This is a genomic window from Aeromonas sp. s6 (assembly GCF_040907815.1).
Taxonomy (GTDB): Bacteria; Pseudomonadota; Gammaproteobacteria; order Enterobacterales; family Aeromonadaceae; genus Aeromonas; species Aeromonas caviae.
In genome coordinates this window covers 1-114,407 of sequence record NZ_JBFOCN010000056.1, presented here as the reverse complement: position 1 = coordinate 114,407, position 114,407 = coordinate 1, and the positions used below count along the sequence as shown (strand labels likewise).

Sequence of the window (114,407 nt, the reverse complement as noted above, 5' to 3'; positions counted from 1 at the left end):
GCCTCTTTTGCTATGGGCGTGACGGCTGTTGCGCCGCCCCCCTCCCGGCTACTTGCGCTCGCCTGCGCCAGGGGCGCAGCAGCTTTTCCCGACGGGGCCACAGCAGGGCGCAGGCCAGCACCAGATAGATGAGGGGCTCCTGCCACCCGCTCTTGACCGACCACCAGTAGTGTATCGGCACCAGCAGAGCCACCCCGTAGATCCAGTTGTGCAGCTTCTGCCAGGCAGGCCCCATGCGACGCAACAGGGCCGGGATCGAGGTGATGCCGAGCGCCAGCAACAACAGCAGCGCCACCATGCCCACCACTATGTAGCTGCGCTTCACCAGCTCGCCGCCAATCAGTCCCCAGTCGAACTGCAGATCCAGCCCCAGCCAGACCATGAAGTGCAGGGACGCCCAGGCGGCGCACCAGAGCCCGAGGGGGCGGCGCAACTTGATGAGCTGCCCCTGGCGCCAGCGCTTGGCGAGCGGCGACACCAGCAGGGTCAGCAACAGCAGGTGAAGGGCCCCCTTGCCAAGGTAATGGGTCAGCCCCTGGACCGGATCCCCCCCCAGCAGCCCGGCTGGCACGGCATAGCCCAGCCAGAGCAGAAAACCGAGCGAACCAAGGTGCACCAGCGCCCGCAAGCCGTTGATATGGGCTGTTTTCAGTCTCGGCGTCATATTGCAGTTCCCGTCATGTTTTTCCCGCTTCTCATCCCCTCTCCCACCTGGGGAAAAGGCGGCAAGAGATCAGTCGGACAGCGCGTCAGTCTCAATACCATCTACGCAGATCCATCCCCTGATAGAGGGACGCTACCTCGTCGCCGTAGCCATTGAACATCAGGGTCGGCTGGCGCTTGGCCCCGAAGATGCCCCCCTCGCCGATGAAACGCTCGCTCGCCTGGCTCCAGCGCGGGTGATCCACGCTCGGGTTGACGTTGGCGTAGAAGCCATATTCGTTGGGGGCCAGCAGGTTCCAGGTGGTGGGGGGCATCTCCTCCACCAGGCGGATGGAGACGATGCTCTTGATGCTCTTGAAGCCGTATTTCCAGGGCACCACCAGCCGGATGGGTGCCCCGTTCTGGGCGGGCAGGGTCTTGCCATAGAGCCCCATGGCGAGGAAGGAGAGGGGGTGCATGGCCTCGTCGAGGCGCAAGCCCTCCACATAGGGATAATCGATGCCGCCCCCCAGGGCACGGGAGGCCTGCCCCGGCAACTGTTCCGGATCATAGAGCGTCTCGAAGGCCACGAACTTGGCGCGACTGGTGGGCTCGGCACGGCGGATCAGATCCGCCAGCGCAATGCCGCTCCAGGGCAGCACCATGGACCAGGCCTCCACGCAGCGCAGCCGATAGATGCGCTCCTCCAGCGTGCTCTTGTTGATGAGATCCCACACATCCAGGGTGAAGGGTTTGGCCACCTCCCCTTCCACCTTCAGGGTCCAGGGCTCGGGCTTGAGGTAATGGCCGTTGCGGGCCGGATCCCCCTTGTCGGTCCCCAGCTCGTAGAAATTGTTGTGGGTGGTGGCCTTCTCCTCCGGGGTGAGGATCAATCCCTCTGGCCGGGTCGCGGCACGGATGTCGAGGGGTCTGGTGGGGGCCACGGGGGCCGGCTTGTCCGATGCGAAGAGATCCAGCAGGCTGGCCTTCACCGGAAACGCCAGGGTGGCGGCACCGACGCCCAGGCCCAGCCCTTTCAGGATGCGGCGACGATCCTGATAGACGGTTTCCGGCGTGACATCCTGTTCGGTGGGGTGATGAGAAGTACGGCGCTTGATCAACATGAAAAAACTCCCGGGACGATGAGGTTGACAACCATAAGACCCGCCCCGGCCGAGTTTTATTTCACACAGAATTACATGAGTTGGTAAAGGGGCAGTGCCTTGGCCATGGTACCGGCCAGGAAGAGCACTACGAACACCAGCAGAGGAACGATCACGTTTGGCACCATCAGACTCACTCCATGAGCAGGACAGGGCCTCTAACTATGGAACAAGGTCTGCGGCGCCTCCAATGAATTTTTTTCGCGAGCGCAAGCGTATTCCAGAGTTGCAAAGAGTGACCGGGATCACACACAATCCGGCCCCAGCTTGCTGCCGCTCTACCGCGGAGTAGGCTGCCTCCTTTTCCGGATTCAACCACTGAGAGTCACGCCATGAGCCCACTGTTCGCCATCGCCATCACGACCGGGATCCTCTCCGCCGTCTGGGGTGGACTGGCCGCCGCACTCGGTCTCATCTCCTGGGTCGGCTTCCTCGGCTGCACCAGCTACTTCGCCTCGAGTGGCGGTTACAAGGCGCTGTTGCAGACCCTGCTGTGCAACACCACCGGCATGCTGTGGGCACTCCTGCTGATCCACGGGGAGACCTGGTGGGGGGCCGGCATGGCGGGATATCTGATGACAGGGGTGGTGGCCACCCTGATGTGCGTGCAGGCCAGGCAGCAGTGGCTCGCCTACATTCCCGGCACCTTCGCCGGTTGCTGTGCCACCTTCGGCGCCGCAGGCGAGTGGCGGCTCATTCTGCCCTCCCTCATCATCGGCGCCCTGTTTGGCTATCTGATGAAGGCGAGCGGCCTCTGGCTCTCCCAGAAGACTCTCTCTACCAGCGGTGTCAGCGACCCGGCCTGAGGCCGATTCTGTCGGAAACCAGAGGGGCGGCCCGTCATCGACGGGCCGCCCCTCTGTCATTCATCCCTTCGACTTGAAATTTGCCGCCTCGATGCCGTGCCGATTCAATAGCTTGTAGAAGTCGGTGCGGTTTCTCCCCGCCATGTTGGCCGCCAGGGTCACGTTCCCCTCCGTGGTGCGCAGCAGCCGGATCAGGTACTCCTTCTCGAACTCGGCCCGCGCCTCGTTGAACGAGGGAATACCGCCACCGCCGCCACTCAGGGCCGACTCCACCATGGCCGCGCCGATCACCGGGCTGCAGCAGAGGCTGGCGAGCTGCTCCACCACCCCGCAGAGCTGGCGCACGTTGCCCGGCCAGGCCGCGGCGGCCAGCAGGGCCAGCGCCTCCGGCGAGAAGCCGAGGGCGGCGCAATCGGGGTGACGGTTGCGGTAATCGTCCAGCGCCTGACGGGCCAGCAGGGGGATGTCCTCGCTGCGGGCGCTCAGCGACGGCAGGGTGATGTTGGCCACGTTGAGGCGGTAGAAGAGATCCTCGCGAAAACGCCCCTCTTCCATGGCGGTCACCAGATCCTGATGGCTGGAGCTGATGACCCGCACCTCGGGGGTACCCTGACCATACTCCGCCAGCACCTGGAGCAACTTGGCCTGGAGTGACTCCGACAGATCCCCTATCTCGTCGAGGAAGAGGGTGCCGCCTTTGGCCTCGGCAAACAGGCCGGACTGGCCATCCTCGCCAAACAGCTGCAAGTCCAGCACGGGCCAGGGCAGAGCCGCACAGTTGATGGTATGCAGCGGCTTGTCGCGGCGGTGGCTGGCCTGGTGCAGCGCCTGGGTCATCACCCCCTTGCCGGCGCCGGAGGGGCCCAGGATCAGCACGGGCACGTCCATGGTGGCGATGCTGCTCGCCTGGATCAGCAACTGCTCCATCTGCGGGTTGCGGGTCTGGATGAGGGACTGCCACTCCTGCTGCTGCTTCGGACGGGTCAGGCTGAGAGCATGTTCTATGGTGACCAGCAGCTCGTCCTTGTCGATGGGCTTGGTGAGGAAGCTGAACACCCCGGAGCGGGTCGCCTGGATGGCGTCGGGAATGGTGCCGTGGGCGGTCATGATGATCACCGGCATGCCGAGCCACTGGGACTGGATCCGCTCGAACAGCGCCAGCCCGTCCATGCCCCCCATGCGCAGATCGCTCAGCACCAGGTCGGCCCGTTGCTGGCGCAGCCTGTCCAGCGCTCCTTCGGCGCTGTCGGCGGTATCCACCTCGTAACCCTGGCTGCGCAGGCGCATGCTCATCAGCTTGAGCAGGCTGGCATCATCGTCCACCAGCAGAATACGGCTCATGCTCTCACCCCCTCTTGGCGAAAAACGCGGTCATTGCGGCGCTGTCCGAAGCTGTCATGGCTGACCTCCCCCATTGAGCTTACGCTGGTTGAGCTGCTCGTCGATGGCGGAGAGCTGCTCTATCTGCTGGCGTAGACGCTTCACCTCCTGACTCTGATCGTCGCGGCGGCTGTCTCGCACCAGCAGCTCCTCCCCGAGGGCGATCCAGCTGCGCAGGAAGGCCTGGGCATCGAGACCGAGCACCGGCAACAGAGCTTTCAGCTGATCCAGCCCGGCCCGGCGGCTGGCCACCGATTCGGACGGGTGGGTGTTGACCATGGCCAGGCTGACCCGGCTCTCGAGGTCGGTGGCGCCGGCCAGTCGCTGGCGCTCCTGCATCCGCTGCTGGGGATGGCTGGCCAGCAGCCAGTCCGAGTATTGCAGGCGCACCTGCATCTCCTTGTTGGCAAACTCCATCCGCCTGGCGATCGCCTCCTGGGAAGGCTCGGTGAGGCTGGTAGAAGGCAGCAGGGAACAGCCAGCGAGCAGGCCTATCATCAATACGGGAATCACAAATCGTTTCATCTTGAATGTCACTTCAGATCCTGGTGGGGAGCAGGCACCTGCCCGCTCCTCTCAATATTCGGTGTCAAGGCGCCACCCGCACCTGCGGAGTCGCCGCCACGCCCGTCAGCTCGGGCGCACGTTCAAATCCAGCCGGAAACAGACATCCGCCTGGGCATCCTCGATCAGCCTGAGCTCGCCGCCCAGACTCATGGCAGACTCACGGGCAATGGAGAGGCCCATGCCGGAGCCTTTCAGCAATCCCTGACGCACTATGCTGCCCTGTTCAAAGGGCTCGAAGATGCGCTCCCGCTCGTCTGGCGGGATGACAGGCCCTTCGTTGGCCACCTCCAGCCAGCCGCCGCCCGCCCCCGCCCCGGCGCGGATCCAGATCTGTCCGCCCCTGGCGCCATAGCTGACCGCGTTGGAAAAGAGATTGTCGAGGATGAGTCGCAGGCGGTAGGGCTCTGCCCGCAGGCTGATGGGCTCGGGCGGCAAGTGTACACTGATTTGCTTGGATTCCAGCGCGAGCCGGTACTCTTCGGACAAGTCTGACAACAAGGGCGCCAGGGGCACCTCGGACAGGGTGAACACCTCCTGCTGGCTGAGGCGATTGAAGTCGAGCAGCCGCTCGATTAGGGTCTGCAGACGGCGGCTGTTCTCCTCCAGCATCTGGCAGATCTCCTGCTGATCCCCGTTGAGGGGCCCCACCAGCTGCTCCGAGAGCAGATCAGCCCCTTCTCGCAGCACGGCAAGGGGGGTTTTCAGCTCGTGGGATACGTGGCGCAGGAACTGGTATTTCTGCTGTTCCAGCTCCTTGAGCTTGTCGTGCAGCCAGCTGATCCGCTCCCCCAGCAGCACCAGTTCGGCCGGGCCGTCCACCGGGCGCTGATCCGGCTCGACGCCGGCGCCCAGACTCAGGATCCGCGACTCAATCTGACGTACCGGGTGGATGATGAGGTAGGTAAAGAGCAGTACCAGCAGCAGGCTGAGCCCGGCCACGAAGCCGCTGACCCACCAGATCTGCTGTTTCAGCTCCACGATGGCGCCCCGCATGCGGGTCACGTGATCATCCACCTGGCTACGGGTGACCACCTCCAGTTGCTGGTTCAGTTCGTTGAAGTCGGTGAAACGGGGGCTGGTCGCCTCCTGCCTGGCCTTGCGCAGATCCTGCAGGCCGTCGAGCCAGACCAGCGTCGCCTCGAGATCTCCGTAGACCTCGGCATCCGGAATGGAGTCCTGATGAGTCGCGAGCAGTTCCCGGTAGCGCACCAGCTGCTGCCGATAGCTGGCCAGGATGCGATCATCACCCAGGACCGCATAGCGGCGCAGGGTGCGCTCCAGATCGATGGCCTGAGTGGAGAGCAGCGTCGCCCGGCGAGTGTCCCGCACCGCACGTTCCATCTCGTCGCTGGTGAGCTGGCCCAGGTGGGAGAGAGCCTGACTGTCGTGCCAGATCATGCCCCCCAGGGGCATCAGCACCAGCACGAAGCCCATCAGTACTACCTGGAGCAGGGAGCGGGGCCGAACCTTGGTCATCTTCTGCGGTCTCGATTCGTCATGGGGGAGCCAGCATATCCGCACTGCCCCAAAAAGCAAAACCGGCCATAAAGCCGGTTTGATTGCTCACCGAGGCCGGATTCACGCCAGGCCGACGGACGCCACACAGATGACAATGATCATGGCAAGGGCCCCTGACGCGGCCAACAGTGCCCATTTCATTTCTACGCTCATGCAAACCTCCTTTCTGCCAATCAGCGTTGGATCACAACAGATAACGACATGTTAATTCATAGTGAATCCCATAACCGTGAGCTGCGTATATATTTCAGACGAGCCCAACCCAAGGAATGGAAAGCATGTTTTACCTCTGTAGCATTGGATCCAATCTCGACCCCGCCCTGCACGTCAGTCAGGCCGTCGCCGAATTGCTGGCCCGCTTTGGTCGCCTTCACCTGAGTTCCGTCATCCAGACCAAGCCCGTGGGCATGCATTCGCGCCACGACTTCCTCAACTGCCTGTTCGTCGTCCAGAGCGACTTCTCTCCCGCCCAGCTCAAGGCCGAGTTTGTCACCATGGAGCTGGCCCATGGCCGGGATCGCAGCAACCCCCTGTGCAAGGTGGCGGACAGGCCACTGGACATCGACATACTGGCCTGCGGCGAACGGGATGACTTCGCCGAGGCCGGGGTGGATGCCTACCTGGGGGATCTGCTGGCGGAGATGTATCAGGGCGGCAGTGTGGACTCCGGCAAGGTGACCCTCGGCCTGCCGGGCAGCAAGGTGTTTGCGAAGCAGCGCATCGGCCAGGCCCCCATCCATCTCTGCCAGCAAGACGAGGCCCTGCTTCCCGGCAACGGCCACCCCGGCCCCCCTTCCCGGCACGCCGCCATCCGGCACCCTTGAGCCGTTCACACACATGAGGCGCCCAAAGGCGCCTCATGTCATGGCGGCCCGCCTTGCCCTAGATGACGGCGAGGGCGCGCCCCCCGTCCACCCGGATGCTGGCCCCGGTCATGTAGTCGTTCTTCATCAGCATCTGTACCGCCTGCCAGATGGGCTCCAGACCCCCTTCCCGCGCCAGCGGCGTCTTCGCCAGCACCTGCTGGCGCCAGTCATCCCCGTGCTCGTCGAGAAACAGGATGGGGCCAGGCTCTATGGTGTTGACCCGCACGGCGGGTGCCAGTTCGCGGGCAAAGCTCATGGCCAGGGAATGGGCTCCCGCCTTGGTGGCCACGTAGGCGGCAAACTGGGGCGCCGGGGCATGGATGTAGATATCGGTGATGTGGATGATGCCCCCGTTGGGCTGGCGGGCAAGGGCCGGGGCCAGCGCCCGGTTGAGCTGGAAGGGAGCCGCCATGTGTACCCGGTAGAACTGATCAAACTGGGCCAGCTGCACCGCAGGATCCGCCGCCTGGGGCTCGAAGGCGGAGGCATTGTGGATGATCAGGGCAAGATCCTCATGGGCCGCCAGCGCCGTCACCACGGCGCCCACCTCCTCTTCCCGGGTGAAGTCCGCCTGTACCAGCTCGACGCCCACGTCTCGCAGACGATCCAGCTCGGGCCGTTCGCTGCGATAGCTGCCCGTCACCTGCCAGCCAGCGGCCACCAGCCGCTCACACAGATAGAATCCCAGGCGACGGCCACAGCCCGTTACCAATGCACGCATACCCTCTCCTTGTGGTTGTCGCCCTCCCCGATCCATGCAGGATCGCACGGAGGACCCATTCATCGGCCATGACCTATCGATGTCCGAGGCAAAACCCATTGGCCCCGTGTCACAGCCACCGGGCATAGTGGCCCCATCGACCCCCATGGAGCCACCATCATGCTACAAATTCGCGATCATATGCAGCCATTGACCCACTCACTGCACCCCGGCCTCGGTCTGGCCGAGGCGCTGGACAGACTCCATCGGGCAAACCTGGGGGGCCTGCCGGTACTGGATGACCATCAGCACCTCGTCGGATTTCTCTCCGAGCAGGATTGCATTCCCGCCCTGCTCACGGGCAGCTATCACTGCGACACCCGTACTCTGGTCGAAGATCTGATGAGCCGGACCCCGCTGTTCGTCTCTCCTGATGACAACATCGTGGATCTCGCCCGCCAGATGGCCGGGGCCAGACCCAAGGTCTATCCGGTAATGGAGGGAGGCAAGGTGACGGGCATCATCAGCCGTCGTCAGGTGATGCAGGCCCTCAACACCCAGATGAAACAGTGTCAGGCAACCTGAGGCAGGCAACCTCGCACACGTTTCATGCCGACCACCCTCCCGCCCACAGCCGGCGAGTGGCTGGTCCATCCCGCCCGACTCTGCCACGGGGCGGCCTGTCGATGCAGCCCGCCCCCCTCCCACCGGCACCGTTCGTTTGTCCCCTCCCCATTTCAGGGTTTGCCATCCGTGGTCGTCTCTAGTTAGATAGGTGCCGGTCACAGTCCCTGCCGGATGCGACCCCGTCCCGAGTGCTCAGGAGATGTAACGTGCGACGCTTGCTCGTATTCTGCTTGCTGCTGCCCTGCTGGCTGTCAGCCAGGGAGCTGGTCATTGGTGGCATCCTGGAGCCCCCTCTCAAGTGGCTGGATGCACAGGGACACCCTCGCGGGCTGGATGTGGATCTCGTCACCGCCATCTTCGGCACGCTCCATACCCCCATCAGGATTGAGCTCATCGATTCGGGGGCCAGGCTCACCCGCAATGCCGAAAGCGGCTTCTATGACCTGCTGCTGACCCACTCCTACAAACCGGAGCGGGAGGCCTATCTGCTCTACCCCAAACAGGCCCATATGCTCCATAGCTGGCACTTCTTCATACGCAAGGAGTCCGCAGGCCGGATCCATTATGACCATCTGACGGATCTCAAACCCTGGCGCATCGGTGTCACCCGGGATTTCTCCTATACCCCCGAGCTCGCGGCAGCCATGACAGACCCGAGCTATCACTTCCAGGAGATCCCCATCAACCAGCTGCAACTGCGCAAACTCATCGCCGGTCGCATCGACGTGGTGCCCATGTCCCTGGTCACCGCCTTCACCCAGATAAGAGAGGAGGGACTGGAAGGCAAGCTCGACTACCTGCCAAAACCCCTCAAGACCAGCCCCTACTTCAATGTCTGGACCCGTTCCCGGGCCGATGCCGACACCCCGGCCCTGATGGCCGCCTATGATGCCGAACTGCTGCACATGAAGCGGGACGGCCGGCTCAAAGCCCTCTACGACAAATACGGCATCCCCTATATCGAACCCTGATCCCGACTGTCAGGGCTGCACGCCTCGCAAGATCGGCTATGCAGTGAGATCAGGGTTTCGCCTGTGAAATGGGTCTCCCGCGTCCCTCAGTCCTCAAGGCTTCACATCCCGTAGGATCGGGTTTTGCAGCGAAATCAGCGTCTCGGTGGACTGGATCTCGTCGATGGTCTGGATCTTGTGGATCAGTACCGTCTGCAACTCGTCGATGGAGCGGGTCATCACCTTCATGAAGATGCTGTAGTGGCCGGTGGTGTAGTAGGCCTCCACCACCTCGTCCAGCGCCTGCAGTTTGGCCAGGGCCGACGGGTAATCCTTGGCGCTCTTGAGGTTGATCCCGATGAAGCAGCAGACGTCGTAGCCCAGCTTCTTGGGGTTCACCTGCACCCGCGTTCCCTCGATGATGCCCGCCTGCTTCATCTTCTCTACCCGCACATGGATAGTGCCCGGGCTCACCAGCAGTTGTTTGGCCAGCTCTGCGTAAGGCAGGCGCGCATTCTCCATCAGGGCGGTGAGGATGGCCTGATCGAGATTATCGATCCGATAATTTTCTGACACTTTTTTGCACTCCTTTTAATGATTCATCATTAATTGATGGCTTATTTTGAAGAAAAAAACACACAAAGCCTATTTCAATTATCGAATATTGAATTTAGTTGGCATTCTGTTGAAGAATCACCGCATTCAACGGATTCACGACAGGTAATTCAGCATGAAACAGCACTACATCCGCAGCCAACAGCAGATCAGCTTCGTCAAAGAGATGTTCTCCCGCCAACTCGCACTGCAACTCGGCCTGATGGAGGTACAAGCCCCCATTCTGAGCCGGGTCGGTGACGGCACCCAGGACAACCTCTCCGGCTGCGAGCATGCAGTGCAGGTCAAGGTGAAAACACTGCCGGAGCACAGCTATGAAGTGGTCCACTCCCTGGCCAAGTGGAAGCGCCAGACTCTGGGTCGCTTCGGTTTCGGCCCGGGTGAAGGCATCTACACCCACATGAAGGCACTGCGTCCGGACGAGGATCGCCTCACCCCCATTCACTCCGTCTACGTCGACCAGTGGGACTGGGAGAAGGTGATGCCGGGCGAGCGCCGGGATCTGGCCTATCTGCAGGAGACGGTGCGCGGCATCTGGGCCGCCATCAAGGCCACCGAGCGCGCGGTCTGTGCCGAGCATGAGCTGACCCCCTTCCTGCCGGCGGATATCCAGTTCCTGCACAGTGAAGAGCTGCTGACCCGCTACCCGGACCTCGATGCCAAGGGACGCGAGCGCGCCATCGCCAAAGAGCTGGGAGCGGTCTTCCTCATCGGTATCGGTGGCGCCCTCTCCCACGGCGAACGCCACGACGTCCGAGCCCCGGACTACGACGACTGGAGCAGCGAGAGCGAGCTGGGGCTGGCGGGTCTGAACGGTGACATCCTGGTGTGGAACCCGGTGCTGGAAGACAGCTTCGAGATCTCCTCCATGGGGATCCGGGTGGACGCAGAGGCCCTGCGCCGCCAGCTCGCCATCACCGGGGACGAGGATCGCCTGCAGTACGACTGGCATCAGGATCTGCTGGCAGCACGGATGCCGCAAACCATCGGCGGCGGCATCGGCCAATCCCGTCTGGCCATGCTGCTGCTGCAAAAAGAGCACATCGGTCAGGTCCAGGTCGGCGTCTGGCCATCTGAAATGAAGGCTGCCATCCCAGGCATTCTGTAACGAATTGATTTGATTGCCTCTGTCCTCCTATCGCGGCAACACGGCGCGGGACAGACGCGATAGCGAAGCTGGTCAGCCGGGGTGGAGAGCGTATCCCGGCTGACTGTAAGGCGGGTATGGTCGCTGACTGTGCCTGCCGACCCTGGGGCTTGCCCCTGCGATCCGCTCAACCCACGTCAGATCGCATCGAATACATTCCTCTCGGCAATCCTCGGATTGCCGCTTTTTTATGCAGGAAATCGGTACTCGAAACCGGCCCCGATCTGGCGCTGCCGCGGCAGATCCGCTTTCCTGCTGCCGGTGCAGTGGCAGGCAAACAGTTTCTCCACCGCCTCCTCCTGCAGATAGGCGCCAAGCGCCGCCGCCCGCTCTGGGCCGGAAAACTTCAGATGCAGGCCGCCGATGACGGCGTGGATCCGCTCATCGCCACACACCTCCTTGGCTCGCGCGATGATGTTCTCGGCCCCGGCGTGACCACAGCCGATGAAGACTATCAGACCCTGCTCGCTCTTGTAGACCAGCGCCGAATCATCGCTGATGAGGTCTTTCTCCACTCGCCCGCCCCGCACCATGTAACCAAGCAAGGAGGGTTTGGCCTGCTCCCGTCGCAGTATGGATCCCAGGAACACCAGCCGCTCGGACAGCCATACCGGCTCGGCCGAACAGTGAGGGAGCAGCCCTCTCGTCGTCAGTTGTCGCGGATCCAGGTCGCCCGAGAGGCGGTAGAGGTTGTAGCGTCGGGGCAGCAACGGCAGGAAGTAGCCCCGCTCGCAGAACACGTCCGGACAGGCGATGAGCGGGATGGGTCTTGGATAGGCGGGCAGCGAGCCGACCCCGCCCACATGGTCGTAATGACCGTGAGAGAGCACCACATGGGTGAGAGAGGCGAGATCGATCCCCATCACGGCGGCATTGTGCCGCAGCGCCCGGCCACGGCCGCTGTCGAACAGCACCCTGAGGCCGTCACACTCCAGCAGCAGCGCCAACCCTCGCTCGGGCAGACAGCCAGGCAGATGAACGTCGTCATCCACCAGCACGGAAAACGTCAGCATCTCAATCCCTCAGAAAACAAAACGCAGGCACGAGGCCTGCGTTTTTCATCGACAATCCCATTACTGGGTCATGGTGAGGCCGTTGCTGTCGGCCCCCAGCCGCAGTGTCTTGCCCGGGATGACCCGACCGCTGAGCAGGGCCTGGGCCAGCGGGTTCTCCACCTTCTGCTGGATCGCCCGCTTGAGGGGGCGCGCCCCGTAGACGGGATCGAACCCGGCGTGAACCAGCTTGGTCAGCAGCTCCTCGCTCACCTCCACCTCGAAGCCCTGGGACTCCAGACGGCTCATCAGGCTCTTGAGCTGGATACGGGCGATGGACTTGATGTGCTCCTCACCGAGCGGGTGGAACACCACGGTCTCGTCGATCCGGTTGATGAACTCCGGCCGGAAGCTGCGGGTCAGCACCTCCATCAGCATGGCCTTCATCTCGTCGTAATCCTTCTCGGAGTGGTGCTCCTGGATGAGATCAGACCCGAGGTTGGAGGTCATGATCACCACGGTGTTGCGGAAGTCCACGGTACGCCCCTGACCGTCGGTCAGGCGGCCATCGTCCAGCACCTGCAACAGGATGTTGAACACGTCCGGGTGGGCCTTCTCCACCTCGTCCAGCAGGATCACCGAGTAGGGGCGACGGCGCACCGCCTCGGTGAGATACCCCCCTTCCTCGTAACCCACGTATCCCGGAGGCGCCCCCACCAGACGGGCCACGCTGTGTTTCTCCATGAACTCGGACATGTCGATCCGCACCATGGCGTCCTGGGTATCGAACAGGAACTCCGCCAGCGCCTTGCACAGCTCAGTCTTGCCCACCCCGGTGGGGCCGAGGAAGAGGAAGGAGCCGATGGGGCGGTTCGGGTCGGACAGCCCGGCACGAGAGCGGCGAATGGCGTTGGAGACGGCGTCCACCGCCTCTTCCTGGCCGATCACCCGGCTGTGCAGCTGATCCTCCATCCGCAGCAACTTCTCCCGTTCCCCTTCCAGCATGCGGGCCACCGGAATGCCGGTCCAGCGGGCCAGGACGTCGGCGATCTCCACGTCGGTGACCCGGTTGCGCAGCAGGCTGGTCTCCTGCATCTCGGCCTGGGTGGCGAGATCCAGCTGTTTCTCCAGCTCCGGGATGCGGCCGTACTGCAACTCGGACATGCGGCCCAAGTCCCCTGCGCGGCGCGCCACCTCGAGATCCTGACGGGCCTGCTCCAGCGCAGCCTTGATGTGCTGGGTCCCGGCGAGGGCAGCCTTCTCGGCCTTCCACACCTCTTCCAGCTCGTTGTATTCCCGCTCTTTTTCCGTCAGCTCCTGATTGAGCAGATCGAGGCGCTTGCGGCTGGCGTCATCGTCCTCCTTCATCAGCGCCTGCTGCTCCAGCTTGAGCTGGATGATGCGCCGCTCGAGCCGGTCCAGGGATTCCGGCTTGGAGTCGATCTGGAGCCGGATGCTGGCCGCTGCCTCGTCGATAAGGTCGATGGCCTTGTCAGGCAGCTGGCGATCCGCGATGTAGCGGTGGGAGAGCTGGGCCGCCGCGACGATGGCGGGGTCGGTGATCTGCACATGGTGGTGCAGCTCGTAGCGCTCCTTCAGACCACGCAGGATGGCGATGGTGTCCTCCACCGAGGGCTCCTCCACCAGCACCTTCTGGAAACGGCGCTCCAGCGCGGCATCCTTCTCCACGTACTGCCTGTACTCATCGAGGGTGGTGGCCCCGACGCAGTGCAGCTCGCCGCGGGCCAGGGCGGGCTTGAGCATGTTGCCCGCATCCATGGCACCCTCGCCCTTGCCGGCGCCGACCATGGTGTGCAGCTCGTCCACGAAGAGGATGACGTTACCCTCCTCCTTGGCCAGATCGTTCAGGACCGCCTTGAGCCGCTCCTCGAACTCGCCACGATACTTGGCTCCGGCCACCAGGGCCCCCATGTCGAGCGACAGCACCCGCTTGTTCTTGAGCCCTTCCGGCACTTCGCCATTGATGATGCGCTGGGCCAGCCCCTCGACGATGGCGGTCTTGCCGACGCCGGGGGCACCGATCAGGACCGGGTTGTTCTTGGTGCGGCGTTGCAGCACCTGGATGGTGCGGCGAATTTCGTCATCCCGGCCGATCACCGGGTCGAGCTTGCCGAGTTCTGCCCGCTCGGTCAGATCGATGGTGTACTTCTCCAGCGCCTGGCGATTCTCCTCGGCGTTGGCATCCTCCACCTTCTTGCCGCCACGGACCTTGTCGATGGCTGCCTCGAGTTTTTCCTTGGTCAGCCCCTGGGCACGCAGCAGTTCGCCCAGCGTCCCCTTCTCGTCCAGGGCCGCCAGCACGAACAGCTCGGACGAGATGAACTGATCCTTGCGCTGCTGGGCCAGCTTGTCGCAGACGTTGAGCAGGCGGCCTAGGCCGTTGGAGAGCTGTACGTCCCCTTCCACGCCGCTGACGCGAGGCAGGCGATCCAGCTCCTCGCCGAGGCGCGAGCGCAGGGTATTGATGTCGAGCCCGGTCAGGGTGAGCAGCGGACGAATGGATCCGCCGTCCTGATTGAGCAAGGCGCTCATCAGATGGACGGGTTCAATGAATTGGTGGTCACGACCCAGTGCAAGAGACTGGGCATCGGAAATGGCAATCTGGAATTTGCTGGTCAGGCGATCGAGGCGCATTGCACTCCCCCTTCAAGACAGACGCCGCATGCGCGGCAACAACATCGCTTTCTGACAAGGAAGATGTGGTCTTGAAGGGCAATTTCAAGGGGTGGCTGTTTATTTTTTCCTCAATAGCGGTGACCGAGGGAAAACGACCTCGCAATGGCAGCCTGTACCCTGAGCCTGCTCGGCAGCAAGACATAGCCACCGGAGGGCCATCACCAGGGAGTGAAGAGGCGCTTGCGGCCACTCGCGAGCGCCCCTTCGGCTATTTTTCCAGCCATACAAGGGAGGCCATGCGACCCGTCTGCCCGTCGCGGCGATAGGAGTAGAAGCGCTCGCTGTCGCTGAAGGTGCAGTATTCGCCGCCATAAATGGCGGTGACGCCGGCGCGGGCGAGGCGCAGTCGGGCCAGCTGATAGATATCCGCCAGCCATTTCCCTTCGTTGAGGGATGGCACGAATGCAGTCGCCGCTTCCGCCTGCTCCGCCATGAAGGCATCGCGCACCTCGCCACCCACTTCGAACGCGGCGGGACCGATGGCCGGGCCCAGCCAGGCCAGGATCTCGCCAGGCTCGCAGCCCATGGCGGCGATGCTTGCCTCCAATACGCCCCCCTGCAGTCCGCGCCAGCCGGCATGGGCCGCCGCCACTACGGTGCCTGCCCGATCGCAGAACAGCACCGGCAGGCAGTCGGCAGTCATCACGATGCAGGCATGCCCCGCCTCATGCGCACAGGCGGCATCGGCATCCGGTACGCGCTCATAACGGTCGCTCACCGGATGGACGGCGATGCCATGTACCTGGTTGAGCCAGTTGAGAGTGCCGGGGATCCCCGCCACCTGCTGCAGTCGGGCGCGGTTGGCCTCGACCCTGGCCAGTGCATCGCCCACATGGGCCCCGAGGTTCAGACCAGCAAAGACCCCTTCGCTGATGCCGCCGTCCCGGGTGGTCGAGAGAGCCCTGACATTGCCCGGTGCGGGCCAGTCGGGTGCGATCCAGTTCATCTGTGGCTCCTTTCGTTCATATGAAAACGGGGCCCCTTGGCTGCAACCAGTCAAGGGGCCCCGCATCAGATCATGGAGGGCAGGTTACGGCAGGAATCGTCGCAAGGCCGCCTCCGGGATCAGTTCCAGACAAGATCGTCCGGATTGGCCAGGGTATCCGCCCGCAGCACTTCCATCAGCGCCACCATATCCTGCGGCGTGGGGGAGTGCCACTCCATCACTTCACCCGTGATGGGGTGCGCCAGCTTCAGCATGGTGGCGTGCAGCGCCTGACGGTGAAAACCGCGCAGGGCCTCGGTCAGTTCGGGAGTGGCGTTGCGCAGCAGACGCAGACGACCGCCGTAGGCGGGATCCCCCACCAGCGGATGCTTGATGTGGGCCATGTGGACACGGATCTGGTGGGTACGACCGGTCTCCAGCCGCAACCGCAGACGGGTGTGACCACGGAACTTCTCGTGCACCCGGTAGTGGGTGACGGACTCGCGCCCGTTGGGCACCACGGCCATGTGGGTACGCTGGGTCGGGTGACGACCGATGGGGGCATCGACGGTGCCGCCGGCGGTCATGTGACCGATGGCAATCGCCTCGTACTCACGGGTGATCTGGCGTGCCTGAAGGGCTTCCACCAGGTGGGTCTGGGCGGGAATGGTCTTGGCCACCACCATCAACCCCGTGGTGTCTTTGTCCAGACGGTGCACGATACCGGCGCGGGGGACCTCGGCGATGCCGGGGTAGCGGTGCAGCAGGGCATTGAGCACGGTGCCGTCCGGCGTACCGGCGCCCGGGTGAACCACCAGGCCGGCCGGCTTGTCGATCACCAGGATGTGTTCATCTTCATAGACGATGTTCAGCTCGATGTTCTGGGCATCCCAGCGGGTGTCGTCTGCCAGTTCCACATTCACATGTACCTGCTGCCCGGCCACCACTTTCTCGCGCGGGGTATTGGCAACCTGACCGTCCAGGGTCACTCTGTCCTGTAAAATCCACTCCTTGATGCGGGTCCGGGAGTAGTCGGGAAACAATTCGGCCAGGGCCTGGTCGAGTCGTTGCCCGAATTGGTGATCCTGAAATTCGCCTGTCAGTTCAATATGCTGGCTCATGTATGGTCTCTTGAGCGGGGGTATCAATTCGAAATAATCCGGGTATTCTAGCTTTTCTTTTAGCCAAGCATAACGGATACTTTGCCAATTTCGTGGAAATGGACCGGATGTTGTTGATGGGAAAGAAGTCTCACCTGCTGATGTCGCTCGCCTTGGTCGCTACTCTGATCACTGGCTGTTCCAGCACCAAACCCAAGGTTCCCGACGAACCGCCGGAAGTTCTGTACCAGAAAGCCCGCATCAAACTGGATACCGGCAACTACCTCAATGCCATCGAACTGCTGGAAGCGCTGGACTCTCGTTACCCGTTCGGTGCCTACTCCAACCAGGTTCAGCTCGATCTCATCTATGCCTACTACAAGCAGGATGATACCGCCCAGGCGATCGCCAACATCGACCGTTTTATCCGCCTGAACCCGGCGCACAAGAACATCGATTACGTCTTCTATATGCGCGGCCTGACCAACATGGCGGCGGATTACAACTTCTTCCAGGATTTCCTCGGCATCAATCGGGATGACAAGGACCCCTCCTACGCCCGTCAGGCCTTCCAGGACTTCAAGACCCTGCTGCAGAACTACCCCAACAGCAGCTATGCAGCCGATGCCCGTGCCCGCATGATCGGCCTGAAGAACCGTCTTGCCCGCTATGACCTGGGGGTAGCCGAGTACTACGTCAAGCGTGACGCCCTGATCGCCGCCGCCAACCGCGCCAAGCTGATCGTCGAGACCTATCCCGACACGGTGGAAACCGAGAAGGCGCTGGAGATCATGGTCAACGCCTATGACACCCTGAAGATGCCGACCCTGGCCCAGCATGCCCGCGAAGTGTTGGCCAAGAACTACCCGGACAACCGTCTCGGTCGCGGCTGAGTAGCGAACGGACAATGAAAAACCGGAGCCACTGGCTCCGGTTTTTTTATGGCCGACGGCGGCACTCCGGGGTCACTGGTGCTTACCCTGCTGCTTGGCCCGCATGATGTTGATGATCTCGATGTCGGTATCCAGCATCCCCTCCCTGGAGAGGCGACCCAGGTTGGCGATGGTCTGGTCCACATCGTCCGAGACGATCCCCTCGCTCTGGGGCACGCGCAGATTGTTGATGGCCATCAGCGAGGATTTCACCGCCGCCGAGGTGGAGGTGGAGACCTTCATGGAGCAGGCGCTGCCGGCGCCGTCGCAGATGATGCCGGAAACATCCCCAATCATGTTGTTGATGCAGTGGCTGATCTGCTCGAACTGGCCCCCCAGCAGCCAGGTGATGGCGGCCCCCGATCCCATGGCGGCGGTACTGGCGGCACACAGGGCAGAGAGCTTGTTCTGGTAGGCCTTGATGTAGATGGCCACCAGGTGGCTCATCACCAGGGCACGGGCCAGCTGCTCGTCATCGGCCTTGAGGAAGCGGGCGGCGGCGACCACCGGCATGGTGGCGGCAATGCCCTGGTTGCCGGAACCGGAGTTGGACATGGCGGGCAGCATGGCGCCATCCATCCGCGCATCGGAGGCGGCAGACGACAGGCGCATGGCCAGGGTCATCAGATCGTCGGAAAGCAGCTTGCGTTCCACCTGGTCGGTGAGGATCTTGCCGATGCGCAGGCCATAGCCCTGCAGCCCTTCGTCCGCCAGCGCCTGGTTCATGGTGGCCGCCTCGCGGATGAAGTCGATCTCGGCCAGCGGCACCTCCAGGGCGAAGGCCACGATCTCCTTCAGGGTCATGGCGGGCTTGCCGGCCTTGGCTGGCTGGATCTGCACCCCGGGGGCGCTGTCCTGCACCATCAGCACCTCGCCATCCTTCTCCATCAGCACGATGCGGGTGTGGTCGGTACAGATCACCACCCGGGTGCTGTGCCCCTCCACTTCGGCCAGCACCTCGGCGTAGAGCACGTCGGGCACATCCTTCACATCCACCTCTATGGTGGGCAGCAGCCCCTTGGCCGCCTCAACTTGATCCGGCGTGAGGCTCTTGAGCACCTCCAGCCCGGCATCCGGGTTGCCACCGGTGATGCCGACGGCGGCGGCCACCGGCAGGCCGATCATGCCGGTGCCGGGCACGCCGACCCCCATGCCGTTCTTGAACAGATTGCCGCTGACCCAGACGCGGGTGCGAGTCGGTACCTGTCCCAGCAGCTTGCGGCAGTTGGCCGCCGCCAGGGCGACCGACATGGGCTCGGTGCAGCCGAGGGCCGGCACCACTTCACGCTTGAGCAGGGTAATAAAGTCGGTCCATTGTGCGTTCATTGCGATGTGTCTCATGTTCATGACGCCCGCTTGCGGGCTCGTCATTGTTGTTCGGCCAGTTCCGCCTTGTGATTGCGGATATGCAGGTAAACGGTATGGCGGGAGATGCCGAGCAGCTCGGCCACCAGTTGGGCGGCATCCTTGATCTCGAAGATGCCCATGTCGTAAAGCCGGTGCACGATCGCCTTGTTGCGCACGCTGCTGCCCAGCCCGGGATCCCTGTCCACCTTGGCGATCACCTGCGCCACCAGATCATCCACCGAGCTGGCGAAGGTCTCGGTGCCGTGGGCAGGGGGCACTGCGGGCGGGGCAAAGGTGTCGAGCAGGCTGCCAAGGGGCGTGTCCAGGCTGAAATTCACGCACAGCATGCCGATGGGTTTGCCCTCGCGGTTGCTGATGGTGATGGACGAAGACTTCAGCAGGGTGCCCTCCCGGGAGCGGGAGAAATAGCTGCTCCACTGGCTGCCGGCGGCACTGTGCAACTTGTCGAGCGCAAAATCGGTGACCGGCGCGCCCTCCTGGCGGCCGGTGATGTGGCCGTTGGCAATCTTGATGACGGAGGCGTGCAGACTGTCAAAGGCGTGCAGCACCACCTCGCAGCCCGGGCCAAACAGGGCGGACAGCGCCGCCACCGCAGGCTCGAAGCTGGCGATCAGATGGCGCTCTTCATCGGTCAGTGTGCTGGCGTCGCGCAAGGGAGCTACCTCGGTCATGGGGTCATCCGGTCAACGTTGGGTAAGGATATTCAAAGCGGACTCAAATAAAATTGAGCAAATCCGCTTTTTGCGCGGGCATTATGCCCGACTGGTGAGACAACACCACAAAATGTGAGCAAAATCACGACTGAAATGAAAAAAAGGCCCCATGAGAGGCCTTCAAGGTAGTTTTTTGGTGCTTTTGCTCAACTTTAATTGAGCCAGGGCTCGTCAGTCAGTCCGGACAGGCAGGCACCGCCGCCTGTCTGTTCCCTGCCACGGTCACCCACTCTGGTCATAAAAAAAGGGGGCCGAAGCCCCCTTTTTGTCTCATCCGGTCAACGCTTACAGCGCCTTCAGGATGGCCTCGACGCTGGCCTTGGCATCGCCAAACAGCATCTGGGTGTTCTCCTTGAAGAACAGCGGGTTCTGGACACCGGCGTAGCCAGTGTTCATGGAGCGCTTGAAGCCGATGACGTTCTGCGCCTTCCACACTTCCAGCACCGGCATGCCGGCGATGGGGCTGCCCGGATCTTCCATGGCGGCCGGGTTGACGGTGTCGTTGGCACCGATCACCAGCACCACGTCGGTGTCGGCGAAGTCATCATTGATCTCGTCCATTTCCAGCACGATGTCATAGGGGACTTTCGCTTCCGCCAGCAGCACGTTCATGTGACCAGGCAGACGACCGGCCACCGGGTGGATGCCGAAGCGCACCTTGACGCCGCGATCACGCAGCTTCTGGGTGATCTCGGCCACCGGGTACTGGGCCTGCGCCACCGCCATGCCGTAGCCCGGGGTGATGATGACGGAGCTGGCGTTCTTCAGCATGTCGGCCACGTCTTCGGCGTTGGTCTCGCGGTATTCGCCCAGCTCCTGCTCGGCGGTGGAGGCCACGCCGTCGGAGCCAAAGCCTCCTGCGATCACGGAGATGAAGGAGCGGTTCATCGCCTTGCACATGATGTAGGAGAGGATGGCACCGGAGGAACCCACCAGGGCACCGGTGACGATCAGCAGGTCATTGGAAAGCATGAAGCCCGCCGCCGCCGCCGCCCAACCGGAGTAGGAGTTCAGCATGGAGACCACCACCGGCATGTCCGCGCCACCGATGGAGGCGACCAGGTGCCAGCCGAAGGCGAAGGCGATCAGGGTCATCACCAGCAGGGCGAAGGTGGAGCCACCGGCGTTGACGAAGTGGATCATCAGCGCGATGGAGACCACCACGGCCAGCAGGTTCAGCTTGTGGCGGTGTGGCAGCATCAGCGGCTTGGAAGAGATGAGGCCACGCAGCTTGCCGAACGCCACCACGGAACCGGTGAAGGTCACTGCACCGATGAAGACGCCCAGGAACACTTCCACCAGGTGGATGTTCAGCATGGCGCCGGAGAGGTGCTCGACCTGGGCGACGCTTGCCGCCTGCTCGAACGCCGCCCGGGCGGCTGCCAGGGTCGCATCCAGGTTGGAACCGACGGAGACCACCACTTCAGCGGGGGCGGAGGGGTGCAGATCGATGAAGCTGTTGAAGCCCACCAGCACCGCTGCCATGCCCACGAAGCTGTGCAGCACGGCCACCAGCTCGGGCATCTCGGTCATCTCGACCTTGAGGGCCAGACGCACGCCGATGGCGCCACCGATGGCCATGGCCAGGATGATCCAGTGGACGCCACTGGTTTCCGGGTTGAAGACGGTGGCGAGCAGGGCGATGGCCATCCCCGCGATACCGAACAGGTTGCCATGCTTGGCCGTTTCTTGCTTCGACAGTCCCGCGAGACTGAGGATGAAGAGCACGGCGGCAACGATATAGGATGCTGTTACCAGTCCTTGAGACACGTTAAACCCCCTTAATCCTTACGGAACATCTTCAGCATGCGCTGAGTGACGGTGAAGCCACCGAAGATGTTGATACTGGCAATCAGCACGGCGACAAAGGCCAGCACGGTGACCAGGGTCGACCCTTGTCCAATCTGCAACAGCGCACCGACCACGATGATGCCGGAGATGGCATTGGTGACCGACATCAGCGGCGTGTGCAGGGCGTGAGAGACGTTCCACACCACGTAGTAACCGACCACGCAGGCCAGGATGAAGACGGTGAAGTGGGAGAGGAAGGCGGCAGGCGCCACAGCGGCCACCCAACCGAAGGCGGCGATGCCGAGGGCACCGAACACGAACTTCTTGTTGGAGGGCTTGGCCTCTTCCTTCTTGGCGGCCGGTTTGGCGGCAGCCGGTTTCTGCGGGGCGGCAGAGACGGAGATAGCGGGGGGCGGGAAGGTCACTTCACCGGCCTGGACCACCGTCATGTTGCGCTGCACCACGTCTTCGAAGTCGATGGCGACGTTGCCGTCCTTCTCCTTGCACATCAGCTTCATCAGGTTCACCAGGTTGGTGCCGTAGAGCTGGGAGGATTGGGCAGGCAGGCGGCCCGGCAGATCGGTGTAACCGATCACCTTGACGCCGTTGTCGGTGACATGCAGTTCACCCGGTACCGTGTATTCGCAGTTGCCGCCGGCCTGGGCCGCCATGTCCACGATGACGGAGCCCGGCTTCATGCTGTCCACCATTTCCTTGGTGATGAGCTTGGGTGCCGGCTTGCCCGGGATCAGGGCGGTAGTGATGATGATGTCCACTTCCTTGGCCTGCTGGGCGAACAGCTCCATCTCGGCCTTGATGAACTCTTCGCTCATCACCTTGGCGTAACCGTCGCTGGAAGCGCCATCTTCGCCGCCGAAGTCCAGCTTGAGGAATTCCCCACCCATGGACTCGATCTGCTCGGCCACTTCCAGACGGGTATCGAAGGCACGCACGATGGCACCGAGGGAACCGGCGGTCCCGATGGCGGCCAGACCGGCCACACCGGCACCGATGACCAGCACCTTGGCGGGCGGTACTTTACCGGCGGCGGTGATCTGGCCGGTGAAGAAGCGACCGAACTGGTGCGCGGCTTCCACGACGGCGCGATAGCCACCGATGTTGGCCATGGAAGAGAGGGCGTCGAGGGACTGGGCACGGGAGATCCGCGGCACCATGTCCATCGCCATCACATTGATGTTGCGCTCGGAAAGCTTCTTGACCAGCTCGGGGTTCTGGGCGGGCCAGATGAAGCTCACCAGGGTGGCACCATCCTTAATTTGTGCGATTTCGGCCTCGGTCGGCGCGTTGACCTTGAAGACAAGGTCGGCTTGCCAGACGTTCGGTACCACGCTGGCACCGGCAGCCTCGAAGGCGGCATCATCGAAGCTGGCTCGCAGGCCGGCACCGGCCTCGATGGCAACCTCGAAGCCGAGCTTTTTCAGCTGCTCGACAGTGGCCGGGGTCGCTGCGACCCGGGTCTCACCGGCGAGACTCTCTCTCGGTATTCCAATCTGCATGACTATTCCCTGATGGTTAATAAACAATCATCGCCAAGTCTCTCATGTCTGAGGGGACAAGGCATGATCAAAGTGCAGGTCACGGGCCCTTTGTTATGAAAATCAGCAGGCTTCACCTCGACCTCCTGTCACGGTCAGGCCCCCGCTTTTCAGGCGCGAGGGTGATTAGTATCAAATTTTGGAGTTTTATTACAACCACGGCCCCGGGCGGGCGGGTACAGAATTCAGCCCATCCCGGACCGTGATTAAAAAAAACAAACCAAATTAGGGGCTTATACCAGCAAAAAGCGCTAAAAAAAGTGATCCAACCAGTCAAAAAAAATGTTTAACCCGGCCTCTACCTTAGCGTTTTTTGTTCTTACGAAATCTGCCGTTGGCTCATCTGATGAGATGAAAAGGGAAAAAGTAACCATTTTGCAACGATCAGGGGGCCGCGTCCCCGCCTGCTGGCGGGTTCGGGCCCCCTGGTGCAACCGGGCCTGCGGCCCGCTTCAGGCGCGCTCTGCTTACCAGGCCGCCTCATAAATATGCCGGCTCTGGGCCAGGTCGATGTCGCCGTGCTCACCCAGGGCGGTCATGCCGTGCTCTTCGAGCTTGGCCAGCAGGGCGTCGATCCGGGCGTCGGCCACGTAATCCCGCAGCCGGGTCTTGATCCCCATCCGCTCGAAGAAGTCGCGGGTGGCGGCGATGGCCCCGTCGATACGCGCCTCGTCACTGCCGCTGCGCAGATCCCAGACCCGCTCGGCGTATTGCAGCAGTTTGGCGCGCTTCTGCTCGCGCTTGGCCTGCAGCAGGGCGGGCAGCACCACCGCCAGGGTCTGGGCGTGGTCCAGACCGTGCAGGGCGGTGATCTCGTGGCCCAGCATGTGGGTGGCCCAGTCCTGGGGCACGCCGGCTCCGATCAGGCCGTTCAGTGCCAGGGTGGCGCTCCACATGATGTTGGCACGCACGTCGTAGTTTTCCGGCTCCACCAGCGCCTTGGGCCCCTCTTCCGCCAGGGTCAGCAGCAGCCCTTCTGCGAAGCGATCCTGCACCTTGGCATCCACCGGGTAGGTGAGGTACTGCTCCAGGGTGTGGATGAAGGCATCCACCACCCCATTGGCCACCTGACGGGCGGGCAGGGTGTAGGTGAGCACGGGGTCGAGCACGGCGAAGCGCGGCATCACGAAGGGCGAGAAGAAGTGCTGCTTGTCCCCAGTGCTCTTGCGGGTGATGACGGCGCCCATGTTCATCTCGGAACCGGTGGCTGGCAGGGTCAGCACGCTGCCCAGGGGAATGGCGGAGGCCACCTCGCCCCCGACGGTCTCGAGGATGTGCCAGGGATCCCTGGCCGGATCGTATTGAGCGGCCGCGGCGATGAACTTGGAGCCGTCCAGCACGGAGCCGCCACCCACCGCGAGCAGGAAGTCGACCTTCTCGGCGCGGGCCAACTCGACCGCTCCCATCAGGGTCTCGTAGGTGGGGTTGGGCTCGATGCCACCAAATTCAAACAGGGTCAGGCCGGCCAGCTCGCTGCGGATCTGGTCCAGCAGGCCGCTGCGCACCACGCTGCCACCGCCGTAGGTGACGAGGATGCGGGCATCGCTGGGGATCTGGCCGCGCAGCTGGGCCACCTGGCCCTTGCCGAACAGCACCTTGGTGGGGGTGTGCAGGATAAAGTTGTTCATGGGATCTCCCGGGGTGGTCGTAGTCGGTAAGGTATGGGTTGCATTTTTCTCTTATAACCCCCTACCATCAAGGGAGCTTTCTGCCGATTTCTTGCCTATTTCTACTGAGCCTGGATAAATGAGTACAAATCAGCCCATCGCGGCGACCCATCAGTCCGCCCTCGCCAGCCGACTCGCCGCCCTGGCTCCCCACCCGGGGATCACCGCCGCCCCCGTGCCCGGCGTGCACCTCATCTACACCACGGAGCATCATGACCGCATCCCGGTGCTCTACCGCCCGCGCATGATCATCATCCTGCAGGGGCACAAGGTCGGCTATCTCTCGGACTTCACCTTCCGCTACGACCCCGAGCACTACCTGATGATGACCCTGCCGCTGCCCTGCGAGTGCGAGTGCTTCGCCTCCCCCGAATCCCCTCTGGTGGGGCTCTCGGTGGAGATCGACGTGGCGGCGCTGCAGGCCCTGCTGCTGGAGATGGGGGACGCGGCCCCCGCCCCGGCGGAACCGGGTCGCGGCGTCGTCTCCGTGCCCCTCTCCGAGACCATGCTCTGCGCGGTGGAGCGCCTCATCGACGTGATGGACAAGCCGCTCCACGCCCGGGTGCTGGGGCCCCAGATCGTGCGCGAGATCCTGTTCCACGCCCTGCACGAAGGGGGGGCCCCCGCCCTGCTGGCCATGGCCAGCCGTCACAGCCAGGTGAGCCAGATAGCCCGGGTGCTGCGTATCATGGAGCAGCGCTTTACCGAGAACCTGACGGTGGAGGAGCTGGCCCGGGAGGCAAACATGAGCGTCTCGGCCTTCCACCACCACTTCAAGGCGGCCACCGCCACCTCGCCCCTGCAGTACATCAAGACCCTGCGCCTGCACCGGGCGCGGCTGATGATGCTGCACGACGGCCTCAAGGCCGGGGTGGCGGCGGACAAGGTAGGCTACGAGAGCGGCTCCCAGTTCAGCCGCGAATACAAACGCTTCTTTGGCAACACCCCGAGCGAACACGCGGCACGCTTCCGCTCGGGACAACTGCGTATCGTGGAGGGATGACATGCGCACACTGATCCTGCTCGTTCTGACCCTGCTGGCCACCGCCTGCACCGGCATTCCACCGGGACACCAGGTGGTCAAGCCCTTCCAGCTCGACCGCTACCTGGGCACCTGGTACGAGGTGGCCCGCCTCGATCACGGTTTCGAGCGCGGCCTGAACCGGGTCACCGCCACCTACAGCCTGCGGGATGACGGCGGTGTCAGGGTGATCAACCGGGGGCAGGACGAACAGGGGGAGTGGCGCGAGGCCGAGGGGCGCGCCTACTTCGTGGGCGACAGCGACGAGGGGCGCCTCAAGGTGAGCTTCTTCGGCCCCTTCTACGGCAGCTACAACGTGCTGGCGACGGACTATGACCTCTCCCTGGTGAGCAGCTACAACCTCCAGTACCTCTGGATCCTCTCCCGCACGCCCCATCCCCCCAAAGAGAAGGTAGAGGCCCTGGTCGAGCGGGCCCGGGGGCTCGGCTTTGCCACCGACCGGCTGATCTGGGTCAACCAGGATCCGGCGGGGAACGCCCCATGAGGATCTTCCAGGCCACCCCCGGGGACATTCCCCGGGTCACCCCCCTGTTCGTGGAATACCGGGCGTTCTACCGGCTGCCTGCCCGGCCCGAGGCCGCCGAAGCCTTCCTGCTGGAGCGCTGCACCGCCGGGGAGTCGGTGCTCTTCGTGGCCCAGAGCGAGGAGGGAGAGGTGCTGGGATTTGCCCACCTCTATCCCCTGTTCTGCTCCCTCGCCCTGAAGCCCGTCTGGCTGCTGTACGATCTGTTCGTGGCGCCGGCGGCCCGCCAGCAGGGGGTGGCCCAGGCGCTGCTGGCGCGGGCCGATCGCCACGGCCAGGAGACGGGCGCCGCCTTCCTGATGCTGAGCACCGCCACCGACAACCGGCAGGCTCAGGCCCTCTACGAAGGGCACGGCTACCAGCGGGACAACGAGTTCTACAGTTACATCAAGCCCCTCTGAGCCTCTGCCTGCGCCCGTTGCAGGGCCAGGACCCGGCATTATTCAGCGGGTGCATGACGAATTAATATCCATACACAGGATGAATAAAGGCGACCCCGGGTCGCCTTTGTCACATCCGGGTCGCAGCCTAGAGCCGGAAGCGCCCGATCTCCTGCTCCAGCCGCTCGGTGAGAGACTTGAGCTGGGCCGCCTGGGCGGCCTCTTCGCCGGCCTGGGCCGCCAGCGCCTGGGAGACATGGCGGATATTCTCGGTGTTGCGGCTGATCTCGCCGGTCACCGAGGTCTGCTCCTCGGCCGCCGCCGCGATCTGGGTCGCCATGTCGCTGATGGCGCCGATGGCCTCGTTGATCCTGCCCAGGCTGAGATTCGCCGCTTCGGCGTCCTCCACGCTGGTGCCCGCCAGCTGGCGGCTGGTCTCCATGCCGCCCACCGCCTTGCGGGTGGTCTGCTGCAGCGCCTCGATCATCTGCTGGATCTCGGCGGTGGAGTCGTGGGTGCGGCGCGACAGCACCCGCACCTCGTCCGCCACCACGGCAAAGCCGCGTCCCTGCTCCCCGGCCCGGGCCGCCTCGATGGCGGCGTTCAGGGCCAGCAGGTTGGTCTGCTCGGCGATGCCGCTGATGGTGGCCAGAATGCCGCTGATCTGCTGGGCGTGGCCATCCAGCTCGTGGATGGTCTGGCTGGCGTCGGAGACCTCCCCCGCCAGCCCCGTGATGCTGCGCTGGCTCTGGCCGACCTGGGACTGGCCGGCCACCGCGAGGCGCACCGCATCGCCGGCGGTGTTGGCGGCAAACTCGGCGTTGCCGGCGATCTCCTGGGTGGCGGAAGCCATCTCGGTCACCGCGGTCGCCACCATGACGATCTCGTCCTGCTGCTGGCGCACCCGCTGGCTGCGGGCCTCGGCCCCCGCCGCCTGGGTGCGGGACTGGGCCGCCAGCTCGACGGTGACGTCCCGCAACCGGCTGACGATGCCGTGCAGTCGCGCCACGAACTGGTTGAAGTTCTGGGCCAGCTGCCCCACCTCATCCTGGCTGCGGGTGGCGATCTGCACCGTGAGATCCCCCTCCCCGTGGGCGATGTCGGCAAGCGCCCTGGAGACCCGTCCCAGATCCGCGAACAGGTAGTTGAACATGGCGATGAGCAGGGCACCGAACACCAGCAGCAGTACCAGGGTCAGCCCCACCAGTTGCCACAGCAGGGAGGCGAGCGGCGCCTCCAGCACCTCCTTGTACATCACCATGGCGAGCAGCCAGTCGGTGCCGGGCACTCCCTGCACCGAGAGCAGCACCTCGCGCCCGTTCAGGTTGGCGCCGTGCAGCTCGCCGTCGCGGCTCCACGCATCCAGCGCCGCCCCGGTGAGGCCGGGATCCAGCTCCGCCACCTGCTTGAGCGCCAGCTCCTTGTTCGGGTGGCCGACGATGAGGCCGGTGCGGTCGAGCAGCATGGCGTAGCCCTCTCCCTGCACCTTCATGGCCAGCACCTCGTCGATGAGGGCGTCGAGGGAGAGATCCGCCCCGGCCACCCCGATCACCCGGCCCTGGTGGCTCACCGGCTCGGCCAGGGTCACCACCATCTGCTGCATGGTCACGCTGACATAGGGCGGCGTGACGATGAGCTTGCCCGCCTTGTCGGCGTTCTGGTACCAGGGGCGGGCCCTGGGGTCATAGTTGGCGGTGTTGAGGGCGGGATCGTGGCGGGTCATCTCCCCCTGCGCCGAACCAAAATAGGTGAGGCCGAAACCGCCGGAGGTGCGGGTCTGCAACAGGTGGGGCACCAGGGCCGTGTCGGGGTCGCGCGCAATGACAGCGGCCAGGGCGTCGACCGCGTGCTTGCGATCCTCAAGCCAGTTGCCGATGGCCACCGAGTGGGCGTGGCCGTAGTTGACCGCCTCGCTCTGGATGGCGTCAAGGGTGCGGGATTTGAGGGTGTGGAAGGCGACAATACCGAGCAGGGCTGCCATCAGCAGCACTACCCCCAGGCTGGCCGCGAGCAGCTTGCCGCGCAACGAGAGAGTCATGACAACGAATCCTTGTGGTAGCCGGGGGCCGGGAATACCCCCATCTTGGTAGTTCTATCGGCACAATGATGAACGGTATTTAGTGAATCCTGATATTTTTTCATCTATCAACAACAGAACGCACTACCAGCAACAGACTGTTCACTATTCCATGCTGACACCCGCAGGCACCACAAGGCCGCCCGAAGGCGGCCTGTCACTTACCCCTGATAGGCACCGGCGGAGTAGGTCAGCTCATAGCTGTGGCTGTAGATCTCGATGATGTTGCCGAAGGGATCTTCCATGTAGACCATGCGGTAGGGCTTCTCGCCCGGATAGTACTCGCGCACCGGCATCCGCTGCTTGCCACCCGCTGCGACGATGCGCGCCGCCAGCCCCTCGACATCCGGATCCTGCACGCTGAAGTGGAACACCCCGGTCTTCCAGAATTCGAAGTTGTTTTCGCGCTGCTCGCTGTTGGGGAACTCGAACAGCTCGATGCCGATCTTGTCGCCGGTGGAGAGATGAGCGATGCGGAAAGAGCCCCAGCCCGGGCCAAATACGTCGTTGCACATCACGCCGATGGCGGAGTCATCCTCGGTGATGGTGGTCGCCGGCATGATGAGATACCAGCCCATCACCTTGGTATAGAACTCGACTGCCTTGTCGAGGTCAGTCACCGTGATGCCGATGTGGGAGAAGTTGCGCGGGTAAGTCATAAGTCACCTTGAAATTGTGTGTGGGAAACAGGTGACATGATAGGAAGAGACGCCATAATGAAAAATAAGGTCAAACTAATGGAATACATAAATTAAATTTATGGTTAATCCACTCTGGCTCCACACCCTGGTGGTGGTGCATGAAACCGGCAGTTTTACCCGTGCCGCCGATCGGCTGGATCTCACTCAGGCCGCCGTCAGTCAGCATATCTTGCGCCTCGAGGCCGAATTCGGCCCCCTGCTGCTACGCAAGCCCCGTCAGCTGGAGCTCACCCCGCGCGGGCTGGTGCTGCTCGACTTCGCCCGCCAGCAGGCGCAGGCCGCCGAACAGCTGCGAGCCCGTCTCTCTGATGACGACCCTCACCGCGGCGCCATCACCCTCACCACCCCCGGCAGCATTGGCCTGCTGCTCTATCCCCTGCTGCTCGACCAGCAACAGGAGCACCCCGGACTCACCATCCAGCACCGCTTTGCCCCCACCCCCGACATAGTGCAGGCGATACTGGCGGGGCGCAGCGATCTGGGACTGGTGGATCAACCGCCAGAGCACCCCAGCATCGCCGCCGAGCCCTTCGCCCGCGAACCCCTCTGTCTGGTAGTACCCAACGACGGCGAGGAGCCGAGCTGGCAGCACCTCTGTCAGCTCGGCTTTATTGACCACCCGGATGGCCGCAGCATGGCTCAGCGCCTGCTGGGACGACGCTATCCCGGCCAGCGCTTCGGCGAGATCCCGCTGCGCGGCTTTACCAACCAGATCGGCCTGATCCTGGAGCCAGTCGCCCGCGGCCTCGGCTTTACCGTGCTGCCCCGCTTCGCCGTCACCGCCTTTGCCCAACAGGAGCAGATCCGGGTGATCCAGAGCAGCATTGAGGTGATCGACACCCTCTGGCTGATCTACCGCGCCGAATGGCCGCTCCCCGCCCGCCACCAGCGGCTGGTGGAAACCCTCAAGACGCAGGTCGGCGCCATCTGATGGACAAACAACAAGGCCGCCTCAAGGGCGGCCTTTTACTGTCCGGCGGCTGGGTTATTTGACCCGCGCCAGCGCCGTGTTGATCCTCAGGTTGGTCGCCTCCAGCCCCGGCTGCTGGCCGTAGAAGTCGAACGCCAGCTCGACCCCGGGGCGAAACAGCAGGCAGTGAGTGGAGCCGCCGAAGTGGAACATGCCGAGCTGCTCCCCCTTCGCGATCCGCTGCCCCGGCTGCACCGTCACCTCGCAGCTCGACACCTCCGCCATGCCCACCGGCACCACGCACATCAGGCCGATCCTGGGGTTGTCCGCCTCGATGAAGATGAGTGCCCGGGTCGCCACCGCGGTGAGGAAGGGCTGGGACTGGTTCGGGGCGCTGGGGTCGGGCCCCGCCGGGCTGTCGAAACCCTGGTGGCGGTTGGCCAGGTAGTAGCTGCCGTTGACCACCTTGACCGAGCGCACCGTGCCGCTCACCGGGCTGTGCCAGCGGTGATAGCTGAGGGCGCTGAGGAAGGCCTGATAGAGGGTGCCCCCCTCGAACGCGGCGGCGCGCGGGTCGAAGTCCAGCAGGTTGTCCAGAGAATAGGGCTGCCCCTTGAGCCAGAAGGCGTCCTGCCGCCTTACCCCGGTCACCACCTGCAGCGGGGCCGACTCGCAGGCGTTGGCGATCACGCTGTCATCGTCCGGGGCCGTCACCGGCCGCACGCCGGGGCAGAAGCGGCGGGTGAAGAAGTCGTCCCAGCTGGCGAAGCCCTCGTATTCCTCTCCCGGCGCGGTGTGGAAGATCCCCTCGAAGCGCTCTGGGGTGGGGTTGTCGCCGGCCCCGAGCGCCCCCTGCGCCACCTTGACCATCTCCCGTTTCGCCACCTCCCCGAGCCAGGGGACGATCAGGGTCTGGCGATCCAGGGGGCTCACCGACTCCGTCAGCACATAACGGGACGCGGGACTTTGCAGGAAGTCGGCCCAGTAACCGAGGATCTTGCGCAGTTGCTGGTTCACCAGCTCGTTGGCGAAGAAGTCGTACCCGGCTGCCGTCGCCATGGGCCAGTTGAGCAGGGCATTGATGGGGAATCCGATCAGCCCGGCGGGCTCCTGGGTCTGCACATCCTGATAGGCTTCCGGGGCCGTGGTCATGATGCCGTTGAGCAGCTGCAGGAACTCATCGAAGCTGCGCACCTGGACCTGACCGAGCGGCGTGCTGTGCTCGTGCTGCCACGCCTCGTCAAACATCCCCTGTGCCTGCTGATGCAGGAGAGGATCCTGCTCCACCAGCGCCTTCAATCCGGCGATCGGGGCCACCAGCGGGCGAGGCTGGCGGGTGACCGCCTGACGCAGCCGCTGTACCCAGCGCGCCACATGGGCCTGATCCCGGGGGACCCAGCCACCGGCATGGGCATGGGGGGGACGCGTATCCACTGCCTTGTTCATCGCTCTCTCCTTGTTGAAGCGCCTTGGGCCCGCCGGATGCGATGCGCCTGAGGGCGCCATCTGGCAGGAAGCAAGGTGTAGCACAGGGGAAAAGCGGCCTCCATTGGCAGAAATGGCAGCGGCGAAGCGGGGAAAAAGAGGCTAACGGAGGCGGTGGCAAACGCCGGAAATGCGAAAGGCCAGCTCAATGAGCTGGCCTTTCTGAAAAATGGCAGGGGCGGCAGGACTCGAACCCGCAACCATCGGTTTTGGAGACCGCTGTTCTACCAATTGGAACTACGCCCCTGCAACAAACGAGGCGTAGTATACAAAGCGGAGGTCAAAGGTAAAGGCTTTTTTTCTCACTTTCGATGCGATCGAACAAATGACGAGCAGATCCCCGTAATTCCAACAAGGAGCGGGGGTAAGCTGCTGTATTTGCAGCCCCGACGGGGTAGGAATGGGACACAAATGGGGGTAGGGTGAAACCAGGCTCAGGGAGGCTGCCCATGCTCAATTACCGACTGCTGCAACAGCTTGCGCCCCTCAACTTCCGGGATGAGCGCAAGACGGAGACCCTGGCCGACTATCTGGACAGAGTCTCTCCCCTGGTGCCCTCCATTCCCTCCAATGTGCTCGCCCAGTGGATTTACCGTCATTGGCGCGGTTTTGAATCCAACTGGAGCTTTATCGATCTCGCCAGCCACCAGTTCGAGTGCGAGCACTGGCCCACCGCGCAGATTATCGAGCAGATAGACTCCCGCCACATGGAGGTGATCGATCGCTGGGGCGAGATGCTGCGCAGCAACCGCTACGTGCGCCGCTCCTGGCTCGGCGATGACATGCTGCACCGGGGCACCTGGTCCGAGCCTGTCATCGTCCTCGCCACCGCCCCGGGAACCTGCTACCCGGACGGTCACCCCCTGCCCCATCCCTACTGCCTGCTGGAGGGGCACCACAGGCTCGGCTACCTGCGCAGCATGGCCGCCGATGGCGCCCCCTTGCAGGCGCAGCACGCACTCTGGATTTGTCGACCCGTTCGCGACACTTAAACGTTTTTCTGGCCAAATCCTGCCTCTGAAATAAATTTTTGACAATTCAAAAACCAGCCCTATAATCGGTGCGGTTTTGAAAAAGGTCGGGACAGGACAATGCCGTTTTTGATGAAAAAAGCAGCCTTGCAGACGGGTGGAGCGCACCAGAGCGGCCCCGTTGTTTCCGGTTCCCGTCCCACAGATCCCCCGTTTTTTTTGAAAAGAGCCCCTGTTTCAGGGGCTTTTTTTTGTGCCGGAAAAACCTTCATTGATGCCAAAGGGAATGCAGACGATGACCAATCCACTCTATAACAAACACGTCATCTCCATCTCGGATCTGACCCGGTCCGACATGGAACTGGTGGTCGCCACCGCACAGCGGTTGAAGGCCGAACCCGACAGCCGCCTGCTGAAAGACAAGCTGGTCGCCAGTTGCTTCTTCGAAGCCTCCACCCGCACCCGTCTCTCCTTCGAGACCGCGGTCCAGCGCCTGGGCGGCAACATCATCGGCTTCGCCGACGGCGGCAACACCAGCGCCAAGAAGGGCGAGACTCTGGCCGACTCCATCAAGATCATCAGCTCCTACACCGATGCGGTGGTGATGCGCCACCCGAAGGAAGGGGCAGCCCGTCTGGCCTCCGAGTTCTCCCGGGTGCCGGTCATCAACGGCGGTGACGGCTCCAACCAGCATCCCACCCAGACCCTGCTCGACCTCTTCTCCATCCACGAGACCCAAGGCAAGCTGGACGGCCTCAACGTCGCCTTCGTCGGTGACCTGAAGTACGGCCGCACCGTCCACTCCCTGGCCCAGGCCCTGAGCCTGTTCAACTGCCGCTTCTTCTTCATCTCCCCGGAGGCGCTGGCCATGCCGGACTACCTCTGCGAGGAGCTGGAAGAGAAGGGCATCCGCTTCAGCGTGCACGAGACCATGGAAGAGGTGATGCCGGAGCTCGACATCCTCTACATGACCCGCGTCCAGAAGGAGCGCTTCGACGAGACCGAGTACAAGCACATGGCCGCCAAGTTCGTGCTGGAGCTGGCGACCCTGGAAGGGGCCAAGCCCACCATGAAGATCCTCCATCCCCTGCCCCGGGTTGACGAGATCGAGGTCGCCGTCGACAAGACCCCCCACGCCTACTACTTCCAGCAGGCGGAGAACGGGGTCTATGCCCGCCAGGCACTGCTGGCACTGGTACTGAACGAAACCGTCTAAGGGAAAGGGGAACATCATGTCCGAGAAGAACCAACTGCAAGTCGAAGCCATCCGTCACGGCTCCGTCATCGACCACGTCCCCGCCGGCCAGGGCATCAAGATCCTCAAGCTGTTCCAGCTGATCGAGACCCAGGAGCGGATCACCGTCGGCTTCAACCTCAAATCCGGCGCCCTCGGCAAAAAGGATCTCATCAAGATCGAGAACACCCGTCTGACCGAGCAGCAGGCCAACCAGCTGGCGCTGTTCGCCCCGAAAGCGACCGTCAACATCATCGAAGACTTCGTGGTGGTGAAGAAGCACCAGCTGGCGCTGCCGGAGTTCATCGAAGGGGTCTTCCACTGCCCCAACTCCAACTGCATCTCCCACAACGAACCGGTGGAGAGCTACTTCCGGGTGCGCGAGGTGAAAGGGGCGGTGCGGATGAAGTGCAAATACTGCGAGAAGTCCTTCACCCAGGACATCGTCAGCGAACGCTACTGATTTCCTGCCGACAAAGGATATCCATGTGGGCCCCATCGGGCCCATTTTTGAACCCTGTCACATCACTTATTCCCCCTTTGGTTATAATTTGCCATCCCGTAATGGATATACCTCGCTCATCCCCTGCTTGAGTGCTCCTCATTAGTGTTTTTCGCTATGAAAAGCCGGAACGACAGACTGGGCGAGACCGCCATCGCTCATCGCCAAAGGAAGTCGCCATGGTCAACACCCTCAGCCGCCCAGCAGAACCAGAGTCCGACCTGGCCCAGCTCGACGCCTGCCGCCAGATCATCGGCCAGCACTGCTACAGCACCCAGGAGGAGATCCGCCGCGAGCTCTCCGCCCGCGGTTTTGCCGACATCAGCCAGTCCACTATCTCCCGCCTGCTGCGCCGTCTCGGGGTCGCCAAGGCCCAGAACGCCAACGGCAAGAAGGTCTACACCCTGGTGGACGAGCAGCTGGAGCCCGCCGGCAGCACCCGCTCCATCCACGACATGGTGCGCGCCGTGGTCCACAACCAGCAGATGGTGCTGGTGCATACCACCCCGGGGGCCGCTACCGTGGTGGCTCGCCTGCTGGATCGCAACGCCAATCCCGAGATCCTGGGGGCCGTGGCCGGCAACGACGTGGTACTGATCGCCCCGCGCCACATCAGCCGCACCCGCCAGGCTCACGCCGCCGTGGTGCGCACCCTGGAAAACGCCCGCTGACCCCTGCTGGATGCCAGAAGGCGACCCGGGGTCGCCTTTTTGTTGCCCGCGCGGCAAGGAGCCAGGCCACGGGAGAGCCCGGCCGTCCTGCCTTGCCAGCCATAAAAAACGGGAGCCCCAGGCTCCCGTTGTTGTCCCTATGTCTGTCGGCATTCATGCCAGCACGGCGCCCAGGCTCAGGCAGAGCACGATCAGCACGGTCAGCATGCCGAGCAGCGGGGCCACCCACTTCAGCCAGCGCACATAGGGCACCTTGGCAATGGCCAGCCCCCCCATGACCACGGCGGAGGTCGGGGTCACCAGGTTCACCAGGCCGGAGGCGGACTGATAGGCGGTGACCACCAGCTCGCGGCCCACGTTGGCGAAGTCGGCGAGCGGCGCCATGATCGGCATGGTCAGCACCGCCAGACCGGAGGAAGAGGGCACCAGGAAGGAGAGCACCACTTCCAGCACGAACATCACGTTGATGAAGACGATGGTGGAGAGGCCGGTCACTATCCCCTCTGCACTGTGCAAAATGGTGTGGGTGATCATGCCGTTGTCCATCACCACCACGATACCGCGGGCGATACCGATGATGAGGGCCACGCCGAGCAGATCGCGGGCACCGTCGATGAAGTTGGAGGTCAGCTCCTCCTCGCTCATGCGGGAGATGACGCCGACGATGATGGCGGCAGCCAGGAACACGCCGGAGATCTGCGCCATCCACCAGCCCAGCACGGCCACCCCGTAGATCATCACGGCGAAGGCGGCGACGAAGATGCCCAGCACGATCTTGCGGGTGGTGGTGAACTCCAGCATCTGGTCGCTCTTGTTGCCGAGGAAGTGGGCTCGGTTCTCTTCCCACTTGTCGGCCACCAGGGACTTGCTGGGATCGCTTCGCACCATCTTGGCGTAACGCATCACATAGGCCACGCAGATCAGCCAGCCAGCCACCAGCATGGCGACCCGCAACCAGATGCCGTCGGTGAAGGAGATGCCGGCCGCGTTGGCGGCGATCACGGTGGCGAACGGGTTGATGGTGGAGCCCAGGGTACCGATACCGGCCCCCAGCAGCACGGTCGCGGCGGCGACCACGGGGTCGAAGCGGGCCGCCATCATCACCGGCACCAGCAGGGTGTAGAACGGCAGAGACTCTTCCGCCATGCCGTAGATGGTACCCCCTGCGGCGAACAGCGCCATCAGGATGGGGATCATCCACTCTTCACGGCCACGCAGGCGATCGGTGACGCGCTCGATACCGGCATCGATGGCACCTGTCTTGGTCACGATGCCAAGGAAGCCACCGATGATCAGGATGAAGAGGGAGACGTCGATGGCGCCAGCCTCGTAGGTGTCGTGGTTGTAGAGACCGTCGATGGGTGCCAGCAGCACGTCGACGATCCCCTGGGGATTGGCATCCACCAGTTTGTAGGTACCGGCCACCGGCACTTCCTTGCCGAGGGCCTCGTTCATGGTCATCTCGTATTTGCCGGCCGGCACTATCCAGCTCAGGGCGGCCACCAGGGCGATCAGCACAAACAGTATCGTGTAGGCTGACGGGAACTTGAATTTGGTCATGGTCCAGCTTCCTTCTGTGGGTGTGGTATCCATGCAGGCTGCGGGTCGTAGGGTTGGAGGTATTATGCCGCTGTCACATGGTTGAAAAGCCGGGGGTCACCCCCCGGCACCACTGACGACGTCAGTCGCCCAGCGTAGCCACCATCACTGCCTTGATGGTGTGCATCCGGTTTTCCGCCTCGTCGAACACGATGCTGTGCTCGGATTCGAACACGTCCTCGGTCACTTCCAGGCCCTTCATGCCATATTTGTCGGCCACTTCCTTGCCCATGGTGGTCTCGTCGTTGTGGAACGCCGGCAGGCAGTGCATGAACTTCACATCCGGGTTCTTGGTCGCGTTGATGACGTCCATGTTGACCTGATACGGGGTCATCAGTTTCACCCGTTGATCCCAGGCTTCCTTCGCTTCACCCATGGAGACCCAGACGTCGGTGTAGAGGAAGTCGGCACCCAGCACACCCTCTTTCACGTCTTCGGTCAGGTGGATGCGCGCACCGGTCTCTTCGGCGATGAGGCGGCAGGTGGCAACCAGCTCCTCTTCCGGCCAGAAGGCTTTCGGCGCCACCAGACGGATGTCCATGCCCATCTTGGCGGCGCCCACCATCAGGGAGTTGCCCATGTTGTTGCGGGCGTCACCCAGGTAGGCGAACTTGATCTGATCCAGGCGTTTGCCCTTGCCGTGCTCCAGCATGGTCATGAAGTCCGCCAGGATCTGGGTCGGGTGGAATTCGTTGGTCAGGCCGTTCCAGACCGGCACACCGGCGTGGGCCCCCAGCTCTTCGACGATCTCCTGGCCGTAGCCGCGGTATTCGATGCCGTCATACATGCGGCCCAGCACCCGGGCAGTGTCCTTCATGGACTCCTTGTGACCGATTTGGGAACCGCTCGGGCCGAGGTAGGAGACCTGGGCGCCCTGGTCGAAGGCCGCCACTTCGAACGCACAGCGGGTGCGGGTGGAGGTCTTCTCGAAGATCAGTGCAATGTTCTTGCCGACCAGATGCTTGCGCTCATAGCCACCGTATTTGGCTTTCTTCAGGTCGATGGCCAGATCGATCATGTATTGGATTTCGCGCGGGGTGAAGTCCAGCAGTTTCAGGAAGTTACGGTTACGCAGATTAAAAGCCATGATGAGTTCTCTCTATATTTGTTCAGACCAATTTGGCAGTGTTATTGACTACGCAGTTGTTCAGACCAGAGCCTTGGCTCAGGCATTGACGGTATTGGTGGCGACGATGTTGGTGCCGGCTTCCCCCTTGAGGATGGCCAGGCCATCTTCCAGGGAGCCGATGCCGACCATGCCGCCGGTCGCCTTGACGAATTCACAGGAGGCTTCGACCTTGGGCCCCATGGAGCCTGCATCGAACTTGACGCCAGCCAGCTCGTCCGGGCTGGTGACCCGCAGCGGACGCTGGGTCGGCTTGCCCCAATCCAGATACACGGCATCGGCGTCGGTCAGGATCAGCAGGGCGTCGGCCTTGATCTGCTTGGCCAGGTAGGCGGCAGACATGTCCTTGTCGATGACGGCCTCGATGCCGGTCAGGCTCTGGCCATCCCAGGTCACCGGGATACCACCACCACCGGTACAGATGATGAGGTGACCCTGGGCGATCAGGGTTTCGATGGCGTCGCCTTCGACGATGCGTTGGGGCAGCGGGGACGGCACCACGCGGCGGAAGAACTTGCCGTCTGCCTTGACCACCCAGTGCTTCTCTTCTACCAGGGTGCGGGCTTCCGCCTCTTCGTAGACGGGGCCGATGAACTTGGTCGGGTTGGCAAACGCCGGATCTTGCGGGTCAACCTGCACCTGGGTCAGCAGGGCGGTGACGTTGCGGCTCGGCATCAGGTTCTTCAACTCCTGGATCAGCATGTAGCCGATCATGCCCTGGGACTCGGCACCCAGCACATCCAGGGGATAGGGGGAGACCTTGGTGTAGGCGCTGTTTTGCAGGGCCAGCAGGCCGACTTGCGGGCCGTTGCCGTGCACCAGCACCACGTTGTAATCCTCGGCGATGCGGGCGATGGTCTTGGCGGCGGTGGCGATGTTTTTGCGCTGGATGTCGGCTTCCAGAGGTTCACCTCGGCGGAGCAGGGCATTGCCCCCCAGGGCGACGACGACAGTTGGTTTTTTCATGGGTGTTACTCTCGAATTCGGGTGTGTGTGGCGCCAGCCTCTGCCGGCGCCACGCCGTCTTGTCAGATGCCGTCACGTTCCATCGGGCAGCTCATGCAGCGGGCGCCGCCGCGGCCACGTCCCAGCTCTTCACCCGGGATGGGCAGCACAGTGATGCCGGCCTTGTCGTACTTCTCGTTGGTGTAGGTGTTGCGCTCGTAACCCACCACCACGCCGGGGCGCACGGTCAGCACGTTGTTGGCGTCGTTCCACTGCTCCCGCTCGGCCTCGAAGCTGTCGCCGCCGGTGGTGATGAGCCTGAGCTGATCCACCCCCAGCGCCTTCTCGATGGCGGTCACGAAGTAACCCTCTTCCTTGATGTTCATCCCGGTGGCACCGCCCGGGGTCAGGCTCCAGCAGTTCACATCCTTGCGGATGACTTCCGGATAGACGGAGAAGGTGTCGACATCCATGTGGGTCATGACGGTGTCGAGGTGCATGCAGCTGCGGTGTTTCGGCAGCTCCATGGCGATGACCTGCTTGGCCTGACCGTGCTTGAACAGGCTGCGGGCCAGATGCTCCACCCCTTGCGGCGTGGTGCGCTCGGACATGCCGATGAGCACGGCGCCACGGCCGATGACCAGGACGTCGCCCCCTTCGATGGTGGAGTTGTCGTAGTCGCGCTCCTCGTCACCGAAGTACTTGATGAACTCCTGACCGGCAAACTGCGGGTGCCAGCGGTAGATGGCCTTCACGTGGTTGGTCTCGCGACGACGGGCGGCCTTGGCCATGGGGTTGATGGAGACGCCGCCATAGACCCAGCAGGAGGTATCGCGGGTGAAGAGGTGGTTGGGCAGCGGTTCGATGATGAAATCGGTCGGGGCATGCATGCCGACCACCATGTTGACGCCACTGTAGGGCATCTCGGAGTAGGTCAGGCCGCCGGAGAGGATGCGGGCCAGCTCGCGGTGAGGCATGTCCGCCAGGAAGCAGCGCACGTCGTTGGCCAGGGCAGTGCCGAGGCGATAGTCGGAGACCTGGTGTTGCAGCAGCCAGGCTTTGGCTTCCGGCACGTCCAGGGTTTCCGCCAGCAGATTGGTCAGGAGGAAGACTTCGACATTCTGATCGCGCAGTACCTGAGCGAATTTGTCGTGCTCCTGACCGGCACGTTCCACGGACAGGACGTCGTCAAACAGCAGATCCTGGCAGTTGGAAGGGGTCAGACGCTTCAGACTGAGGTTGGGGCGGTGCAACATGACACGGCGCAACTGGCCAACTTCAGAACCTACATAAAATTTGCTCATGATGATATTCCGTCTAGCAGTGGTCCCTGCGAGTGATTGAATAGATTCCTTCTATTCAGGCTCGTGGCTAAGGCGGGATATTCTTTATGTAGGGTACTCGGCTTGTGTTCTATCCTGCCCTTGCCTTTCGACGCAGAGATTAGGTCTGGCAACTCCACCAAACTTGGACATTGATCACATTCACCCGAGACTGCATAAATTCAGAAGTTAATTTATGATGGAGTTTACATATCTGACATTTCCCTCACCCTCCATCCGGCATAAATACGCAATAAAGCCCCAATATATTCCACAAAGAACGCAATTCCATTCACCCACGATATCCAAAAATGGATAGCCACCAATAAAAAACATCAAATAAATCATTACATTAAAATCAAAACGCTCATTTTTTGAATAAACTTCACCCACCTTTGAATTTATCCTCGCTTGTCATCCCGTTTGCTCTCACATAAATAATCACCTGCTCCTTTATCGTTGAATAATCCATCTCTTGTCCCAGATCATGGCGGCCCGCCCGGGCCAGATGGCTAGCCTCATCGCCAAGTCGTGTGCACTATCTCTTTTATATGGATATGCATTTTGCACGCATCCTGATGGCGCCTTTTTCACCGACCGGAGTGCAACCGGGATTCAAAGTTTTTTCATTAGTTGAATTTTTTCAGTCACCTTGCGCCGATTTCGGGTTCGCCTTAACTCAAAAAGTGATGCTTGTCACATTCGTTCCCGTCACCAAGGAGATAACCATGAAGATCCCGTCGCTGTTTCTGTTCGTCGCCCTGGTCCTGCCCATGACACCGGCCTTGGTGCATGCCCAGGGAGCCCCCGCCATGCCGCTGGTGGTCTGTCACGTTGACCAGGCACCCCAGATGCTGGTCCCCGCCTACCTATGCCAATGGCACGGTGGCAGCCAGCATCCCTGACCCTCTCGCCCAAGGGGAGGCGATCTCCTCTTGGGTCATCTCAGCTTTCCCTCCTTTACCTCCTTTATCTCCTGAATGGGATCCGGACCACGCCACCTGCATCATGCCCGTTGCCCTCCTCCACCCTCATCTGCGATCGACACTGACCGGCCTCCCCGGATTCTGAACCGCAGTTAAACGCCTTGTGAGATATTCGCCATCTACTGCGTAAGTAAAGTGCCAACAAAATTCTCGCCATAGTCGGAAGATGCGCGTGAAAAAACAGCATGATAGATCATTAACATCATGATTTTAAAAAAGATAACTTCATTATCCTTTCGCGGGAAACCAGTTTTAATAAAACGTTTTTCAGCATGTCATTGTCGCCCTGCGCGAAATCCTTATAGTTACTCCTGCACGGACGCAATGAAGTCGGTCAGGAAGACTGGCTGCCAGGGTTGGGCAAATGGACTCACCACAGGATGTGGTAAAGGACACCTCCCAGGACGGAGAAAGTGCGACGGGAACGGATGACTCGTCAGGCCATGATGGCTAAAGGACACCCCAAAGGATTGGGAAGGGGAAACCTAAAGGAAGAGGTATAGTCAGGGATTGCAGGGAGCAACTTCGTTCAAGGATATGAGCGATAAGACTATCGGGGGCGACGCAAGTCGCCCCCATCTTTTTTGGGTATTTTTCACGTCTGCCCGCTGATGGGTCACCCCGGCCACGATGTTGCTGGCCAGGGTACCCGGGACTCGCCCAGCCGGCGCTATTCCAGCCGGAAGTGCCCCACTATCTCCCGCAGCCTGTCATAGGTGCGCTGCATGGCGTTTGAGCTGTCCACGGTGCGCTCGCCATTCCCCTTGAGCTGGGTGATCACCTCGGCGATGGCACTCATGTTGCGATTGATCTCCTCGGCAACGGCACTTTGCTCCTCCGCGGCCGTGGCGATATGGCTGATAAGATCGTTGATCTCCACCACTTCTCCCGCCATCAGATCCAGTGACGCATTCACCTTGCTGGTATTTTCCGCCGCATCCTGGCAACTCTGCCGGGTGTTGCCCATGGCGGCCACCACGGTCTGGGTGCCCCGTTGCAGCCGGGTCAGCATGGTCTGGATCTCGGCAGTGCTCTTCTGGGTGCGTCCCGCCAGAGAGCGCACTTCGTCCGCCACCACCGCAAACCCCCGCCCCTGCTCCCCGGCCCGGGCCGCCTCGATGGCGGCGTTGAGGGCCAGCAGGTTGGTCTGCTCTGCGATGCCACCGATGACCCCGAGAATCGAGCCTATCTGCTGCACATCCTGCTGCATGGCTTCGATGGAGTGTGCCGTGGTCTCCACCTCCGTCACCAGCGCAGTGACGCTGGCCATGGCCTGATCCACCACCTGACGCGACTGGTTGGCCAGTTGCTGGCTCTGGCCGGTCAGCTGGGCAGTATTGGCCGCGCTCTCCGATACCGAGACGGCAGTACGGCTCATCTCGTTGATAGCGGTGACCACCTGTTCGGTCTCCCGCACATGCTCGGCCAGCAGGCCCTGGGCTGACCCCGTCTGCCTCGCCAATGCCGATATCCCTTCATTGAGCTGGCCGCTCGCTTGTCTCACCTCCCCCATCATGCCCTGCAACTGCTCGATGAAACGGTTGATGCCCGCCGAGATCTGGCCGAGATCATCCTTGCTGGTCACCGTGAGCCGACGGGTCAGATCCCCATTGCCCTGGGAGAGCTCCTGCACCAGGTCGCGCAAGGAGAGGATGGGTCTATAGGCCAGGTTGAGGGCCACCATGGAGAGGGCCAGTACCAGCGCCGCCACCCCGAGCAGGGCCAGGGTGATCTTGCCGTTGAGCGCCTGGGTCATGGCCCGGATATAGTCGAGATCCACATAACCGGTCAGGGTCCACTCGCTGCCGCGAATATCCAGCTTGTTGGGGCGGCTCTCGCTCTCTCCCTGGGGCTTGCTGCTGTAGAGCACCTGTCCTTGACTGTCGGTGAGGGAGAAGTAACGCCCTTCCCCGCTTACCTTGGTCAGCAGCGTCTTGAACTCACTCATGTCGAGGTAGTAGAGGTAGGCGGAGTCGGCACCGCGCGGCACCAGGATGGAGATGACGGGTTTGCCGTCCAGCTGCTCCAGCGGGCTGACGGTGATCTGGTTGTTGGCGGCGGGGATCAGCTTGCGCAGTGCGTCAACCCTGGCCTTGTCGTCGATGACCCCGTTCGCGTCGAATGCCATGTCGCCAATGAGCTTGACGATGTTGTGAAAGCCGGTCTCCTGCAGCGCCTTCTTGACGCTGGTCACCCCGAGGTTGAGGTTGGCGGCCAGCAGCACCTTCTGGTTGATGTCACCCGCCAGCTTCTCCCTGACCAGGGTGATCTGCTCGTTGATGTTCTGGGTAGCCTGGGTGCGGATGTAGCCGCTGATGAAGTGGTTGACGCTGAACCAGGCGGTACCGATGGTGACCAGAATGGCGAGCAGCAACAGTACGTTGATTTTGACTTTGAATGCCATGGTATGGGTCCCTCCAAAGAGAAAGGGCCGGGATGACCCGGCCCTCCCTGCCAATGCTTACTTCTTCTTGGCGTACTTCATGGAGTCCAGGGCTACCGCCAGGATGATGATGCCGCCCTTGATGATGAACTGCCAGTAAGGGCTGACACCGATGTAGGTCAAACCATAGTTGATCAGCGTGAAGATAAGTACGCCGGTGATCACACCCGCGACAGTTCCCACACCGCCGGCAAACGAAACGCCCCCCACCACGCAGGCCGCGATGGCATCCAGCTCGTACATGAAGCCGAGGTTGTTGGTGGCACTGCCGATCCGCCCCGCTTCCAGCATGCCGCCGAAGGCGTAGAAGACACCGGCCAGGGCATAGATGACCACCAGGTTGACGGCGACGTTGACACCGGACACCTTGGCCGCTTCCGGGTTGCCACCGATGGCAAAGATGTTCTTGCCAAAGCGGGTCTTGTTCCACAGCACCCAGACGAACACGCTGGCGATGGCCGCATAGAAGGTCAGGTACGAGAGCTTGAACCCGCCAATCCGGATGAAGCCCTGCGCAAAGTTGGAGAAGCGAGGATCAAACCCGGCTACCGGAGAAGCCCCCACGGAGTCGAAATAGAGGGAGTTGATGCCGTAGACGATGATCATGGTGCCCAGGGTGGTGATGAAGGGCGTCACGTTCAGGTAGGCGACGATAAGGCCGTTGACCAGACCAATCAGGGCGCCCACCACGCACACCAGCAGGATCACCGCCGGAATGGGCACCTCCCCCAGGGTGGGGAAGACCTTGTTGACGTTGGTCAGGGCCTGCAGCATGGTGGCCGCGATCAGCGCTGCCAGGCCGACCTGACGACCGGCCGACAGGTCAGTACCCTGGGTGATGATGATGCCCGCCACCCCGAGGGCGATGATGACCCGTACCGAGGACTGGGTCAGGATGTTGCTGAGGTTGGTGAGGCTGAGGAAGGAGGGCTCCTTGATCACGATGATCATGAGCAACACCAGCAACACCACATAGATGCCGTTCTCTTTGAGCGCCTGCATCAGATTGAAATTTTTAGCCGACTCCATAATGTCTTCCTGTCTTTATAGGTACAGAGATGCCAGGCGCAGGATCTCGCTCTGGTCAGTTTCTTTGGTGTTGACGATCCCCGCGACCCGGCCATTGCTCATGACCATGATGCGGTCCGTGATGCCGAGCAGTTCCGGCATTTCGGAGGAGATGATGACGATGCCCTTGTCCTTCTTCGCCAGCTCCAGGATGAGCTGGTAGATCTCGAACTTGGCGCCGACGTCGATACCCCGGGTCGGTTCATCCAGCATCAGGATCTCGGGCTGGGTCAGCAGCCAGCGACCGATGATCACCTTCTGCTGGTTGCCACCGGAGAGGGAGCCGATCTGGGTCTGCTGGGTCGGTGTCTTGACCCGCATGGAGTCGATGACCCACTGGGTATCGCTCTTCATCTTGTTGTCGCTGAGCAGCCCCATGGATCCCTTGTAGTTGTCCATGTTGGCGATCAGGGAGTTGAAGGCGATGTCGAGGCGTGAATAGATCCCGGTGGAGCGGCGCTCCTCGGTCACCAGGGCGAAGCCGTTCTGGATCGCCTCGTGGGCGTTGTGGTTCGCCACCTCTTTGCCGTGCAGCTTGATGGTCCCTTCGCTGCGATCGCGGATGCCGAACAGGGTCTCCACGATGTCGGTGCGCTTGGCCCCCACCAGACCGGCGATGCCGAGGATCTCCCCCTTGTGCAGGTTGAAGGTCACGTCCTTGATGGAAGGCTGGTTCTTGGCCGTCAGGTGCTCGACCTCGAGGATCACCTCTTTGGGCTGGTTGGTTTTTTCCGGGAAGCGCTGGGTGAGCTCGCGGCCGACCATCATGCCGATGATCTGATCCATGGTCATGCCCTTGAGGGGCTGGGTCGCCACCCACTGGCCATCCCGCAATATGGTGATCTCGTCACAGAGCTGGAAGATCTCTTCCATCTTGTGGGAGATGTAGACGATGCCGCACCCCTTCTCCTTGAGCTTGTTGATGATCTTGAAGAGATGGTTGACCTCTTTCTCGGTCAGGGAGGAGGTGGGTTCGTCCATGATGACGATCTTGGCGTCATAGGAGAATGCCTTGGCAATCTCGATCATCTGCATCTGGGAAACCGACAGGGTGCCGACCTTGACCCTGGGGTCGATGTCGATGTCCAGCTCCTCGAAGATATGCTTGGTGTCCTGATACATCTTGCCGTGGTCGACAAACAGTCCCTTGGTGGGATAGCGGCCGAGCCACATGTTGTCCATCACGGTGCGTTGCAGTACCAGGTTCAGCTCCTGGTGCACCATGGAAACGCCATTCTCCAGCGCCTCTTTGGACGAGGTGAAGTTGATCTCCTGTCCCTTGAAGAAGATCTTGCCCTGATCCTTCTCGTAGATGCCGAACAGGCACTTGAGCAGCGTGGACTTCCCTGCGCCATTCTCGCCCATCAACGCATGCACAGAATGAGGACGGACCCGTAAATTGACATTATCGAGTGCCTTGACGCCAGGAAAGCTCTTACTGACGTCAATCATCTCCAACAGCCATTCTGATTGTTGCCGTGTTGTCATATCAGCCATCACATCTGGTTGAAAAGAGGGCAAGGGGATCTCCCTTGCCCTGAGGGGAGGAATTACTCGAATTGGGACAGGTTGTCTTTGTCTACGCCCACGTAGGCAACGCGGACGACCTTGTTGTCGATCTTCCAGTTGGTGCCTTCACCGGCCGGCTTGCCTTCGGCCAGGTTCTTGGTCAGCTCGAAGGTGGCCTTGGCCTGGTTGGCCGCATCGTTCAGCACGGTACCGGCCATGGCACCGCTCTTGACCATGGCCAGGGCTTCCGGCAGGGCGTCAACACCGAACACCGGGATGGCGGTCTTGCCCTGGGCCTTCAGGGATTCCACGGCGCCCATCGCCATGCCATCGTTGTTGGCGATGACCACTTCGATCTTGTTGGCGTTCGGACCGGAGATCCAGGCGTCCATCTTGTCCTTGGCCATGGCGGTATCCCACATACCGGTATCCATGTGCAGTTGCTCGGTCTTGATGCCGCCATCGTTCAGAGTCTTGACGACGTAGGTGGTGCGGGCTTCCGCATCCGGGTGGCCAGGCTCACCCTTGAGCAGCACGAACTGGATGACGCCATCCTTGTTCAGATCCCACTCGGGGTGCGCTTTCCAGTGCTTGGCGATCAGCTGGCCCTGGATGATTCCGGACTCCTTGGAGTCGGTGCCAACGTAGTAGGCCTTGTCATAGCTGGCCAGGTCAGCCGCGCTCGGTTCCTTGTTGTAGAAGACCACGGGGATCTCGTCCGCACGGGCTTTCTCAATCACGACAGGGGCCGCCGCCGGGTCAACCAGGTTGATGGCCAGAGCCTTCACGCCCTTGGCCAGCAGTACGTCGATCTGGTCGTTCTGCTTGGACTGGTCGTTCTGGGAGTCGTTCATCAGCAGTTCCACACCCGGGGTGGCCGCCGCTTCTTTCTCGATGGCCTTGCGCACCACGGCCATGAAGTTGTCGTCGTACTTGTAGACGGTGACCCCGATACGGGTATCGGCCTGGGCTTGGGCTCCCGCCATCAGTCCCATCAGCAAGGTGGCAACTGTCGTGAGTTTTTTCATTGTTATGCTCCGATCTCTATCTGTTTTTTGTAGGGAATGCTGTACACCGTTTGAGCTGGCGCCAGCCTAATGTAATCAGTTTGTTGTGAGGCGGTCTGTGATCCTGGCAACAAAATGAAAACGTTTACACTCTGTTACATAGCCGTAATATTGTTAAAAATTAAATAGTTACGTGAGAAACCGCCTTTGAGTCTCGCCATCTCGCGACGGCGGGTCCGGCTAGCTCAGACGGCAGTGCCACTGATAACGACCCGGCAACAGCCAGAACTCGGGCCGCACGCTCTGGCTCCAGGAGTCATCGCCTCCCACCCCCATGTGGAAGCCATCGAGGCACAGGTGCGTGCCCCCCAGGGCCACCAGATCGGTCTGGTGACGGGCTTCGGCCAGCTGCTGCTGACTGTAGCGGCTGACACTGAAGTGGAAGCGCCCCTCCACCACCAGATCCCCCAGTTGCAGTGCGCGGGTATCGCAGCGCAGCCCGTTGTCGGTGGGGAAGACATAAGGGGTGTGCAACGCCTCGATGGGCAATTGCCAGCGACCGAGATCAGCGGCGAGCCGGCGATCCGGGTAATTCTCGTGGGGGCCAAGCCCCAGCCAGCTCACCGGGGCACCTTCGGCCGGTTCATCGGCCAGCCAGAGCCGGGCACCGATGCGCGGCAGGGAGGGCATGTCGGCGGCCACCTCCACCTCGATGGCGAGGTGCATGGCGCCCTCCCCGTCCACCCTGTGATGCCAGCGGGTCAGGATCTTCGGTTCGTCACCCACGAAGTAGCCGTGGTGCGCCGTGATGAGACCCAGCTCCGGACTCGCCTCCAGGCCGAGACAGCGGTGCTGCAGATCATTGAGTCCGGCCTCCTGCCAGCGGGCAATCCAGGCGTTGGGATCGGCGTGATCCGCCTCGCTGGTGCCGATATCGTTGTCGAGCGGCGCCCGATAGAAATGATCGGCGATGGCGTCGCGCAGCCGCTCGCGGCCCTGCTTCTGCCAGCTGACGATGCGACCACTGGCCTTGTCGAGCTGCCACAGGGAATCTGCGGCGCCAAGCACCCAGTGATCGCGCTTCTCGGTCAGGCTGACCGCCGGGCAGGCCGACGGCAGCGCCAGGGGCGCGGGCAACAGGCATTGCTGGCGAGCCACCTCGTGACCCGCTCCGGCCCAGGCCGTGGCGGTGGGCTGCACGATGGCGAGATCCAGCCAGGCGAGCGCCCCCGGCGCAAAGGCCGGCAGTTGCTCCAGCAGGGTCAGCGTCACGCTCCCCCGGGGAGCCAGCGCGAGCGGGCATTCACCCTGGCTCACCACCACGCCGTCTTCACACAGACGCCACTGCAGAGTCTCGTTATCCGTCTCGCGGAACAGGTATTCGCTGCGGATCTCCACCGTCAGCGGCTGGCGACCCTGCAGGGTAAGAACAAAGGGCTGCTGGGCACGCCGGGCTTCAAACAGGGAGGGATGGGGGGTGCGATCGGGGAACAGCAGGCCGTTGCAGCAGAACTGGCGATCGTTGGGAATGTCGCCGAAGTCGCCACCATAGGCCCAGAAATGGCGGCCATCGTCGGTCTGCTTGTCCAGCCCCTGATCGACCCAATCCCAGACAAACCCACCCTGCAGCCGCGGATGATCGCGAAATGCCTGCCAGTAATGGGCATAGCCCCCCAGGCTGTTGCCCATGGCGTGGGCGTATTCGCACAGGATCAGCGGCCGGGTCTCTTCCGGCAGGCCGATCCACTTGGCCAGCGCCCACTTGGGCACCGCCGGGAAGGGTTGATCCTGATGGGTACGGGCATACATGGGGCAGATGATGTCGGTGGCCGGGGTGTCGGCCCCGCCCCCTTCGTACTGCACCGGGCGGCTGGGGTCCGCCCCCTTCACCCAGCGATACATGGCGTCGTGGGCCGGGCCATAACCGGATTCATTCCCCAGGGACCAGATGATGATGCAGGGGTGGTTGAAGTCCCTGGCCACCATGCGGGTGACCCGCTCCAGGAAGGCGTTGCTCCAGGCGGGATCCCGCGCCAGCCGCCCCATGGGGGTCATGCCGTGGGTCTCCAGGTTCGCCTCGTCCACCACATAGAGGCCGAGCCGGTCGCACAGGCGATAGAGCTCGGGGTGATTGGGATAGTGGGAGCAGCGCACCGCGTTGAAGTTGTGCCGCTTCATCAGCAGCAGATCCTGCTCCATGTCGGCCGGGGTCACCACGTGACCCGTGGCGGGATGGTGTTCATGGCGATTGGCACCACGAATCAGCAGGGGCTGACCGTTGACCCGCAGCAGGCCGCCACGGATCTCCACCGCCCGAAAGCCCACGTCATGGGCTTCGCTCTCGAGGACGCTTCCCTGCTCGTCCAGCAGGGTCAGGGTGAGGCGATAGAGGTGCGGGGTCTCGGCGCTCCACTTGTGTGGGGCCGTTACCGTCAGGCACAGCTCGGCGCGATCGTCATACACCCCTTTCTCGTCGATGGCCTGGGTGCCGATCCGCTGGCGCAGGGTCGCAACCCGCTCGTCGCCATCATAGAGGTTGGCCTCCACCGACAGACCGGCTCCGTTGGCCGCCTGCAATTCAACCTTGAGGCGGGCATCCCGGTAGCAGGCGTCGAGCTCGGGCGTCACTCGGATATCCATCAGATGACGGGCCGGTTTGTGCAGCAGGCTGACGGAGCGGAAGATGCCGCTCATGCGCCACATGTCCTGATCTTCCAGATAGGAGCCGTCAGACCAGCGCAGCACCAGGACGGCGAGGCGGTTGGCCCCGGCCTGAAGGAAGGGGGTCAGATCGAATTCCGCCGGCAGCCGGCTGTCCTGGGAGTAGCCGACCCAGCGGCCGTTGCAGAAGAGGTGAAACGCGCTGTCCACTCCGTCGAAGATGATCCGGGTCTGCCCCTCGGCCAGCCAGTCCGCAGCAACGGTGAACTCGCGGGAGTAGCAACCGGTGGGGTTCTCGGCAGGCACCCGGGGCGGGTCGCAGGGAAAGGGGTACTTGATGTTGGTGTAGATGGGCACATCCGTGACGGGCCGCGCCCCCGGGTAGGCCGCAGCCAGTTGCCAGTTGCCCGGCACCTTGATGGGGCAGGCATCCGGCAGATCCTCCACCAGCCACTGCTCCGGCACCCGCTCCGGGGCCTCGAACCAGGAGAACTGCCACTCGCCGTCCAGCAGCAGGCGGGAAGGTGACAACCCCCCTATCCTGGCTTCCCCTTCACTGCGCCAACTGGACAAGGGGGTATGGGCTGGCAACCGGTTCACGGCGGTGATCCCCTGGGTCTGCCAATCCTGACGGGCCACTATCTCCCTGAGCATGCTTCACTTCTCCCTGCATTCACGCTGAAAACCACTGCAGTGTAGGAGAGTTTTGCCCGGTGATCGGCGATCCCGCTCACACAGATGTAAACGATTACACTCATTTTGTTAAGTAAAACGGAGTAAAAATCGGATAAATCCGAGTAAATAACCCCACGGGGGAAAAGCGGACCTTCGGAAGGGCAAAAGATGCCCGGGAGTGTGAAACCGGAAGGCAATGGCCGAACCAGCTGAGCAAGCCATGGCAAAGACCCGACACCACGCCCCCCTCGCTCCATCAGGTGCTGGAGCGCCTCAACCCGGTTCCGGGCACACAGCCCGGTCTCTCGAAGGAGTGTGCAGAGGCCACGAGCGCCCCTGCCCGGCGCAGAGAAAAGCCATGGCGAGCGTCTGGCAGGATCTGGCCGGAAGTGAGGCTCGGCAGGCCGGGGGAGAGGGGCTCGTGACAGACGAGCGGGAAGAGCTGCCGAGTTCGGCAGGCAGGGAGCGTGAGGGGACGGTTCTCACTCCTCAGACAGTCCTTTATGGTCTGCGCTAGCCATGCTCTGAGCTATCTATCGTCTGAGCTATGGGGCGCTTTATGGGTTGCAGTACGAGTTTGCCAGGCGCAGCGCTTGCGCCGACGGGGGCACAAGCGCTGCGATCAGGACCTGACGGGAGCGACCGAATGGCGGTTGATCAGGGTGGGGGTATAGATGCGGCTCTGCACCGATTCGCTCTCCCCTGCGGCGAGTTGCAGCGCCAGCTTGGCCGCCTGGGCCGCCATCAGCTCGATGGGATAGCGCATGGTGGAGAGCTTGGGCCTCAGGTATCTGGCGTAGATGATGTCATCGAAGCCTACCACCGACACCTCTTCCGGCACCTTGAGGCCGTTGTCCGCCAGCACAGAGATGGCCCCTGCCGCCATGGCGTCGTTGTAGGCCACCACCGCCGTGATGGGCAACCCCTTGGCCAGCAGGTTGAGCATGGCGCGCTCGCCCCCCTCTTCATTGGGCATGCCGCTCTCCACCAGCTCGGGATCGGCGAAGACCTCCGCCTCCGCCAGGGCATCTTGATAGCCCTGGTGGCGCAACAGCGCATCCTCGATGGCGTGATCCGAGCTCAGGAAGGCGATATGGCGGTGGCCGAGATCCAGCAGATGACGGGTGGCGGTCGCCGCACCCTGGCGGTTGTTGAGAGCGATGCAGCGCCCCCTCAGACTCGGAATGTCGCGGTTGATCAGCACCATGCCGGGGGCACGCAGGGCGTAGTCGACCAGCTCCTCGTCGCCGAGCGCCTTGCTGTGTACCACCAGTGCCTCGCAGCGTTTGCCGATGAGCAGCTCGATGGCCTCCCGCTCCTGCTGGGCGCGGTGAAAACCATTACCCATCAACAGGTGCAAGCCCTGCTCCACCGCCACCGCCGCGACCCCTTTGACCAGGGCGCCGAAGAAGGGATCCGCCACGTCCCCCACCACCACTCCCATGGTGTCACAGGTCTGGCTGACCAGGGCCCGCGCGTTGGCGTTGGGGGTATAGCCCAGCTCGGCCATGGCCTTCAGCACCACCTCGCGGGAGGCGGCACTGGCCTTGGGTGAGTTGTTCATCACCCGTGAAACCGTTGCCACTGACACATTGGCCAAACGGGCGACATCCTTGATGGTGCTCATGCTGTTTTCACTTATTTCACGCTGCAACTGGCCGCATTATACCGTTCAATGTCACTGATAACAGGGGTAAAAATCAGAACTTGCCACATTGGTCGATGAAAACAAGTGTAATCGTTTACACATATTTGTTAAGCAGCTCACAGTTTGCCCGTCAGCCCCTCGGCTAGACTCCTGCTCAGGCTTTCCTGATGCGAGGAGTTGAGGGTGGAACAACGGATGAAAGTACTGGTCACCGGCGGTTGTGGCTACATCGGCAGCCACACCTGTCTGGCCTTGCAGGCCGCAGGCATGGAGCCCGTGGTGGTGGACAACCTCTGCAACAGCAAGGCGGGCGTCCTGACCCGTGTCGCCGCCATCAGCGGGCGCGAGCCCCGCTTCTACGAAGGGGACATCCGTGACCCGGCCCTGCTGGATCGCATCTTCAGCGAGCAGCACATCGACGCCGTGATCCACTTCGCCGCCCTCAAGGCAGTCGGCGAGTCGACCCGCATCCCGCTGGACTACTACGAGAACAACCTGAGCGGCACCCTGGTATTGCTGCAGGCGATGAAACGGGCCGGGGTACGCAATCTGGTGTTCAGCTCGTCGGCCACCGTCTACGGCGATCCCGCCAGCACCCCGATCCGGGAGGATTTCCCCCGCAGCGCCACCAACCCCTACGGCCGATCCAAGCTGATCATCGAGGAGATCCTCGAGGATCTGCAGCGGGCCGAGCCCCACTGGAGCATGACCCTGCTGCGCTATTTCAATCCCGTCGGCGCCCACGAGTCCGGCACTCTGGGGGAGGATCCTCAGGGCATCCCCAACAATCTGATGCCGTTTTTGACCCAGGTCGCCATCGGCCGACGCGACTGCCTCTCGGTCTTTGGTAACGATTACCCAACCGTCGACGGCACCGGGGTACGGGACTACATCCACGTGATGGATCTCGCAGAAGGGCACGTCAAAGCTCTGGAACACTGCGCCGGACGGGGCGGTGTCCACGCCTACAACCTGGGCACGGGCCAGGGCCAGAGCGTGTTGCAGATGGTCGCGGCGTTCGAGGCCGCCTGCGGTCGGCCCCTTCCCTACCGAATCGAGCCACGGCGCCCCGGCGACATCGCCGAGTGCTGGGCCGATCCCGCCAAGGCCGCTCGGGAACTGGACTGGCACGCCAGCCGGGATCTCGCCGCCATGTGCGCCGACAGCTGGCGCTGGCAGTCCGCCAACCCCAATGGTTACGAGGCGTAGGCCCTGGCCTGCGCCTTCGGATGTATTCAACTCACACACTGGAGTGATGATGTTCAACCCCGTTGATCACCCCCACCGCCGCTTCAACCCGCTCACCGGCCAGTACGTGCTGGTCTCCCCTCACAGGGCCAAGCGCCCCTGGCAAGGCCAGGTCGAGAAGGTGAGCCTGGCGCCGAGCCAGGCCCATGATCCCGACTGCTTCCTCTGTGCGGGCAACACCCGGGTGACCGGCGATATCAACCCCGACTATCAGGGCACCTTCGTCTTTACCAACGACTTCGCCGCCCTGATGCAGGACACCCCGGCCGCTGACGCGGCGCCGGATCCCCTGCTGAAGCTGGAAGCCGCCCGGGGCACCAGCCGGGTCATCTGCTTCTCGCCGGATCACGGCAAGACCCTGCCCGAGCTGCCCCTGCCCGCCATCGAGCAGGTGATCACCACCTGGATGGACCAGGTGGCCGAGCTCTCTGACCAGTGGGAATGGGTCCAAGTCTTTGAAAACAAGGGCGCCGTCATGGGCTGCTCCAACCCGCACCCTCACGGCCAGCTCTGGGGCAGCGACTTCCTGCCCAACGAGATTGCCCGGGAAGAGGCGCACCAGCGCGCCTGGCTGGCCGAACACGGCCGCCCCCTGCTGCTGGACTATGTGGAGCGGGAGCTGGCGGATCGCTCCCGCATCGTGGTGGAGACGGCCCACTGGCTGGCGGTGGTGCCCTTCTGGGCGGCCTGGCCGTTCGAGACCCTGCTGCTGCCCAAGGCCCATGTCCCCTCCATGCTGGATCTCACCCGGGAACAGCAACAGGACCTGGCCATCGCGCTCAAGGAGCTCACCAGCCGCTACGACAACCTGTTCCAGTGCAGCTTCCCCTACTCCATGGGCTGGCACTTCGCCCCGCCCCGTTCCGACTGCCCCGAGGCGTGGCAACTGCACGCCCACTTCTATCCGCCCCTGCTGCGCTCCGCCACGGTGCGCAAATTCATGGTGGGCTTCGAGATGCTGGCCGAAACCCAGCGCGATCTCACCCCGGAACAGGCGGCGGAACGGCTGCGCGCCCTCAGTCCCATCCACTACAACGACCAGAACCAGGCCAACGAGGAGGCCCTATGACCCCGAGCCAGCGCGTCAGCGCCGTGTTTGCCGAGCAGTTTGAGCAACAACCCGACCTGCTGGTACGGGCTCCAGGCCGCGTCAACCTCATCGGCGAGCACACCGACTACAACGACGGCTTCGTGCTGCCCTGCGCCATCGACTACGAGACCTGCGTCGCCATCGGCCTGCGCGGCGACAACCTGGTCGAAGTGATCGCCGCCGACTACGACAACCAGCGCGACCGGTTCAGTCTCGATCAACCCATCGAGCACCACCCCAGCCAGCGCTGGAGCGACTACATCCGCGGCGTGGTGAAACACCTGCAGGCACGGGGCCACGCCCTGCGCGGCCTCAATCTGGTGGTCTCCGGCAACGTGCCCCAGGGGACGGGTCTCTCCTCCTCTGCTTCCCTGGAGGTGGCCATCGGCCAGGCCTTCAAGGAGGCCCAGGGGCTGGCCATCAGCCAGGCGGAAATCGCCCTCAACGGCCAGCAGGCGGAGAACCAGTTCGTCGGCTGCAACTGCGGCATCATGGATCAGATGATCTCCGCGAGCGGCAAGCAGGATCACGCCCTGCTGCTCGATTGCCGTTCCCTGGAGACCCGGCTCATCCCCATGCCCACCGATCTGGCGGTGCTCATCGTCAACTCCAACGTGCGCCGCGGCCTGGTGGACAGCGAATACAACACCCGTCGCCAGCAGTGCGAAACCGCCGCCCGTCACTACGGGGTCAAGGCCCTGCGGGATCTTGACCTGGCCACGCTGGAAGCGGGCAAGGCCGGGCTGGACGAGGCCTGCTATCGCCGTGCCCGCCACGTGGTCGGCGAGAACGCCCGCACCCTGGCGGCGGCCGATGCGCTGGCACAGGGCGATCTGGTGCGCCTCGGCGAGCTGATGGGCCAGTCCCACGCCGCCATGCGCGATGACTTCGAGATCACCGTGCCTCCCATCGACGGCCTGGTGGAGATCATCAAGGCCCGGATCGGCAGCGAAGGCGGTGTGCGCATGACCGGCGGCGGTTTTGGTGGCTGCGTGGTCGCTCTGCTGCGCCCCGAGAAGGTGGCCGAGGTGATCGCCGTGGTGGAGGCGGAATACCCGGCCCGCTTCGGCCTCAAGGCGGACTGCTACGTCTGCCGTGCCAGCGCAGGGGCCGGCAGACTGTAACGCACGCCTGACAACGGGTGACGCCCCCTGCCCGGCACTCGCGACGCCGGCAGGGGGCGACGGGATCACGACGGGGAACCGCAAACCATGATGAAATTCGAGCTGGAAAACGAGGAGGGACTGCGGCTGCGCGGTCTCGCATACGGGGCCACCCTCACCTCCCTCACCCTGCCGGTGGCGGGAGAGCGGCGGGAGGTGCTGCTGGGCTGCGCCGACGAGGCCTACCTCACCCAGCAGGTATGGCTGGGGGCCGTGGCGGGGCGCTTTGCCAACCGCATCGGCGGCGCCCGCCTTGAGCGGGAAGGCCAGTGCTGGACGCTGGACGCCAACCAGGGGGCCAACTGCCTGCACGGCGGGCGCGACGGGTTCCATCGCCGCACCTGGCAGATCAAGGAGCAGGAGGCGGACAGGGTCAAGCTGGCGCTCCTCTCCCGGGCGGGGGATCAGGGCTTTCCCGGCAATCTGAGGGTGAGCCTGGAGTATCGGCTGGAGCAGTGCGATCTGGTGGTCGACTTCTGCGCCAGCACGGACGCCCCCAGTCCGGTCAGCCTCACCAGCCACGCCTACTTCAACCTGGATGGCGGTGGCGACATCCGCCACCACACCATCAGCCTCGACGCCGACCGCTACCTGCCCACGGATGACCAGAGCCTGCCGCTGGCCATCGCCCCGGTGGAAGGCCCCTTCGATCTGCGCGCCCCCCGCCCCATCGGCCAGGCGTGGCTGGACCACCCCCAGCAGCAGTTGGCCAAGGGGTACGATCACGCATTTCTGCTCAACAATAGCGATTTTGAGCCTGCTGATGAGCCGTTTGGTGGGTCCAATCAGCCATGGGCCGCCCGGGTGATCTCGGGGGATGGCAAGCTGACCATGGCGGTCTACACCAATCAGCCCTCCCTGCAGTTCTACAGCGGCAACTGGCTGACCGGCACACCGGATCGTCAGGGCCGACCCTACCGGGATTACGACGGCTTCTGCCTGGAGGCCCAGCAATTGCCCGACAGCCCGAACCGGCCCGCCCTCGGCGATCCCTGGTTGCTGCCGGGGCAGCGTTATCGCCACCAGACCCGTTATCGCTTTATTCCTGCCCCCTGACAGCCCCGCTCGGGCAGATGAAGGGGCCCGGGCGCGCCGCCACGTCATGGCGGCCCCGATGGCACCGCCGAGTCAGCCGGGGTGAGGCCGGCCGCAGGGCCCGCCGCTCCTCATTGCACACCAGCCCAAGGAACCGCACCGTGATGGATGACAACTACCTCGCCGCCCCCGACCGCTACCAGCGCCAGCCCTACCGACCGGCGGGCCGCCACGGCCTGCGCCTGCCCGGCATCGGTCTGGGCCTTTGGCACAACTTCGGCGCCGGGAGCGATCCCGCCACCGCGAAGGCCATGGTGCATCAGGCGTTCGATCTGGGGATCACCCACTTCGATCTCGCCAACAACTACGGGCCGCCGCCGGGATCTGCCGAACTGACCTTCGGCACGCTGCTCAAGAGGAGCCTGGCTCCCTATCGGGATGAACTCATCATCGCCAGCAAGGCGGGCTACGTGATGTGGGACGGCCCCTACGGCGATGGCGGCAGCGCCAAGTACCTCTTCGCCAGCCTGCACCAGAGCCTGCGCCGTCTGGGCCTCGACTACGTGGACATCTTCTATCACCACAGGCCGGATCCCCGCACCCCGCTCGAGGAGACCTGCCAGGCCCTGGCCCTGATGGTGCGCCAGGGCAAGGCGCTCTACATCGGCCTCTCCAACTACCCGGCACCGCTCGCGGCCAAGGCTGCCGCTCGGCTGGCGGAGCTCGGCACCCCCTGCCTGGTCAACCAGCTCAAATACTCCCTGTTCCAGCGCGATGTTGAACCCGACACCCTGCCGGCCTGCCGGGAGCACGGCATGGGGGTGGTCGCCTTCTCCCCCCTGGCGGGGGGGCTGCTGAGCGATCGCTACCTGGCGGGCATTCCCGCGGATTCCCGCGCCGCCAGTGCCAGCCCCTTCCTCACGGCGGACCAGATCACCGAGGAGAAGCTCGCCACCGTCCGCGCCCTGCATGCACTGGCCCTGCAACGGGGTCAGTCCCTGTCGCAACTCGCACTGCAATGGGTGCTGCGCGACCCCGTGGTGAGCTGCGCCCTGATCGGCGCCAGCCATCCACAACAGATAAGGAGCGCCGTCGACGCCCTGGGGCAGCCCCCCCTGGACGATGATCTTCAACAGAAAATCCTGTCCATACTGGCCTGACAGCCCAAAAAGATCATAAAACCGAGGACATCTGGCGTGACTGCCCTGTCAGAACGTGACGGGGCAGTCATGGCTTCTGACAGCATGCGGCAAGCCGCGCCCTGCATGGTCCGCCAGCGCCCTTTCCCGGCCGGAACAGGGCGCTGAAATCCCCAATATTCACTGGTTGCCCGCGCGATTTTCCGCCATCATTGGCCCCCCCGACCCGTTCGGGGTTGATTTTATCCAGACCCCATAACTAAGAGATCTGCACCATGACCGAATCCTACGCCCTGTTCGTCGCCTTTGTGCTGGGCATAGTGGAAGGCCTGACCGAGTTCCTCCCCGTCTCCTCCACCGGCCACATGATCATCGTCGGCCACCTCCTCGGGTTTGAAGGACCCAAGGCCGCCACCTTCGAGGTGGTGATCCAGCTTGGCTCCATCCTGGCGGTGGTCGTCATGTTCTGGCGCCGCCTGTTCGGACTCATCGGCATTCACTTCGGTCAGAAACCGACCCCGGGCCACGCGACCCTCTCCCTGGTGCACGTCATCCTCGGCATGCTGCCCGCCGTGGTCGTCGGGCTGGCTATCCACAGCTGGATCAAGGCCAATCTGTTCGGGCCGGAAACCGTGATGTATGCCCTGGTGGCCGGCGGCATCCTGCTCATCATCGCCGAAAAGTTCCGCCCCGCCGTGACCGCGGAGACCCTGGACGACATCAGCTACAAGCAGGCCTTCGGCATCGGCCTGTTCCAGTGCCTGGCACTCTGGCCCGGTTTCTCCCGCTCCGGCGCCACCATCAGCGGCGGCATGCTGATGGGCATCAGCCGCCACGCGGCAGCGGAATTCTCCTTCATCATGGCGGTACCCATGATGATCGCGGCCAGCGGCCTGGATCTCTACAAGAGCCGCGATTTCCTCTCCATGGCGGACTTCCCTATGTTTGCGGTGGGCTTCGTCACCGCCTTCGTGGTGGCCATGGTCGCCATCAAGACCTTCCTGGCGCTGATCCGTCGTCTCGACTTCATCCCGTTCGCCATCTACCGCTTCCTGCTGGCCTTCGTCGTCTACCTGGTCTTCGTGGCCTGATGGGCTTCGCCGCCAAGCAACAAAAAAGGGACCCGAGGGTCCCTTTTTTCATGCCGTGATACCGCCTCAGTCGCGCAGCAGCCCGCGATCACCGGGCAGCCGTGAGCCCAACTCAATAGAGGTGCTGACTGATGCCGTTGAGCAGCCGTGACAACCCCTTGGTGAACTGCACGGGGGCATCCTGCACCGTGTAGCAGAGGCAGCCGTCCGGGGTGTGGGGGCTGTGGGCGTGGCTGGCGTCACGCCAGATGAAATCCCCCGCCTGATAGCGGGTGTCGCCATCCTCGATGGTGCCCGCCAGCAGCAGGGTCAGCTCATATCCCTTGTGGGTGTGCTCCGGGATCCGGCCCCCCGCCTCGATGTGGAGCAGGTTGGCCCGCGCCCCCATCTCGTCCAGGGGCAGGCTGACCTGACGGATGGCCCCGAGATGACGCCACCTGGGGGCATGATGCCGTGCCAATGCCCGCGGCAGCCGGTAACTGTGACCCGCCACCCTGAGCTCTGGCCTCGGGCTCTCGGGAAGGGCGAGCGCCGCCTCCGTCGCCACCGGCTGTTGCAGTATGCCCGCCAGCATGGCATCGAATCCGGCGGGCAGCGCCTCGTCCGGCGCGTCAGGGGCGAGATGCTGGCACGCCAGCGCCTCTTCAAATTGCTTCACCCGGGCGGCGCACTCGGGGCAGAACTCGCAATGGGCGGAGACACCGACGGCCAGCGGCAGAGGCAGCTCGTCGGCAGCGAAGGCGCGCAGCATGGGTTCAGTCGGATGGGTCTTAATCATGGCCTTGCTCCACTTGTTCCTTCAGTTTCTGTAGTGCCAGCCGCAGCCGGGACTTGATGGTGCCAAGGGGCACGCCGAGCCGGTCGGCCAGCTCCTGCTGGGAGAGCTCCTGCAGGTAGATGCCGCGCACCACCTGCTGCTGTGGCTCCGGCAGCGTGGCGACATAGTGGGCCATCTGGCGGGTCAGCACCGCGTCTTCACCGCCGCTCAGGTGCTCCTCTTCGGCCCGGAACTCCAGCAACGGCCAGATCTCCTCGGCGCAGAGCTCCTCCTTGCTGGCGCGGCGGCGGCGCAGCATGTCAAAGCTCTGGTTGCGCATCACTGTGTAGATCCAGGTGGTGGCGGCGCCCTTGTCGGGGTGATAGAGCCGTGCCTTCTGCCAGACCAGCAGCATGGTCTCCTGCACCAGTTCCATGGCGTTGGCCTCGCTGCCGAGGTGGCGCAGCCCGTAGCTGCGGATGCGCGGCGCGAAGTGGTGGAACAGGGTGGCGAAGGCAGCCTTGTCGGCACGCTCGGCCACCCGGACCAGCAAAGATGTGAGGTCGCCGTCTGGGTTGTCCATGGGGGGCGATGTCCTGCGTGGAGCCGGTTGTGGTTGGCCAGTATATGCCATTGCGCCATCCCTCGCGTGTGGTGTTCACCCCCAATACGGTGAGCGAGGAAAAAGGATCACCGGGAAGGGGAATTCAATGGCTCGCGACCAGCAGACCGCTCAGCAGGGAGAGGGTGGGCTGGTTGTCCTTGGCCGCCACCAGCCACTGTTTTTGCTCCACCGGGATGGGCAGCACCTCCAGCCAGCGCTGGGCGACCCAGCTCGCATCCTCCCAGTCCGGCTCCGGATAGAGGGCCGCGTACTCCGGATAGTCGTTGAACACATCCTGTAACGCCTTGGCCAGGGAGTGCTGATCCGCCTGGAGCCTGCCGCTCTGCCAGGGGGGCAGGGGATCCACCTCGCCGACCCGCAGACCGTCCTCTTCCTGCCAGAGATCCGTGATACGCACCCGCTCCACCCCGAGCACCGTGATGCCGAGCAAACCATCGGGCAGCAGATCGAAATCGATGATGCGCACCCGGGTGGCGATGGGGTACATGTTGCGAAGCGCGTCGGGCTGGCGGGGGTCCAGCATGCAGAGCGCGAACTCCCGCTCCCGGGACTCGGCGATCATGCGCTGGTATCTGGGCTCGAAGATGCGCAGCGGCATGATGCCGCCCGGCAGCAGGTGAGCGGAGAGTGGAAACAGTACCAGTGTCATGGGAATCATCCTCCAACGGCTTCCTCAAAGGATACGACCGCCACGGGAAGCGGGATCATTCAGATCGAATCGGTATAAATAACCCTGTCATAATCAGGGGAAAATAGCCTGGACAAGCCGTTTCGTTATGCAGTAGAAATGGATAACCACCACTTATCCAAATCAATATCCTGCAATGTGGCGGAAAACGCAGTGAAATATCCGCCACGCCCACGGGTGCGGGCCGTTCCTATAGTTTTCTCGGCCCGATGCGGGTAAAATTCACGCCCTTATCCAGTCAGTCACTTTTCGACGCGCAACCTCGGTGGTCAGTTATGAAAGAGCATATTCATCATCTACTTGAACAAACGGTAGCCAATCTCAAGTCCGCAGGCGTCCTGCCCGCCGACCTGGAAGCCCGGGTGCAAGTAGACCGATGCAAGGAGAAGGCTCACGGCGACCTGGCCACCAACCTGGCCATGCTGCTGGCCAAACCGGCCCGCAAGAATCCCCGCGAGCTGGCCGCTGCCATCATCGAGCACCTACCTGCCTCCGATCTGATCGCCAAGGTCGAGATCGCCGGCCCCGGCTTCATCAACTTCTTCTTCGACCCGAGCTGGCTGGCCGGTCAGGTGGAAGCCATGGTGACCTCCGACAACGCCAACGTGAAGCTGCCGGCGCCGCAGACCGTGGTGGTGGACTACTCCGCCCCCAACGTGGCCAAGGAGATGGCGGTGCACCACATCCGCTCCACCGTGCTCGGTGACGTGGCCGCCCGCGCCCTCGAATTCCTGGGCCACAAGGTGGTGCGTGCCAACCACATCGGCGACTGGGGCACCCAGTTCGGCATGCTGATCGCCTATCTGGAGAAGATGGCCAACGAGCACGCCTCCGACATGGAGCTCAAGGACCTGGAAGCCTTCTACACCCAGGCCAAGCGTCACTATGACGAAGACGAAGCCTTCGCCGAGCGCGCCCGCAACTACGTGGTGAAACTGCAGGGTGGCGATGAGTACTGCCGCACCATGTGGAAGAAGCTGGTCGACATGACCATGGAGCAGAACCAGCGCAACTACGACCGTCTGAACATCTCCCTGTCCAACAAGGACATCATGGGCGAGTCCATGTACAACGACATGCTGCCGCAGATCGTTGCCGACCTGAAAGCCAAGGGGCTGGCAGTCGAGAGCGAAGGGGCCACCGTGGTCTTCCTGGACGAGTTCAAGAACAAGGATGGCGAGCCCATGGGCGTCATCATCCAGAAGAGCGACGGCGGTTTCCTCTACACCACCACCGACATCGCCTGCGCCAAATACCGTTACGAGAACCTGGGCGCCGACCGGGTCATGTACTTCATCGACTCCCGTCAGCACCAGCACCTGATGCAGGCCTGGACCATCACTCGCAAGGCCGGCTATGTGCCGGAGTCCGTGCCCCTCGAGCACCACGCCTTCGGCATGATGCTGGGCAAGGACGGCCGTCCCTACAAGACCCGCTCCGGCGGCACCGTCAAGCTGGTCGACCTGCTGAACGAAGCGGAAGAGCGCGCCAGCGCCCTGCTGGAGAGCCGCAACAGCGACCTCTCTGCCGAAGAGAAGGCCCAGGTGGTACACGCCATCGCCATGGGCGCGGTCAAGTATGCGGATCTCTCCAAGAACCGCACCACCGACTACATCTTCGACTGGGATCTGATGCTGTCGTTTGAAGGCAACACCGCCCCCTACCTGCAATACGCCTACACCCGTATCCAGTCCATCTTCCGCAAGGCCGGCGTCGATGCCGATACCCTGAGCGGCAAGGTGGTCCTGAGCGAAGACGCCGAAGAGACCCTGGCCCAGAAGCTGATCCAGTTCTCCGACGCGGTCAACGGCGTGGCGGACAAGGGGATGCCGCACCTGCTCTGTACCTATCTGTACGAGCTCTCCGGCAACTTCATGACCTTCTACGAAGCCTGCCCGATCAACAAGGACGGCGTGGACGAGGCGACCCGCCAGAGCCGTCTGCTGCTGTGCGCCGCCACCGCCAAGGTGCTCAAGCTGGGCCTGGGCGTGCTGGGCATCCACACCCTGGAGCGCATGTAATAGATGGCGACCCGGGATTACGTCGGCAACAGCCCGAGACGACGGGCGGGTGGCCGTAACATCAAGAAAGCGGCCCCTCGCCGCTTTCCTGTTATCCCGGCACTGCTGGCCGGGGCCCTGGTCGTCGGTTTCGGCGCCTTCCTCTACCTCATCAACGGCAAGGGCGCCGATGCCCCCACCATCGAAGAGCAGGTGAAGGCCAACAAACCCAAGGCACAGGGCAATACCCTGCCCCAAGAGAAGTGGAGCTACATCGAGCGGCTGGAGAACAAGCAGGTGGACATCATAGAGCCGCCGCCCCAGCCGGGCGTGCTGCCGCCCCCGCCCGCCGAGACCATGACCCTGCAACCGGAGGCACTGCCCAAGCCGGTTGCGACCGACATCCCCCAGCCGGGAACCCCCATCGGTCAGGTGAAGCCCTATCAGCCGCAACCGGTGCAACCGGCCAAGCCGGCCACCGGTGCCCCGGTCGCCAGCGCCCGGGAGCAGGTGATCGACCAGAAGGCCGAGCGTGAGCGGATGGAGCGGGAGATCCGCGCCGAACTGGAGCGGGAGCGTGCCGAGGCCGCCAAGGCCAAGGCGGCGACCCAGACTGCACAGACCGCAGCCGCCGACGGCGGTCGCTACATGATGCAGTGTGCCGCCCTGCGCTCCCAGGATTCCGCAGAATCCCTCAAGGCGCGCATCGCCTTCACCGCCGGGCTCTCCTCCAGCCTGCAGGTGGTGAACGGGGCTGGTGGCGCCGTCTACAAGGTGATGGTCGGTCCCTTCAACGGCAAGGCGGCGGCCGACGCGGCCAACCGCAAGCTGCAGGGCTCGGGCATCAGCGGCTGCATCCCCAAGAAGGGGTGATCGCCGCGTCCATGCACAGGGCCGGGTGGCAACACCCGGCCCTGTTTCTTTTGGCGCCATCCCGCGCCCACCCGATCCCTCCCCCGCGATCCGTGCTCGGCACAGGCTTGAAAAGCCGTTTTGCCATCCCCATCTTTTCCTCCATGCACAGTCAGGCCGTCATTCGGCTCAAGCGAGGTAAGTAAAGTGACTACCATAGTTTCAGTTCGCCGCAACGGTCAGGTCGTCATCGGTGGCGATGGCCAGGTTTCTCTTGGCAACACCGTCATGAAGGGCAACGCCCGCAAGGTTCATCGCCTCTACAACGGCAAGGTACTGGCTGGTTTCGCCGGCGGCACCGCCGACGCCTTCACCCTGCTCGAGCGCTTCGAAGCCAAACTGCAGGCCCATCAGGGCAACCTGGAGCGCGCCGCCGTGGCGCTGGCCAAGGACTGGCGCACCGATCGCGCCCTGCGCCGCCTCGAGGCGCTGCTGGCCGTCGCCGACGAGCACAAATCCTTCATCATCACCGGCAACGGTGACGTGGTGCAGCCGGAGCACGATCTCATCGCCATCGGCAGCGGCGGCAACTTTGCCCAGTCTGCCGCCATCGCCCTGCTGGAGAACACCGAGCTCGACGCCAAGAGCATTGTCGAGAAGTCCCTCAAGATTGCGGGCGACATCTGTGTGTTCACCAACGGCAACCACACCATCGAAGTGCTGGATTATTCAGCTAAATAAGTCGGCGAAATAGGGCCGCCAAATAAGGCCGCCAGCCAAACCCCATTTTCCAAGGGGTGGGCCCTGCCCGCCCCGGATACAGGAACGCCATCATGTCCGAGATGACCCCGAGAGAAATCGTCCACGAGCTGGACAGACACATCATTGGTCAGGCCGACGCCAAGCGCGCGGTCGCCGTCGCCCTGCGCAACCGCTGGCGCCGGATGCAGCTCTCCGAGGAGATGCGCCACGAGGTGACCCCGAAGAACATCCTGATGATCGGCCCGACCGGCGTCGGCAAGACCGAGATCGCCCGTCGCCTGGCCAAGCTGGCCAACGCCCCCTTCATCAAGGTGGAAGCGACCAAGTTCACCGAAGTGGGCTATGTGGGCAAGGAAGTGGACAGCATCATCCGCGATCTGACCGATGTCGCCATCAAGCTGGTGCGCGAGACCGAGATGGAGAAGATGAAATACCGCGCCGAGGAAGCCGCCGAAGAGCGCATCCTCGACGCCCTGCTGCCCAACCCGCGCAACAGCTGGGGCGAGGAAGAGAAAGCCGACAACGCCAACACCCGCCAGATCTTCCGCAAGAAACTGCGGGAAGGTCAGCTGGATGACAAGGAGATCGAGCTGGATCTGGCCGCCTCCCCCATGGGTGTCGAAATCATGACCCCGCCGGGCATGGAAGAGATGGCCAACCAGTTGCAGGGGCTGTTCCAGAACCTGGGCCAGAACCAGAAGAAGAAGCGCAAGATCAAGGTCAAAGAGGCCATGAAGGCGCTGATCGAAGAGGAAGCGGCCCGCCTGGTCAACCCGGAAGAGCTGAAGCAGAAGGCCATCGCCTCCGTCGAGAACAACGGCATCGTCTTCCTCGACGAGATCGACAAGATCTGCAAGCGCGGCGAGAGCTCGGGCCCGGACGTTTCCCGTGAAGGGGTGCAGCGCGACCTGCTGCCGCTGGTCGAGGGCTGCACCGTCAACACCAAGCACGGCATGGTCAAGACCGATCACATCCTGTTTGTCGCCTCCGGCGCCTTCCAGATCGCCAAGCCGTCCGACCTCATCCCCGAGCTGCAGGGCCGCCTGCCGATCCGGGTCGAGCTGACCGCCCTGACCACCGAAGACTTCGAGCGCATCCTGACCGAGCCGAACGCCTCCCTGACCGATCAGTACAAGGCGCTGATGGCCACCGAAGGGGTCAACATCGAGTTCACCCAGGATGGCATCCGCCGTCTGGCCGAAGCGGCCTGGCAGGTCAACGAGCGCACCGAGAACATCGGCGCCCGTCGTCTGCACACCGTGATGGAGCGGCTGATGGAAGACATCTCCTATGACGCCTCCGAGAAGTCAGGCGAGACCTTCGTCATCAACACCGACTACGTCAACGCCCACCTCGGCAAGCTGATTGAAGACGAGGATCTGAGCCGCTTCATTCTGTAACAGGTTGATCGATAACGAGGATCCGAGCGGTTTACTATCCTGCTCAATCCCATAGCAAGACGCCTCCCCTGTGGAGGCGTCTTCGTTTTCAGCGTTCTCCCGACTCGCAGCCGCCCCGGGTCGCGTCATCCTGCGCGGCACGCTCCTCCCTTCCCGCCAGCCAGAGCGCACTCATCAGCAGCAAGGCCGTCAGGGCGAAGGTGACCCGGGTGGCGAACGCCAGCTCGTCCGCCGTCGCGAGGGCGAGATCGGGCCGCCCCGCCATGGCGGCGAACAGGCCCCCCAGCCCCGCCGCCCCCGTCAGCTGGCCCAGGTTGCGCGACAGGGTCAGCAGCCCGGCCACGGCGCCCCGGCTCGCCCCCTCTGCCTCCCCCACCACGGCGCTGTTGTTGGCGGTCTGGAACAGGGCATAACCGGCGGTGAGCAGCAGGATGGGCAGCAGGTAGCCGAGGGGCCCGAGCGCCCTGTCCAGCAGGGCCAGCAAGACGGCGGCCACCACCATGAGTCCCAGGCCGAGGCGCACCACAGGGTTCGCCCCCACCCTGTCCACCAGCCAGCCGGCGGGCATGCCGGACAGCGCCGCCAGCAGCGGGCCCATGGAGATCATCAGCCCCACCGTCCCCATGTCGAGGGCAAAGGCGCCGTGCAGGTAGAAAGGACCGATCAGCAGCGTCGCCACCATGACGCTGGCCACCAGCGCACTGGCGATGATCCCGCCTCTTTGCCTGGACGCCCCCAGCAACGCCAGGGGCAGCAGGGGGCGACGGGCGCCCGAGTCGGCACGTACGAAGAGCGCCATGGCGACGAGCGCCCCTATCCCCGGCCAGGCTCCGAGCGGGCTGCCCCGGGTCAGTGCCAGCCCGTAGCAGAGCAGCGCCGTCACCAGCAGCAACAGACTGGTGAGCGGGAGGCTTCCCTCGGCAGAGCCCGCCTCATCCCGGGGCAGATCGCGCCAGGCACACCCCAGCGCCAGCAACGCCAGGGGGAGCAGCAGCAGGAAGGGTGCCTGCCAGCCAAATCCGCCGATCAACAGGCCGCCGAAGGAGGGGCCGAGCGCCGTGCCGCAGGCCGACAGGGTGCCGAGCAATCCCATGCTCCAGCCCCGTCGGGCTGGCGGCACCAGCTCTCCTGCCATGGCCAGCGAGAGCACCAGCATGCAGGCCGCACCCGCCCCTTGCAGGGTGCGAGCGGCAATGAGCCAGCCAATGGAAGGGGCCAGGGCGCACAGCAGGGAAGCCAGCGCAAAGACCCCGGTCCCCCAGAGCAGCAGGCGACGCCGCCCCAGACGATCGCCGAGCCGGCCCGCCACCACCGTCAGACTGGTGATCCCAAGCAGGTAGGCCACCAGCACCCATTGCAGGCTGGCGAAGGGCACGCCGAAGTCCCGCCCCAGGGCAGGCAGCACCAGGTTGGCCATGCTGCCCGCCAGCATGGGCAGCAGGGTGGCGAGCCCGAGCCCCGCGAGACCAAGACGGCGCGTCACGGGAGGGGAAACAAGAAGTGGTGTGGACATGGCAGTCTCTCCGGCAAGTGATGATGCACCCAGGCTAGCGGGGGTAGTGACAAGGCGGAAGACGCACGGATTGCAGCTTATAGTTGCGCCAGACGCCATATGAAGAGACGGCAACTCGCGTATCATGAAGGGGTCGCCCGTCAGGCGCCGCCTGCGAGGAGACGACCATGACCCCGGATTTCAACCTGCTGATCACCCTGGATGCCCTGCTGGAAGAGGGCAGTGTGGCGGGCGCCGCCAGACGGCTAGGCCTGAGTGCTTCCGCCATGAGCCGGGCCCTGGCAAGGCTGCGGGAGACCACGGGGGATCCGCTGCTGGTGCGGGCGGGACGCGGTCTGGTCCCCACCCCCCGGGCGCAGATCCTGCGGGATGAGGTTGCCCGCCTGGTTCAGGAGACCCGGGCCGTGCTGCGCCCCCAGCAGGAAGTAGACCCGGCGAGCCTGGAGCGCACCTTCCGCCTGCGATCCAGCGACGGCTTCGTGGAGGCGGTAGGCCCCGCCCTGCTGGCGCGCCTCGCCGTCGAGGCCCCCGGGGTGCGGCTCCACTTTCTGGCCAAACCCGACAAGGAGAGCGGCCCCCTGCGCCGTGGCGAGCTGGACTTCGAGACCGGGGTGATCGGCGCCACCACGGCCCCTGAGCTGCGCACCCAGGCCCTGTTCCAGGACCACTTCGTCGCCGTGGTGCACCCGGACCACCCCCTCTGCGACGGCACCCTGACCGTGGCGCGCTATGCCGCCGCGCGCCACGTGCTGGTCTCCCGCCGGGGCCAGCCTCACAGCCCCATCGACGAGATCCTCGAAGGCCAGGGGAGGCGGCGCACCATCACCACCCTGGTTCCCGGGTTTGCGACAGCGCTGGCCCTGGTCAGGGAGAGCAATCTGGTAGCGACGGTGCCGCACCTGCACTGCGCCAGCCTGCTCGGCGATCTGGTCACCCTGCCCCTGCCCTTCGCTCTGCCAGGGATCCGGGTCGCCCTGCTCTGGCACCCCAGTCAGGATGCCGATCCGGGCCACCGCTGGCTGCGCGCCCTGATACGGGACACCTGCGCCCGGCCCCCCTATCACGCCGGGGCCACCGACACCCCCTGATCCGGGTCAGGCAGCTCCCGGCTCCATCACAGGCCCCTTGTGGCCCGGGCGCCCGCACCCGGGACCTGAAGCGCCTGTCACCACCCCGTCACACCGACATGCCTGTGGCTTGGGCACAAGTGGTGGATCCTTCCCCCTGCCGGACGGGGATCACGGCCCCTCAGAGCGGGGCGGATCACATTGCGGGCAAAAAGATCCTGCCGCCCGCTTCCGAATTTTTTATACGGTCGTATAATTGCGTACAAAATGCATACACCAGGAGCACCAGCCAGATGCACCCCACCCGTCAGAAACTGCTCGATACCGGCCTCGCCATCGCCACCGACAAGGGGCTGCGCGGCCTGACGGTGCGCGAGCTGGCGGCAGCGGCCGAGGTGAACCTCGGCTCCTTCGTCTACCACTTCGGCAACCGCGACGCCTTTATCGACGAGCTGGTGGAGCTCTGGTACGCCCCCCTCTATGACGAGCTCAAGGCGGTGGCAGCCAAAGGCTCCTACCCCTCTGCCATCGCCATGTTCGAGGCCACCATGGAGGCGCTGATCGGTCAGGTGGCGCGCCAGCGCGGCTTCATCAACCACCTGTTTGGCGATGCGCTGGCGGGGGAAGGGGCGGCCCAGCGCTTTCTGCTCAGCCTGCCGCGCCGTCACCCCCTGCTGCTGATCGAACAGGTACGGATGGCACAGGCGGAAGGGTCGCTGGTCGCGGGTCACCCGCTCCAGCTGATGATCTTCATCATGGGGTCGGTCGGCCTGCCGCTGGTGATCGCAGGCAGCGGTCGTCAGCTCGGCTGGCTGCCCGAAGAGGCCGCCCCCTTTCTCAGCCAGATAGACAACCCCGAGGCCGCCAGACAGCGGCTGGTATGGGCACTGCGCGGCCTGCGCCCCACCGACATGAAAGAAGGAGAAACGGCATGAAACAACGCATCGCGATGCTAGCTCTGCTGCTGGCCGTTCTCGGTGGTGACCTCTGGCTGCAGAGCCATCCTCAAGGAGAAGCAGCATGAAACAACGCATTGCAATCGTGGCCCTGCTGCTAACCGTTATCGGCGGCTACCTCTGGTGGCAGGGGCGCCCAGCCGACGGCTCCATCCTCTACGGCAATGTCGACATTCGCGACGTCAATCTGGCCTTTCGGGTCGGCGGCCGCGTCGATCAGGTGCTGGTCGATGAGGGGGATAGGGTAAAAGCCGGTCAACTGCTGGCACGCCTCGATCCGGTTCCCCTCACCCACATCCGCGACAGCGCCCGCGCCAATCTGGCCGCACTCACCGCCGCCAACGCCTTGATCCACAAAGGCTATCGCAGCGAAGAGACCGACCGCGCCCGGGCCGCACTGGCCGCCGCCGAAGCCGCTGCACTGGAGGCCGACCAGCAGTGGCGCCGCCAGAGCGCATTGGCCGCCACCGGCGCCATCTCCCGCGGTCAGCTCGATACTGCCCGCTCCCAGCGGGATCAGACCCAAGCGCAGGTGCGCTCGGCCCGCGAACAGCTCGCCCAGCTCGAAACCGGCTACCGCCCGGAGGAAATCGCCCAGTCCGATGCCCAGCTGGAAGGGGCCAAAGCGGCGCTCGCCAGTGCCGAACTGGCGCTGGCGGATGCCAGCCTGACCGCCCCCAGCGATGGCATCATCATCAGTCGCGCCATCGAGAACGGCAGCATGGTCCAGAGCGGAGCGACCGCCTTCAACCTCTCCCTGACCGCACCGGTCTGGGTGCGCGCCTATGTGGAGGAGCCCTGGCTCGGCCACTTCCCGAGCGGCGCCAAAGTAACTCTCACCACCGACTCGCGGCCGGACAAGCCCTATCACGGAGTGGTGGGATTTGTCTCGCCCACCGCCGAGTTCACCCCGAAATCGGTGGAGACGCCGGATCTTCGCACCCACCTCGTCTACCGGCTGCGCATCGTGGTGCGGGACCCCGACCCGGCCCTGCGCCAAGGGATGCCGGTCACCGTCAGGCTGGCCCCATGAGCTGCGCCATCTCCCTTGAGGGGCTCACCAAACGCTTTGGCGAGCGGGTCGCCCTCAACGCCATCTCGGCCACCATTCCGGCTGGCGGCATCACCGGGCTGGTGGGCCCCGACGGCGCGGGCAAGAGCACTTTGCTGCGCCTGCTGGCCGGTCTGCTGATCCCCGAAGCGGGCACCATCCGGGTGCTGGGGCAGGATCCGGTGAGCGAGGGAGACCTGCTGCGCCAGCGCCTCGGCTACATGCCCCAGCAGTTCGGCCTCTACGAGGATCTCAGCGTGCTGGAGAACCTCACCCTCTACGCTGACTTGCGCGGCGTACTGGAGCCCGAACGCACGCCCACCTTCGCGCGGCTGCTCGCCTTCACCGATCTCGCCCGTTTCACCGCAAGGCCGGCAGGCAAGCTCTCTGGCGGGATGAAGCAGAAGCTCGGGCTGGCCTGCGCCCTGCTCGGCACCCCGGATGTGCTGCTGCTCGACGAGCCGGGGGTCGGGGTCGATCCCATCTCTCGCCGCGCCCTCTGGCAGATGGTGCGCGAGCTGGCCAAGGGGGGGATGACGGTGCTCTGGAGTACCGCCTATCTCGACGAGGCGGAGCTGTGCGACCACGTGCTGCTGATGGCGGATGGCGAGGTGCGCACCAGCGGCACGCCAGCCGATCTGATGGGGGCCATGGCCAGCCGCTGCTGGCTGCTGGAGGCGGGGCAACTGGATGGCCGCGAGCGGCGCGCCCTGCTACGCCGGGCACTGGCTCATCCGGCGGTAATGGATGGCGCGGTGGCAGGGGAGCGGGTTCGCCTGCTGCTGCATCCGGGCATGACGCCCCCACCGCTCCCGGAGCTGCATCTCGCCAACGGCGCCTTTCAACCGGCCCAGCCCCGGCTGGAGGATGCCTTTATCGACCTGCTCGGCGGCGGCCCCGGCGGGGAGTCGAGTCTGGCAGCCGGGATGCGGGAAGCCGAACTGCCGCAGGGGGTCTCCCCCGAGGCGGTGATCGAGGCGCGCCACCTCACCAAGCGCTTCGGCGATTTTGCCGCCACCGATGATGTCAGCTTTGCGGTGCGCCGCGGCGAGATCTTCGGCCTGCTCGGCCCCAACGGAGCGGGCAAGTCCACCACCTTCAAGATGGAGTGCGGCCTGCTGCGCCCGAGCGAGGGGCAGGCGCTGGTGACCGGCATCGATCTGGCCCACAGCCCCTCGGCGGCGCGTCAGCGCCTCGGCTACATGGCGCAGAAGTTCTCCCTCTACAAGCAGCTTACCGTGGCCCAGAACCTCTCCTTCTTCGCCGGTATCTACGGCCTGTTCGGCCGCCACCAGCAGACGCGGATCGACGCCATGGTGACTGCCTTTGCCCTCACCCCCTGGCTCGATCAGAAGGCGGAATCCCTGCCGCTCGGCCTGCGCCAGCGTCTTTCACTCGCCTGCGCCCTGCTGCACGAGCCGCCGCTGCTGTTTCTCGACGAGCCCACCTCCGGGGTCGATCCGGTGACCCGGCGCGAGTTCTGGTCGCACATCAACGCGCTGGCCGACCACGGCGTCACCGTGCTGGTCACCACCCACTTTATGGACGAGGCGGAGTATTGCGACCGCATCGCCCTCATCTATCGCGGCAAGCTGCTGGCCCTCGGCACCCCGGACGATCTCAAGGGGCTGGCCGCCAAAGAGGCGGCGACCTCTTTGCCAACCGGCTCCTTGCCGACCTGTTCTTTGCCAACAATGGAAGAGGCCTTTATCACCCTGGTCGAGCGGGCCAGCGAGGAGGACGCATGAGCATCAACCGTCGGCGACTGCTGGCCCTCTGCCGCAAGGAGACGCTGCAAATCGTCCGTGACCCGAGCAGCATCCTCATCGCCTTCATCATGCCCGTGGTGCTGCTGGTGGTGATGGGCTACGCCATCAACCTGGACGTGGACCACCTGCGACTCGGCATCTGGCGCACCGACGGCGGCGCCCCGGCGGTACGGCTGGAGCAGGCCCTGCGCGGCTCCACGGCGCTGGAGATCCACGGCGGCCCGAGCAAGGCGGCGCTGCTGGGGAGCCTGGAGCGCGGCGAGATCCGCGGCCTGCTGGTGATCGACGAGGGGTTCTCCCGCGCCATGGCGGGCCAGGGCGGCAGCACCCCCAGGGTCTTGCTGCTCACCGACGGCTCCGAACCCAACACGGCAAACTTCGTCACCCACTACGTGCAGGGGATCTGGCAGGGGTGGCTCGTCAGGGAAGGGACCTCCCTGCCGGTGGCGGTGGAGAGCCGCGCCTGGTTCAACCCGGCCCTGGTGAGCCGCAACTTCCTGGTGCCCGGCTCCATCGCCGTGGTGATGACCATCATAGGCGCCCTGCTCACCTCCCTGGTGGTGGCGCGGGAGTGGGAGCGCGGCACCATGGAGGCGCTGCTCGCCACCCCGGTGACCAGGACAGAGCTGCTGCTCTCCAAGCTGCTGCCCTACTACGGGCTCGGCATCGCCGCCATGCTCATCTGCCTGCTCTTCTCGGTGGCCGTGATGGGGGTGCCCTGGCGCGGCTCGCTGATCACCCTGTTCGTGCTCACCACCCTGTTTCTCGGCAGCGCCCTCGGGCTCGGGCTCTTTCTCTCTACCGTGATGCGCAGCCAGTTCAACGCCGCCCAGGCCGCCCTGACGGCGGCGTTTCTGCCGGCCATGATGCTCTCGGGCTTTGTGTTCGAGATCGCCAGCATGCCGTCCTGGCTTAGGGCCATCACCCACCTGATCCCGGCTCGCTACTTCGCCAGCTCGTTGCAGACCCTCTACCAGGCGGGCAACGTGCTCTCCATCCTGGTGGTCAACGCCCTCTGCCTGTTGCTGCTGGCCGCCTTCTGGCTCGCCCTCACCGCCCGCAAGACGCGGCGCACTCTGGAGTAAACATGCTTATCCGACTCTGGTGGCTGATCCGAAAAGAGTTGCAGGCCCTGATGGGCAATACCCAGGGACGCTTCCTGCTCATCATGCCGGTGCTGCTGCAAACGGCCCTGTTCCCCTTCGCCGCCACCCTGGAGGTGACCGGCAACACGCTCGCCATCTACGACCAGGATGGGGGGGCCCAGAGCCGGGAGCTCATCGAGCGCCTCACCCACATGCCCGCCTTCACCACCATCATTCCGGTGAAGGGCGAGGCGGGGATGACAGAGGCCATCACGGGGCAGCAGGCCCTGATCGGCCTCATCATCCCCCAGGATTTCTCCCGCCGGCTGGCCAGGGGCGAGCAGGCCAAATTGCAGCTCATCATCGACGGGCGCCGATCCAACGGCGGTCAGGTGGCGGCGGGCTACATCAATGAGGTGATCGCCCGCTGGCAGAGCGAGGGCAAGGGGCCGCCGGAGCTCACGGTGCGCCACCTCTACAACCCCAACATAGAGTTCAGCTGGCACATACTGCCCTCCCTGGTGGCCATCATCACCACCATAGGCTGCCTCATCGTCACGGCCCTGTCGGTGGCGCGGGAGCGGGAAGAGGGCACCTTCGACCAGTTGCTGGTCTCCCCCCTCACCGCGGGCTGGATCATGGCGGGCAAGGCGGTGCCCGGCATCCTGGTGGCGGTGGGCCAGGGCACCATAGTCGCGCTGGCGGCCCGCTTCCTCTATCAGGTGCCGTTTGGCGGCAGCACCACGCTGCTGATGGCGGGCATGGTCTGCTACGGCCTGGCGCTGGCGGGGATAGGGCTCTTCGTCTCGTCCCTCTGTTCGACCCAGCAGCAGGCGTTTCTCGGGGTCTTCTCCTTCATGGTGCCGGCGGTGATCCTCTCGGGCTATGTCTCCCCCATCGAGAACATGCCGCTGTTGTTCCAGTGGCTGGCGGCCGTGGATCCCCTCAGCCACTTCATCCTGCTGCTCAAGGGGGTCTTCCTCAAGGATCTCGGCTGGTCGGCGGCCTGGCCCCTGCTCTGGCCCCTGCTCGCCATCGCCGGCGTCACCCTGTCGCTGGCGCTCGCCATGTTCCGCCGCCATATCGCCTGACGTGCCGCCTTGATCAGCTGATGCCGGTCTCGCCCAGTGCGAGACCGGCCTTTTTCCGACATAAGTTTTCACTCCCCGGCAGTTGGTAAACCGGGCTTTCCCTCCACCATCCCTCACCCCGAGCCAGCCCAGAAATCATTAACTGGTATACCTATTTTTGTATAGTGTTGAATTTTCTCGAATTACCCCTGAGGAGATATATAAATAGACACTTGATTTGCATCAATCGCCCGCCCCGACTGACTGGGTAGCCTAGCCCCAGAATGATGTTTTATTACTCCAAACTTGAGGCAACTATGAGCAAAGTCAGACTGGTCGTTGTGGGCAACGGCATGGTGGGGCACCGCTTCATCGAAGAGCTGATCGAGCGGGCCGATCCGGGCCGCTACGAGATCACCGTCTTCGGTGCAGAACCCCGTCCCGCCTACGATCGCGTCCATCTCTCCTCCTACTTCTCCCACCACACCAGCGAAGATCTCTCCCTCGTCAAACCCGGCTTCTACGACAAGCACGGCATCCGCCTGCTGCTCGGCGAAGCGGTGAAAAAAATCGACAGGGCCAACCGCGAAGTGCACTCCAACAAGGGCACTGTGGTCGAGTACGACAAGCTGGTGCTGGCCACCGGCTCCTACCCCTGGGTGCCGCCCATCCAGGGCAGTCAGCACCACGAGTGCTTCGTCTATCGCACCATCGAGGATCTGAAAGCCATCCGCAGCGCCGCCAAGAGCGGCAAGAGCGGGGTGGTTATCGGGGGCGGCCTGCTTGGCCTCGAAGCCGCCGGCGCCCTCAAGGCGCTGGGTCTCGAGACCCATGTGGTGGAGTTTGCTCCGGTGCTGATGGCCGAGCAGCTCGACGGTCAGGGCGGCCAGCTGCTGCGCCGCAAGATTGAATCCATGGGCGTTCAGGTACACACCAGCAAAAGCACCAGCGAGATCCTGATGCATGGCGGCGAGCAGGCGAAACACCGCCTCGCCTTTGCCGATGGCAGCCAGCTGGAAGTGGACGTGGTGGTCTTCTCCACCGGCATTCGCCCGCAAGATACCCTCGGCCGTTACGGTGATCTCGCCATCGCCGAGCGCGGCGGCATCGTCATCGATGATCACTGCCTCACCTCAGACCCCGACATCTATGCCATCGGCGAGTGCGCCGCCTGGCAGGGCCGCTTCTTCGGGCTGGTGGCACCGGGCTACAAGATGGCCCAGATCACCGTCGACCATCTGCTCGGCGGCGACAGCCGTTTCGAAGGGGCGGACATGAGCGCCAAGCTCAAGCTGCTCGGCGTCTCCGTCGGCTCCATCGGTGATGCCCACGGCCGCACCCCGGGCAGCCACAGCTATGTGTTCCAGGACGATCAGGCCGGTGTCTACAAGAAGATCGTGGTGAGCGAAGACAACAGCCGATTGCTCGGCGCCGTGCTGGTGGGTGACGTGGAAGATTACGGCAACCTGCTGCAGATGATGCTCAACGCCCTGCCGCTGCCGAGCCACCCGGACACCCTGATCCTGCCCGCCTACGCCGGTGCCAAGCCGACGCTGGGGGTGGATGCCCTGCCGGAAAGCGCCCAGATCTGCTCCTGCTTCGACGTCTCCAAGGGCGACATCGCCAAGGCGGTGGCCGAGGGTCACACCACCCTTGCCGCCATCAAGCAGCACACCAAGGCCGGTACCGGCTGCGGCGGCTGCGTGCCGCTCATCAGTCAGGTGCTCAACGCCGAACTGGTGAAGCAGGGCATCGAGGTCAACAACCACCTCTGCGCCCACTTCCCCCACTCCCGTCAGGAGCTGTTCCATCTGGTCAAGGTGGAGGGGATCAGGAGCTTCGACGAGCTGCTGGCCAAGCACGGTCAGGGCTATGGCTGCGAGGTGTGCAAACCGACCGTCGGCTCCATCCTCGCCTCCTGCTGGAACGAGCATGTGCTGAGCCCGCGCAATATCCCGCTGCAGGACACCAACGACATCTTCCTCGGCAACATGCAGAAGGACGGCAGCTACTCCGTCATCCCGCGCATGGCCGGTGGCGAAGTGACTCCGGAAGGGCTGCTGGCGGTGGCCGAAGTGGCCCGCGACTACAAGCTCTACACCAAGATCACCGGCGCCCAGCGCATCGGTCTGTTCGGGGCCCAGAAGGATGACCTGCCCGCCATCTGGCGCAAGCTGCTGGCAGCCGGATTCGAGACCGGTCAGGCCTACGCCAAGGCGCTGCGTATGGCCAAGACCTGCGTCGGCAGCACCTGGTGCCGCTTCGGCGTGCAGGACAGCGTCGGCCTCGGGGTCTTCCTCGAGAACCGCTACAAGGGTATTCGCACCCCGCACAAGATGAAGTTCGGCGTCTCCGGCTGTACCCGCGAATGTGCGGAAGCCCAGGGCAAGGATGTCGGCATCATCGCCACCGATGCGGGCTGGAACCTCTATGTGGGCGGCAACGGCGGCATGAAGCCGCGCCACGCCGACCTGCTGGCGTCTGACCTCGACCGCGAGACCCTCATCAAGCTGATCGACCGCTTTATGATGTTCTACGTCACCAGCGCCGACAAACTGCAACGCACCTCGGTCTGGCTCGGCAACCTGGAAGGGGGCGTCGACTACCTGCGCGAGGTGATCGTCGACGACAAGCTGGGGCTGGCCGAGACGCTGGAGCGCGATATCCAGACCCTCATCGACAGCTACGAGTGCGAATGGTCGCGCACCCTCAACGAAGAGGAGGCACTCAAGCGTTTCAGCCACTTCATCAACAGCGACAAGCGCGACCCGGACGTCCAGTTCGTCAGCGAACGCGACCAGCACCGACCGGCGACCCCGGCCGAGCGCATCCCCGTCTACCAGATCGAGGTGGAAACCAAATGATGAAGCTTGCCTGCCAACTCAACGACATCCTGCCGGGCACCGGCGTCTGCGCTCTGATCGAGGGTCGTCAGATCGCCCTGTTCCGCCCGAGCGCGGCCGCCGAAGTGTTCGCCATCGACAACCGGGATCCCTTCTTCGCCGCCAACGTGCTGTCGCGGGGCCTGATCTGCGAACACGACGGCGAGCTCTGGGTCGCCAGCCCGCTCAAGAAGCAGCGCTTTCGCCTGAGCGATGGCCACTGTTTCGACAACCCTGCGATGTCGGTTCAAAGCTACCCCGTTGAAGTACGCGACCAGCAGGTCTGGGTCGCCGTCTAACACCAGACCCCACCCCGGCCCTCCCCTTCACAGGTGAGGGAGCAAAAAGCTCCTCCCCCTTGACAAGGGGGAGGCAGGGAGGGGGTTAAAAAACAGTCAGGGCTGCCCGCGGGCGGCCCTCTTGAAGGAAACAAAGATGTATACCGAAACCATCAACAAGTGCGCCGCCAACGCGGCCCGCATCAACCGCTTCGAGCGCAGCGACAAGCTCGGCTTCTGGCTCAGCTCCGCCATGGCGGGGGCCTATGTGGGCCTCGGCATCATCCTCATCTTCACCCTGGGCAACCTGGTGGACCCGAGCATCCGTCCGCTGGTGATGGGGGCCACCTTCGGCATCGCCCTGACGCTCGTCATCATCGCCGGCTCCGAGCTGTTCACCGGCCACACCATGTTCCTCACCTTCGGGGTGAAGACCGGCAAGATCGCCATGGCCGACCTGCTGCGCATCCTGCCGCAGACCTGGGCTGGCAACCTGCTCGGCTCCATCGCGGTGGCGCTGATCTACTCCTACGGCGGCAGCCTGCTGCCGGACACGGGCAGCCTGGCGCACAAGGTGGCGCTGGCCAAGACCCAGGCACCGGCGCTGACCCTGTTCATGAAGGGCGTGCTGTGCAACTGGCTGGTCTGCCTCGCCATCTGGATGGCGCTGCGCACCGAGGGTGCCGCCAAGTTCATCGCCATCTGGTGGTGTCTGCTGGCCTTCATCGCCTCCGGCTACGAGCACTCAGTCGCCAACATGACCCTGTTTGCCCTCTCCTGGTTCGGTGCCCACTCCGAGGCCTACACCCTGGGCGGCATCGGCCACAACCTGCTGTGGGTAACCCTGGGCAACACCGTCTCCGGCGCCCTCTTCATGGGCCTCGGCTACTGGTATGCCACCCCCAAGGCCGAGCGCCCGGTCGCGGTGAGCGAGACCACCACCACTGCCAGCCAGACCCAAACCGCCTGATCAGGAGGCCCCATGGACTACTTGCCCATCTTTTGCCGACTCGACAACAAACCCGTGCTGCTGGTCGGCGGCGGCGAGGTAGCAGAGCGCAAGGCGCGCCTGCTGCTGGATGCCGGAGCCCAGCTCACCGTGGTCGCGCCCGATCTCGACCCCGAGCTGGCGGAACTGGCTGCCAACGGGACCATCGAGTGGCTGGCCGGTGAATTTGCGCCGCAGCAACTGGCGGGCAAGTGGCTGGTGGTAGCCGCCACCGATCGGCGCGAGGTGAATGCCCTGGTCTACCAGAGCGCCAATATGGCGCGGATCTTTGCCAACGTGGTGGATGACCCCAAGCGCTCCAGCTTCATCATGCCGTCGATCATCGACCGCTCGCCGCTGATGGTGGCCATCTCCTCCGGTGGCAAGGCGCCGGTGCTGGCCCGCTTGCTGCGGGAAAAACTCGAGGCCCTGCTGCCCCAGCATCTGGGGGCCGTGGCGACCTTCGCCGGCAGCCTGCGGGAGCGGGTCAAGGCCCGCTTCGCCACCATGGGCGAGCGGCGCTGCTTCTGGGAGCGGCTGCTCGGGACGGATCGGCTCGGGCAGGCACTGGCACGGGGTGATAGCGCCTCAGCCAATCAGCTGGCCGACAATCTGTTTGCCGACGAAAGCCAGACCGGTGGCGAGGTGGTGCTGGTGGGAGCTGGCCCCGGCGATCCAGGTCTGCTCACCCTGCACGCCCTGCGCCAGATGCAGCAGGCCGACGTGGTGGTCTATGACCGGCTGGTCTCGGATGAGGTGATGGCCCTGGTGCGCCGCGACGCCAAGCGCATCTTCGTCGGCAAGCAGGCGGGCAACCACTGCGTGCCGCAGGAGGGGATCAACCAGCTCTTGCTGGAGGAGGCGAAGAAGGGCCAGCGGGTGGTGCGGCTGAAAGGGGGTGACCCCTTCATCTTCGGCCGTGGTGGCGAGGAGCTGGAGACGCTTGTTGGTACTGGCATCGGTTTTCAGGTGGTGCCGGGGATCACGGCGGCCAGCGGCTGCGCGGCCTACGCCGGTATTCCACTGACCCACCGCGATCACGCCCAGAGCGTGCGTTTCGTCACCGCCCACGGCAAGGGGGGCGCCCAGGATCTCGACTGGCCGCTGCTGGCCAAAGACAGGCAGACCCTGGTGTTCTACATGGGGCTCTCCTCCTGCGCCACCATCCGCGAGCAGCTGCTGACCCACGGCAAGGCGGGCGACACCCCGGTGGCGCTGATCGAGCGCGGCACCCAGCCCTGCCAGCGGGTCATTCGCGGCACCCTGGATCGGCTCCCCGAGCTGGCGGTGGGGGTCGAGAGCCCTGCCCTCATCATGGTGGGATCTGTGGTGACCCTGGCGGACCAGCTTGCCTGGTTCGGGCAAGGAGGCGCCGCAGACGCGGCCCTGGCCTCGGCCTGATCGCTGCATCCATTCCAACGCCACCCTCGGGTGGCGTTTCTTTTTCTGCATCTACTGTCATAACCTCTTGTTTTGAGTCTGGTATCCTATGGGCTGTGTCAGCCGGACCACCGAATTCAGGAATTCTGCTTCATGTCCCTCCCCCCCAAGAACAGCGCCAAACAGCGTGAACACGACAGAGCCCGCATCCTCACGCTGCTGCTGGCCGATGACGCCCTCACCGAGAGCCTGCTCGACCCGCAAGGGGAGCAGGACGCAGCGCTTCGGGATCAGACCAGCGAGCTGACCCGGCTGGTCAACAGCCTGCCCGCCGCCGATATCGCCGATGCGCTGGAGTCCCTGCCGCCGGACGAGCGCCATGTGCTGTGGCAGCAGGTGGATGCAGACAAGCACGGCCAGATCCTGGTGGAAGCGTCGGAGACGGTGTGGGACAGCCTCATCAGCGGCATGAGCGACAAGGAGCTGCTGCACGCCCTGAGCACCCTCGACATCGACGACCAGATCTACCTGGGCCAGCACCTGCCCCGCAACCTGATGGGGCGGCTGCTCACCTCCATGGCGCCGGTGGACAGGGACAAGGTGAGGGAGGTGATCCGCTACGGCAAGCACACGGTCGGCGCCATGATGGACTTCGAGCTCATCACGGTGCGGCCCGACGTGACCCTGGCCACCGTCCAGCGCTATCTGCGCCTGCGCGGCCAGATCCCCGAGAACACCGACAAGCTGTTTGTCACCGATCGGCGCAACCGGCTGCAGGGGGAGCTGCCCCTCACCGCCGTGCTGCTGCACAAGCCCGAGACCCTGGTGAGCGACGCGATGGAGAAGGATCCGGTCACCTTCGATCCGGAAGACAACGACGAGGCCGCCGCCCGCACCTTCGAGCGGGACGACCTGGTCTCCGCCGCCGTGGTGGATGCCAGGGGCAAGCTGATGGGCCGGCTCACCGTCGCCGAGGTGGTGGATCTGGTCTATGAAGAGAGCGACACCGACCTGCGCCGCATGGGGGGGATCAGCGAGGAAGAAGACGTGTTCGCCCCCGTCTCCAAGGCGGTCAAGACCCGCTGGGCCTGGCTCGCCATCAACCTCTGCACCGCCTTCGTGGCATCAAGGGTAATCGGCCTGTTCGAGCACACCATCTCCCAGCTGGTGGCGCTGGCGGCGCTGATGCCCATCGTCGCCGGCATCGGCGGCAACACCGGCAACCAGACCATCACCATGATAGTGCGGGCGCTGGCGCTGCAGCACATCCAGACAGGCAACGTCTCCTTCCTGCTGTGGCGCGAGCTGGGGGTGGCCCTGATCAACGGCCTGGTGTGGGGCGGCATCATGGGCATCGCCACCTTCCTGCTCTATCAGGATGCGGCGCTGGGCGCGGTGATGACGCTCGCCATGATGCTCAACCTGCTGGTGGCGGCGCTAATGGGGGTCATCATCCCCATGACCATGAGCCGGCTGGGGCGCGACCCGGCGGTGGGGGCCAGCGTGATGATCACCGCCATCACCGACACCGGCGGCTTCTTCATCTTCCTGGGGCTGGCGACCCTGTTCCTGCTCTAGGGCCCGAGGCTGACCGTCTGCGGCTCCTGCCATGACGCGGGGCCGCTTTCGCGCAAAAACGGCATTTCCCGCCACTGGGCAAGGAATAGTCGTTGAAATGCCAACCCCACTCCTTATACTGGATCCACCTGTTTCCAGCGGTGGATCTGACACAATGGAATACAACACTTCAGAACTGTGCGACATCTATCAGGACATGGTGGATGTACTCGAACCCATGCTCTGCTCCTTCGGCGGCCGCGCCTCTTTCGGCGGCGTCATCACCACGGTCAAGTGCTTCGAATCGAACGGTCTTATCCGTGAACTGGTCAAGGAGAACGGCGTTGGTCGCGTGCTGTTGATCGACGGCGGTGGCTCCATGCGGCGTGCCCTGATCGACAGCGAGATCGCCACCACGGCGGCGGAAAATGAGTGGGAAGGGATCGTCTGCTACGGTTGCGTCCGTGAGGTCGATATCCTGGAAGATCTCGACATCGGCATTCAGGCCCTGGCGGCCATTCCGGTGGGCGCCGACAGCAAGGATAGCGGGGAAACCGATCTGCCGGTCAACTTCGGCGGCGTCACCTTCCTGCCGGATGACCACCTCTATGCCGATACCACTGGGGTGATCCTCTCCCCCGATGCCCTCGACATCGAGTAAACAGCGCTGAGTGAAAATGGGAGCCCTGGCTCCCATTTTTTATGCCCGCTGATGGCGGAAAAGACGCAAAAAAGAGGGCCAGTAAACTACTGGCCCCTTAACTGGAAGCAATGTGAGCAATGTCGTGCCTTCACAAGAAGTCCATCACGTTGGAACAAATGAAGTCTTTCCCGGAAAACAAGTTAACAATAATCATTCTCATTTAACTGTGCAAGCCTTATTTGCGAAGATCGCAAAAAAATTGACCACCCATGGGGGTGGTCAATCTCGTCAGGCTTGTCGCGTAGCAGCTTGTAGGCCAGCCAATCCGGCCTCCCCCACCAGCTTGCGGCTGAGATAGCGCAGCAGCACACCGTAAAGTGGCACAAACAACCCCAGACTTATCAGCAACTTGAATACGTAATCTACGGTCGCGATCTCGACCCAGTGCTCGGCCATGAAGGGATCTGTGCTGCGCCAGAAGGCGATGCTGAAGAAGGCGATGGTATCCACCAGATTGCCGAACAGGGTGGAGGCCGCCGGTGCCACCCACCAGGCTTTCAGCAGGCGCAGGCGGTTGAACACCACCACATCCATGAACTGGCCCACCAGATAGGCCATAAAGCTGGCTAACGCGATCCGGGCAACAAAGAGATTGAACTCTGCCAGATTGCCCACCCCCTGGAAGCTCCCTTCGAAGAAGAGCACCGAGAGCACGTAGGACACGGTTAATGCCGGCAGCATCACGGTCTGGATGATCTTGCGCGCCAGGCCGGCGCCGAAGATCCGCACCGTCAGATCGGTGGCCAGGAAAATGAACGGGAAGCTGAAGGCCCCCCAGGTGGTGTGGAAGCCAAAGATGGTGATCGGCAGCTGCACCAGGTAGTTGCTGCTGGCAATGATCAGGATGTGGAACAACGAGAGACGCATCAGTGCCGTCTGGTACTGAGCCGGAGTCAGGTTCATATTGTGACCTTTTTGGTTAATGGGGTTAGGGAACCCATATCGCCACCATGGCGATAATCAAGGGGCGAGATTATACGCCCCAAAATTGATAGTTCAATCTTTATGCGGTTATCTCAAGGGATTGACTCGCATCGCACGCCAAGCTCACTCCCGGGACTGCCGAGCCAGCCAGAGCAGCGCCTCCGCGTCGTCCGGCTGCACCGCCGCCAGCCAGCAGCCGCTGTAATGTTCGTACTCGAGCCGAAAGCAGCTGCCTTCAAACTCCAGCAGCCAGCTGTGGCGATCCGCCCCCCACTCCCGCTCGAGTGCCGCCAGCTCCCACTCCTGCAACAGGGCCTCTGCCAGAGTCGGGAAGCTGTCCCAGTCAAGGCCCGGGCAGGTCAGCATCACCACCCCGGCTTCCCTGTCTATCTGCGTGATACGCCAGTTCATCTGCGGCTCCTCAACTGCTGCACGAGAGCTCGCCCCCGCAATACCAGCCCGGATGCGGGGTGGCGAGATCCTCGTATTCGGGTTGGTCATCATAGGGGTGCTGCAGGGCCGCAAACAGCCGCTCGAACGGCGCCATGTCGCCCTGCTCTGCCGCCTCTATTACTTGTTGGGCCAGGGCGTTGCGCAGCACATACTTGGGATTGACCGCATCCATCTGCCCCTTGCGCACGCCATCCTCGCTCCCTTCCCGGGCGAGGCGTGCCCGATAGGCCTCAAGCCACCCCTGCCAGACGGCAGGAACCGGCAACAGGGCCAGCAGGCTGGCGGGCCAGTCACCCTGAGCGGTCAATTCCCCCAGCCGTCGCAGGAAGAGGTGGTAATCCACCTTGTGCGCCGCCAGCAGCCGGAACAACTCGCGGAACAGCGCCGGATCCTCCTCTTCCCACACCGCCAGCCCCAGCTTGGCGCGCATCAGCTCGGAGTAGTGCAACATCAGCTGGTGCTCGTACTGGGCCAGGGCCGACGCGAGCGCGTCGCCATCCACATGGCCGGCCAGCGCCTGTGCCAGCTTCTGCAGGTTCCAGTATCCGACCGCAGGCTGCTGATCCAGCGCATAGCGACCATCCGGATCCGAGTGGTTGCAGACGAAGTCCGGCACATAGGCGTCGATGAAACCGTAGGGGCCGTAATCCAGGGTCAGCCCGAGCAGGGACATGTTGTCGGTGTTCATCACCCCGTGACAGAACCCCGCCGCCTGCCACTTGGCGATGAGCCGCGCGGTGCGGCGCACTACTTCGGCAAACAGCTCGGCGCCATCGGTCAGCTCGGGGAAGTGGTAACGCCGCGCATAGTCGATGAGGGCCGGGATCTTCTCCCCCTGTCCGCTCCATGCGAAATACTCGAAGTGACCGAAGCGCAGATGGCTCGGCGCGGTGCGCAGCACGGTCGCCCCGCTCTCCACCTGCTCCCGGTAGACAGGCTCGTCACTGCCCAGCAGCACCAGAGCCCGGGTGGTGGGAATGCCGAGGGCATGCAGCGCCTCGGAAGCCAGGTACTCGCGAATGCTGGATCGCAGCACGGCACGGCCGTCGCCGAAGCGGGAGAATGGCGTCTTGCCCGCCCCTTTGAGGTGCAGGTCCCAGCGGCTGCCATCCGGCGCCAGCTGCTCCCCCAGCAGCAGGGCGCGGCCATCCCCGAGACGCGGGCTGTAGCCGCCGAACTGGTGGCCCGCATAGACCTGAGCCACCGGCTGCATGCCCGGCAGGGGCTGCCCCTGGCCGCAACAAGCGAGCCACTGCGCCTCACTCACCTCCCCGAGCCCCAGCTCCCCAAGCAGCGCACGGTTCAGATGCAGCAATCTGGGGCCATGCAGCGGCTGCGGGGCAACGGGCTCGCAAGCCCAGGGGAGTTCGGTGGCAAAAGTGTTGATCAACTTCATGGTGATGAGGGTTGTCCCTGCGTATGCTCGTGTCACTCTTTATACCGCCGTCGGCTCGTCGAGGCTAACAGGCGATCACGATTATTCATTTCAAGGAGAAGACGATGCAAAAGTGGGTCTATACCCTGCCCCTGCTGGCGCTTGCCTGGGGCCATCAGGCCAAGGCGGCCGACATAGACGCAGGCAAGGCCAAATCCGTGGTCTGTGCCGCCTGTCATGGCGCGGATGGCAAGGCGAGCGTCCCGACCTACCCCCACCTCGCGGGCCAGAACCAGGCCTATCTGCTCAAGCAGATGAAGGCGTTCAAGGGGGGTTCCCGTACCGAGCCACTGATGGTTCCCTTCATGGCGATGCTGACCGAGGCGGACATGGAGAATCTGGCGGCCTATTACGCCAGCCTCAAATAATGCATGGCGCCGACCAACGGGCGCCTTTCCACTGTTTGTTGTGCCAGCCTACCGGCGGCAGTAGTCGATGATCAGGTCCATAAAGGCCTCACCGAAGCGCTCCAGCTTGCGGTGACCGACACCGTTGACCGCCAGCATTTCCTCCTCGGTCATCGGCATGAGCTGTGCCATCTCCACCAGGGTGGCGTCGTTGAACACCACATAGGGCGGCACCTCTTCATCCTCGGCGATCTGCTTGCGCAGGGCGCGCAGCTCCTTGAACAGCCGCTTGTCGTAGTTGGCGTTGTCGAACAGCCCGTTGCGCTTCTCCTTGCGGCTGGAGATGGGCTGCAGGCGGGGGACTGCCAGTTCCAGCTTCATCTCTCCACGCAGCACGGGTCGGGCCGCTTCGGTCAGCTGCAACACCAGATTGCGGGTGATGTTCTGGGTCAGCAACCCCTTGTGGATCAGCTGGCGGATGACGCTCATCCAGTATTCGTGGCTCTGATCCTTGCCGATGCCGTAGGTCGACAGCTTGTCGTGACCGTGATCCTTGATGCGCTGGTTCAGCGATCCGCGCAGCACCTCCACCACATAACCCACCCCGAAATTCTGTCCCACCCGCCAGACACAGGAGAGCGCCTTCTGGGCGTCTTCGGTGCCGTCATAACTCTGGGGCGGATCGAGGCAGATGTCGCAGTTGCCGCACGGCTTGTCGTTGTACTCGCCGAAGTAGTTGAGCAGCACCTGACGGCGGCAGGTCTGCGCCTCGGCGAAGGCCGCCATCACGTTGAGCTTGTACTGCTCCACCTGCAACTGCTGGGGGTTTTCGATGTTGTCGAGCAGCCGGCGCACCCTACCGATGTCGGCGGGATCGTAGAGCAGCAGCGCCTCCGCGGGAGTGCCGTCACGCCCGGCGCGGCCGGTTTCCTGATAGTAGGATTCGATGTTCTTCGGGATGTCGTAGTGCACCACGAAGCGCACGTTGGGCTTGTCGATGCCCATGCCGAACGCCACCGTCGCCACCACGATCTCGATGTCATCCTTGAGGAAGGCTTCCTGGGTCTGCTGACGCAGCTCCAGCGGCAGCCCTGCATGATAGGGTGCCGCCTTGCAGCCGTGGCGGGAGAGCCGCTCGGCCACCTCCTCCACCCGGTTGCGGCTGGAGCAGTAGACGATACCGCAGTTGCCCTTCTGGCTCTGCACGTAGCGAAGCAGCTGCTCCGCTGCCTTGAACTTTTCCACCAGGCTGTAGCGGATATTGGGCCGATCGAAGCTGGCGGTGTGGATGAAGGGATCGTTCAGTTCCAGCCGGTGCAGCATGTCGCTGCGGGTCGCCTCGTCGGCGGTGGCGGTGAGCGCTACCACCGGCACCTGGGGGAACCACTGCTTGAGCCGTCCCAGCGCCGCGTATTCCGGCCGAAAATCGTGCCCCCACTGGGAGACGCAGTGCGCCTCGTCGATGGCGAACAGGCCGAGGGGCAGCTCCGCCAACCGGTCCATGAACTCGTGCTGCAGCAAACGCTCGGGGGAAACATAAACCAGCTTGATCTCGCCTCGGCGCATGGCGGCAAAGTTCTGGATCATCTCCTCCCGGCTCAGGGCCGAGTTGATGTAGACCGCCGCCACGCCGTTGGCACGCAGGGTGTCGACCTGATCCTTCATCAGCGAGATGAGGGGGGAGACTACCACCCCGAGCCCGGGTCGCAGCAGCGCCGGGATCTGGTAGCAGAGCGACTTGCCGCCGCCGGTGGGTTTGAGCACCAGGGCATCGCGCCCCGCCACTATCTGCTCGATGATCTCAAGCTGGCCCGGCCGAAACTGCTGATAGCCAAACACCGCCTGCAACAGGGCAAGGGGATTCTCTGGCTGAGGGTCAGGCAGGGTTTCGGCAATGACGGTCATGGGCTCTCCTTTGGGGTCGCCATTCTAAAGCAGCCGCCGCCCACAATAAACCTGCCATTGCGAGTGTTAAGGAAGTGTTGCAGACTGGCTGGAGTTTTTACTCGGCTTTGATGACAGGGCGGACTCAAGGAATGAAACAGATGCTCAAGAAGATGGCGCTCAGTGGCATAGCCAACCTGTTCGCCGAAAAGATGCCCTTCAACAAGCTGATCGGCATGCAAGTCACCCACTACGACTTCGACAAGGTGGAGCTGCGCATCAAGATGGAACAGAAGCTCATCGGCAACCCTTTCCACAACATACTGCACGGCGGCGTCACCGCCAGCCTGCTCGACGTGGCGGGCGGCATGATAGTCGCAGCCTCCTGCATCGACGAGCTGGAGGACTTCTCCCCCAGCTATCTCAAGGAGCGCTTCTCGCGGCTTGGCACCATCGATCTGCGGGTGGACTATCTTCGTCCCGGTCGCGGCAACGAGTTCATCGCCACCGCCCACATCATCCGGGCAGGAAGCAAGGTCGCGGTCGCCCGCATGGAGCTGCACAACGAAGAGGGCACCCACATCGCCTTCGGCACGGGCACCTACCTCGTCGGCTAATGGTTTTTATTGCATAAAAAGTGCGCTTCTAAGCTGATTTTAATCATTAGAATTCTTACCCCCTCCTCCGCTCAGGGTCCATACTGAAAGTCGGGATTCTGTGCAGAGGGAGGATTGCAGACGATGAGCGCGATACTGGCTACCCAACCATCCAGAGCCTTGCTGACACGACTTGAGGCCATGCGCGAAGAAGTGCAGACCCCAGAGTGCCGTCACTGGTTGGAACAGGAGCTGGAGGGGTATTCTCTCTGTTCACCCCTGCCCTGGTATCGCATCATTGCCTGTCGGCAACGCGGTCACTTCCTGAATCTGAAGACGGGGAAATATCTGACTTGCCATATCGGCAGCCAAACGCTAAGCCAACGCGACCTGGCCCAAGTTCAGTTCATCTATGCCCGTGAACCCGCCGCCCACTATTTACTGCGTCACGATTCCCATATCGAGCCCTGGCCGGAATCACTGCTGGAAGCGTATCGAGAGCAGCTGATCCCTGGTCATCTCTGCCTGCAAGCCTGGCATGAGCCCGTGTCTTCGCTGCGTTCACAACTGATGGAGGGAATAGCACATTTCATTAGTGAGTACCCCAAGCATGCGGCCCTGCAAACCCAACACGGTTTCAAGGCATTGCGGCATCAACACTGGCATATCTGAATGAGCGCCTGGGGCGCAAGGAGGGCACCATCGACAAGACCCACAACGAGATTGTCACAATCTAGAGTGCCGGAGTCAGGATCAGACTCCACCAGTGGGGCCACCGAGCGGTGGCCCTTTTAGTTGGGCAAATGAGGGAAATCGGAGCAGGAGCAGCAATCGGCAATGGAAATGTCAGCTTTGCTTCAACAGACCAAATGCGAAAAGGCCGCTCATTGAGCGGCCTTTTCAAATGTGGTCGGTGTGAGAGGATTCGAACCTCCGACCCCTTCGTCCCGAACGAAGTGCGCTACCAAGCTGCGCTACACACCGATGTCTGCGGGGCGAGAATTTACCGAAAGCCCCGACCCGACACAAGCCTTTTTTTGCATTCACTCTAAAAAAATGGCTTTACGCTCAATAATTCAGCGAGTAGCAGCAAAAATCGCCACAAGGTATCTTTCCGCCTGCCTTCAGCCCTGTCGAGACAACCTGAACTCGGTCGGCCCCAGCAAACGCCGGCTCCAATCCGCCACCACTCCATGTTCCAGCCAATGAGCCGCATGCTGGCGCCAGTTGGGAGAGAGCGCCGGGTTCTCCAGCAGCAGTTGCAGCTCTTCCTCGTTGCGGGCCTGGTTGAACAGGATGTCGGCGGTGCGCTTCACCGTCAGCTCAGGGTAGGGTCTGTCCACCAGTGTCAGCTCCCCCTGCGGATCCACCCTTCCCTCTTCCAGCACCCGCAGCAGCCAGCCACAGCGGCCACTCAGCTGCATCACCTGGGAGAGCTGGCTATAGCCAAAGCGCTGGTTGAGCTTGAAACAGGGGGATCTGGGCTGACTTATCTGGATCAGCGCCTCTCCAAGTCGATAGACATCGCCGATGCAGGCCTGCGCCTCGGTCAGCCCCGAACCAGAGAGATTCTCACCAAAGGCAGCAGGCTGCCAGGGTGTGCGTGGTACAGGCAGCCCCAGCGCGGTTTGCCAAGTCTTCCACCAGGTGTAGTGCTCCGCCGGGTAATGGTGCAGGGCCCGATCCGGGCCGCCATGATGGCGTCTGTCGCTCTGCTCATCCCCGCGAAGGCCGAGGAAATCACACCACAGAGGGGCGTCGGCAGGCTGCTTGTGGATGGCACTGATGAGGCCGGGGGCCTGCTCTGGGTTCAGTTCGGCGCTCTGGCCGATGAAGAGGGAGATCCGCATTCCATTCTCCTGACGGATGGGGGAATGCGGATCTTATCACGGGGCAGGTCAGGCAACTGCCTGCATCTGGGTAGTCATGGCGATCTCGGCGCGACGGCGTTTCTCCGCCCGGGCCATCAGATACCAGCTACCGAAGGTGAACAGGGATACCGACAGCAGGATCAGGCTCGCGATGGCGTTGATCTCGGGCTTCACGCCGAGGCGCACCGCCGAGAACACTTCCATCGGCAGGGTGGTCGAACCCGGGCCGGAGACGAAGCTCGCCAGCACCAGATCATCCAGCGACAGGGCAAACGACATCATGCCACCCGCCGCCAGCGACGGGGCTATCATCGGGATGGTGATCAGGAAGAACACCTTCCAGGGCTTGGCTCCCAGGTCCATGGCCGCCTCCTCGATGGAGAGATCCAGCTCCCGCAACCGCGCCGACACCACGATTGCCACATAGGCGGTACAGAAGGTGGTATGTGCTATCCAGATGGTCAGCATGCCCCGCTCCGCGGGCCAACCCACCAGCTGGGCCATGGCCACGAACAGCAGCAGCAGGGAGAGACCGGTGATCACCTCGGGCATCACCAGCGGCGCCGTCACCATGCCACCGAACAGGGTCCGGCCACGGAAGTGAGGGATCCGGGTCAGCACGAAGGCCGCCAACGTCCCCAGCGCCACCGCCGCGATGGCGGTGTAGAAGGCGATCTCCAGGGAGCGGAACACGGACCCGATCAACTGTTTGTTGTCGAGCAGGCCGAAGTACCACTTGAGCGACCAGCCTCCCCACACCGTCACCAGCTTGGAGGCGTTGAAGGAGTAGATGACCATGATGATCATGGGCAGGTAGATGAACAGCAGACCCAGCCACAGCATCAGCTTGGCAAAACCGAAACGTCTCATGCCTTGCCCTCCAGCTCTTTGGCCTGGTTGCGGTTGAACAGGATGATGGGAATGATCAGCACCGCCAGCATCACCACCGCCAGGGCGGAGGCCACCGGCCAGTCACGGTTGTTGAAGAACTCCTGCCACAACACCTTGCCGATCATCAGGGTCTCCGGACCACCCAGCATCTCGGGGATGACGAACTCGCCCACCACCGGGATGAAGACCAGCATGCAACCGGCGATGATGCCGTTCTTGGAGAGTGGCACCGTGATCTGCCAGAACCGGGTCAGGTTGCGGGCACCCAGATCGGAGGCCGCCTCCAGCAGGCTCTGGTCGTGCTTGACCAGGTTGGCGTAGAGCGGCAGCACCATGAACGGCAGGTAGGAATAAACGATGCCGATATAGACCGCCAGGTTGGTATTGAGGATCTGCAGCGGTTCGTCGATCACCCCGATGCCCAGCAGGACGCTGTTGAGCAGGCCGTTGTTGCTGAGGATCCCCATCCAGGCGTAGACCCGGATCAGGATCGCCGTCCAGGTCGGCATCATGATGAGCAGCAGCAGAACGGTCTGGGTCTCCTTGTTGGCCCGCGAAATGGCGTAAGCCATGGGATAACCGATCAACAGGCAGAGCAGGGTGCTGACCAGGGCTATCTTGAGGGACCCCAGATAAGCCGCGATGTAGAGCTCATCCTCCTGCAGCAGCAGGTAGTTGCCCAGGTTGAGCAGTATGGTGAGCTGATTGTCGGCCCAGCTCACCACGTCCGTGTAGGGCGGGATGGCCACGTCCGCTTCGGCGAAGCTGATCTTCACGACGATGATGAAGGGCAGCAGGAAGAAGAGGAACAGCCAGAAGAAGGGGATGCCGATGACCAGCTGCCGCCCTCCCACCTGTTTGAGTCGTCTCAATACCTTCATGATTGCAGCACCACGCCGCTGTCATCTTCCCAGTAGAGGAACACCTGGTCATCCCAGGTCGGCCGTTTGCCGTGGCGTTCGGCATTGGCGATGAAAGCCTGAACGATTTTGCCCGAGGGCAACTGGATGTGATACACGGAATGGCCGCCCAGATAGGCGATGTCATAAACCTCGCCCTTGGTCCAGTTGAAGTCCGGATGCTCGATCTCTTCCGGCTTTTGCAGGCTCATCAGCAGTTTTTCCGGACGCAGGGCATAGGTGACCTTCTTGTTCTCCGCCCGGGAGCTGATGCCGTGACCCACATAGATGGGCTGCTCCAGATCCGCACAGGCGATGATGGCGTGGTCCTGCTCATCCTCCACCAGCAGGCCGTCAAACAGGTTGACGTTGCCGATGAACTCGCACACCAGCCGGCTGGCCGGGGTCTCGTAGATATCCATCGGGCTGCCGATCTGCTCGATGCAACCGAGGTGCATGATGGCGATCCGCTCGGCCATGGTCATGGCTTCTTCCTGATCGTGGGTCACCATGACGCAGGTCACGCCCACCCGCTCGATGATCTCGACCAGCTCGAGCTGCATGGTAGAGCGCAGCTTCTTGTCCAGCGCCCCCATGGGCTCGTCCAGCAGCAACAGCTTGGGACGCTTGGCCAGGGAACGGGCCAGGGCCACCCGCTGACGCTGACCACCGGAGAGCTGGTGTGGTTTGCGGCGGGCGTACTGGGTCATCTGCACCAGCTTGAGCATCTCTTCCACCCGGGCATCGATCTCCGCCTTGGGCAGGCCATCCTGCTTGAGGCCGAAGGCGATGTTCTGGGCCACCGTCATGTGGGGGAACAGGGCGTAGGACTGGAACATCATGTTGATGGGGCGTTCATAGGGCGGCATGTCGGTAATGTCGACGCCGTCGAGGAACAGCCGTCCTTCCGTGGGTCGCTCGAACCCGGCCAGCATCCGCAGCAAGGTGGACTTGCCGGAGCCGGACCCACCCAGCAGGGCGAAGATCTCGCCCTTGTGGATGTTGAGAGACACGTTGTCGACCGCCAGCGTTTCGTCGAACTGCTTGCTTACCCTGTCTATTTTGACCAGCACTTCTTTACGCTGCTGGCTGCCCTCGAGGGCTTTCTTGTAGGCACTGGAGGCTATCGCCATTACCAAACTCCCAAAGGTGATTCCGGCCTGGGCCGATCCATCAATACAATCTGGCGCCCCGGGATGGGCACCAAGGTTAGGTTCCGGATTTGATCTTGGTCCAACTCCGGGTGATCAGGCGCTGCACCGAACGGGGATGTGCTTCCTGCACATACAGACGCTCAAGCACCGCCTGGGGGGGATAGACAGACTCGTCCTCGCGAACGGCCTTGTCCATGAACTCTCCCGCCTTGATGTTCGGGTTCGCGTAACCCACATAGTCGCTCACCTTGGCGATGACCTGCGGTTCGAGAATGTAGTTGATCAGGGCGTGAGCCTCTTTCACGTTGGTGGCATCGGCCGGGATCGCCATCATGTCGAACCAGAGATTGCCACCCTCCTTGGGGATGCTGTAGGCAATCTTGATCCCCTTGCGCGCCTCCTCGGCCCGGGACGCCGCCTGCAGGATGTCGCCGGAGAACCCGGCCGCCACGCAGATGTTGCCGTTGGCGAGGTCACCGATGTACTTGGAGGAGTGGAAGTAGGCCACATAGGGGCGCACCTTGAGCAGCTGCTCTTCGGCCCGCTTGATGTCCGCCGGCTCATGGCTGTTGGGGTTGAGCCCCAGGTAGTTGAGGGCCGCCGGGATCATCTCGTCCGCCGAATCGAGGAAGGCCACGCCGCACTGGGAGAGCTTCTTCATGTTTTCCGGCTCGAAGATGGTCGCCCAGGAGTCAATCTTGTCGACACCCAGTACTTCCTTGATCTTGTCGACGTTGTAACCGATGCCGTTGGTGCCCCAGAGGTAGGGCACGGCGTACTGATGGCCCGGATCCACCTTCTCGAGCTGCTTGAGCAGCAAGGGGTCCAGGTTGCTCAGGTTTGGCAGCAGGGTGAGGTCCAGCTTCTGGAAGGCCCCCGCCTTGATCTGCTTGGCCAGGAAATTGTTGGAGGGCACGACCAGATCGTAGCCGGTGCGTCCGGTCAGCAGCTTGCCTTCCAGCGTCTCGTTGGAGTCAAACACGTCGTAGACGGTCTTGATCCCGGTCTTCTGCTGAAAGTCACTGAGGGTGGTCTCGCCGATATAATCGGACCAGTTGTAAAAATGAACCACAGGGGCTGCCTGGGTCAGATTTGCAAACCCCAGGGTCAGGGCCAGCGTTGCCATCTTGGTCATGTGCACTTATCAGTCCTCATTTGTGTGATTTTGCCAGTCGCGCATCCATACGCGCCGTCCAACCTGTCGGGTGGTCACCACCCTCCCGGCCGAACTGCGGACCGGGAGGGGTACTCGTCACTCTTACTTGCCTGACTTGATCTTGGTCCAGCTGCGGGTCATCAGACGCTGCACCTTGGCCGGCAGATCCGGGAAGGTGTAGATCTTCTTGAGGGTATCCGGCGTCGGGTAGATACCCGGGTCGGTACGGATCGCCTCGTCCACCAGCGGCGTGGCCGCCTTGTTGCCGTTCGGGAACTGCACCACGTTGGTGATGTTCGCGATCACGTCCGGCTTCATCAGGTAATTGATGAAGGTGTGGGCCGCCTCGACGTTCTTGGCATCCGCCGGGATGGCGATCATGTCGAAGAAGCTGCCTGCCCCCTCTTTCGGAATGGTGTAAGTCAGGCTGACACCGTTCTTGGCCTCGGCGGCACGCGCCTTGGACTGCTGCAGGTCACCGGAGTAACCCACTGCCACGCACAGGTTGCCGTTGGCCAGATCCGAAATGTACTTGGAAGAGTGGAAATAGGCGGTATAGGGACGGATGGAGAGGAACAGCTCCTCTGCCTTCTTCAGTTCATCCGGCTTCTGGCTGTCCGGCTTGAAGCCCAGGTATTGCAGGGCGGCCGGTAGCATTTCGGTCGGCGAGTCGAGGAAGGAGACACCGCACTCCTTCAGCTTGGCCATGTTCTCCGGCTTGAACACCAGATCCCAGGAGTTGACCGGCGCATCGGCCCCCAGCACGGCCTTCACCTTCTCGGCGTTGTAGGCATAGCCGATGGTGCCCCACAGGTAAGGGATGGAGTATTGGTTGCCCGGATCGCTCGGTTCGAGCGCCTTGAGCAGGTCGACGTCCAGGTTCTGCCAGTTGGAGAGTTTGGACTTGTCCAGCTTCTGGAAGACACCAGCCTTGATCTGCTTGGCAAGGAAGGGGTTGGACGGTACGACGATGTCATAGCCCGACTTGCCTGCCAGCAACTTGGCTTCCAGCACTTCGTTGCTGTCGAACACGTCGTAGACCACCTTGATGCCCGTCTCCTTCTGGAAGTTTTCCAGCGTATCCGGCGCGATATAGTCGCTCCAGTTGTAGACGTGCAGCACCTTCTCGTCGGCCATCGCCCCGGTACTCATCATGACCAGCGCCACGGAAGCAGCCATCATTCCCTTTTTAAAAGACATAGTCCTTGTCTCCTAAGCAAATTGTATGCGTAAGCCAACCTGCCCGGTTCCCGCCTATTCCCGCAGCTTTGCAGCCGTCAGGTCCAGACTGAGCCTGGCCAGTTTGACCAATTCATCCACCTGTTCCTCGGTGATCACCAAGGGGGGCGATATGATCATGGTATCGCCGACAGCCCTCATCACCAAGCCATTGTTAAAACAGAACTCCCGACAGGTCATCCCGGCATGGAGCTCGGCCGGGAAGCGACGTTTCGTCTGCTTGTCCTGCACTATTTCCAGCGCGGCGACCAGGCCTTTTCCACGGGTTTCCCCCACCAGCGGATGGTCCGCCAGCTCAGCCCAGCGGCGCTGCAAATAGGGGCCGATACTATCATGAACTCGCTTAACTATGCTCTCCCTTTGCATAAGCTGGATGTTGGCAATGGCCACGGCGCAGGCGACCGGATGACCGGAATAGGTGAAGCCATGGTTGAACTCCCCCCCCTCTTCCACCAGCACCCTGGCTACCCTGTCCCCCACCATCACGGCGCCCATCGGCAGATAGCCGGAGGTAATGCCCTTGGCCAGGCACATGAGATCGGGTTTGATGCCAAAACCTTCACTGGCAAACCAGTGGCCGGTGCGGCCAAAGCCGCAGATCACCTCGTCGGCGATGAGCAGGATGCCGTACTGGTCGCAGATGCGCTGGATCTCGGGCCAGTAGCTCTCGGGCGGAATGATGACCCCCCCCGCACCCTGGATAGGCTCGCCGATGAAGGCGGCTACCTTGTCCACCCCCAGCTCCAGGATCTTCTCTTCCAGCTGGCGGGCCCGGGCCAGACCGAACTCGTGGGCGCTCATGCCCTCTCCCTCACCGAAGTGATAGGGCTGGTCGATGTGGACTATGCCCGGAATGGGCAAGCCGCCCTGGGCGTGCATCCCCTTCATGCCCCCCAGACTGGCCCCCGCCACGGTGGAGCCGTGATAGGCATTGTGGCGGCTGATGATTACCTGCTTATCAGGTTGTCCCTTGCTGGCCCAGTAGTGACGCACCATGCGCAGCACGGTGTCGTTGCACTCGGAACCCGAGCCGGTGAAGAAGACGTGGTTGAGGTGAGAAGGGGTGATCTCGGCCAGCAGGGTGGCCAGCTCGGCAGCAGGGGGGTGGCTGGTCTGGAAGAAGAGGTTGTAGTAGGGCAGTTGCTGCATCTGGCGAGTGGCGGCATCCACCAGCTCCTGACGGCCATAGCCCATGTTGACGCACCACAGACCCGCCATCCCGTCCAGAATGCGCTTGCCTTCGGAGTCTTCCAGATAGACGCCTTCGGCCTTGGTGATGATGCGACTGCCCTTCTTGTTCAGGGCCTGAAAATCGGTAAACGGATGCAGATGATGGCTGGCTTCCAGTTGCTGCCACTCACGGGTGGTGTGCTGCATTGCTTGCTCCTCGGTTCCTTCGATTCGGCGAATCTTGTCGCCATTCATGAGGGCTCGGATGGCCTGCCCGGTCACTGCCATTCACGGGGCTGGCACTCTCTTGCCTGCTCGATGCCTTTCCATGGGGCGAACATCGTCGCCAGTTGATTGCAGGTGATCCCCCTCTCCATTGCGGGAGCGGGCCTCACCTTTACTCGGTGCCGTCCGGGTCGCGGGCGCCGCCGCGAGGCGGGCCTTCGGCCCCTTGCTTGCGATATGACGGGGAGAGGCCTCGCCTCCCCCGGGGACAGATCAGACGTTCAGCAGCAGGAATTCCCGTTCCCAGCGGCTGATCACGCCGAAGTAGGTCTCGTACTCCTTGCGTTTGACGGCCACGAAGGCGCGGATGAAGCGCTCCCCCAGCATGTCCTTGATGGGTTCACACTGCTCCAGGTGGCTCAGCGATTCCTCCAGCGAGCGGGGCAGGCTGTAGGGCAGGTCATAGGCACTCGCCTTCATCTCCTGCATGGGTTCGAGCTTCTCCAGCATGCCGAGGTAGCCGCAGGCCAGGGTGGCGGCCAGGGCCAGATACGGGTTGGCATCGGCCCCGGCGAAGCGGTTCTCGACCCGGCGTGCGCTCGGTTCGGAGAAGGGGACCCGCAGGCCGCAGGTGCGGTTTTCCACCCCCCACTGCACGTTGCGCGGCGCACTCTCGCCAAAGGTGAGGCGGCGGTAGGAGTTGACGTTCGGCGCCAGCAGGGCGGTCACTGCCGGGGTGTATTTCTGCAGGCCGGCGATGAAATGCATGAACAGATCGGAGTTGCCCCCTTCGCTGGTACCAAACAGGTTGTTGCCATCCATGTCTTCCAGGCTCTGGTGGATGTGCATGGCGGAACCCGGTTCGTTGCTCATGGGCTTGGCCATGAAGGTGGCATAGATGCCGTGACGATGGGCGGCCTCGCGCATGGTGCGCTTGAACAGAAACACCTGGTCGGCGAGATCGATGGCATCCCCGTGCAGGAAGTTGATCTCCATCTGGGCGGCGCCGGATTCGTGGATCAGGGTGTCCACCTCAAGCTCCTGGGCCTCGCAGTAGTCGTACATGTCCTCGAAGATGGGGTCGAATTCGTTCACCGCATCGATGCTGAACGACTGGCGGGCCGTTTCCGGGCGGCCGTTGCGGCCCACCGGCGGCACCAGCGGATAGTCGGGATCTTCGTTGCGGGTCACCAGGTAGAACTCCAGCTCCGGCGCCACCACCGGCTTCCAGCCCTGCTTCTCGTAGAATGACAGAACCCGGCGCAGCACGGAGCGGGGAGCGATGTCGATGAGCTTGCCGTTGACGTCAAAGCAGTCGTGGATCACCTGGGCGGTGGGCTCCAGCGCCCAGGGTACGAAACGAATGGTGTTGGGATCGGGATAGAGCTGCATGTCCCGCTCCAGCGGGTCTATCATGCTGTCGTCATCCGGGTACTCGCCGGTCACCGTCTGGGTGAAGATGACCTCGGGCAGCCGCATGCCCCCCTCGCGCAGAAACTTGTTGGCTGGAATGATCTTGCCTCGGGCATTGCCGGTGAAATCCGGAAACAGGCACTCCACTTCCGTGATGCGATTGCTCTCCATCCAGCCCTTGATACTGTCCATGTTAAACCCCGACTTTACGGTTGCCATTGTCAAGGGTGTCTAATATAAGGAACACCCTTGTTAAGAAAATGTAATCGACCACACCATAAAAGCCCGTGATAAAGGCCTTTGTCAAGCAGCGGTGTTTAAAAAACTATAAACAACGGCCTGTATAATGACCAGCGCGGCACCAAATACTAAACACTTTGTGTCACGATCAGCCCACTGCAAGCTCGATGCCAACGGCGGCGGGATCTCGTTCGATACTCAGTCAGACCCTGTCGGAGAAGGCCCATTTCTTTGCAAGGGCGCACACTCCTTATCCAATTTCCTTTGCATGTCTGCATTTTTTTGGTACAAGGCCCGCCCTGATTTGCACTCTCCTGCATGGATTTGGTGCAAAACGGGATACAAGGGCTTGGTCTGACGACAGACAGCCCCCATCAATGGGTAACATTGGGAAACTGACTGGTAGCAAACCGTATGTGTGATTTCATGACAGAAGACCAACTGACCTTCTACAAAGGCCAGATCGAGCGACAAATCCTTGAGCTCGAAGAACGTCTCAACTCCCAGGCCAGCCAGGCTATCGCCACCGATACCAACGAGATGGCGGATGAAATTGACCGTGCCAGTGTCGAGGAGGCCCGTCGCCTGGAGCTGAACCGCATCGAGCACGACAAGTTGCACCTGCGCAAGCTGAAAGGGGCGTTGAAGCGGATCAATGAAGGGGATTTCGGCTATTGCGAATCCTGTGGCGACGAGATCTCTCTCAAGCGGCTGCAGGCCCGTCCCGAGTCCCGCTTCTGTGTTGAATGCCAGAGCACCAAGGAATTCAACGACACTCACGTGTTCCGTCGCGTCGCCTGATGCGGCGAACAAGCCCGGCCTCGGTACGAGCCGGGCACAGGGCAGGTCATGCCCGAAGATGACGCGGCCGGGTGATCCCCGGCCCCTTTCACAGCAAGAGCGTGACAACTTCTGTTAGACTCCGGGCAAGTCCCGGATCCTACAGGAGATCAAAGCGTGAAATGGCTCATCAGGCTGTGCTTGTGCCTGCCATTGCTGGCACAAGCACAGACGCTCACCGTCAAGGTCCCCAGCCGACCGATCAACGATCTCGACAACGAATACCAGCTCAAGCTGCTGGAACTGGCGCTCAACCACGCCGGGCAGCCCTACAAGCTGGAGCGGGTCGACCTCAATCTCAACCAGTACAGCCTCCAGCAGGCGCTTGCCAAGGGCAAGGTCATCAATGTGTTCTGGATGGGTACCTCCAGCGCGCTGGAATCCTCCCTCACCGCAGTACCAATCCCGCTGTTTCGTGGCCTGGAAGGGCTGCGCCTCTCCTTCATCCACGCTGATGCCCAGGAGCGGTTCAACCAGATCAACACCCTGGCAGACCTCAAGAAACTGAAAGCCGCACAGGGGGTGGGCTGGGCCGACAACAAGATCCTGGAACTGGCAGGCATTCCCACCTATGCCGGGCGCTACAGCAACCTGTTTCGCCTGATGAATGACGGCGACAAGCTGGATTTCTTCCCCCGTGGTCTGGTGGAAATCTTCGCCGAACGCAGCGAGCTGGCGGCACAATATCCCAACCTGGTGATCGATCAGCACCTGCTGATCCGCTACCCCTTCGCCGAGTTCTTCTTCGTCAGCCCGGAGTCGCCGAAGCTGGCCAAGGCGATCCAGACCGGCCTCGAGCGTGCCTATGCCGACGGCAGCTTCATGGCGTTCTTTCGGGAGAACCCCAAGATCCGCGAGGCCCTGGCCAGCGCCAATCTGGAGCAGAGAGTCACCATCGCCCTGCCCAATCCCGACATGACCCCCTTGCTCAAAAGCATTCCGGCCCAATATTGGGAATATCCACCGTCGCAGGAGTAAACGGATACGATATCCGGCGTTGAGAATATCCACCACTGCGAGCATGAGCAGACACGGTCTCCGACGTTGGGAATATCCACCGCTGCGAGCGTGAACGGACAGGGTCTCCGGTGTTGGGAATATCCACCGCCGGGAGCGTGATCAGCCGCGGGTCATCCCATCCGGTGGGCGCAGCCCGCCGCAGACGCACAGGAACGCGAGGTCGCCCGGCCTCAATACGCGCACCAGGGAGGTGCCATGAAACGACTGGATGACTGGTTTCGCGACTACGGCCAGAGCCATCAACACCCCGTCAATGTGGCCATCCACAAGGTGGCGGTGCCAGGCATCTACCTCTGCATCCTGGCACTGCTCTGGTGCCTGCCCGCCGGTCCCCTGCCAGCGTCCCTCAACTGGGCGGGGCTGGCGGCCATCCCGGTGCTGGTCTTCTACCTGCGGCTGTCGTTGACGATCTTTACGGGGATGACGGCCCTGACCGCCCTGGGACTGGCCTTCTGCCACGTCTGGCAGGGGCCGCTGCTGTGGCCTGCCCTCATCGGGTTCGTGCTGTTCTGGATAGCCCAGTTCGTCGGTCACCATATCGAGGGGAAACGCCCCTCCTTTCTCACCGACCTGCAATTTCTGCTGGTAGGCCCCGCCTGGGTGCTAGCCAGCCTCTATCGTCGTTTGGGCATCCCTTTCTGAGGGAGGCCAACAGGAGAGACCATGAGACATCTTCAGACCCTTGCTCGCACCCTGCCCCTGCTGCTGGGGGCACTGATGGCCGGCCCGGTGCTGGCCGACAAGGCAGATCCCGTCGGCGAGGTAAGCACCGCTTTCAAGCTGCTCGGCCCCAACCACAAGATCCTGGTGGAGGCGTTCGACGACCCGAAAATCGCCGGTGTCGCCTGCTATCTGGCGCGCCCCAAGACCGGCGGCGTCAAGGGCGGACTCGGGCTGGCGGAAGATCCCTCCCACGCCTCCCTCTCATGCCACCAGATCGGCCCCATCACCCTGCCCGCCAGGCTGAAGGCGGGGGAAGAGGTGTTCGATGTCAGCACCTCGCTGGTGTTCAAGGAGCAGAAGGTGGTGCGTTTTTACGACGAGAAGCGCAATGCCCTTGTCTATCTGACTTACAGCACCAAGTTGGTGGATGGTTCGTACAAGAGTGCAGTGAGTGCCGTCCCCATCATGCCCTGGGGTTGAAACAGCACCACTTATCCCGTGATGACGGTCACTATTTGTTGTAATTTAACCACATCATTATCTACGGAGAGCGCACCATGAGAGTCGCCGTTTTCAGTACCAAGAGCTACGACAAGGAACATTTCCACCAGGCCAACGCCCAGTACGGTTTCGATCTGGAGTTCTTCGACGTGCGGCTGGAGGCCAAGACGGCCCGTCTCGCCCACGGCTTCCCCGTGGTCTGCCTGTTCGTCAACGATGATGCCGACCGCGAAGTGCTGACCGAGCTGGCGCAGTACGGCACCAGGGTCATCGCCCTGCGCTGCGCCGGTTACAACAACGTGGATCTGGCCGCCGCCAAGGAGCTGGGACTCAAGGTGGTGCGGGTGCCTGCCTACTCCCCCGAGGCCGTTGCCGAACATGCGGTGGGCCTGATGATGACCCTCAACCGCCGCATCCATAAGGCGTATCAGCGCACCCGGGACGCCAACTTCTCCCTGGAGGGGCTGGTCGGCTTCAACATGCATGGCCGCACCGCCGGCATCATAGGCACCGGCAAGATCGGCATCGCCACCTTGCGCATCCTCAAGGGGTTCGGCATGCGCCTGCTGGTGAGCGATCCCTATCCGAACCAGGCGGCCATCGATCTGGGCGCCGAGTACGTGGATCTCGACACCCTATTCCGTCAGTCCGATGTCATCAGCCTGCACTGCCCCCTGTTCAAGGAGAACTATCACCTGCTGAACAAGGAGGCCTTCGCCAAGATGAAGGACGGGGTGATGATCATCAACACCAGCCGGGGCGGCCTGCTCGACTCCAACGCCGCCATCGAGGCCCTCAAGACCTCCCGCATCGGCGCCCTGGGGCTGGACGTCTACGAGGAGGAGGAAGACCTCTTCTTCGAGGACAAGTCCAACGAGGTGATCACCGACGACGTCTTCCGCCGCCTGTCTGCCTGCCACAACGTGCTGTTCACCGGTCACCAGGCCTTCCTGACCCGGGAGGCGCTGCACGCCATCGCCGACACCACCCTCAGCAACATCCAGGCCATCGAGAGCCAGGGCCGCTCTGACAACGAAGTGGAGTGATCCCTGAGGCGTTGTCGCCACGCCATTGATCCCGCCGCCGGGTTGTGAGACCCGGCGGCATCGGGTAGGCTACCAGCCCTTTTTTGTACAGGAGTCTGGCCAGCATGTTCATCGGATTTGATTACGGTACCTCCAACTGTGCCGTCGCCGTGATGGAACAGGGCAGCCCCAGGCTGCTGACCCTCTCCGGTTCCCATTACCTTCCCTCCACCCTGCACGCCCCCCACCGGGACGCCATCGCCGGCCTCCTGGCCGAAGGCCTGGCCCCCGTCCAGCAGAGCGAATACCTCAAGCTGCGCGGTCCCGTGGTGACCCGGGCACAAGCGGTGCGCCGCCAGATGCGCGAAGAGGGACTCATCGACGAGCTGAGCTTCGGCGGTGCGGCGCTGGCGCGCTATCTGGAAGAGCCGGACGAGGGCTACTACATCAAGTCCCCCAAATCCTTTCTCGGGGCCTATGGCCTCAAGGCTCCCCAGATCGCCCTGTTCGAGGACATCGTCTGCGCCATGATGCTGCACGTGCGCCGGGAGGCGGAGCAACAGACGGGCAGCACCATCCGCCAGGCGGTGATCGGCCGACCGGTCAACTTCCAGGGACTGGCGGGGGAAGAGAGCAACCGCCAGGCCATCGCCATCCTGAGGGAGGCGGCACGCCTCGCCGGGTTCGAGCGGGTGGAGTTCCTCTATGAGCCGGTGGCCGCCGGCTTCGAGTTCGAAGCGCGCCTCACCGAGGATGCGGTGGTGCTGGTGGTGGACATCGGGGGCGGGACCACCGACTGCTCCGTACTGCGCATGGGCCCGAGCCACCGTGACCAGCTGGATCGCAGCGGCGATCTGCTCGGTCACAGCGGCCAGCGCATCGGGGGCAACGACTTCGACATCCGCCTGACCGTGGAGGGCATGATGCCGCTGCTCGGCATGCACGAGACCCTCAAGACCGGCAAGCCACTGCCCCATCCCCTGTTCTGGGACGCCGCCGCCATCAATGACGTCAGTGCCCAGAGCCGTTTCTACAGCCTGGATACCGCCCGCCAGTTGCAGGATCTCCAGCTCGACAGCCAGCCAGGCAGCAAGCTCCCGCTCCTTGCCAGCCTGCGGGCCCACAAGCTGAGCCATCAACTGGTGTGGCGCGCCGAGCAGGGCAAGATCGCCCTCTCCGACCACGAGCACAATCACCAGACCCTGAACGAGCTGGAAAAAGGGCTGGAGGCGACACTCACCCGCCCCCAGCTGGCCAGTGCTTCCGCCCCCTTGCTGGAGAAGATTGGCGAGCTGATGGACGAGGCTATCCTGGCGGCAGGCGTGCAGCCTGACCGGGTCTTCGTCACCGGCGGCAGTGCCCGCTCCCCCCTCATCAAGGCCTTCATCCAGCAGAAACTGCCCAAGGTACCGCTGGAGGGGGGTGATGACTTCGGTTCGGTGGCCTCGGGCCTCGCCCGCTATGCCGAGCGCCTGTTTGCAGACTGAGACGGCCAGGGGAGCCATGGGCAACAGGTAGACAGGTTCGCTCGGGGCGGGTGTTGCCATTTGCCGACACCCCCTCTTCCCCCGGGGCGACAGAAGCGGTCGGGCTCCTCCCCCCTCGCCCTGCCGCCCGGGCCCGGGGACGGGTATGCTTGTCATACCCACCACCGGAGCCCCTTCAATGCCCAGATACCTGCTACTGCTGCTCGCCCTGCTTCTGCTCAGCGCCTGCAGCAGTGCTCCCCGCTTTGCCTCGCAAGACCTGCAACACCATCACTGGGTGCTCGATCGGCTGGATGGCCAGGCCATCGCCAGCCGCCGCAGCAATCCCCCCGACATCGAGATCGGTGAACACTTCACCGTCAACGGCATCGCCGGTTGCAACCGCTACTTCGGCCAGGGTCACCTCAAGGGGAACAAGCTCTGGGTCACCAGCCTCGGCAGCACCGCCATGGCCTGCCCCCCCGAACTCAATCTGATAGAGCAGGCCGTGCTCGCCACCCTGACGGAGGGGGCCACACTGAGCGGTTCCACCCAGACCCTGATCCTCCAGGGAAAACGGCACCGTTTGGAATACAGGCTGCAAGACTGGGTGTACTAGGGCTCACAAAACCGCTCGCCAGCAGGAACAACTGGCCAGGCTGTGGCACAATATGAGGCATTGTTAGCAATGGAGGCTGCCTCAGCCATGTCGATGGATCGCCTGTTTGGCAAGATCAAGCAACTGCCCACAATTCCGAAACTGCTGCACGAGCTGATGCAGAGTTTCAACGACGAGAATGCCCGCATCGACGAGATCGCGGCCAAGATCGCCATGGACCAGGTGATCAGCGTCAAGGTACTGCGGATGGCCAACTCCGCCGCCCTGCGCCGTGGCAATGAAATCACCTCCATCGAACAGGCGGTGATCCGCCTCGGTTTCAACCGCCTGCGCTCCGTGGTAGTCGCCTCCGGCATCATCAGCAGCTTCAAGGCCCCTCCCGGCTTTGACAAGCTCCACTTCTGGACCCAGACCTTCCAGGTCGCCACCATTGCCCGCACCCTGGCACAGCAGACCACCTCGGTGGATCCCGAGACCGCCTTCACCTGCGCCCTCATTCACAACATTGGCGAGCTGCTGATCCAGAGCACCCTGCCGGAAGAGGCGGGACTCATCAATCTGGCCATCGAGAAAGGCAGCAGCCGGGTCGATGCCCAGCGGGAGATGCTGGGTTACGACTATGCCCAGCTCGGCGCAGAGCTGGCGCGGCGCTGGAACCTGTCGCCCGCCTTCGTGGATGCCATCGCCCAGCAGCTCGACCCCCTCTCCCACGATCCGGTCAGCAAGGAGGCCGTGCTCATCCGGCTCGCCGTCTTCGTCTCCTTCGCCTGGCAGGCCGGCGTACCGGCACAGGCCATCATCGCCCGTTTCCCCAGAACCCTGGCTGACCAGCTGGGGCTGGATCCCGCCAGCCTGGCGGATCAGCTGGAGCAGCTCCACGAGCAGGGCAACGCCCTGGCCGATTTGCTGACCCAGTAGATGTACGACGGCCGATCAGCAGGAGCCGGATCCCCGTCTCATTCTGGCGGATCAGCTCGAACAGCTGCACGAACAGGGCAACGCCCTTGCCGATTTGCTGACCCAATAGCGTCACGGCAGACCGCCCAGCCAAGCCGGAAGCACCGTCTCATTCTGGCCGGTCGTCACATACACACGCCCATGGACGGGATAAGATGGCCTGCGCCCATCCCCCACTCCTGAGCCTCTCTGACACAGTAGATACCATGACCCATCCCTTCCTGTTTCACCCCCAGGCGGCACCCTGGTTCAAAGAGAATGCCGACACCCTGCAGCTCACCCTGTTCAGCGAGCTGGACGCCCCCATCCGCGAGGTGTGGCTGCGCCACGAGCCGGACAACGAGGAGTATCTGGTCGCCATGACGCCGGTCGCCACCCGGGACAGGCTTCAGGTCTGGCAGGTCGAACTGCCGCTGGCCAGAGGGCAGGAGATCCACCTCTACTGCTTCAAGTGCCTCACCGACGAGGAGCAGTGGTGGCTGCACGGGGCAGGCGTCAGCGCCGCCATGCCGCCGCGGGAGCAGCATTTCCGCTTCAACAGCCATCACCAGCCCCCGGCCTGGGTGCAGGATCAGGTGTTCTACCAGATCTTCCCCGACCGCTTCTGCAACGGCGACCCGTCGCTGAGCGTCAAGCATCACGAGTACGAGTACAGGGGCAAGGCGGTCATCAGCAAGGCCTGGGGCGAGCCGGTCAGCCGCCACGAAGAGGGGCACGGCGCCTGTGAATTCTACGGCGGGGATCTGGCGGGCATCGACGCCAAGCTGCACTACCTGCAATCCCTGGGGGTGACGGCGCTCTACCTCAACCCCATCTTCGATTCGCCGAGCAACCACAAGTACGACACTCAGGACTACTTCAAGGTGGATGCGCACCTCGGTACCAATGCCCAGTTTGCCGAGCTGACCCGCAACCTGCACCAGCGCGGCATGAGGATCATCCTGGATGCGGTGGTCAACCACACCTCCACCGAGCACCCCTGGTTCTGCCCGCCGCTGGGCGCCCAGAGCAACCCGGACTCCCCCTGGCGCAGCTTCTACACCTTCGATCAGGAAGGGGATTATGTTAGCTGGAAAGGGATCCGCAGCCTGCCCAAGCTGGATTTCTCAAGTGAACAGGTGCAGGACGCCGTTTATCGGGCAGACAACGCCATTCTGCGCTACTGGATGCGCGCCCCCTACCAGATCGATGGCTGGCGCTTTGACGTCATCCACATGCTGGGGGAGCGGGGCACTGCCGAGGGCAATCGCGGCCATGTGCGCGCCATTCGCGGCGCGGTGAAGCAGGAGAATCCGGACGCCTACGTGCTGGGCGAGCACTTCTTCGAGGCGAGCCAGTGGCTGCAGGGGGATCAGGAGGATGGCGCGATGAACTACTACGGCTTCGCCCACCCCATCCGCGCCTTCCTGGCGGGGCAGGACATCGCCTATCACCCCATCAAGATCAGCGCCACCGAGCTGGATCACTGGCTCAAGCTGGCGCGGGCCCATATTCCGTTCAAGAACCAGCTGGCCCAGTTCAACCTGCTGGACAGCCACGACACCGCCCGCTTCCTGCACCTGCTGGGGGAAGACAAGCAGCGGATGCGACTCGCCGCCACCCTGCTCATCACCTACATCGGCGTGCCCTCCATCTACTACGGCGACGAGGTGGGGCTCTCCGGCGGCAACGACCCGGACTGCCGCCGCTGCTTCCCCTGGGATACCACCGACTGGGATCACGTGCTGCACGACCACTATCGCCGCCTGATCCAGCTGCGCCGCCAGCGCCCGGCCCTGCGTCGGGGAGACATCCAGACCCTCTACGCCGGCCCTCACAGCTATGTGTTCGCCCGTACCCTGCAAAGCGATCAGGTGGTGGTCGCCTGCAACCGCCACCCCACGGAGCCGCGCACCATCAGCCTGCCCCTGTGGCAGACCGCCAGCCCCGCCAGCCGCTTCACCGACGCCTTCAACGGCGACAAGTTCGAGGTGGTGCAGGGGGAGGTGCAGCTCACCATCCCGGCCAACTCCGCCAGGGTACTGCTGTCGAGCTAGGGATAGCGGCAATAGAAAACCGGCGCTCGGGGCGCCGGTTTTTTTATGCCTGCATCCCCCGAAGTGACGGATGCTGCCTCATCGCGGTTTTTCGATCCAATAACCCTACGCCGCCATGTGTGATGCGACGAATGCATCAAACATCATCTCTTCATCAGTAGTTGATGCTGACATAGGGGACTTCGGTCACATCCCACGCCTGCTTGAGGTAGACGGTGAGCACGAAGAAGAAGTTGGCCAGCAGATTGGCGAAGCGATAGAGGATGGGATCGAAACGCACGCCGCTCTCTTCCAGGCGTACCAGCAGACGCACCACCTTCTTGCTGCCACAGCGGCACAGGTGCAGGGTGGGAATGGGCTGGGGCCCCTGGGGCAGCACGAAGCCGGTCACCCGGCCGCGACTCGCCTCGTTGTAGTGATCGTACCGTCCCTTCAGCCAGTCCAGATCCTCCTCGAAGATGCCGAGCCGTCCCCGCACCGAGCCGTTGAGGTTGTAGATGAGCCGCTGCAGGGTCGCCAGATCCGCCATCACGGGCCGGGTATCCTCATCCGGCATCAGATGAGAGAGCACGGCCCCCACCTGGCAGCAGAGCTCGTCGGTGGCGATCTCGTAGTCGCACTGGAACTGGGTTTCGAAGATGAAGGGGTAGCAGAGCTCGCGCTTGTCTCTTGGCTTCTTGGGGTTCATGGCATCGCCGGGCTGGGGAAAAGGGCAGTGTGCCAGCCCGGGGACGGGCTGGCAAACACCCCGCCCCCGCCAGCATCACGGGGGCGTCACCAGACTAGCCGGTCGCCATCTGCTGGCCAAGCAGCCGCATGGCCTCCAGCATCCGCTGGTTGAAGCCCATGAAGCCTGCCCCCTGGGTCGCCCCGTCCTGACCCCGCGCCGCCAGCACGGTGGGTGTCAGCGCCTCCTGCTGGGAAGGGGGCAGCAGGGCGTCGGCCTGCTGCTGCAACCGGCTGAGCCTCGGCAGGTAGTCCGCCAGGGGCTTGAGGCTCTCCTGCAGGGAACTGGCCCCCTGGTAGGTCTGACTCAACTTGGCCGATTGCTTGAGCTTGAGGGAGTAGGAGACCAGCTGGCTGTCATCCAGTTGCAGCCCGTTCAGCCCGTCCGCCAGGGTCTTGCCGTCGCCCCCCTTGAAGAACTGCCCGGCCAGCTCGTCCAGCCCCTTGACCAGGGTGCCGATGGCATCCATCTCGGCACTGTCGAGATCCCCCTCCAGGGAGAAGTCGAAGCTCTGGCTCGACTTGAGGCTGAACTGGCTGCCACCCCCATCGCTCTGGGACTTGAACTGCCAGCTGTCGCTGAAGCGCAGCATCACCTTGTCCCCGTCCCGGGTCTCGATCTCGAGGAGGGCCTGCTGGCGGCTGGCCATCCTGGCATCCCCCAGATCCGTGGTCGACACCTTGCCGAAGAACTCCTTCTCGAACTCATCGAGCCCCTTCTGGATCAGCTTGTAGCTCTGATCCATGCCGGTCTTGATGTCCTCGTTGTCCGCCCAGTCACCGAGCTGCTTCCTGGCGTCACCGAAGCCCTTGTCCACCCCCTTGCGGGCCTGCTCCATCATCTTGGTCAGGTCGTCGTCGGACTTGCCGTCCGCACGGGCCGCGCCTATCCGCCCGGTGACGAACTGCAACACGTTGTCCGCCACCGACTGGAAATCGAACAGGGTCTCCGGGGTGATCTCCTGGGGTTCCTGCACCTTGGGTGCCTTGTAGCCCTGGCCGTTGATCTCCAGCGCAAATTGCAGCGCCTGCTGGATCAGCACCTGGGCCCATTTCGGGGGCTTGTTCAGGGAGACCTCATCCCCCTTGTCCGCCGTCTTCGACTCCGTCTGTTGAGGCGATTTGGGAGCAATGCCCACTCCCTTGGGTTGGGCTGTGCCCATGCCATCAATTTGCATCATTACTCTCCCGCCTATAGTGGTGGATCGGTTATCGGCCCGACTGGCCACTTCTTGACCACAAAAAACTTGGACAATCCGCAACGGCCTTTTAAAATCCCCACCCTTTGGTTGGCTGCGGCCTTCCCCCGGTCTTTCCCCGGCTCAGCCCGGTGCATGCGAGGTATCCATGACTCAATCCCAGCCCTCTTCCGCCGACGCCCAGGGCAGACGGACTCCTGCCGACTACCAGGCCCAGCTCGACGAGAAGCGCGATCGCCTCACCCAGCTGTTCGCCCCCTTCAATCCGCCTGCGCTGGAGCTGCACGCCTCTCCTGCCGAGCACTACCGGATGCGCGCCGAGTTCCGCATCTGGCACGAGGGGGACGACCTCTTCCACTGCATGTATGCACCGGCCACCAAGGAGATCATCCGGGTCGACAGCTTCCCCACCGCCAGCCTGCTCATCAACCGGCTGATGCCGGTGCTGCTGGCCGGGCTGCGCCCGCACCCCGTGCTGCGCAAGAAGCTGTTCCAGATCGACTATCTCTCCACCCAGTCCGGCCAGATCTGCGTCAGCCTGCTCTACCACCGCAAGCTGGAAGCCGAGTGGCAGCCGGCCGCCGAGGCGCTGCAGGCCGACCTGCGTGCCAAGGGGTTCGAGCTGCAACTGATTGGCCGCGCCCACAAGCAGAAGATCTGCCTCGGGGATGACTTCGTCATCGAACGCCTGACCGTGCAGGGGCGCGAGCTGGTCTACAAACAGGTGGAAAACAGCTTCACCCAGCCCAACGCCGCCATCAACGAGCAGATGCTGGGCTGGGCCCTGGACGTGACCAAAGAGAGCGAGGGGGACCTGCTGGAGCTCTACTGCGGCAACGGCAACTTCTCCATCGCTCTGGCGCAGAACTTTCGCAAGGTGCTGGCCACCGAGATCGCCAAGCCGAGCGTGGACTCCGCCCAGTTCAACATCGCCGCCAACGGTGTCGACAACCTGATCATCCTGCGCATGTCGGCGGAGGAGTTCACCATGGCGATGCGCGGTGAGCGGGAGTTCAACCGCCTCAAGGGGGTCGATCTTGGCGCCTACCAGTGCAACACCATCTTCGTCGACCCGCCCCGGGCCGGTCTGGACGACGCCACCGTCAAGCTGGTGCAGGATTACGACAACATCCTCTACATCTCCTGCAACCCCGAGACACTGCAGGCCAACATGGCCGTGCTCGGTGAAACCCACGAGATCGCCCGCTTCGCCCTGTTCGACCAGTTCCCCTGGACCCACCACATGGAAGCCGGGGTGTACCTGAAGCGCAAGGGCGGCTGATCCGGGCTGTTCCCCGGCTGCTCCATGGCAGCCGGAGCCGCTATGGCCACTGAAGGGCACGGATCCTGCCTCATCGCGCTGCCCCGACCCGCCACGGGACAAGTGGGGGCGGCCCGATACCAACCGATTCATCCTGTCCCCCCTTCTCCCCCGGGAGAAGGGGCAAAAACCCCCGCATTGATTAGTTATCCCGGTGCAGAGCGCGGACGCAGCCGTTATGCTGGCGACACGTCCACTCACGCCATGACCGGGGAATCACGCCACCATGCCACGCGTTCTGTTTGTTGAAGACGATCCCGAGATAGGCCAGCTCATCAGCAGCTGGCTCGGTCGCCACGACATCGAGGTGCTGCTGGAGACCCGGGGTGACCGGGCACTCGACAGGGCCCTGGCCGAGCAGCCGGATCTGGTGCTGCTCGACATCATGCTGCCGGGGCAGGATGGCCTCTCCCTGTGCCGGGATCTGCGCCCGCGCTTTGCCGGCCCGATCGTCATGCTCACTTCGCTCGACAGCGACATGAACCAGATCCTGAGCCTGGAGCTGGGGGCCAACGACTACATCCTCAAGACCACGCCCCCCCCGGTGCTGCTGGCCCGGCTGCGAGTCCAGTTTCGCCAGCAGGGGCAGAGCCAGCAGGCCGTGGTCCCCGCCGCCCCGCCCCAGCGCCTGCAGTTCGGCCGCCTCCAGATAGACGGCCCGGGTCGGGACGTGCGCCTCGATGGGGAGAGCATCCCCCTCTCCACCGCCGATTTCGACCTCCTGTGGGAGCTGGCCTGCCACGCCGGCCAGATCCTGGGGCGGGAGGCGCTGTTTCGCAGCCTGCGGGGGCGCGACTACGACGGCCAGGATCGCAGCATGGACGTGGCCATCTCCCGTCTGCGCCGCCGGCTCGGGGATGACAGCAACAACCCGACCCGCATCAAGACGGTGCGCCAAAAGGGTTATCTACTCGTACCCCAGGCTTGGGAATGAGCTGGTGTCTCACACGCCTGCACACCAGAAGCCAGGGAATGACAGCAACAACTCGATCTGGATCAAGACGGTGCGCCAAAAAGGTTACCTGCTGGTGCCCCAGGCCTGGGAATAAGCCCCGCCGAATGACCTTGATGCACTCAGCCTTCTCCCCTTGCGGGAGAAGGGTTGGGGATGAGGGGCAACAAGGCAATGTCCAGACGCAATCCAGGCAAGAGGAGAGCCCCGATGCGACGCCTGTTTATCCAGTTCTATCTGTTGCTGATAGGCTGCTTCGCCCTCGCCATTCTGCTCATCGGGCTGGTCTATCAGGTCAGTGCAGAGCGGGCGGGGGACCGTTATCTGGAGCGGATGATGCAAGGCTCCCTCGGCCTGCTCACTGGCGAGCTGGCCCGGCTGCCGCCGGAACACTGGGCCGCCCGCACCGGCGAACAGAGCCGCCAGCTCAATCTGCCGCTGCAGATCGGCGTCCTCGCCAACCAGCCCCTGGCCAGCGAGGATCAGGCCTTCCTCGAGGCGGGAAACATCGTCATCGTCGAGGAGGATGACACCTTCCTGCAGCGCATCCCGAACACCGACAAGGTGCTGATCGTCGGCCCCGTCCCCTACCTCTCCTACCTGCACGAGCTGCACTGGGTGGACGTGGGGCTGTTGCTGCTCATCGGCCTTTCCCTCGGCCTGCCCATCCTGCTCTGGCTGCGCCCCCACTGGCGCGGCCTGCAACAGCTCGAACAGACCGCCCGCCGGGTCGGCGACGGGGATCTCTCCTGTCGCACCGGTTTGCCGCCCGGCAGCAGCCTGGGCCGGGTCGGCCGCACCTTCGACCAGATGGCGGAGCAGTTGCAGGCCATGCTGGCCAGTCGCAAGCAGTTGACCGACGCCATCGCCCACGAGCTGCGCTCCCCCCTGGTGCGGCTGCGCTATCGCCTCGCCATGCTGGCCGAGCCTCCCTCACCCGAGGAGCAGCAGGGACTGGAGCGGGACCTCGGCGCCCTCGATGCCCTCATCGAGGAGATGCTGACCTATGCCAGGCTCGATCGCCCCGAACTGCCGCTGCAATGCAGCGATCTGGAGCTCGGCAGCTGGGCCGGCAGCCGCCTTGCCGACTGGCAGGCCCTGCGACCGGACAAGCGGCTCGACTTCGTGCGCCCGGCCATGGCTCTGCCCTGGCGCGGCGACACCCGATTGCTGGACCGGGCGCTGGAAAACCTCATCGGCAACGCCCTGCGCCATGCCACCAGCCAGGCAAGCCTCTGCATAGCGCGACAGGGGGACGACTATCTGCTGGAGGTCGCCGACGATGGCCCCGGCATCGATCCCGCGCTGGCCCCGCAAATCTTCGAGCCCTTCGTGCGCCTGGATCAGAGCCGGGACAGACGCACCGGCGGCGCCGGGCTGGGGTTGGCCATCGTGCGCAGCATCGCCCACCACCACGGCGGCGAGGTGCAACTGCTGCCAAGCAGCAGCGGTGCCCGTTTCTGCCTGACCCTGCCCGTACATTTGGATACAAACCGTCACCAGTCGCTCACTGAACCGCAGGTCGAACAGCCCTAGGATGAAGTCATGGAGAAACGCTCCATGTCATCAAACCGAACGAGGAACTGGAATATGAACAAGCTGATCCCCCTGACTCTGGCCGCTGTCTTCGCCCTGACCTCCGGCTTCACCATGGCCGCCACCCCGACCAAGGCCGCCGCTCCCCACGCCACCCAGACCAAGGTCGTGAAAAAACATCACAAGGCAGCCCACGCCAAGGCGCCGGCCGTCAAGGTTGCTCCCAAGACCAAGTAAGCTGCCCGCTTCCGCCATGAAAAAGGCTATGTCCCAATTACGTGTTGCATGGGGCGCCCCAGCGCCTCATGCAAGCAACGTGGTACATTCACTTCCCGCCCGTAGCGCTCCAACATCCTTCGCCAACCCAGATAATTTCTCAGATAGTGGGTCGCTACCCCATGGAACCGCTCCATCCACTCTTTCAACCGACGGTGATATCCGTTTACATGCTGGATATGGTACGCGCCAACCACACGCTCGCCTTGGCGATTGCGCACGACCTGATGGGTCACTCCCTGCGCTTTGCTGAAACTGGCATACACCCCGGCGCCGTCGCTACACAACACCGCATCTGACGAGACAAGGGGTGTCAAAACAGCTATCACCGTCTCGGCATTCATTTTCTCCAACTGAAAATCCGCATGGTGACCAGCCCGGTCCTGAACCACCATCACCGGGATGTAATCCGGCCCTGTGCCTCGGGTACGGCCTTTGCCCCCACGGTGGCGGGCCGGGCGGGGCAAACCACGTTGCCCTTTAAACGACTCCAAGAAGAAGGTCTCATCAACCTCGACGATACCCCCTTCCCGTGCCGCCTGGTGACTCGCCATGGCTTTCAGGAAGCGGTGACGCCACAAGAAGGCGGTGTTTTTACAGACTCCGCAGCGGACGGCAGCCTGTCGGACGGTCAGACCGTCGATGAGGGCCTGGGCGTAGTCTTCCCAGCATTGTGCCTTGCGAAGTCGAGCCAGAGGCGTCTTGGTGAGAACGGAACTGGTGCGTAGACACTGCTTGCAGCGATAACGACGCAGCCCTCGACTCCAACCCCAGGGAGCCAACTGCGTAGCCTCGGCCTGACAGTGAGGGCAACATCGACAAGCGGGGAGTTGAGCGGCCAGCGAGGTGATTGGGTGAGGGGTAGTGAGTTCATGTTGCGCGAGGCGACGCTGGCGCATGGTGAGCTGTGGAAAGAGAGACAGTAGATGTTGAAAGGCTTGGGTATCCATGATGGAGGCCCTCAGGGTGATGACCTACTTCAAGGTTAGCCTTTCAACATGTAATTGGGACAGCGCC

At 63.2% G+C, this 114,407-nt stretch carries 102 protein-coding genes, 2 tRNA genes and 1 pseudogene; 54 read left to right on the top strand and 51 right to left on the bottom strand.

What is annotated here, in order from left to right:
* Positions 1–10 precede the first annotated feature (10 nt).
* Both msrQ and msrP read right to left on the bottom strand, forming a co-directional pair.
* Positions 11–664 (bottom strand): protein-methionine-sulfoxide reductase heme-binding subunit MsrQ, encoded by a 654-nt coding sequence (msrQ, locus tag AB5Y50_RS09370; protein WP_201927098.1) that lies wholly within the window; start codon positions 662–664, stop codon positions 11–13.
* Between the two features lie 91 nt (positions 665–755).
* Positions 756–1,766 carry a protein-methionine-sulfoxide reductase catalytic subunit MsrP gene (gene msrP, locus AB5Y50_RS09365; RefSeq protein ID WP_270807347.1) on the bottom strand — a complete coding sequence of 337 codons (1,011 nt, stop codon included), beginning with the start codon at positions 1,764–1,766 and terminating at the stop codon, positions 756–758.
* 371 nt (positions 1,767–2,137) lie between these two features.
* Between msrP and AB5Y50_RS09360 the strand changes: the two genes are divergently transcribed.
* Positions 2,138–2,611: a DUF1097 domain-containing protein gene (locus AB5Y50_RS09360; RefSeq protein ID WP_043153924.1), complete on the top strand. Its 474-nt coding sequence runs from the start codon at positions 2,138–2,140 to the stop codon at positions 2,609–2,611.
* A 60-nt stretch (positions 2,612–2,671) separates the two neighbouring features.
* Here the strand turns inward: AB5Y50_RS09360 and AB5Y50_RS09355 are convergent, their stop codons facing one another.
* From AB5Y50_RS09355 to AB5Y50_RS09340, 4 genes are all read right to left on the bottom strand, one after another.
* A complete protein-coding gene (locus tag AB5Y50_RS09355; protein WP_270808084.1) occupies positions 2,672–3,952 on the bottom strand; it encodes a sigma 54-interacting transcriptional regulator in 1,281 nt (426 codons plus the stop codon).
* 54 nt (positions 3,953–4,006) lie between these two features.
* Entirely contained in the window at positions 4,007–4,516 is a 510-nt protein-coding gene (locus tag AB5Y50_RS09350) for a hypothetical protein (RefSeq protein WP_319882853.1), read from the bottom strand.
* A gap of 105 nt (positions 4,517–4,621) precedes the next feature.
* Entirely contained in the window at positions 4,622–6,034 is a 1,413-nt protein-coding gene (locus tag AB5Y50_RS09345) for an ATP-binding protein (RefSeq protein WP_010675980.1), read from the bottom strand.
* A 102-nt stretch (positions 6,035–6,136) separates the two neighbouring features.
* Positions 6,137–6,229 (bottom strand): YnhF family membrane protein, encoded by a 93-nt coding sequence (locus AB5Y50_RS09340; protein WP_010675981.1) that lies wholly within the window; start codon positions 6,227–6,229, stop codon positions 6,137–6,139.
* A gap of 125 nt (positions 6,230–6,354) precedes the next feature.
* On the opposite strand from AB5Y50_RS09340, the gene folK reads away from it, so the two are divergent.
* Positions 6,355–6,900, top strand: coding sequence for a 2-amino-4-hydroxy-6-hydroxymethyldihydropteridine diphosphokinase (gene folK / locus AB5Y50_RS09335; RefSeq protein ID WP_143236948.1), 546 nt, complete (start codon positions 6,355–6,357; stop codon positions 6,898–6,900).
* Positions 6,901–6,958: 58 nt separating this feature from the next.
* Here folK and AB5Y50_RS09330 read toward each other — a convergent pair whose 3' ends face one another.
* Entirely contained in the window at positions 6,959–7,663 is a 705-nt protein-coding gene (locus AB5Y50_RS09330) for an SDR family oxidoreductase (protein ID WP_069784973.1), read from the bottom strand.
* 159 nt (positions 7,664–7,822) lie between these two features.
* On the opposite strand from AB5Y50_RS09330, the gene AB5Y50_RS09325 reads away from it, so the two are divergent.
* Both AB5Y50_RS09325 and AB5Y50_RS09320 read left to right on the top strand, forming a co-directional pair.
* Positions 7,823–8,227, top strand: a complete 405-nt coding sequence (locus AB5Y50_RS09325) for a CBS domain-containing protein (protein ID WP_029314862.1) — start codon at positions 7,823–7,825, stop codon at positions 8,225–8,227.
* A 248-nt stretch (positions 8,228–8,475) separates the two neighbouring features.
* On the top strand, positions 8,476–9,240 hold the full coding sequence (locus AB5Y50_RS09320) for an ABC transporter substrate-binding protein (protein WP_039039620.1): 765 nt from the start codon (positions 8,476–8,478) through the stop codon (positions 9,238–9,240).
* Between the two features lie 93 nt (positions 9,241–9,333).
* On the opposite strand, the gene asnC is transcribed toward AB5Y50_RS09320, so the two are convergent.
* On the bottom strand, positions 9,334–9,795 hold the full coding sequence (asnC, locus tag AB5Y50_RS09315; protein ID WP_010675986.1) for a transcriptional regulator AsnC: 462 nt from the start codon (positions 9,793–9,795) through the stop codon (positions 9,334–9,336).
* A 154-nt stretch (positions 9,796–9,949) separates the two neighbouring features.
* On the opposite strand from asnC, the gene asnA reads away from it, so the two are divergent.
* A complete protein-coding gene (asnA, locus tag AB5Y50_RS09310; RefSeq protein ID WP_069784972.1) occupies positions 9,950–10,942 on the top strand; it encodes an aspartate--ammonia ligase in 993 nt (330 codons plus the stop codon).
* A gap of 227 nt (positions 10,943–11,169) precedes the next feature.
* Here asnA and AB5Y50_RS09305 read toward each other — a convergent pair whose 3' ends face one another.
* The 4 genes from AB5Y50_RS09305 to rluD form a co-directional block, all read right to left on the bottom strand.
* Positions 11,170–11,994 (bottom strand): MBL fold metallo-hydrolase, encoded by an 825-nt coding sequence (locus AB5Y50_RS09305; RefSeq protein ID WP_319882852.1) that lies wholly within the window; start codon positions 11,992–11,994, stop codon positions 11,170–11,172.
* Between the two features lie 60 nt (positions 11,995–12,054).
* Entirely contained in the window at positions 12,055–14,628 is a 2,574-nt protein-coding gene (clpB, locus tag AB5Y50_RS09300) for an ATP-dependent chaperone ClpB (protein ID WP_052816170.1), read from the bottom strand.
* A 250-nt stretch (positions 14,629–14,878) separates the two neighbouring features.
* Complete coding sequence (gene pgeF, locus AB5Y50_RS09295; protein ID WP_201888775.1) at positions 14,879–15,616, bottom strand: peptidoglycan editing factor PgeF; 738 nt, start codon at positions 15,614–15,616, stop codon at positions 14,879–14,881.
* 119 nt (positions 15,617–15,735) lie between these two features.
* On the bottom strand, positions 15,736–16,716 hold the full coding sequence (gene rluD / locus AB5Y50_RS09290) for a 23S rRNA pseudouridine(1911/1915/1917) synthase RluD (RefSeq protein WP_010675991.1): 981 nt from the start codon (positions 16,714–16,716) through the stop codon (positions 15,736–15,738).
* Positions 16,717–16,832: 116 nt separating this feature from the next.
* Between rluD and AB5Y50_RS09285 the strand changes: the two genes are divergently transcribed.
* Positions 16,833–17,588, top strand: coding sequence for an outer membrane protein assembly factor BamD (locus tag AB5Y50_RS09285; protein WP_039039695.1), 756 nt, complete (start codon positions 16,833–16,835; stop codon positions 17,586–17,588).
* A gap of 72 nt (positions 17,589–17,660) precedes the next feature.
* Here AB5Y50_RS09285 and AB5Y50_RS09280 read toward each other — a convergent pair whose 3' ends face one another.
* From AB5Y50_RS09280 to yqhD, 5 genes are all read right to left on the bottom strand, one after another.
* Positions 17,661–18,968 carry an L-serine ammonia-lyase, iron-sulfur-dependent, subunit alpha gene (locus AB5Y50_RS09280; RefSeq protein ID WP_319882851.1) on the bottom strand — a complete coding sequence of 436 codons (1,308 nt, stop codon included), beginning with the start codon at positions 18,966–18,968 and terminating at the stop codon, positions 17,661–17,663.
* A gap of 26 nt (positions 18,969–18,994) precedes the next feature.
* A complete protein-coding gene (locus AB5Y50_RS09275; protein ID WP_025202524.1) occupies positions 18,995–19,666 on the bottom strand; it encodes a transcriptional regulator in 672 nt (223 codons plus the stop codon).
* A gap of 327 nt (positions 19,667–19,993) precedes the next feature.
* Positions 19,994–21,478 (bottom strand): Re/Si-specific NAD(P)(+) transhydrogenase subunit beta, encoded by a 1,485-nt coding sequence (pntB, locus tag AB5Y50_RS09270; protein WP_010675995.1) that lies wholly within the window; start codon positions 21,476–21,478, stop codon positions 19,994–19,996.
* Between the two features lie 11 nt (positions 21,479–21,489).
* A complete protein-coding gene (locus AB5Y50_RS09265; protein ID WP_010675996.1) occupies positions 21,490–23,016 on the bottom strand; it encodes a Re/Si-specific NAD(P)(+) transhydrogenase subunit alpha in 1,527 nt (508 codons plus the stop codon).
* Positions 23,017–23,522: 506 nt separating this feature from the next.
* On the bottom strand, positions 23,523–24,683 hold the full coding sequence (gene yqhD / locus AB5Y50_RS09260; RefSeq protein WP_319882850.1) for an alcohol dehydrogenase: 1,161 nt from the start codon (positions 24,681–24,683) through the stop codon (positions 23,523–23,525).
* Between the two features lie 118 nt (positions 24,684–24,801).
* On the opposite strand from yqhD, the gene AB5Y50_RS09255 reads away from it, so the two are divergent.
* The 3 genes from AB5Y50_RS09255 to AB5Y50_RS09245 are packed head-to-tail and all read left to right on the top strand — an operon-like array spanning position 24,802 to position 26,688.
* A complete protein-coding gene (locus tag AB5Y50_RS09255; RefSeq protein ID WP_010675998.1) occupies positions 24,802–25,725 on the top strand; it encodes an AraC family transcriptional regulator in 924 nt (307 codons plus the stop codon).
* A 1-nt stretch (position 25,726) separates the two neighbouring features.
* On the top strand, positions 25,727–26,248 hold the full coding sequence (locus tag AB5Y50_RS09250) for a lipocalin family protein (RefSeq protein WP_319882849.1): 522 nt from the start codon (positions 25,727–25,729) through the stop codon (positions 26,246–26,248).
* Complete coding sequence (locus tag AB5Y50_RS09245; RefSeq protein WP_201895018.1) at positions 26,245–26,688, top strand: GNAT family N-acetyltransferase; 444 nt, start codon at positions 26,245–26,247, stop codon at positions 26,686–26,688. The genes AB5Y50_RS09250 and AB5Y50_RS09245 overlap by 4 nt, the downstream gene beginning before the upstream one ends.
* Positions 26,689–26,815: 127 nt before the next feature.
* Here the strand turns inward: AB5Y50_RS09245 and AB5Y50_RS09240 are convergent, their stop codons facing one another.
* Positions 26,816–28,705, bottom strand: a complete 1,890-nt coding sequence (locus AB5Y50_RS09240) for a methyl-accepting chemotaxis protein (protein ID WP_042015637.1) — start codon at positions 28,703–28,705, stop codon at positions 26,816–26,818.
* Between the two features lie 200 nt (positions 28,706–28,905).
* On the bottom strand, positions 28,906–29,403 hold the full coding sequence (locus AB5Y50_RS09235; protein ID WP_041209527.1) for a lactoylglutathione lyase family protein: 498 nt from the start codon (positions 29,401–29,403) through the stop codon (positions 28,906–28,908).
* 100 nt (positions 29,404–29,503) lie between these two features.
* On the opposite strand from AB5Y50_RS09235, the gene AB5Y50_RS09230 reads away from it, so the two are divergent.
* The gene (locus AB5Y50_RS09230; protein ID WP_319882848.1) at positions 29,504–30,376 is read left to right on the top strand and encodes a LysR family transcriptional regulator; all 873 of its coding nucleotides are present in this window, start codon (positions 29,504–29,506) and stop codon (positions 30,374–30,376) included.
* Between the two features lie 54 nt (positions 30,377–30,430).
* Here the strand turns inward: AB5Y50_RS09230 and AB5Y50_RS09225 are convergent, their stop codons facing one another.
* Positions 30,431–31,801 (bottom strand): phosphatidylserine decarboxylase family protein, encoded by a 1,371-nt coding sequence (locus tag AB5Y50_RS09225; protein WP_319882847.1) that lies wholly within the window; start codon positions 31,799–31,801, stop codon positions 30,431–30,433.
* A gap of 209 nt (positions 31,802–32,010) precedes the next feature.
* Positions 32,011–32,087: transfer RNA gene (locus AB5Y50_RS09220), tRNA-Trp, on the bottom strand.
* A 202-nt stretch (positions 32,088–32,289) separates the two neighbouring features.
* Here AB5Y50_RS09220 and AB5Y50_RS09215 point away from each other — a divergent pair.
* The 4 genes from AB5Y50_RS09215 to AB5Y50_RS09200 all read left to right on the top strand — a co-directional run bounded on the left by AB5Y50_RS09215 (position 32,290) and on the right by AB5Y50_RS09200 (position 35,218).
* Complete coding sequence (locus AB5Y50_RS09215) at positions 32,290–32,832, top strand: hypothetical protein (RefSeq protein WP_042015644.1); 543 nt, start codon at positions 32,290–32,292, stop codon at positions 32,830–32,832.
* A gap of 274 nt (positions 32,833–33,106) precedes the next feature.
* Positions 33,107–34,027, top strand: a complete 921-nt coding sequence (pyrB, locus tag AB5Y50_RS09210) for an aspartate carbamoyltransferase (RefSeq protein WP_010676005.1) — start codon at positions 33,107–33,109, stop codon at positions 34,025–34,027.
* Between the two features lie 16 nt (positions 34,028–34,043).
* Positions 34,044–34,508 carry an aspartate carbamoyltransferase regulatory subunit gene (pyrI, locus tag AB5Y50_RS09205; protein ID WP_010676006.1) on the top strand — a complete coding sequence of 155 codons (465 nt, stop codon included), beginning with the start codon at positions 34,044–34,046 and terminating at the stop codon, positions 34,506–34,508.
* Between the two features lie 218 nt (positions 34,509–34,726).
* Positions 34,727–35,218: an arginine repressor gene (locus tag AB5Y50_RS09200; RefSeq protein WP_039039633.1), complete on the top strand. Its 492-nt coding sequence runs from the start codon at positions 34,727–34,729 to the stop codon at positions 35,216–35,218.
* Between the two features lie 153 nt (positions 35,219–35,371).
* On the opposite strand, the gene AB5Y50_RS09195 is transcribed toward AB5Y50_RS09200, so the two are convergent.
* The 4 genes from AB5Y50_RS09195 to arcA form a co-directional block, all read right to left on the bottom strand.
* Positions 35,372–36,778 (bottom strand): YfcC family protein, encoded by a 1,407-nt coding sequence (locus AB5Y50_RS09195; protein WP_010676008.1) that lies wholly within the window; start codon positions 36,776–36,778, stop codon positions 35,372–35,374.
* Between the two features lie 121 nt (positions 36,779–36,899).
* A complete protein-coding gene (argF, locus tag AB5Y50_RS09190) occupies positions 36,900–37,904 on the bottom strand; it encodes an ornithine carbamoyltransferase (RefSeq protein ID WP_010676009.1) in 1,005 nt (334 codons plus the stop codon).
* A gap of 78 nt (positions 37,905–37,982) precedes the next feature.
* The gene (gene arcC, locus AB5Y50_RS09185; protein ID WP_368162694.1) at positions 37,983–38,909 is read right to left on the bottom strand and encodes a carbamate kinase; all 927 of its coding nucleotides are present in this window, start codon (positions 38,907–38,909) and stop codon (positions 37,983–37,985) included.
* A gap of 62 nt (positions 38,910–38,971) precedes the next feature.
* Positions 38,972–40,192 (bottom strand): arginine deiminase, encoded by a 1,221-nt coding sequence (gene arcA / locus AB5Y50_RS09180; protein WP_010676011.1) that lies wholly within the window; start codon positions 40,190–40,192, stop codon positions 38,972–38,974.
* A 746-nt stretch (positions 40,193–40,938) separates the two neighbouring features.
* On the opposite strand from arcA, the gene AB5Y50_RS09175 reads away from it, so the two are divergent.
* Positions 40,939–41,115: a hypothetical protein gene (locus AB5Y50_RS09175; protein WP_103243883.1), complete on the top strand. Its 177-nt coding sequence runs from the start codon at positions 40,939–40,941 to the stop codon at positions 41,113–41,115.
* A 751-nt stretch (positions 41,116–41,866) separates the two neighbouring features.
* Here AB5Y50_RS09175 and AB5Y50_RS09170 read toward each other — a convergent pair.
* The 6 genes from AB5Y50_RS09170 to AB5Y50_RS09145 all read right to left on the bottom strand — a co-directional run bounded on the left by AB5Y50_RS09170 (position 41,867) and on the right by AB5Y50_RS09145 (position 52,186).
* Positions 41,867–43,600 carry a methyl-accepting chemotaxis protein gene (locus AB5Y50_RS09170; protein WP_010676013.1) on the bottom strand — a complete coding sequence of 578 codons (1,734 nt, stop codon included), beginning with the start codon at positions 43,598–43,600 and terminating at the stop codon, positions 41,867–41,869.
* 57 nt (positions 43,601–43,657) lie between these two features.
* Positions 43,658–44,668, bottom strand: a complete 1,011-nt coding sequence (mglC, locus tag AB5Y50_RS09165; protein WP_010676014.1) for a galactose/methyl galactoside ABC transporter permease MglC — start codon at positions 44,666–44,668, stop codon at positions 43,658–43,660.
* Positions 44,669–44,683: 15 nt separating this feature from the next.
* Positions 44,684–46,204 (bottom strand): galactose/methyl galactoside ABC transporter ATP-binding protein MglA, encoded by a 1,521-nt coding sequence (gene mglA / locus AB5Y50_RS09160; protein ID WP_010676015.1) that lies wholly within the window; start codon positions 46,202–46,204, stop codon positions 44,684–44,686.
* A 53-nt stretch (positions 46,205–46,257) separates the two neighbouring features.
* A complete protein-coding gene (gene mglB / locus AB5Y50_RS09155) occupies positions 46,258–47,244 on the bottom strand; it encodes a galactose/glucose ABC transporter substrate-binding protein MglB (RefSeq protein ID WP_010676016.1) in 987 nt (328 codons plus the stop codon).
* Positions 47,245–47,463: 219 nt separating this feature from the next.
* Positions 47,464–50,538: a beta-galactosidase gene (locus tag AB5Y50_RS09150; RefSeq protein WP_319882846.1), complete on the bottom strand. Its 3,075-nt coding sequence runs from the start codon at positions 50,536–50,538 to the stop codon at positions 47,464–47,466.
* Positions 50,539–51,181: 643 nt separating this feature from the next.
* Positions 51,182–52,186: a substrate-binding domain-containing protein gene (locus tag AB5Y50_RS09145; RefSeq protein ID WP_010676018.1), complete on the bottom strand. Its 1,005-nt coding sequence runs from the start codon at positions 52,184–52,186 to the stop codon at positions 51,182–51,184.
* Positions 52,187–52,402: 216 nt separating this feature from the next.
* Between AB5Y50_RS09145 and galE the strand changes: the two genes are divergently transcribed.
* From galE to bacA, 6 genes are all read left to right on the top strand, one after another.
* Positions 52,403–53,416, top strand: a complete 1,014-nt coding sequence (gene galE, locus AB5Y50_RS09140) for a UDP-glucose 4-epimerase GalE (protein WP_042864774.1) — start codon at positions 52,403–52,405, stop codon at positions 53,414–53,416.
* A 49-nt stretch (positions 53,417–53,465) separates the two neighbouring features.
* The gene (locus AB5Y50_RS09135; protein WP_128296081.1) at positions 53,466–54,524 is read left to right on the top strand and encodes a UDP-glucose--hexose-1-phosphate uridylyltransferase; all 1,059 of its coding nucleotides are present in this window, start codon (positions 53,466–53,468) and stop codon (positions 54,522–54,524) included.
* On the top strand, positions 54,521–55,669 hold the full coding sequence (gene galK / locus AB5Y50_RS09130) for a galactokinase (RefSeq protein WP_042882341.1): 1,149 nt from the start codon (positions 54,521–54,523) through the stop codon (positions 55,667–55,669). Before AB5Y50_RS09135 ends, galK begins: the two co-directional genes overlap by 4 nt.
* Before the next feature lie 27 nt (positions 55,670–55,696).
* Positions 55,697–56,764, top strand: a complete 1,068-nt coding sequence (galM, locus tag AB5Y50_RS09125) for a galactose-1-epimerase (protein WP_272866828.1) — start codon at positions 55,697–55,699, stop codon at positions 56,762–56,764.
* Between the two features lie 143 nt (positions 56,765–56,907).
* Complete coding sequence (locus tag AB5Y50_RS09120) at positions 56,908–57,903, top strand: aldo/keto reductase (protein WP_128296079.1); 996 nt, start codon at positions 56,908–56,910, stop codon at positions 57,901–57,903.
* A 254-nt stretch (positions 57,904–58,157) separates the two neighbouring features.
* Complete coding sequence (bacA, locus tag AB5Y50_RS09115) at positions 58,158–58,973, top strand: undecaprenyl-diphosphate phosphatase (RefSeq protein ID WP_010676024.1); 816 nt, start codon at positions 58,158–58,160, stop codon at positions 58,971–58,973.
* Between the two features lie 112 nt (positions 58,974–59,085).
* Here bacA and AB5Y50_RS09110 read toward each other — a convergent pair whose 3' ends face one another.
* The 3 genes from AB5Y50_RS09110 to AB5Y50_RS09100 all read right to left on the bottom strand — a co-directional run bounded on the left by AB5Y50_RS09110 (position 59,086) and on the right by AB5Y50_RS09100 (position 61,004).
* On the bottom strand, positions 59,086–59,751 hold the full coding sequence (locus AB5Y50_RS09110; protein ID WP_139736509.1) for a ChrR family anti-sigma-E factor: 666 nt from the start codon (positions 59,749–59,751) through the stop codon (positions 59,086–59,088).
* On the bottom strand, positions 59,744–60,313 hold the full coding sequence (locus AB5Y50_RS09105; RefSeq protein WP_010676026.1) for a sigma-70 family RNA polymerase sigma factor: 570 nt from the start codon (positions 60,311–60,313) through the stop codon (positions 59,744–59,746). The genes AB5Y50_RS09110 and AB5Y50_RS09105 overlap by 8 nt, the downstream gene beginning before the upstream one ends.
* A 124-nt stretch (positions 60,314–60,437) precedes the next feature.
* On the bottom strand, positions 60,438–61,004 hold the full coding sequence (locus AB5Y50_RS09100; protein WP_041211950.1) for an LON peptidase substrate-binding domain-containing protein: 567 nt from the start codon (positions 61,002–61,004) through the stop codon (positions 60,438–60,440).
* Between the two features lie 314 nt (positions 61,005–61,318).
* On the opposite strand from AB5Y50_RS09100, the gene argS reads away from it, so the two are divergent.
* The 4 genes from argS to hslU all read left to right on the top strand — a co-directional run bounded on the left by argS (position 61,319) and on the right by hslU (position 66,057).
* A complete protein-coding gene (gene argS, locus AB5Y50_RS09095) occupies positions 61,319–63,064 on the top strand; it encodes an arginine--tRNA ligase (protein ID WP_010676028.1) in 1,746 nt (581 codons plus the stop codon).
* Positions 63,065–63,067: 3 nt separating this feature from the next.
* On the top strand, positions 63,068–63,916 hold the full coding sequence (locus AB5Y50_RS09090; protein ID WP_213320497.1) for an SPOR domain-containing protein: 849 nt from the start codon (positions 63,068–63,070) through the stop codon (positions 63,914–63,916).
* 186 nt (positions 63,917–64,102) lie between these two features.
* Positions 64,103–64,636 (top strand): ATP-dependent protease subunit HslV, encoded by a 534-nt coding sequence (gene hslV, locus AB5Y50_RS09085; RefSeq protein ID WP_005306539.1) that lies wholly within the window; start codon positions 64,103–64,105, stop codon positions 64,634–64,636.
* A 92-nt stretch (positions 64,637–64,728) separates the two neighbouring features.
* Positions 64,729–66,057, top strand: coding sequence for an HslU--HslV peptidase ATPase subunit (gene hslU / locus AB5Y50_RS09080; RefSeq protein ID WP_268453215.1), 1,329 nt, complete (start codon positions 64,729–64,731; stop codon positions 66,055–66,057).
* A gap of 88 nt (positions 66,058–66,145) precedes the next feature.
* On the opposite strand, the gene AB5Y50_RS09075 is transcribed toward hslU, so the two are convergent.
* The gene (locus AB5Y50_RS09075) at positions 66,146–67,570 is read right to left on the bottom strand and encodes an MFS transporter (RefSeq protein ID WP_319882845.1); all 1,425 of its coding nucleotides are present in this window, start codon (positions 67,568–67,570) and stop codon (positions 66,146–66,148) included.
* Positions 67,571–67,737: 167 nt separating this feature from the next.
* Here AB5Y50_RS09075 and AB5Y50_RS09070 point away from each other — a divergent pair, with 167 nt between their 5' ends.
* From AB5Y50_RS09070 to rraA, 12 genes are all read left to right on the top strand, one after another.
* A complete protein-coding gene (locus AB5Y50_RS09070; protein ID WP_319882844.1) occupies positions 67,738–68,658 on the top strand; it encodes a LysR family transcriptional regulator in 921 nt (306 codons plus the stop codon).
* 272 nt (positions 68,659–68,930) lie between these two features.
* The gene (locus AB5Y50_RS09065; protein ID WP_319882843.1) at positions 68,931–69,572 is read left to right on the top strand and encodes a helix-turn-helix domain-containing protein; all 642 of its coding nucleotides are present in this window, start codon (positions 68,931–68,933) and stop codon (positions 69,570–69,572) included.
* Between the two features lie 85 nt (positions 69,573–69,657).
* Positions 69,658–70,626, top strand: coding sequence for a secretion protein HlyD (gene hlyD, locus AB5Y50_RS09060; protein ID WP_319882842.1), 969 nt, complete (start codon positions 69,658–69,660; stop codon positions 70,624–70,626).
* On the top strand, positions 70,623–72,392 hold the full coding sequence (locus AB5Y50_RS09055) for an ATP-binding cassette domain-containing protein (RefSeq protein ID WP_319882841.1): 1,770 nt from the start codon (positions 70,623–70,625) through the stop codon (positions 72,390–72,392). The genes hlyD and AB5Y50_RS09055 overlap by 4 nt, the downstream gene beginning before the upstream one ends.
* Positions 72,389–73,498 (top strand): ABC transporter permease, encoded by a 1,110-nt coding sequence (locus AB5Y50_RS09050; RefSeq protein ID WP_319882840.1) that lies wholly within the window; start codon positions 72,389–72,391, stop codon positions 73,496–73,498. Before AB5Y50_RS09055 ends, AB5Y50_RS09050 begins: the two co-directional genes overlap by 4 nt.
* 2 nt (positions 73,499–73,500) lie before the next feature.
* The gene (locus AB5Y50_RS09045; RefSeq protein WP_268452515.1) at positions 73,501–74,589 is read left to right on the top strand and encodes an ABC transporter permease; all 1,089 of its coding nucleotides are present in this window, start codon (positions 73,501–73,503) and stop codon (positions 74,587–74,589) included.
* 296 nt (positions 74,590–74,885) lie between these two features.
* A complete protein-coding gene (gene nirB, locus AB5Y50_RS09040; protein ID WP_069784945.1) occupies positions 74,886–77,432 on the top strand; it encodes a nitrite reductase large subunit NirB in 2,547 nt (848 codons plus the stop codon).
* On the top strand, positions 77,432–77,749 hold the full coding sequence (gene nirD / locus AB5Y50_RS09035; protein ID WP_041202829.1) for a nitrite reductase small subunit NirD: 318 nt from the start codon (positions 77,432–77,434) through the stop codon (positions 77,747–77,749). Before nirB ends, nirD begins: the two co-directional genes overlap by 1 nt.
* A 136-nt stretch (positions 77,750–77,885) precedes the next feature.
* Positions 77,886–78,698, top strand: a complete 813-nt coding sequence (gene nirC, locus AB5Y50_RS09030) for a nitrite transporter NirC (protein ID WP_048209572.1) — start codon at positions 77,886–77,888, stop codon at positions 78,696–78,698.
* A 12-nt stretch (positions 78,699–78,710) separates the two neighbouring features.
* Positions 78,711–80,117, top strand: coding sequence for a siroheme synthase CysG (cysG, locus tag AB5Y50_RS09025; protein ID WP_069784944.1), 1,407 nt, complete (start codon positions 78,711–78,713; stop codon positions 80,115–80,117).
* Between the two features lie 132 nt (positions 80,118–80,249).
* Positions 80,250–81,674 carry a magnesium transporter gene (mgtE, locus tag AB5Y50_RS09020; protein ID WP_041214246.1) on the top strand — a complete coding sequence of 475 codons (1,425 nt, stop codon included), beginning with the start codon at positions 80,250–80,252 and terminating at the stop codon, positions 81,672–81,674.
* 154 nt (positions 81,675–81,828) lie between these two features.
* On the top strand, positions 81,829–82,314 hold the full coding sequence (rraA, locus tag AB5Y50_RS09015) for a ribonuclease E activity regulator RraA (RefSeq protein ID WP_069784943.1): 486 nt from the start codon (positions 81,829–81,831) through the stop codon (positions 82,312–82,314).
* 270 nt (positions 82,315–82,584) lie between these two features.
* Here rraA and AB5Y50_RS09010 read toward each other — a convergent pair whose 3' ends face one another.
* From AB5Y50_RS09010 to AB5Y50_RS09000, 3 genes are all read right to left on the bottom strand, one after another.
* The gene (locus AB5Y50_RS09010; protein ID WP_010676046.1) at positions 82,585–83,259 is read right to left on the bottom strand and encodes a 7-cyano-7-deazaguanine/7-aminomethyl-7-deazaguanine transporter; all 675 of its coding nucleotides are present in this window, start codon (positions 83,257–83,259) and stop codon (positions 82,585–82,587) included.
* Between the two features lie 144 nt (positions 83,260–83,403).
* On the bottom strand, positions 83,404–83,691 hold the full coding sequence (locus tag AB5Y50_RS09005) for a DUF3630 family protein (RefSeq protein ID WP_041214245.1): 288 nt from the start codon (positions 83,689–83,691) through the stop codon (positions 83,404–83,406).
* A gap of 10 nt (positions 83,692–83,701) precedes the next feature.
* Entirely contained in the window at positions 83,702–85,129 is a 1,428-nt protein-coding gene (locus AB5Y50_RS09000; protein ID WP_319882839.1) for a protein adenylyltransferase SelO family protein, read from the bottom strand.
* A gap of 104 nt (positions 85,130–85,233) precedes the next feature.
* Between AB5Y50_RS09000 and AB5Y50_RS08995 the strand changes: the two genes are divergently transcribed.
* A complete protein-coding gene (locus AB5Y50_RS08995) occupies positions 85,234–85,536 on the top strand; it encodes a cytochrome c (protein ID WP_041214243.1) in 303 nt (100 codons plus the stop codon).
* A 48-nt stretch (positions 85,537–85,584) separates the two neighbouring features.
* Here the strand turns inward: AB5Y50_RS08995 and recQ are convergent, their stop codons facing one another.
* Entirely contained in the window at positions 85,585–87,420 is a 1,836-nt protein-coding gene (gene recQ, locus AB5Y50_RS08990) for an ATP-dependent DNA helicase RecQ (RefSeq protein WP_319882838.1), read from the bottom strand.
* A 131-nt stretch (positions 87,421–87,551) separates the two neighbouring features.
* Between recQ and AB5Y50_RS08985 the strand changes: the two genes are divergently transcribed.
* Together AB5Y50_RS08985 and AB5Y50_RS08980 are read left to right on the top strand one after the other, a co-directional pair.
* Positions 87,552–88,016 (top strand): thioesterase family protein, encoded by a 465-nt coding sequence (locus AB5Y50_RS08985; protein WP_039039661.1) that lies wholly within the window; start codon positions 87,552–87,554, stop codon positions 88,014–88,016.
* Between the two features lie 123 nt (positions 88,017–88,139).
* Positions 88,140–88,667, top strand: a complete 528-nt coding sequence (locus AB5Y50_RS08980) for a hypothetical protein (protein WP_010676052.1) — start codon at positions 88,140–88,142, stop codon at positions 88,665–88,667.
* A 235-nt stretch (positions 88,668–88,902) separates the two neighbouring features.
* Here the strand turns inward: AB5Y50_RS08980 and AB5Y50_RS08975 are convergent.
* The 9 genes from AB5Y50_RS08975 to AB5Y50_RS08935 form a co-directional block, all read right to left on the bottom strand.
* A tRNA-Pro gene (locus tag AB5Y50_RS08975) sits at positions 88,903–88,979 on the bottom strand.
* A gap of 140 nt (positions 88,980–89,119) precedes the next feature.
* Entirely contained in the window at positions 89,120–89,845 is a 726-nt protein-coding gene (locus tag AB5Y50_RS08970; protein WP_210557758.1) for an MOSC domain-containing protein, read from the bottom strand.
* A gap of 48 nt (positions 89,846–89,893) precedes the next feature.
* Positions 89,894–90,736, bottom strand: coding sequence for an ABC transporter permease subunit (locus AB5Y50_RS08965; protein WP_104452119.1), 843 nt, complete (start codon positions 90,734–90,736; stop codon positions 89,894–89,896).
* On the bottom strand, positions 90,733–91,638 hold the full coding sequence (locus AB5Y50_RS08960; protein WP_201895000.1) for an ABC transporter permease subunit: 906 nt from the start codon (positions 91,636–91,638) through the stop codon (positions 90,733–90,735). Before AB5Y50_RS08960 ends, AB5Y50_RS08965 begins: the two co-directional genes overlap by 4 nt.
* The gene (gene potA, locus AB5Y50_RS08955) at positions 91,635–92,789 is read right to left on the bottom strand and encodes a polyamine ABC transporter ATP-binding protein (RefSeq protein WP_010676056.1); all 1,155 of its coding nucleotides are present in this window, start codon (positions 92,787–92,789) and stop codon (positions 91,635–91,637) included. The genes AB5Y50_RS08960 and potA overlap by 4 nt, the downstream gene beginning before the upstream one ends.
* Before the next feature lie 76 nt (positions 92,790–92,865).
* On the bottom strand, positions 92,866–93,951 hold the full coding sequence (locus tag AB5Y50_RS08950) for a polyamine ABC transporter substrate-binding protein (RefSeq protein WP_069784938.1): 1,086 nt from the start codon (positions 93,949–93,951) through the stop codon (positions 92,866–92,868).
* Between the two features lie 117 nt (positions 93,952–94,068).
* The gene (locus AB5Y50_RS08945) at positions 94,069–95,166 is read right to left on the bottom strand and encodes a polyamine ABC transporter substrate-binding protein (protein ID WP_041214238.1); all 1,098 of its coding nucleotides are present in this window, start codon (positions 95,164–95,166) and stop codon (positions 94,069–94,071) included.
* Positions 95,167–95,220: 54 nt separating this feature from the next.
* Positions 95,221–96,582, bottom strand: a complete 1,362-nt coding sequence (locus tag AB5Y50_RS08940) for an aspartate aminotransferase family protein (RefSeq protein WP_042878608.1) — start codon at positions 96,580–96,582, stop codon at positions 95,221–95,223.
* Positions 96,583–96,873: 291 nt separating this feature from the next.
* Positions 96,874–98,205 carry a glutamine synthetase family protein gene (locus AB5Y50_RS08935; protein ID WP_010676060.1) on the bottom strand — a complete coding sequence of 444 codons (1,332 nt, stop codon included), beginning with the start codon at positions 98,203–98,205 and terminating at the stop codon, positions 96,874–96,876.
* Positions 98,206–98,667: 462 nt separating this feature from the next.
* Here AB5Y50_RS08935 and AB5Y50_RS08930 point away from each other — a divergent pair, with 462 nt between their 5' ends.
* From AB5Y50_RS08930 to malZ, 9 genes are all read left to right on the top strand, one after another.
* Positions 98,668–99,054 (top strand): TraR/DksA C4-type zinc finger protein, encoded by a 387-nt coding sequence (locus tag AB5Y50_RS08930; RefSeq protein WP_010676061.1) that lies wholly within the window; start codon positions 98,668–98,670, stop codon positions 99,052–99,054.
* Between the two features lie 156 nt (positions 99,055–99,210).
* Positions 99,211–100,071 carry a hypothetical protein gene (locus tag AB5Y50_RS08925; protein WP_010676062.1) on the top strand — a complete coding sequence of 287 codons (861 nt, stop codon included), beginning with the start codon at positions 99,211–99,213 and terminating at the stop codon, positions 100,069–100,071.
* 237 nt (positions 100,072–100,308) lie between these two features.
* On the top strand, positions 100,309–100,755 hold the full coding sequence (locus AB5Y50_RS08920) for a DUF962 domain-containing protein (protein ID WP_010676063.1): 447 nt from the start codon (positions 100,309–100,311) through the stop codon (positions 100,753–100,755).
* 21 nt (positions 100,756–100,776) lie between these two features.
* On the top strand, positions 100,777–101,256 hold the full coding sequence (locus tag AB5Y50_RS08915) for a CreA family protein (protein WP_041211972.1): 480 nt from the start codon (positions 100,777–100,779) through the stop codon (positions 101,254–101,256).
* Positions 101,257–101,333: 77 nt separating this feature from the next.
* Positions 101,334–102,323, top strand: coding sequence for a 2-hydroxyacid dehydrogenase (locus AB5Y50_RS08910; protein WP_042878605.1), 990 nt, complete (start codon positions 101,334–101,336; stop codon positions 102,321–102,323).
* A 104-nt stretch (positions 102,324–102,427) separates the two neighbouring features.
* Entirely contained in the window at positions 102,428–103,789 is a 1,362-nt protein-coding gene (gene yegD / locus AB5Y50_RS08905) for a molecular chaperone (protein ID WP_069784937.1), read from the top strand.
* A 178-nt stretch (positions 103,790–103,967) separates the two neighbouring features.
* Positions 103,968–104,387 carry an META domain-containing protein gene (locus AB5Y50_RS08900; RefSeq protein ID WP_069784936.1) on the top strand — a complete coding sequence of 140 codons (420 nt, stop codon included), beginning with the start codon at positions 103,968–103,970 and terminating at the stop codon, positions 104,385–104,387.
* Positions 104,388–104,456: 69 nt separating this feature from the next.
* Entirely contained in the window at positions 104,457–105,305 is an 849-nt protein-coding gene (locus AB5Y50_RS08895; protein ID WP_039039670.1) for an HDOD domain-containing protein, read from the top strand.
* A gap of 245 nt (positions 105,306–105,550) precedes the next feature.
* Positions 105,551–107,380: a maltodextrin glucosidase gene (gene malZ / locus AB5Y50_RS08890; protein WP_041215804.1), complete on the top strand. Its 1,830-nt coding sequence runs from the start codon at positions 105,551–105,553 to the stop codon at positions 107,378–107,380.
* Positions 107,381–107,534: 154 nt separating this feature from the next.
* Here malZ and AB5Y50_RS08885 read toward each other — a convergent pair whose 3' ends face one another.
* Together AB5Y50_RS08885 and AB5Y50_RS08880 are read right to left on the bottom strand one after the other, a co-directional pair.
* Entirely contained in the window at positions 107,535–108,068 is a 534-nt protein-coding gene (locus tag AB5Y50_RS08885) for an ATP--cob(I)alamin adenosyltransferase (protein WP_042016441.1), read from the bottom strand.
* Positions 108,069–108,162: 94 nt separating this feature from the next.
* Positions 108,163–109,284, bottom strand: coding sequence for a DUF5610 domain-containing protein (locus tag AB5Y50_RS08880; RefSeq protein WP_069784986.1), 1,122 nt, complete (start codon positions 109,282–109,284; stop codon positions 108,163–108,165).
* A 169-nt stretch (positions 109,285–109,453) separates the two neighbouring features.
* Between AB5Y50_RS08880 and trmA the strand changes: the two genes are divergently transcribed.
* The 5 genes and pseudogenes from trmA to AB5Y50_RS08855 all read left to right on the top strand — a co-directional run bounded on the left by trmA (position 109,454) and on the right by AB5Y50_RS08855 (position 113,351).
* Positions 109,454–110,587, top strand: coding sequence for a tRNA (uridine(54)-C5)-methyltransferase TrmA (trmA, locus tag AB5Y50_RS08875; protein ID WP_069784935.1), 1,134 nt, complete (start codon positions 109,454–109,456; stop codon positions 110,585–110,587).
* A 265-nt stretch (positions 110,588–110,852) separates the two neighbouring features.
* The gene (gene rstA, locus AB5Y50_RS08870; protein WP_010676073.1) at positions 110,853–111,560 is read left to right on the top strand and encodes a two-component system response regulator RstA; all 708 of its coding nucleotides are present in this window, start codon (positions 110,853–110,855) and stop codon (positions 111,558–111,560) included.
* Between the two features lie 25 nt (positions 111,561–111,585).
* Positions 111,586–111,675: pseudogene (locus AB5Y50_RS08865) on the top strand (two-component system response regulator RstA); the annotation flags it as partial.
* 113 nt (positions 111,676–111,788) lie between these two features.
* A complete protein-coding gene (gene rstB / locus AB5Y50_RS08860) occupies positions 111,789–113,114 on the top strand; it encodes a two-component system sensor histidine kinase RstB (RefSeq protein ID WP_069784934.1) in 1,326 nt (441 codons plus the stop codon).
* A 54-nt stretch (positions 113,115–113,168) separates the two neighbouring features.
* The gene (locus AB5Y50_RS08855; protein ID WP_010676075.1) at positions 113,169–113,351 is read left to right on the top strand and encodes a hypothetical protein; all 183 of its coding nucleotides are present in this window, start codon (positions 113,169–113,171) and stop codon (positions 113,349–113,351) included.
* 26 nt (positions 113,352–113,377) lie between these two features.
* Here AB5Y50_RS08855 and AB5Y50_RS08850 read toward each other — a convergent pair whose 3' ends face one another.
* Positions 113,378–114,340, bottom strand: a complete 963-nt coding sequence (locus tag AB5Y50_RS08850) for an IS1595 family transposase (protein WP_039039924.1) — start codon at positions 114,338–114,340, stop codon at positions 113,378–113,380.
* Positions 114,341–114,407 lie beyond the last annotated feature (67 nt).

Bases quoted from the DNA above. Each gene is read 5' to 3' on its own strand.
- msrQ (WP_201927098.1), bottom strand. From the start codon at position 664: ATGACGCCGAGACTGAAAACAGCCCATATCAACGGCTTGCGGGCGCTG.
- msrP (WP_270807347.1), bottom strand. From the start codon at position 1,766: ATGTTGATCAAGCGCCGTACTTCTCATCACCCCACCGAACAGGATGTC.
- AB5Y50_RS09360 (WP_043153924.1), top strand. From the start codon at position 2,138: ATGAGCCCACTGTTCGCCATCGCCATCACGACCGGGATCCTCTCCGCC.
- AB5Y50_RS09355 (WP_270808084.1), bottom strand. From the start codon at position 3,952: ATGAGCCGTATTCTGCTGGTGGACGATGATGCCAGCCTGCTCAAGCTG.
- AB5Y50_RS09350 (WP_319882853.1), bottom strand. From the start codon at position 4,516: ATGAAACGATTTGTGATTCCCGTATTGATGATAGGCCTGCTCGCTGGC.
- AB5Y50_RS09345 (WP_010675980.1), bottom strand. From the start codon at position 6,034: ATGACCAAGGTTCGGCCCCGCTCCCTGCTCCAGGTAGTACTGATGGGC.
- AB5Y50_RS09340 (WP_010675981.1), bottom strand. From the start codon at position 6,229: ATGAGCGTAGAAATGAAATGGGCACTGTTGGCCGCGTCAGGGGCCCTT.
- folK (WP_143236948.1), top strand. From the start codon at position 6,355: ATGTTTTACCTCTGTAGCATTGGATCCAATCTCGACCCCGCCCTGCAC.
- AB5Y50_RS09330 (WP_069784973.1), bottom strand. From the start codon at position 7,663: ATGCGTGCATTGGTAACGGGCTGTGGCCGTCGCCTGGGATTCTATCTG.
- AB5Y50_RS09325 (WP_029314862.1), top strand. From the start codon at position 7,823: ATGCTACAAATTCGCGATCATATGCAGCCATTGACCCACTCACTGCAC.
- asnA (WP_069784972.1), top strand. From the start codon at position 9,950: ATGAAACAGCACTACATCCGCAGCCAACAGCAGATCAGCTTCGTCAAA.
- AB5Y50_RS09305 (WP_319882852.1), bottom strand. From the start codon at position 11,994: ATGCTGACGTTTTCCGTGCTGGTGGATGACGACGTTCATCTGCCTGGC.
- clpB (WP_052816170.1), bottom strand. From the start codon at position 14,628: ATGCGCCTCGATCGCCTGACCAGCAAATTCCAGATTGCCATTTCCGAT.
- pgeF (WP_201888775.1), bottom strand. From the start codon at position 15,616: ATGAACTGGATCGCACCCGACTGGCCCGCACCGGGCAATGTCAGGGCT.
- rluD (WP_010675991.1), bottom strand. From the start codon at position 16,716: ATGAGCCAGCATATTGAACTGACAGGCGAATTTCAGGATCACCAATTC.
- AB5Y50_RS09285 (WP_039039695.1), top strand. From the start codon at position 16,833: ATGGGAAAGAAGTCTCACCTGCTGATGTCGCTCGCCTTGGTCGCTACT.
- AB5Y50_RS09280 (WP_319882851.1), bottom strand. From the start codon at position 18,968: ATGAGACACATCGCAATGAACGCACAATGGACCGACTTTATTACCCTG.
- AB5Y50_RS09275 (WP_025202524.1), bottom strand. From the start codon at position 19,666: ATGACCGAGGTAGCTCCCTTGCGCGACGCCAGCACACTGACCGATGAA.
- AB5Y50_RS09265 (WP_010675996.1), bottom strand. From the start codon at position 23,016: ATGCAGATTGGAATACCGAGAGAGAGTCTCGCCGGTGAGACCCGGGTC.
- yqhD (WP_319882850.1), bottom strand. From the start codon at position 24,683: ATGAACAACTTTATCCTGCACACCCCCACCAAGGTGCTGTTCGGCAAG.
- AB5Y50_RS09255 (WP_010675998.1), top strand. From the start codon at position 24,802: ATGAGTACAAATCAGCCCATCGCGGCGACCCATCAGTCCGCCCTCGCC.
- AB5Y50_RS09250 (WP_319882849.1), top strand. From the start codon at position 25,727: ATGCGCACACTGATCCTGCTCGTTCTGACCCTGCTGGCCACCGCCTGC.
- AB5Y50_RS09245 (WP_201895018.1), top strand. From the start codon at position 26,245: ATGAGGATCTTCCAGGCCACCCCCGGGGACATTCCCCGGGTCACCCCC.
- AB5Y50_RS09240 (WP_042015637.1), bottom strand. From the start codon at position 28,705: ATGACTCTCTCGTTGCGCGGCAAGCTGCTCGCGGCCAGCCTGGGGGTA.
- AB5Y50_RS09235 (WP_041209527.1), bottom strand. From the start codon at position 29,403: ATGACTTACCCGCGCAACTTCTCCCACATCGGCATCACGGTGACTGAC.
- AB5Y50_RS09230 (WP_319882848.1), top strand. From the start codon at position 29,504: ATGGTTAATCCACTCTGGCTCCACACCCTGGTGGTGGTGCATGAAACC.
- AB5Y50_RS09225 (WP_319882847.1), bottom strand. From the start codon at position 31,801: ATGAACAAGGCAGTGGATACGCGTCCCCCCCATGCCCATGCCGGTGGC.
- AB5Y50_RS09215 (WP_042015644.1), top strand. From the start codon at position 32,290: ATGCTCAATTACCGACTGCTGCAACAGCTTGCGCCCCTCAACTTCCGG.
- pyrB (WP_010676005.1), top strand. From the start codon at position 33,107: ATGACCAATCCACTCTATAACAAACACGTCATCTCCATCTCGGATCTG.
- pyrI (WP_010676006.1), top strand. From the start codon at position 34,044: ATGTCCGAGAAGAACCAACTGCAAGTCGAAGCCATCCGTCACGGCTCC.
- AB5Y50_RS09200 (WP_039039633.1), top strand. From the start codon at position 34,727: ATGGTCAACACCCTCAGCCGCCCAGCAGAACCAGAGTCCGACCTGGCC.
- AB5Y50_RS09195 (WP_010676008.1), bottom strand. From the start codon at position 36,778: ATGACCAAATTCAAGTTCCCGTCAGCCTACACGATACTGTTTGTGCTG.
- argF (WP_010676009.1), bottom strand. From the start codon at position 37,904: ATGGCTTTTAATCTGCGTAACCGTAACTTCCTGAAACTGCTGGACTTC.
- arcC (WP_368162694.1), bottom strand. From the start codon at position 38,909: ATGAAAAAACCAACTGTCGTCGTCGCCCTGGGGGGCAATGCCCTGCTC.
- arcA (WP_010676011.1), bottom strand. From the start codon at position 40,192: ATGAGCAAATTTTATGTAGGTTCTGAAGTTGGCCAGTTGCGCCGTGTC.
- AB5Y50_RS09175 (WP_103243883.1), top strand. From the start codon at position 40,939: ATGAAGATCCCGTCGCTGTTTCTGTTCGTCGCCCTGGTCCTGCCCATG.
- AB5Y50_RS09170 (WP_010676013.1), bottom strand. From the start codon at position 43,600: ATGGCATTCAAAGTCAAAATCAACGTACTGTTGCTGCTCGCCATTCTG.
- mglC (WP_010676014.1), bottom strand. From the start codon at position 44,668: ATGGAGTCGGCTAAAAATTTCAATCTGATGCAGGCGCTCAAAGAGAAC.
- mglA (WP_010676015.1), bottom strand. From the start codon at position 46,204: ATGGCTGATATGACAACACGGCAACAATCAGAATGGCTGTTGGAGATG.
- mglB (WP_010676016.1), bottom strand. From the start codon at position 47,244: ATGAAAAAACTCACGACAGTTGCCACCTTGCTGATGGGACTGATGGCG.
- AB5Y50_RS09150 (WP_319882846.1), bottom strand. From the start codon at position 50,538: ATGCTCAGGGAGATAGTGGCCCGTCAGGATTGGCAGACCCAGGGGATC.
- AB5Y50_RS09145 (WP_010676018.1), bottom strand. From the start codon at position 52,186: ATGAGCACCATCAAGGATGTCGCCCGTTTGGCCAATGTGTCAGTGGCA.
- galE (WP_042864774.1), top strand. From the start codon at position 52,403: ATGAAAGTACTGGTCACCGGCGGTTGTGGCTACATCGGCAGCCACACC.
- AB5Y50_RS09135 (WP_128296081.1), top strand. From the start codon at position 53,466: ATGTTCAACCCCGTTGATCACCCCCACCGCCGCTTCAACCCGCTCACC.
- galK (WP_042882341.1), top strand. From the start codon at position 54,521: ATGACCCCGAGCCAGCGCGTCAGCGCCGTGTTTGCCGAGCAGTTTGAG.
- AB5Y50_RS09120 (WP_128296079.1), top strand. From the start codon at position 56,908: ATGGATGACAACTACCTCGCCGCCCCCGACCGCTACCAGCGCCAGCCC.
- bacA (WP_010676024.1), top strand. From the start codon at position 58,158: ATGACCGAATCCTACGCCCTGTTCGTCGCCTTTGTGCTGGGCATAGTG.
- AB5Y50_RS09110 (WP_139736509.1), bottom strand. From the start codon at position 59,751: ATGATTAAGACCCATCCGACTGAACCCATGCTGCGCGCCTTCGCTGCC.
- AB5Y50_RS09105 (WP_010676026.1), bottom strand. From the start codon at position 60,313: ATGGACAACCCAGACGGCGACCTCACATCTTTGCTGGTCCGGGTGGCC.
- AB5Y50_RS09100 (WP_041211950.1), bottom strand. From the start codon at position 61,004: ATGACACTGGTACTGTTTCCACTCTCCGCTCACCTGCTGCCGGGCGGC.
- argS (WP_010676028.1), top strand. From the start codon at position 61,319: ATGAAAGAGCATATTCATCATCTACTTGAACAAACGGTAGCCAATCTC.
- AB5Y50_RS09090 (WP_213320497.1), top strand. From the start codon at position 63,068: ATGGCGACCCGGGATTACGTCGGCAACAGCCCGAGACGACGGGCGGGT.
- hslU (WP_268453215.1), top strand. From the start codon at position 64,729: ATGTCCGAGATGACCCCGAGAGAAATCGTCCACGAGCTGGACAGACAC.
- AB5Y50_RS09075 (WP_319882845.1), bottom strand. From the start codon at position 67,570: ATGTCCACACCACTTCTTGTTTCCCCTCCCGTGACGCGCCGTCTTGGT.
- AB5Y50_RS09070 (WP_319882844.1), top strand. From the start codon at position 67,738: ATGACCCCGGATTTCAACCTGCTGATCACCCTGGATGCCCTGCTGGAA.
- AB5Y50_RS09065 (WP_319882843.1), top strand. From the start codon at position 68,931: ATGCACCCCACCCGTCAGAAACTGCTCGATACCGGCCTCGCCATCGCC.
- hlyD (WP_319882842.1), top strand. From the start codon at position 69,658: ATGAAACAACGCATTGCAATCGTGGCCCTGCTGCTAACCGTTATCGGC.
- AB5Y50_RS09055 (WP_319882841.1), top strand. From the start codon at position 70,623: ATGAGCTGCGCCATCTCCCTTGAGGGGCTCACCAAACGCTTTGGCGAG.
- AB5Y50_RS09050 (WP_319882840.1), top strand. From the start codon at position 72,389: ATGAGCATCAACCGTCGGCGACTGCTGGCCCTCTGCCGCAAGGAGACG.
- AB5Y50_RS09045 (WP_268452515.1), top strand. From the start codon at position 73,501: ATGCTTATCCGACTCTGGTGGCTGATCCGAAAAGAGTTGCAGGCCCTG.
- nirB (WP_069784945.1), top strand. From the start codon at position 74,886: ATGAGCAAAGTCAGACTGGTCGTTGTGGGCAACGGCATGGTGGGGCAC.
- nirD (WP_041202829.1), top strand. From the start codon at position 77,432: ATGAAGCTTGCCTGCCAACTCAACGACATCCTGCCGGGCACCGGCGTC.
- nirC (WP_048209572.1), top strand. From the start codon at position 77,886: ATGTATACCGAAACCATCAACAAGTGCGCCGCCAACGCGGCCCGCATC.
- cysG (WP_069784944.1), top strand. From the start codon at position 78,711: ATGGACTACTTGCCCATCTTTTGCCGACTCGACAACAAACCCGTGCTG.
- mgtE (WP_041214246.1), top strand. From the start codon at position 80,250: ATGTCCCTCCCCCCCAAGAACAGCGCCAAACAGCGTGAACACGACAGA.
- rraA (WP_069784943.1), top strand. From the start codon at position 81,829: ATGGAATACAACACTTCAGAACTGTGCGACATCTATCAGGACATGGTG.
- AB5Y50_RS09010 (WP_010676046.1), bottom strand. From the start codon at position 83,259: ATGAACCTGACTCCGGCTCAGTACCAGACGGCACTGATGCGTCTCTCG.
- AB5Y50_RS09005 (WP_041214245.1), bottom strand. From the start codon at position 83,691: ATGAACTGGCGTATCACGCAGATAGACAGGGAAGCCGGGGTGGTGATG.
- AB5Y50_RS09000 (WP_319882839.1), bottom strand. From the start codon at position 85,129: ATGAAGTTGATCAACACTTTTGCCACCGAACTCCCCTGGGCTTGCGAG.
- AB5Y50_RS08995 (WP_041214243.1), top strand. From the start codon at position 85,234: ATGCAAAAGTGGGTCTATACCCTGCCCCTGCTGGCGCTTGCCTGGGGC.
- recQ (WP_319882838.1), bottom strand. From the start codon at position 87,420: ATGACCGTCATTGCCGAAACCCTGCCTGACCCTCAGCCAGAGAATCCC.
- AB5Y50_RS08985 (WP_039039661.1), top strand. From the start codon at position 87,552: ATGAAACAGATGCTCAAGAAGATGGCGCTCAGTGGCATAGCCAACCTG.
- AB5Y50_RS08980 (WP_010676052.1), top strand. From the start codon at position 88,140: ATGAGCGCGATACTGGCTACCCAACCATCCAGAGCCTTGCTGACACGA.
- AB5Y50_RS08970 (WP_210557758.1), bottom strand. From the start codon at position 89,845: ATGCGGATCTCCCTCTTCATCGGCCAGAGCGCCGAACTGAACCCAGAG.
- AB5Y50_RS08965 (WP_104452119.1), bottom strand. From the start codon at position 90,736: ATGAGACGTTTCGGTTTTGCCAAGCTGATGCTGTGGCTGGGTCTGCTG.
- AB5Y50_RS08960 (WP_201895000.1), bottom strand. From the start codon at position 91,638: ATGAAGGTATTGAGACGACTCAAACAGGTGGGAGGGCGGCAGCTGGTC.
- potA (WP_010676056.1), bottom strand. From the start codon at position 92,789: ATGGCGATAGCCTCCAGTGCCTACAAGAAAGCCCTCGAGGGCAGCCAG.
- AB5Y50_RS08945 (WP_041214238.1), bottom strand. From the start codon at position 95,166: ATGTCTTTTAAAAAGGGAATGATGGCTGCTTCCGTGGCGCTGGTCATG.
- AB5Y50_RS08940 (WP_042878608.1), bottom strand. From the start codon at position 96,582: ATGCAGCACACCACCCGTGAGTGGCAGCAACTGGAAGCCAGCCATCAT.
- AB5Y50_RS08935 (WP_010676060.1), bottom strand. From the start codon at position 98,205: ATGGACAGTATCAAGGGCTGGATGGAGAGCAATCGCATCACGGAAGTG.
- AB5Y50_RS08930 (WP_010676061.1), top strand. From the start codon at position 98,668: ATGTGTGATTTCATGACAGAAGACCAACTGACCTTCTACAAAGGCCAG.
- AB5Y50_RS08920 (WP_010676063.1), top strand. From the start codon at position 100,309: ATGAAACGACTGGATGACTGGTTTCGCGACTACGGCCAGAGCCATCAA.
- AB5Y50_RS08915 (WP_041211972.1), top strand. From the start codon at position 100,777: ATGAGACATCTTCAGACCCTTGCTCGCACCCTGCCCCTGCTGCTGGGG.
- AB5Y50_RS08910 (WP_042878605.1), top strand. From the start codon at position 101,334: ATGAGAGTCGCCGTTTTCAGTACCAAGAGCTACGACAAGGAACATTTC.
- yegD (WP_069784937.1), top strand. From the start codon at position 102,428: ATGTTCATCGGATTTGATTACGGTACCTCCAACTGTGCCGTCGCCGTG.
- AB5Y50_RS08900 (WP_069784936.1), top strand. From the start codon at position 103,968: ATGCCCAGATACCTGCTACTGCTGCTCGCCCTGCTTCTGCTCAGCGCC.
- AB5Y50_RS08895 (WP_039039670.1), top strand. From the start codon at position 104,457: ATGGAGGCTGCCTCAGCCATGTCGATGGATCGCCTGTTTGGCAAGATC.
- malZ (WP_041215804.1), top strand. From the start codon at position 105,551: ATGACCCATCCCTTCCTGTTTCACCCCCAGGCGGCACCCTGGTTCAAA.
- AB5Y50_RS08885 (WP_042016441.1), bottom strand. From the start codon at position 108,068: ATGAACCCCAAGAAGCCAAGAGACAAGCGCGAGCTCTGCTACCCCTTC.
- AB5Y50_RS08880 (WP_069784986.1), bottom strand. From the start codon at position 109,284: ATGCAAATTGATGGCATGGGCACAGCCCAACCCAAGGGAGTGGGCATT.
- trmA (WP_069784935.1), top strand. From the start codon at position 109,454: ATGACTCAATCCCAGCCCTCTTCCGCCGACGCCCAGGGCAGACGGACT.
- rstA (WP_010676073.1), top strand. From the start codon at position 110,853: ATGCCACGCGTTCTGTTTGTTGAAGACGATCCCGAGATAGGCCAGCTC.
- rstB (WP_069784934.1), top strand. From the start codon at position 111,789: ATGCGACGCCTGTTTATCCAGTTCTATCTGTTGCTGATAGGCTGCTTC.
- AB5Y50_RS08855 (WP_010676075.1), top strand. From the start codon at position 113,169: ATGAACAAGCTGATCCCCCTGACTCTGGCCGCTGTCTTCGCCCTGACC.
- AB5Y50_RS08850 (WP_039039924.1), bottom strand. From the start codon at position 114,340: ATGGATACCCAAGCCTTTCAACATCTACTGTCTCTCTTTCCACAGCTC.